At 66.5% G+C, this 115,343-nt stretch carries 100 protein-coding genes, 3 tRNA genes, 1 other RNA gene and 1 CRISPR repeat array (1 of these 105 running past the window's edge); of the genes, 28 read left to right on the forward strand and 76 right to left on the reverse strand.

The genetic code is table 11. The features are described 5' to 3' along the window. Positions 1–2: 2 nt before the first annotated feature. A CRISPR array of direct repeats spans positions 3–274; the repeat unit is 28 nt; unit sequence GGTTCATCCCCACGCCCGTGGGGAACAC. Positions 275–482: 208 nt separating this feature from the next. The 3 genes from H566_RS29230 to H566_RS0119945 all read right to left on the reverse strand — a co-directional run bounded on the left by H566_RS29230 (position 483) and on the right by H566_RS0119945 (position 2,089). Beyond that, positions 483–812 (reverse strand): hypothetical protein, encoded by a 330-nt coding sequence (locus H566_RS29230; RefSeq protein WP_156924510.1) that lies wholly within the window; start codon positions 810–812, stop codon positions 483–485. Positions 813–936: 124 nt separating this feature from the next. Beyond that, complete coding sequence (locus H566_RS0119940; RefSeq protein WP_028312818.1) at positions 937–1,518, reverse strand: flavin reductase family protein; 582 nt, start codon at positions 1,516–1,518, stop codon at positions 937–939. Between the two features lies 1 nt (position 1,519). Then, positions 1,520–2,089 carry a flavodoxin family protein gene (locus H566_RS0119945; RefSeq protein ID WP_028312819.1) on the reverse strand — a complete coding sequence of 190 codons (570 nt, stop codon included), beginning with the start codon at positions 2,087–2,089 and terminating at the stop codon, positions 1,520–1,522. Between the two features lie 264 nt (positions 2,090–2,353). Between H566_RS0119945 and H566_RS0119950 the strand changes: the two genes are divergently transcribed. The 3 genes from H566_RS0119950 to H566_RS0119960 all read left to right on the forward strand — a co-directional run bounded on the left by H566_RS0119950 (position 2,354) and on the right by H566_RS0119960 (position 6,861). Further along, positions 2,354–3,346 (forward strand): LysR family transcriptional regulator, encoded by a 993-nt coding sequence (locus H566_RS0119950; RefSeq protein ID WP_028312820.1) that lies wholly within the window; start codon positions 2,354–2,356, stop codon positions 3,344–3,346. Next, on the forward strand, positions 3,343–4,239 hold the full coding sequence (gene gluQRS, locus H566_RS0119955; protein WP_028312821.1) for a tRNA glutamyl-Q(34) synthetase GluQRS: 897 nt from the start codon (positions 3,343–3,345) through the stop codon (positions 4,237–4,239). The genes H566_RS0119950 and gluQRS overlap by 4 nt, the downstream gene beginning before the upstream one ends. Before the next feature lie 246 nt (positions 4,240–4,485). Beyond that, on the forward strand, positions 4,486–6,861 hold the full coding sequence (locus H566_RS0119960; RefSeq protein ID WP_028312822.1) for a glycosyltransferase family 9 protein: 2,376 nt from the start codon (positions 4,486–4,488) through the stop codon (positions 6,859–6,861). Positions 6,862–6,867: 6 nt separating this feature from the next. On the opposite strand, the gene H566_RS26620 is transcribed toward H566_RS0119960, so the two are convergent. The 5 genes from H566_RS26620 to H566_RS0119980 form a co-directional block, all read right to left on the reverse strand. Then, on the reverse strand, positions 6,868–8,382 hold the full coding sequence (locus H566_RS26620) for a DEAD/DEAH box helicase (protein ID WP_034412273.1): 1,515 nt from the start codon (positions 8,380–8,382) through the stop codon (positions 6,868–6,870). A gap of 112 nt (positions 8,383–8,494) precedes the next feature. Then, positions 8,495–8,679: non-coding RNA, 6S RNA (gene ssrS / locus H566_RS28615), on the reverse strand. 131 nt (positions 8,680–8,810) lie between these two features. Next, positions 8,811–9,275 (reverse strand): cell division protein ZapA, encoded by a 465-nt coding sequence (locus H566_RS27780; RefSeq protein WP_051379052.1) that lies wholly within the window; start codon positions 9,273–9,275, stop codon positions 8,811–8,813. After that, on the reverse strand, positions 9,272–9,484 hold the full coding sequence (locus tag H566_RS0119975; RefSeq protein ID WP_028312823.1) for a hypothetical protein: 213 nt from the start codon (positions 9,482–9,484) through the stop codon (positions 9,272–9,274). Before H566_RS0119975 ends, H566_RS27780 begins: the two co-directional genes overlap by 4 nt. Before the next feature lie 159 nt (positions 9,485–9,643). Further along, positions 9,644–10,594: a CysB family HTH-type transcriptional regulator gene (locus H566_RS0119980; protein ID WP_028312824.1), complete on the reverse strand. Its 951-nt coding sequence runs from the start codon at positions 10,592–10,594 to the stop codon at positions 9,644–9,646. A gap of 265 nt (positions 10,595–10,859) precedes the next feature. On the opposite strand from H566_RS0119980, the gene H566_RS0119985 reads away from it, so the two are divergent. After that, on the forward strand, positions 10,860–12,335 hold the full coding sequence (locus H566_RS0119985; protein WP_156924511.1) for a lipopolysaccharide biosynthesis protein: 1,476 nt from the start codon (positions 10,860–10,862) through the stop codon (positions 12,333–12,335). On the opposite strand, the gene H566_RS0119990 is transcribed toward H566_RS0119985, so the two are convergent. The 4 genes from H566_RS0119990 to lptF all read right to left on the reverse strand — a co-directional run bounded on the left by H566_RS0119990 (position 12,295) and on the right by lptF (position 16,991). After that, positions 12,295–14,109 carry an asparagine synthase-related protein gene (locus H566_RS0119990; protein ID WP_028312826.1) on the reverse strand — a complete coding sequence of 605 codons (1,815 nt, stop codon included), beginning with the start codon at positions 14,107–14,109 and terminating at the stop codon, positions 12,295–12,297. The two genes, H566_RS0119985 and H566_RS0119990, sit on opposite strands and share 41 nt — an antisense overlap. Before the next feature lie 108 nt (positions 14,110–14,217). After that, positions 14,218–14,592, reverse strand: a complete 375-nt coding sequence (locus H566_RS0119995) for a sirohydrochlorin chelatase (protein ID WP_028312827.1) — start codon at positions 14,590–14,592, stop codon at positions 14,218–14,220. A 12-nt stretch (positions 14,593–14,604) separates the two neighbouring features. Next, positions 14,605–15,849, reverse strand: a complete 1,245-nt coding sequence (gene lptG / locus H566_RS29530; RefSeq protein WP_034412276.1) for an LPS export ABC transporter permease LptG — start codon at positions 15,847–15,849, stop codon at positions 14,605–14,607. After that, positions 15,846–16,991, reverse strand: a complete 1,146-nt coding sequence (gene lptF / locus H566_RS0120005) for an LPS export ABC transporter permease LptF (RefSeq protein WP_156924513.1) — start codon at positions 16,989–16,991, stop codon at positions 15,846–15,848. The genes lptG and lptF overlap by 4 nt, the downstream gene beginning before the upstream one ends. A gap of 57 nt (positions 16,992–17,048) precedes the next feature. Here lptF and H566_RS26630 point away from each other — a divergent pair, with 57 nt between their 5' ends. The 6 genes from H566_RS26630 to H566_RS0120035 all read left to right on the forward strand — a co-directional run bounded on the left by H566_RS26630 (position 17,049) and on the right by H566_RS0120035 (position 25,015). After that, on the forward strand, positions 17,049–18,545 hold the full coding sequence (locus H566_RS26630) for a leucyl aminopeptidase (protein ID WP_156924514.1): 1,497 nt from the start codon (positions 17,049–17,051) through the stop codon (positions 18,543–18,545). A gap of 58 nt (positions 18,546–18,603) precedes the next feature. Beyond that, positions 18,604–19,038, forward strand: a complete 435-nt coding sequence (locus H566_RS0120015) for a DNA polymerase III subunit chi (RefSeq protein WP_028312830.1) — start codon at positions 18,604–18,606, stop codon at positions 19,036–19,038. Between the two features lie 16 nt (positions 19,039–19,054). Further along, positions 19,055–20,020, forward strand: coding sequence for a hypothetical protein (locus H566_RS0120020; protein ID WP_028312831.1), 966 nt, complete (start codon positions 19,055–19,057; stop codon positions 20,018–20,020). Positions 20,021–20,298: 278 nt separating this feature from the next. Then, complete coding sequence (locus tag H566_RS0120025; RefSeq protein ID WP_028312832.1) at positions 20,299–23,178, forward strand: valine--tRNA ligase; 2,880 nt, start codon at positions 20,299–20,301, stop codon at positions 23,176–23,178. A 20-nt stretch (positions 23,179–23,198) separates the two neighbouring features. Next, a complete protein-coding gene (locus H566_RS0120030; protein WP_051379053.1) occupies positions 23,199–23,705 on the forward strand; it encodes a carboxypeptidase-like regulatory domain-containing protein in 507 nt (168 codons plus the stop codon). Positions 23,706–23,872: 167 nt separating this feature from the next. Next, positions 23,873–25,015: a Gfo/Idh/MocA family protein gene (locus H566_RS0120035; protein ID WP_051379054.1), complete on the forward strand. Its 1,143-nt coding sequence runs from the start codon at positions 23,873–23,875 to the stop codon at positions 25,013–25,015. Between the two features lie 82 nt (positions 25,016–25,097). Here H566_RS0120035 and H566_RS0120040 read toward each other — a convergent pair whose 3' ends face one another. Then, positions 25,098–26,684, reverse strand: a complete 1,587-nt coding sequence (locus H566_RS0120040) for a flavin monoamine oxidase family protein (RefSeq protein ID WP_028312835.1) — start codon at positions 26,682–26,684, stop codon at positions 25,098–25,100. A gap of 232 nt (positions 26,685–26,916) precedes the next feature. Between H566_RS0120040 and H566_RS0120045 the strand changes: the two genes are divergently transcribed. Next, positions 26,917–27,273 carry a hypothetical protein gene (locus H566_RS0120045; RefSeq protein WP_028312836.1) on the forward strand — a complete coding sequence of 119 codons (357 nt, stop codon included), beginning with the start codon at positions 26,917–26,919 and terminating at the stop codon, positions 27,271–27,273. Positions 27,274–27,734: 461 nt separating this feature from the next. Here the strand turns inward: H566_RS0120045 and astB are convergent, their stop codons facing one another. The 6 genes from astB to rnr all read right to left on the reverse strand — a co-directional run bounded on the left by astB (position 27,735) and on the right by rnr (position 36,348). Then, entirely contained in the window at positions 27,735–29,075 is a 1,341-nt protein-coding gene (astB, locus tag H566_RS0120050) for an N-succinylarginine dihydrolase (RefSeq protein WP_028312837.1), read from the reverse strand. A 4-nt stretch (positions 29,076–29,079) separates the two neighbouring features. Then, positions 29,080–30,255, reverse strand: coding sequence for an arginine N-succinyltransferase (locus tag H566_RS26635; protein ID WP_051379055.1), 1,176 nt, complete (start codon positions 30,253–30,255; stop codon positions 29,080–29,082). 777 nt (positions 30,256–31,032) lie between these two features. Further along, positions 31,033–32,154 (reverse strand): DMT family transporter, encoded by a 1,122-nt coding sequence (locus H566_RS26640; protein ID WP_245591412.1) that lies wholly within the window; start codon positions 32,152–32,154, stop codon positions 31,033–31,035. A gap of 21 nt (positions 32,155–32,175) precedes the next feature. Next, the gene (locus H566_RS27790; RefSeq protein ID WP_051379058.1) at positions 32,176–32,841 is read right to left on the reverse strand and encodes an energy transducer TonB family protein; all 666 of its coding nucleotides are present in this window, start codon (positions 32,839–32,841) and stop codon (positions 32,176–32,178) included. 158 nt (positions 32,842–32,999) lie between these two features. Further along, positions 33,000–33,752 (reverse strand): 23S rRNA (guanosine(2251)-2'-O)-methyltransferase RlmB, encoded by a 753-nt coding sequence (gene rlmB, locus H566_RS0120075; protein WP_028312839.1) that lies wholly within the window; start codon positions 33,750–33,752, stop codon positions 33,000–33,002. Positions 33,753–33,843: 91 nt separating this feature from the next. Further along, complete coding sequence (gene rnr / locus H566_RS26650) at positions 33,844–36,348, reverse strand: ribonuclease R (protein WP_084545318.1); 2,505 nt, start codon at positions 36,346–36,348, stop codon at positions 33,844–33,846. 111 nt (positions 36,349–36,459) lie between these two features. On the opposite strand from rnr, the gene H566_RS0120085 reads away from it, so the two are divergent. Beyond that, positions 36,460–36,544 (forward strand) — tRNA-Leu (locus tag H566_RS0120085). Positions 36,545–36,619: 75 nt separating this feature from the next. On the opposite strand, the gene H566_RS29235 is transcribed toward H566_RS0120085, so the two are convergent. The 17 genes from H566_RS29235 to ndk all read right to left on the reverse strand — a co-directional run bounded on the left by H566_RS29235 (position 36,620) and on the right by ndk (position 53,308). Further along, positions 36,620–36,808 (reverse strand): hypothetical protein, encoded by a 189-nt coding sequence (locus tag H566_RS29235; protein ID WP_156924515.1) that lies wholly within the window; start codon positions 36,806–36,808, stop codon positions 36,620–36,622. A 23-nt stretch (positions 36,809–36,831) separates the two neighbouring features. After that, positions 36,832–37,368, reverse strand: coding sequence for a phosphoribosyltransferase (locus tag H566_RS0120090; RefSeq protein ID WP_028312840.1), 537 nt, complete (start codon positions 37,366–37,368; stop codon positions 36,832–36,834). A 14-nt stretch (positions 37,369–37,382) separates the two neighbouring features. Next, the gene (locus H566_RS0120095) at positions 37,383–38,687 is read right to left on the reverse strand and encodes an adenylosuccinate synthase (protein ID WP_028312841.1); all 1,305 of its coding nucleotides are present in this window, start codon (positions 38,685–38,687) and stop codon (positions 37,383–37,385) included. Positions 38,688–38,693: 6 nt separating this feature from the next. After that, a complete protein-coding gene (locus tag H566_RS0120100) occupies positions 38,694–39,857 on the reverse strand; it encodes an ATP phosphoribosyltransferase regulatory subunit (protein ID WP_028312842.1) in 1,164 nt (387 codons plus the stop codon). 65 nt (positions 39,858–39,922) lie between these two features. After that, entirely contained in the window at positions 39,923–40,810 is an 888-nt protein-coding gene (gene hflC, locus H566_RS0120105; RefSeq protein ID WP_028312843.1) for a protease modulator HflC, read from the reverse strand. 17 nt (positions 40,811–40,827) lie between these two features. After that, positions 40,828–42,045, reverse strand: coding sequence for an FtsH protease activity modulator HflK (hflK, locus tag H566_RS26655; protein WP_051379059.1), 1,218 nt, complete (start codon positions 42,043–42,045; stop codon positions 40,828–40,830). A gap of 17 nt (positions 42,046–42,062) precedes the next feature. After that, complete coding sequence (gene hflX, locus H566_RS0120115; protein WP_051379112.1) at positions 42,063–43,259, reverse strand: GTPase HflX; 1,197 nt, start codon at positions 43,257–43,259, stop codon at positions 42,063–42,065. 52 nt (positions 43,260–43,311) lie between these two features. Continuing rightward, positions 43,312–43,548, reverse strand: a complete 237-nt coding sequence (hfq, locus tag H566_RS0120120; RefSeq protein WP_028312845.1) for an RNA chaperone Hfq — start codon at positions 43,546–43,548, stop codon at positions 43,312–43,314. A 151-nt stretch (positions 43,549–43,699) separates the two neighbouring features. Further along, positions 43,700–45,046 (reverse strand): ribosome biogenesis GTPase Der, encoded by a 1,347-nt coding sequence (gene der / locus H566_RS0120125; protein ID WP_028312846.1) that lies wholly within the window; start codon positions 45,044–45,046, stop codon positions 43,700–43,702. A gap of 9 nt (positions 45,047–45,055) precedes the next feature. Then, on the reverse strand, positions 45,056–46,204 hold the full coding sequence (gene bamB / locus H566_RS26660; protein ID WP_034412282.1) for an outer membrane protein assembly factor BamB: 1,149 nt from the start codon (positions 46,202–46,204) through the stop codon (positions 45,056–45,058). A 1-nt stretch (position 46,205) separates the two neighbouring features. Then, a complete protein-coding gene (locus tag H566_RS0120135) occupies positions 46,206–46,847 on the reverse strand; it encodes a YfgM family protein (protein WP_028312847.1) in 642 nt (213 codons plus the stop codon). A 65-nt stretch (positions 46,848–46,912) separates the two neighbouring features. After that, positions 46,913–48,223: a histidine--tRNA ligase gene (hisS, locus tag H566_RS0120140; RefSeq protein WP_028312848.1), complete on the reverse strand. Its 1,311-nt coding sequence runs from the start codon at positions 48,221–48,223 to the stop codon at positions 46,913–46,915. Between the two features lie 137 nt (positions 48,224–48,360). Then, a complete protein-coding gene (gene ispG, locus H566_RS26665; RefSeq protein ID WP_051379060.1) occupies positions 48,361–49,674 on the reverse strand; it encodes a flavodoxin-dependent (E)-4-hydroxy-3-methylbut-2-enyl-diphosphate synthase in 1,314 nt (437 codons plus the stop codon). Beyond that, the gene (locus H566_RS27795) at positions 49,671–50,900 is read right to left on the reverse strand and encodes a RodZ domain-containing protein (protein WP_084545320.1); all 1,230 of its coding nucleotides are present in this window, start codon (positions 50,898–50,900) and stop codon (positions 49,671–49,673) included. The genes ispG and H566_RS27795 overlap by 4 nt, the downstream gene beginning before the upstream one ends. Beyond that, on the reverse strand, positions 50,893–51,696 hold the full coding sequence (gene pilW, locus H566_RS0120155; protein WP_028312849.1) for a type IV pilus biogenesis/stability protein PilW: 804 nt from the start codon (positions 51,694–51,696) through the stop codon (positions 50,893–50,895). The genes H566_RS27795 and pilW overlap by 8 nt, the downstream gene beginning before the upstream one ends. A gap of 12 nt (positions 51,697–51,708) precedes the next feature. After that, positions 51,709–52,860, reverse strand: a complete 1,152-nt coding sequence (rlmN, locus tag H566_RS26675; protein ID WP_051379062.1) for a dual-specificity RNA methyltransferase RlmN — start codon at positions 52,858–52,860, stop codon at positions 51,709–51,711. 22 nt (positions 52,861–52,882) lie between these two features. Continuing rightward, positions 52,883–53,308, reverse strand: coding sequence for a nucleoside-diphosphate kinase (gene ndk, locus H566_RS0120165; protein WP_028312850.1), 426 nt, complete (start codon positions 53,306–53,308; stop codon positions 52,883–52,885). 266 nt (positions 53,309–53,574) lie between these two features. Between ndk and H566_RS0120170 the strand changes: the two genes are divergently transcribed. Continuing rightward, positions 53,575–54,297: a Bax inhibitor-1/YccA family protein gene (locus H566_RS0120170; protein ID WP_084545376.1), complete on the forward strand. Its 723-nt coding sequence runs from the start codon at positions 53,575–53,577 to the stop codon at positions 54,295–54,297. 81 nt (positions 54,298–54,378) lie between these two features. On the opposite strand, the gene rlmD is transcribed toward H566_RS0120170, so the two are convergent. From rlmD to H566_RS0120250, 16 genes are all read right to left on the reverse strand, one after another. Continuing rightward, positions 54,379–55,818, reverse strand: a complete 1,440-nt coding sequence (rlmD, locus tag H566_RS0120175) for a 23S rRNA (uracil(1939)-C(5))-methyltransferase RlmD (RefSeq protein WP_084545321.1) — start codon at positions 55,816–55,818, stop codon at positions 54,379–54,381. After that, positions 55,809–56,600, reverse strand: coding sequence for a 3'-5' exonuclease (locus H566_RS0120180; RefSeq protein WP_028312853.1), 792 nt, complete (start codon positions 56,598–56,600; stop codon positions 55,809–55,811). Before H566_RS0120180 ends, rlmD begins: the two co-directional genes overlap by 10 nt. A gap of 35 nt (positions 56,601–56,635) precedes the next feature. Next, positions 56,636–57,610 carry a peptidoglycan DD-metalloendopeptidase family protein gene (locus tag H566_RS30440; RefSeq protein WP_051379063.1) on the reverse strand — a complete coding sequence of 325 codons (975 nt, stop codon included), beginning with the start codon at positions 57,608–57,610 and terminating at the stop codon, positions 56,636–56,638. Positions 57,611–57,614: 4 nt separating this feature from the next. Further along, positions 57,615–58,364: a protein-L-isoaspartate(D-aspartate) O-methyltransferase gene (locus H566_RS27800; protein ID WP_425387964.1), complete on the reverse strand. Its 750-nt coding sequence runs from the start codon at positions 58,362–58,364 to the stop codon at positions 57,615–57,617. A gap of 296 nt (positions 58,365–58,660) precedes the next feature. Continuing rightward, complete coding sequence (gene surE / locus H566_RS0120195; RefSeq protein ID WP_028312855.1) at positions 58,661–59,401, reverse strand: 5'/3'-nucleotidase SurE; 741 nt, start codon at positions 59,399–59,401, stop codon at positions 58,661–58,663. Between the two features lie 192 nt (positions 59,402–59,593). Then, positions 59,594–59,670 (reverse strand) — tRNA-Pro (locus tag H566_RS0120200). A gap of 38 nt (positions 59,671–59,708) precedes the next feature. After that, positions 59,709–60,107 carry a MerR family transcriptional regulator gene (locus tag H566_RS0120205; RefSeq protein ID WP_028312856.1) on the reverse strand — a complete coding sequence of 133 codons (399 nt, stop codon included), beginning with the start codon at positions 60,105–60,107 and terminating at the stop codon, positions 59,709–59,711. A gap of 52 nt (positions 60,108–60,159) precedes the next feature. Further along, positions 60,160–60,606 (reverse strand): integration host factor subunit alpha, encoded by a 447-nt coding sequence (locus H566_RS0120210; RefSeq protein ID WP_245591413.1) that lies wholly within the window; start codon positions 60,604–60,606, stop codon positions 60,160–60,162. Between the two features lie 59 nt (positions 60,607–60,665). Then, positions 60,666–63,095 (reverse strand): phenylalanine--tRNA ligase subunit beta, encoded by a 2,430-nt coding sequence (gene pheT / locus H566_RS0120215; RefSeq protein WP_028312858.1) that lies wholly within the window; start codon positions 63,093–63,095, stop codon positions 60,666–60,668. Positions 63,096–63,134: 39 nt separating this feature from the next. Beyond that, positions 63,135–64,208 carry a phenylalanine--tRNA ligase subunit alpha gene (gene pheS / locus H566_RS0120220; RefSeq protein ID WP_034412286.1) on the reverse strand — a complete coding sequence of 358 codons (1,074 nt, stop codon included), beginning with the start codon at positions 64,206–64,208 and terminating at the stop codon, positions 63,135–63,137. Positions 64,209–64,348: 140 nt separating this feature from the next. Beyond that, the gene (rplT, locus tag H566_RS0120225) at positions 64,349–64,705 is read right to left on the reverse strand and encodes a 50S ribosomal protein L20 (protein ID WP_028312860.1); all 357 of its coding nucleotides are present in this window, start codon (positions 64,703–64,705) and stop codon (positions 64,349–64,351) included. A 32-nt stretch (positions 64,706–64,737) separates the two neighbouring features. After that, complete coding sequence (rpmI, locus tag H566_RS0120230) at positions 64,738–64,935, reverse strand: 50S ribosomal protein L35 (RefSeq protein WP_028312861.1); 198 nt, start codon at positions 64,933–64,935, stop codon at positions 64,738–64,740. A gap of 140 nt (positions 64,936–65,075) precedes the next feature. Beyond that, positions 65,076–65,606 (reverse strand): translation initiation factor IF-3, encoded by a 531-nt coding sequence (infC, locus tag H566_RS0120235; RefSeq protein WP_084545322.1) that lies wholly within the window; start codon positions 65,604–65,606, stop codon positions 65,076–65,078. An 89-nt stretch (positions 65,607–65,695) separates the two neighbouring features. Continuing rightward, positions 65,696–67,603: a threonine--tRNA ligase gene (thrS, locus tag H566_RS0120240; protein ID WP_028312863.1), complete on the reverse strand. Its 1,908-nt coding sequence runs from the start codon at positions 67,601–67,603 to the stop codon at positions 65,696–65,698. A 220-nt stretch (positions 67,604–67,823) separates the two neighbouring features. After that, positions 67,824–67,900: transfer RNA gene (locus tag H566_RS0120245), tRNA-Val, on the reverse strand. A 48-nt stretch (positions 67,901–67,948) separates the two neighbouring features. Beyond that, complete coding sequence (locus tag H566_RS0120250; RefSeq protein ID WP_028312864.1) at positions 67,949–70,231, reverse strand: RelA/SpoT family protein; 2,283 nt, start codon at positions 70,229–70,231, stop codon at positions 67,949–67,951. A 201-nt stretch (positions 70,232–70,432) separates the two neighbouring features. On the opposite strand from H566_RS0120250, the gene H566_RS0120255 reads away from it, so the two are divergent. After that, positions 70,433–71,263: a M90 family metallopeptidase gene (locus H566_RS0120255; RefSeq protein ID WP_034412292.1), complete on the forward strand. Its 831-nt coding sequence runs from the start codon at positions 70,433–70,435 to the stop codon at positions 71,261–71,263. Between the two features lie 27 nt (positions 71,264–71,290). Here the strand turns inward: H566_RS0120255 and H566_RS0120260 are convergent, their stop codons facing one another. After that, entirely contained in the window at positions 71,291–71,644 is a 354-nt protein-coding gene (locus H566_RS0120260) for a RidA family protein (RefSeq protein WP_028312866.1), read from the reverse strand. Positions 71,645–71,868: 224 nt separating this feature from the next. Next, positions 71,869–72,690 (reverse strand): alpha/beta fold hydrolase, encoded by an 822-nt coding sequence (locus H566_RS0120265; protein WP_028312867.1) that lies wholly within the window; start codon positions 72,688–72,690, stop codon positions 71,869–71,871. Between the two features lie 158 nt (positions 72,691–72,848). On the opposite strand from H566_RS0120265, the gene H566_RS0120270 reads away from it, so the two are divergent. Further along, positions 72,849–73,646 carry a 3-hydroxybutyrate dehydrogenase gene (locus H566_RS0120270; protein WP_034412295.1) on the forward strand — a complete coding sequence of 266 codons (798 nt, stop codon included), beginning with the start codon at positions 72,849–72,851 and terminating at the stop codon, positions 73,644–73,646. A 114-nt stretch (positions 73,647–73,760) separates the two neighbouring features. On the opposite strand, the gene H566_RS0120275 is transcribed toward H566_RS0120270, so the two are convergent. Beyond that, positions 73,761–74,564 (reverse strand): phosphodiesterase, encoded by an 804-nt coding sequence (locus H566_RS0120275; RefSeq protein WP_028312869.1) that lies wholly within the window; start codon positions 74,562–74,564, stop codon positions 73,761–73,763. A gap of 101 nt (positions 74,565–74,665) precedes the next feature. After that, a complete protein-coding gene (locus H566_RS0120280; RefSeq protein WP_028312870.1) occupies positions 74,666–75,580 on the reverse strand; it encodes a proteasome-type protease in 915 nt (304 codons plus the stop codon). 305 nt (positions 75,581–75,885) lie between these two features. Between H566_RS0120280 and H566_RS0120285 the strand changes: the two genes are divergently transcribed. Beyond that, on the forward strand, positions 75,886–77,157 hold the full coding sequence (locus tag H566_RS0120285; protein ID WP_028312871.1) for a Glu/Leu/Phe/Val family dehydrogenase: 1,272 nt from the start codon (positions 75,886–75,888) through the stop codon (positions 77,155–77,157). An 18-nt stretch (positions 77,158–77,175) separates the two neighbouring features. Beyond that, complete coding sequence (locus tag H566_RS29240; protein WP_156924517.1) at positions 77,176–77,712, forward strand: hypothetical protein; 537 nt, start codon at positions 77,176–77,178, stop codon at positions 77,710–77,712. A 151-nt stretch (positions 77,713–77,863) separates the two neighbouring features. Here the strand turns inward: H566_RS29240 and H566_RS0120300 are convergent, their stop codons facing one another. The 8 genes from H566_RS0120300 to H566_RS28620 form a co-directional block, all read right to left on the reverse strand. Continuing rightward, the gene (locus tag H566_RS0120300) at positions 77,864–78,676 is read right to left on the reverse strand and encodes a transglutaminase family protein (RefSeq protein ID WP_028312872.1); all 813 of its coding nucleotides are present in this window, start codon (positions 78,674–78,676) and stop codon (positions 77,864–77,866) included. 26 nt (positions 78,677–78,702) lie between these two features. Continuing rightward, a complete protein-coding gene (locus H566_RS0120305) occupies positions 78,703–79,689 on the reverse strand; it encodes an alpha-E domain-containing protein (RefSeq protein WP_028312873.1) in 987 nt (328 codons plus the stop codon). Between the two features lie 32 nt (positions 79,690–79,721). Further along, positions 79,722–81,146 carry a circularly permuted type 2 ATP-grasp protein gene (locus tag H566_RS0120310; protein ID WP_028312874.1) on the reverse strand — a complete coding sequence of 475 codons (1,425 nt, stop codon included), beginning with the start codon at positions 81,144–81,146 and terminating at the stop codon, positions 79,722–79,724. Between the two features lie 94 nt (positions 81,147–81,240). Further along, positions 81,241–82,176, reverse strand: a complete 936-nt coding sequence (locus tag H566_RS0120315) for a transglutaminase family protein (RefSeq protein WP_028312875.1) — start codon at positions 82,174–82,176, stop codon at positions 81,241–81,243. Between the two features lie 8 nt (positions 82,177–82,184). Further along, positions 82,185–84,737: a circularly permuted type 2 ATP-grasp protein gene (locus H566_RS26690; protein WP_034412296.1), complete on the reverse strand. Its 2,553-nt coding sequence runs from the start codon at positions 84,735–84,737 to the stop codon at positions 82,185–82,187. Between the two features lie 83 nt (positions 84,738–84,820). Then, positions 84,821–88,408: a transglutaminase family protein gene (locus H566_RS0120325; protein ID WP_028312876.1), complete on the reverse strand. Its 3,588-nt coding sequence runs from the start codon at positions 88,406–88,408 to the stop codon at positions 84,821–84,823. 181 nt (positions 88,409–88,589) lie between these two features. Then, positions 88,590–90,611: a DNA internalization-related competence protein ComEC/Rec2 gene (locus H566_RS26695; protein WP_342668738.1), complete on the reverse strand. Its 2,022-nt coding sequence runs from the start codon at positions 90,609–90,611 to the stop codon at positions 88,590–88,592. A 302-nt stretch (positions 90,612–90,913) separates the two neighbouring features. Beyond that, entirely contained in the window at positions 90,914–91,174 is a 261-nt protein-coding gene (locus tag H566_RS28620) for an AbrB/MazE/SpoVT family DNA-binding domain-containing protein (RefSeq protein ID WP_084545325.1), read from the reverse strand. 260 nt (positions 91,175–91,434) lie between these two features. On the opposite strand from H566_RS28620, the gene H566_RS29535 reads away from it, so the two are divergent. The 4 genes from H566_RS29535 (at position 91,435) to H566_RS28630 (ending at position 95,657) form a co-directional block, all read left to right on the forward strand. Further along, positions 91,435–91,965: an HAD domain-containing protein gene (locus H566_RS29535; protein WP_084545326.1), complete on the forward strand. Its 531-nt coding sequence runs from the start codon at positions 91,435–91,437 to the stop codon at positions 91,963–91,965. 1,133 nt (positions 91,966–93,098) lie between these two features. Continuing rightward, positions 93,099–93,779: a neutral zinc metallopeptidase gene (locus tag H566_RS29245; RefSeq protein ID WP_156924518.1), complete on the forward strand. Its 681-nt coding sequence runs from the start codon at positions 93,099–93,101 to the stop codon at positions 93,777–93,779. A 271-nt stretch (positions 93,780–94,050) separates the two neighbouring features. Then, positions 94,051–94,983, forward strand: coding sequence for a hypothetical protein (locus H566_RS29250; RefSeq protein WP_156924519.1), 933 nt, complete (start codon positions 94,051–94,053; stop codon positions 94,981–94,983). Between the two features lie 50 nt (positions 94,984–95,033). After that, entirely contained in the window at positions 95,034–95,657 is a 624-nt protein-coding gene (locus H566_RS28630; RefSeq protein ID WP_245591415.1) for a DUF1353 domain-containing protein, read from the forward strand. A 1,083-nt stretch (positions 95,658–96,740) separates the two neighbouring features. Here the strand turns inward: H566_RS28630 and H566_RS26700 are convergent. From H566_RS26700 to hxsA2, 8 genes are all read right to left on the reverse strand, one after another. Then, a complete protein-coding gene (locus H566_RS26700; RefSeq protein WP_034412299.1) occupies positions 96,741–98,156 on the reverse strand; it encodes a UvrD-helicase domain-containing protein in 1,416 nt (471 codons plus the stop codon). Continuing rightward, a complete protein-coding gene (locus H566_RS27815; RefSeq protein ID WP_051379115.1) occupies positions 98,146–99,867 on the reverse strand; it encodes an ATP-dependent nuclease in 1,722 nt (573 codons plus the stop codon). Before H566_RS27815 ends, H566_RS26700 begins: the two co-directional genes overlap by 11 nt. A gap of 342 nt (positions 99,868–100,209) precedes the next feature. After that, positions 100,210–100,431, reverse strand: coding sequence for a hypothetical protein (locus tag H566_RS29255; RefSeq protein ID WP_156924520.1), 222 nt, complete (start codon positions 100,429–100,431; stop codon positions 100,210–100,212). 2 nt (positions 100,432–100,433) lie between these two features. After that, entirely contained in the window at positions 100,434–101,018 is a 585-nt protein-coding gene (locus H566_RS29260; RefSeq protein WP_156924521.1) for a hypothetical protein, read from the reverse strand. Positions 101,019–101,227: 209 nt separating this feature from the next. Beyond that, positions 101,228–102,406, reverse strand: coding sequence for a His-Xaa-Ser system radical SAM maturase HxsC (hxsC, locus tag H566_RS0120350; RefSeq protein ID WP_028312879.1), 1,179 nt, complete (start codon positions 102,404–102,406; stop codon positions 101,228–101,230). Continuing rightward, on the reverse strand, positions 102,400–103,869 hold the full coding sequence (hxsB, locus tag H566_RS0120355; RefSeq protein ID WP_028312880.1) for a His-Xaa-Ser system radical SAM maturase HxsB: 1,470 nt from the start codon (positions 103,867–103,869) through the stop codon (positions 102,400–102,402). Before hxsB ends, hxsC begins: the two co-directional genes overlap by 7 nt. Beyond that, a complete protein-coding gene (gene hxsD / locus H566_RS0120360; RefSeq protein ID WP_028312881.1) occupies positions 103,866–104,150 on the reverse strand; it encodes a His-Xaa-Ser system protein HxsD in 285 nt (94 codons plus the stop codon). Before hxsD ends, hxsB begins: the two co-directional genes overlap by 4 nt. Before the next feature lie 73 nt (positions 104,151–104,223). Further along, positions 104,224–104,502: a His-Xaa-Ser repeat protein HxsA2 gene (gene hxsA2, locus H566_RS0120365; protein WP_156924522.1), complete on the reverse strand. Its 279-nt coding sequence runs from the start codon at positions 104,500–104,502 to the stop codon at positions 104,224–104,226. Positions 104,503–105,034: 532 nt separating this feature from the next. On the opposite strand from hxsA2, the gene lexA reads away from it, so the two are divergent. Further along, positions 105,035–105,607 (forward strand): transcriptional repressor LexA, encoded by a 573-nt coding sequence (gene lexA / locus H566_RS0120370; RefSeq protein WP_028312883.1) that lies wholly within the window; start codon positions 105,035–105,037, stop codon positions 105,605–105,607. 160 nt (positions 105,608–105,767) lie between these two features. Further along, the gene (locus H566_RS29265) at positions 105,768–106,127 is read left to right on the forward strand and encodes a hypothetical protein (RefSeq protein WP_156924523.1); all 360 of its coding nucleotides are present in this window, start codon (positions 105,768–105,770) and stop codon (positions 106,125–106,127) included. A 14-nt stretch (positions 106,128–106,141) separates the two neighbouring features. Here H566_RS29265 and H566_RS0120375 read toward each other — a convergent pair whose 3' ends face one another. Continuing rightward, positions 106,142–106,477 carry a DUF6471 domain-containing protein gene (locus H566_RS0120375; protein ID WP_156924524.1) on the reverse strand — a complete coding sequence of 112 codons (336 nt, stop codon included), beginning with the start codon at positions 106,475–106,477 and terminating at the stop codon, positions 106,142–106,144. Positions 106,478–106,831: 354 nt separating this feature from the next. Between H566_RS0120375 and H566_RS26705 the strand changes: the two genes are divergently transcribed. The 5 genes from H566_RS26705 (at position 106,832) to H566_RS0120400 (ending at position 113,574) form a co-directional block, all read left to right on the forward strand. Further along, positions 106,832–107,560, forward strand: coding sequence for a heteromeric transposase endonuclease subunit TnsA (locus tag H566_RS26705; RefSeq protein ID WP_051379069.1), 729 nt, complete (start codon positions 106,832–106,834; stop codon positions 107,558–107,560). Next, positions 107,560–109,761, forward strand: a complete 2,202-nt coding sequence (locus H566_RS0120390; protein WP_084545329.1) for a Mu transposase C-terminal domain-containing protein — start codon at positions 107,560–107,562, stop codon at positions 109,759–109,761. Before H566_RS26705 ends, H566_RS0120390 begins: the two co-directional genes overlap by 1 nt. Further along, positions 109,754–111,283, forward strand: coding sequence for an ATP-binding protein (locus H566_RS26710; protein WP_084545330.1), 1,530 nt, complete (start codon positions 109,754–109,756; stop codon positions 111,281–111,283). Before H566_RS0120390 ends, H566_RS26710 begins: the two co-directional genes overlap by 8 nt. Beyond that, complete coding sequence (locus tag H566_RS28635; RefSeq protein WP_084545331.1) at positions 111,283–112,512, forward strand: TnsD family Tn7-like transposition protein; 1,230 nt, start codon at positions 111,283–111,285, stop codon at positions 112,510–112,512. Before H566_RS26710 ends, H566_RS28635 begins: the two co-directional genes overlap by 1 nt. 210 nt (positions 112,513–112,722) lie before the next feature. Then, positions 112,723–113,574: an 8-oxoguanine DNA glycosylase gene (locus H566_RS0120400; RefSeq protein WP_211238130.1), complete on the forward strand. Its 852-nt coding sequence runs from the start codon at positions 112,723–112,725 to the stop codon at positions 113,572–113,574. 5 nt (positions 113,575–113,579) lie between these two features. Here the strand turns inward: H566_RS0120400 and H566_RS30515 are convergent, their stop codons facing one another. From H566_RS30515 to H566_RS26715, 3 genes are all read right to left on the reverse strand, one after another. Further along, on the reverse strand, positions 113,580–113,807 hold the full coding sequence (locus tag H566_RS30515; RefSeq protein ID WP_169732561.1) for a hypothetical protein: 228 nt from the start codon (positions 113,805–113,807) through the stop codon (positions 113,580–113,582). Between the two features lie 421 nt (positions 113,808–114,228). Then, complete coding sequence (locus H566_RS28640; protein WP_342668739.1) at positions 114,229–114,900, reverse strand: 7-cyano-7-deazaguanine synthase; 672 nt, start codon at positions 114,898–114,900, stop codon at positions 114,229–114,231. Further along, positions 114,834–115,343, reverse strand: the 3' portion of a protein-coding gene (locus tag H566_RS26715; protein ID WP_034412305.1) for a PfkB family carbohydrate kinase. The gene runs 708 nt beyond the window's last position; only the last 510 of its 1,218 coding nucleotides appear in the window; its start codon lies beyond the right edge, outside the window; the stop codon is at positions 114,834–114,836. Before H566_RS26715 ends, H566_RS28640 begins: the two co-directional genes overlap by 67 nt.

The raw sequence follows: 115,343 nt of genomic DNA on the forward strand, positions 1-115,343 counted from the left end.
CTGGTTCATCCCCACGCCCGTGGGGAACACAACCGCGTGCCGTCTTCACCACTGAACTGCATCGGTTCATCCCCACGCCCGTGGGGAACACTAATTCGAATAACGGGACCAGTGCTCAGGCGTCGGTTCATCCCCACGCCCGTGGGGAACACCGCACGAATCACGACGACGCCTAGCCCAACGACGGTTCATCCCCACGCCCGTGGGGAACACAATTGGAAATGAAGCTGAAGAACATCATTCGCCGGTTCATCCCCACGCCCGTGGGGAACACACCAACCATAACCACTTGATTCTTAAAGAACAATTCCCATCATCTTTTTCCACCGACAAATTCTTATGAAAATTCATCGTGATATGACTCGCGGGAAGCATCGTGTGCATGACCTCGCAACCGCTGGGCATGTCACCACGCGATCCCGCCGACGGGCAGCCAAGCCGCCCGCCCCACTCTCACCTCAGATCGAACCGATCCGCCTACATCACCTTCGTCCACGCCGCCGCGAAGTCGCCGCACACGAGCCTCTCGTGGCCGTCATCCTGAGCATAGGGGCGCAGCACCGGTTCGAGCCGAACACGAGATCGACGCGGGTCGCGGTCCACCTGACGGCCTCGGTCGCGCGCTCGTGCAGTCGGTAGAGGTTGCGGCCGACCGGCTCCCAGACGCTGGCCATGTCGGTGATGTCGATGAAGAAGTCGATGGTGAACGCGCCGTGCGCGCTGCCGCCGTGGTCGGTGCCGATCACGCGCAGCCAGCCCAGCAGCGCTTTCTTTCCCGCGCAGTAAGCCGCATGAGCTGTTCTCTCGGGCACGACCGCGTAGTTCCGCTTGAGCGCCGATGCGGGTCGGGCGGCCGGACATGCCGACGCGCCCGACCGGCGGGCACGCGGGGGACACGCAGTCATGACCGGGCGGTCACACGGCCAGCGCAATGGTTCAGGCGGCGCCCTTGGCCACCACTTCCGGCCCTGTCGTCACGAACCGCCCTGCCCCGAGGTGATGCAGCGCCAGCAGTCCGCCGTTGTCCTGCCTGAACTGCCATTTCCCGCCCGTGAACACGCGCGGGTCGGCCGCGGCAGCCACCACCTCGCCGAAGCAGGTGTCATAGGCCTGCTCGACATGCGGCTCGCGGATCAGCCGGCATTCGAGCCAGGCCGCGCAGCCGTGCTCGATCATCGGCAGGCCGAGCACCGGCCCTTCGGCCGCGACGATGCCGTGGCGCGCGAACTTGTCGCCCTCGGCGCCCGACTCGCTGCCGACCGCGTACACGAGATCGGCCAGCGCCGCGCCCGGCACGCAGATGCCGAAGCCGCCCGCCGCCGTCACGAGGCGGCGCGTGAAGGTGTGCTTGTCGATCACCACCGCGATGCGCGGCGGCGTGAACTCGACCGGCATCGACCACGCGGCCGCCATCACGTTGCGCCGGCCGTCATGCGCGCTGGTCACGAGCACGGTCGGCCCGTGGTTGAGCAGCCGCGTCGCATGTTCGAGCGCGACCGGCAGGAAGGCCGGTGGCATGTCAGCGCTTGCCGGCGAAGCCCGCGACGCGCTTGCCGTAGGCCTCGGCGGTGGCGAGGTCGCCCTTGGGCGGCACCACATCGGCCGGCTGGTCGCTGTCGGCCTGGGTGAACAGGCCGGTGAACGAACCCATGCGGTTGAGGTCGTCGCGCTGTGCCTTGGAGCTGTTGGCCGGCAGGATGTTGGCGCCGACCCAGACCATGCCGTGCTGCATCGCGAAGGTGACGAGCCAGTTCATGGTCGTGGCCTTGTCGCCGTTGAGCGAGGCCGAGTTGGTGAAGCCGCCGGCGATCTTGTCGGCCCAGCTGCGCACGTACCAGCGCTTGCTGCTCGCGTCGGCAAACTTCTTGAACTGCCAGGGCACGCCGCCCATGTAGGTGGGCGCGCCGAAGATGATCGCGTCGGCCGCGTCGAGCGTGGCGAACTGCTCGTCGCTCACATTGCCCTCGGCATCGACGGCAACGACGTCGACCTTGGCGCCCTCGACCTGGGCCGCGCCGGCGGCGACCGCCTCGGCCACCTTCTTCGTGTGGCCGTAACCCGAGAAATAGACGACTGCGATGCTGGCCATGCTGGCTCCTGAATCTGCTTGGGGATGGAAGAGTGCGACGCTGCAATCGCTTGCAACGCCAGCGGGCGACCGGATGGCGGATGACGCCGCCCAACCGGCGGGAAAGCCCTTTCGCCGGCCCGGACCGGAAAGTTCATTCAAATTGATTGAACCATTCGGTTCGCGCAACCTGCCGAAGGCAGCCGGCGACGGGCGCTAGTATCGACCGCCTCGGCGCGTGGCTCCAGTACCATCCGCTGCACGACTTGTTCAGGATTTTTGATCATGGCTCTCACTCTCGACGCGCTGGAGACCATCGACGCGATCGACCGGCGTGGCAGCTTCGCGGCGGCGGCCGACGAGCTGGGCCGCGTGCCCTCGGCGCTCACCTACGCGGTACGCAAGCTGGAGGACGACCTCGACGTGCTGCTGTTCGACCGCTCGGGACATCGCGCCCGGCTCACGCGCGAGGGCCGCGCGCTGCTCGACGAAGGCCGCCAGCTCATGCGCGCCGCGCGCGATCTCGAACAGCGCGTGCGCCAGCTCGCGCGCGGCTGGCCGGTGGAGATGACGCTCGCGCTCGACAGTCTGGTGCCGCTGGAGGCGCTGCTGCCGCTGGTCGAGCGCTTCGGCGCCGAGCAGCGCGCGGCCATCGGCGACGGCGCCAGCTGCGCGCCGACGCGGCTGCGCATCCTCGACGAATCGCTCGGCGGCACGCGCGACGCGCTGCTCACCGGCCGCGCCGACATCGCCATCGGCCTGCCGGCCGCGAGCGAGGGCGGCGGCGAACTGGATCTGCAGGTGCGCGCGACCGCGCCGCTGCCGCGCGCCTTCGGCAACTTCGAGACGCTGGCGCTGGGCGAAGTGGGGTGGCTGTTCTGCGTCGCGCCCGGTCATGCGCTCGCGGGCTGGCCCGGCCGGCTCACCGCCACCGAGGCTGCGCGGCATCGCATCGTGGCCGTGGCCGACAGCGCGCGCGTCCTGGCGCCGCGCAGTATCGGCATCCTGGCCGGCCAGGACGTGCTGACGGTGCCGAGCATGACGGCCAAGCTCGCAGCCCAGCTGGCCGGCCTTGGCTGCGGCTGGCTGCCGGCCTCGCTCGCACGGCCCCATGTAGACGCCGGCCGGCTGGTGGTGCTGGAACACGAGATGCCGCGCGCGCCCACGCTGCTGCTCGCGGGCTGGGCCACGCCGCTGCGCTGCAAGGCGGCCTCGCTGTGGGCCCGCATGCTGGCCGAGCCGGCCGTGCGGCGCGCGCTGGTGGGAGGCGCGGCATGAGCGGCGGCCATGTCGGGCGCTTCGCGCCCTCGCCCACCGGGCCGCTGCACGCGGGCTCGATGGTGGCCGCGCTCGCGAGCCGCGCCGACGTGCTCGCGCACGGTGGCCGCTGGCTGCTGCGCATCGAGGATGTGGACGGCCCGCGCGCCGCGCCCGGCGCCACCGACGCGATCCTGCAAGCGCTTGCAGCCTGCGGCTTCGCGCATGACGGCGAGATCGTGTTCCAGAGCCGGCGCGGCGCGGCCTATGCCGCCGCGCTCGACGGCCTGATCGCGCGCGATCTCGCCTATCCCTGCGCCTGCACCCGCGCCGAGGTCGCGCGCGAGGCCGCGCGCCGCACCGCCGACGGCGAGGCCGTGTATTCCGGCGCCTGCGCCCACGGCATCGCGCCCGAACGCGCCGGCGCGCGCGCGGCCCGCGCCTGGCGCGCGCGCATGCCCGACCGCGACATCGCCTGGACCGACCGCTGGCGTGGCCCGCAGCACGAGAACCCCGCGCGCGACACCGGCGACGTGGTGGTGAAGCGCGCCGACGGCATCTGGGCCTATCACCTCGCGGTCGTGGTGGACGACATCGCGGCCGGCGTGACCGACATCGTGCGCGGCGCCGATCTGCTGCATTCCACCGCGCGGCAGATCGCGCTGCGCGAGGCGCTCGGCGTGACGGCGCCGCTGCGCTGGCTGCATGTGCCGCTGCTGCGCGACGCCGCCGGCAACAAGCTCAGCAAGCAGACCCTGGCGCCGGCGGTGGACGTGCGCGCGCCGCTCGCGGTGCTGACGACGGCGGCGCGGGCGCTCGGGCTGGACCTGGCCGGCGAGCCGCGCACGGTGGCGGCGTTCTGGACGCTGGCGCCGGCGGCATGGGAACGGCGGCTGGCCGCGCTGCCGGAATGAGGCTCGTCACGCTGGCGACCGGGCCGGCAGGCGCCCGTCGGCGAAGTGCGTGCGCCGACGGGCGCCGCCTGCGCGCGCCGCGCCCGGTTGCCGACGCCCGATAAGCCCCGGATTGCCCCCGCTGTTCCGCGATTGCCGGCCGGCCCGCGCGCCTAGCCTTGTCGTACCGCCGTGCGCGTTCGTCCTGAACGCATCAACGGCAGCCCCGCGCCCGTCTTGAGGGCGCCCGCGCCAAGGTCGCCGCCCATGCCCGAATCCATCCTCATCGACGCCGGACACTTCGCCTGCGAGGACTGGCTCGACAGCCGTCAGTTCTACAGCCGCGCCACGCTCGACGCGCTCGACGCCCAGCGCTTCGAGCCGGTGATGCTGCGCTACGACGAGTTCCACGGCCCGCACGATCGCGGGCCGCATGTCGACATCACGCTGCACGATCCGGTCAGCGAGAAGCTGCTGTTCCTGCTCGGCCTGCCGGTGCGCGGTCACAAGCTCATTTGGCCCGGCGTGGTGGCCGGCTGGGGCGCCGACGTGCTCGGCGCGCTGAGCCTGACGGCGCTCGCGGCGCTGCATGCCACGCCCGATGCGACGCCCGGCCTGCTGATCCAGCTCGAGGATTTCGAGAAGGTCTTCCACGGCCCGATCAACGAGGTGCTCGCGGGCCGCACCGTGCCCGGGCTCATGAATCCGTGGTCGGCCACGCAGGTGCTCAAGCGCTACCAGTTCGTCGCGCCGCTGCTGTCGGGCCGCGTGCTGGAGGTGGCGCCCGGCCCCGGCCTCGGCACCGCGTTCATGCTCGGCACGAACGACCGCATCACCGAATACCAGGGCGCCGACCTCGACGGGATCGCCGTCGATCTGGCGCGGCGCGGCAACTTCGATTCGCGCGCGAGCTTTCATCGCGGTGACTTCCACGACATCGACAGCGGCTTCGACTGGGTGGTGTCGCTGGAGACGATCGAGCACACGCCCGATCCGGACGAGTTCTTCGCCGAGCTCAAGTCGCGGCTCAAGCCGACCGGCGCGATGGTGATCTCGCTGCCCGGCGAGCGCTGGCACGGTTCGCACCTGAACCCGGCGCACTGGACCAACTGGAGCTTCGAGCGCATCGACGCGCTGGTGGCCGGGCATTTCGAGCAGGTCGAGTACTTCCATTACGAGCGGCCAAGCTTCGGCGAGTGCCCGTTCGACATCGCGACGGTCAAGCCGCTGGGCGCGACGGTCGATCCGTCCTGGCAGGAAGGTTGGCTGGCGGTGCTGCGCCAGCCGCGCGAGGTGATGCCGAAGCAGCGCATCGTCGTGCGCCGGCGCGCCGCGCGCGGCGACGTGCTCCAGACCACGCCGGTCGTGCATGCGCTGCGACGCCGTCATCCGCGCGCGCGCATCGTGATGTGGACCGATGCCACCGAGGTCTATGCCGACAACCCCGACGTGGATCTGCTCGCGCTGTGCTCGTCGGGCTTCCAGCCGGCGCCGGACGATCTGCTCGTCAACCTCGACGAAGCCTACGAACGCAAGCCGCGCCAGCACATGCTGCTGTCGTATGCCGAGGCGGCCGGCGTGGCGCTGACCGACCAGCGCCTGCGCCTGCATCCGAATGCCTGGGACTACCGGCTCGCGGCGAGCGCGCTCAGCCAGAAGCCGGGGGTCGCCAACGCGGCGCGCCTCGTGGCGCTGCACATGAGCTCGACGCCCGACCGCTCCTGGCCGGCCGCGCACTGGAACCGTCTGGCCGAGCTGCTGCTGGCCGAGCCGGACGTGGGCGTGATCGTGGTGGGCGCGGGCAAGGATCACCGCCTGCCCGAGCATCCGCGCGTGCTCGATCTGGTCAACCGCATGGAGCTGCGTAGCACGGCGGTGGCCGTGGCGCTGGCCGATGTGCTCGTCGGCAGCGACTCCTTCATGCTGCATGTGGCCGGGGCGGTCGGCACCGACGCGGTCGGGCTGTACGGCATCGCCGAGCCGGTCACGCGCATTCCGGTCGGGGCCCATCAGGAAGGCATGCTTGCGCCGGTGGAATGCGCGGGCTGCCTGCATCAGGCGCCGGCGCCCAACACCAATCCGCGCTGCAAGTTCGGCCAGGCCTTCTGTCTCGAACGCATCGCACCCGAGGATGTGCTGACGGCGGCACGCAGGTCGCTGTCGGCGGCACAGCCGCATGGCTGGCGGCTGAGGCTGAGGCTCGGCGGCGCCGACGCGGTGCCGGTGCTCGGCGCCGGTGGCATCGTGATCGGGCCGCGTGACGCGGGCCAGCCCGCCCCGCCCGCGACACCGGCCGCGCCGCCGCGCCCGCGCTATCACTTCCTCACCTGGGTCGAGCCGCATGAGCAGCATCTGCTCGCCGATCTGCTCGACAGCCTCGGCAGCCAGGGCCGCGACGACTGGCATCTGACGGTGGTGGCGCCCTTCGCGTCGCCCGATCCGCTGTTCGGCGAGCTGCCGATGCTGAGCTGGGTCGAAAGCGCTCCCGAGGCCGCGATCCCGACCTTGCAAAGGCTTGCAGATCAGCGCCCGGCCGAGAACTGCGTGGTGCTGCCGGCGGGCTTCCGCGTCGGGCCGCTGGGGCTGGATCAGGTCATCAACCAGCTGGCCGAGGTCAAGCCCGGCCCGGTGGCGATGGCCTGAGAGGGATCAGCGCTTGTAACCGCCGAGCAGCAGCCCGACGTTCTGCTTGCGCTTGATGGCCGATGTCGCGGCCGGCTTATCGGCCTCGGACTCGGCCTTTGCGGCGGCGACGCTCGCGCCCGACGGCTCGTAGGGCTTGAGGAAGAACTCGTCCACCGGCGCGCCACGGCCGTGCCGGATGCCGTGACCCGTGGCGCCATGTGAACGCGCCGGGCGATCGCCACGGCTGTCGTCGCGGTCTGCGCGCGGCGGGCGAGCATCGTCGCGCGGCGCGCGAGCGTCGTCGCGCGCGGGACGGGCACCATCGGCGCGGCCGGCCGGGCGCTCGTCGCCGAAGCGCTCGCGCGCCGGCAGCCTGAGCGCCTCGCGCTTGAGCGGCGACTTGATGAGCTTCTCGATGTCGGCCATCGAGCGCTCCTCTTCCGGCGAGCAGAAGGAGATCGCATCGCCCGTCGCGCCGGCGCGGCCCGTGCGGCCGATGCGGTGCACGTAGTCCTCGGCGTTGTAGGGGATGTCGAAGTTGATGACCGCCGGCAGCGCCGAGATGTCGAGGCCGCGCGCGGCCACGTCGGTGGCGACCAGCACCTCGATCGTGCCGGCCTTGAAGTCTTCGAGCGCCTTGGTGCGCTCGGCCTGGCTGCGGTCACCGTGGATCGCGGTAGCCGGAATGCCGTCGCGCTCCAGCAACCGCGACAGGCGGCCCGCCCCGAGCTTCTTGTTGACGAAGACGATCACCTGCTTCAGCTCGCGCTCGCGCAGCACCTGCACCAGCGCGCGATGCTTGTCGGGTTCGGCCACGGCGTAGACCGTCTGCGTGACGTTCTCGTTGGTCGAGTTGCGACGCGCGACTTCGATCGTGGCCGGATCGCGCAGGAAGCTGCGCGCGAGCTTCTTGATGTCATCGGAGAAGGTGGCCGAGAACAGCAGCGTCTGCCGGGACTGCGGCAGCAGGTTCACGATGCGCTGGAGGTCGGGCAGGAAGCCCATGTCGAGCATGCGATCGGCCTCGTCGAGCACGAGGATCTGCACCTGCGACAGGTTGATCGACTTTTGCTGCACGTGGTCGAGCAACCGGCCCGGCGTGGCGATGACGATCTCGACGCCCGCGCGCAACGCTTCGATCTGCGGCCGGATGTCGACGCCGCCGAACACGACGGCGCTGCGGAGTTGCGTGTGTTTCGCGTAAGTGGCGACGTTGTCGGCGACCTGATCGGCCAGCTCGCGCGTCGGCGCGAGGATGAGCGCACGCACCGGATGGCGCGCCGGCGAGACGCTCGCGCTTTGGGTGGGAACGAGCCGTTGCAGGATCGGCAGCGAGAAGCCGGCGGTCTTGCCGGTACCGGTCTGCGCTGCGCCCATCAGGTCGCGGCCCTGGAGCGCGATCGGAATGGCCTGCTGCTGGATGGGAGTGGGCGTGGTGTAGCCCTGTTCGACGATGGCGCGAAGGATCGCGGCGTCGAGCCCGAACGTACTGAAGTCGGGCTGTGCGCCTTCTGGCGCAGTCGTGGTGGCTTGATTCATGAGGTGACCATTCTAGCGGAGCGATCGTGTCGTCCGCCGCTGGCAGCGCGCAGCAATATGGCGCGCATCAAAGACAAACGGCGCGCATCCGTGTGATGCGCGCCGTCTGATGAGGAGCCCCGCCAGAACCGCTAGACCGTCATCCCGAACCGTGAGGTTCAGGGGGCCACAGTCAACCAACTCTTAGGTTCAACCAGCCGAAGCCAGTCAATCTCACCGAATCGGCAATTTCCGCAGCCAGGGTAAACAAACATTGGTTCAAGGAGTGTTTGGCCTTGGCGAGAACGGCAGGGCAAACCGGAAATCCTGGCAAGCCGCATCAGCTCCTGCTGAAGTCGTCTTGCAGATGAATCTTCGTCTTGCGTGAAGCCAGTATGCCAGCAAACGCGATCACTGCAAGCCGGAAACGACCGTCGATCCCCCGATGCTCAGTCGAACAGATCGGGCGAATGCGGCGTTGACAACGTGGGCCGCGTGCCGGCCACCATGAACTGTTCGATGCGATCGTTGACCACGGCGACCGCCTGATCGAGTTCGTTGGCGGCCGCGGCGTCGAAGGTGACATCGCTTGCAGCAGCGCCCATCGCGACGGCAGTCTCGGCGATCGCCGCGCGCGCCCGCGCCTCGGACGCAATGGCCTCGGCGGCGGCGATGCGGGCTTCGGCCGCAGCGACGGCCTCGCGCGCCGCGATCAGTTCCTGTGCCAGCGACAGCGATGCCATCACGGCGATGCGATCCATCGCCGACAGCTTTCCGTGCGCACGGATCATCGTCATCTTTTCATCGACGATCTCGCAGCACTCGAACAGCGACGCCTTCTCGTCCGGTTCGCAGACGAAGGCGTATTCGCGGCCCATGATCTTGACCGTCACCTTTTCGGCATTGAGCTTCACGAGACGTGCTCCGGCTGCAAGGGATCGTGGCGGTTGGCGGGCAGACGATCGATCAGCGCCTCGACGCGCGCACGCGCCGCCGCCAGCCGCTTTTCGAGGCTGGCGCGACTGGCTTCGCTTTCTCCGAGGCGCTGGCGCAATTCGGCGTTCTCGCGCTCCAGGGCCTCGGCGCGTTCGAGCAGACGCTCGGAATTGCGCAGCAAGGCCATGCAGGCAGCGGGAGAAACGCCCGGGTTGGAAAAATCGGAATCCGACATGTGGACCGGTCCTGCTGGCGTCGACTTGGCCGGTAATGGTAGCGGCTTTCGCAGCGCAGCAACCTTCGCGCAATCGCGCGGAGTGAACGCTGCGCAATCGCTGACGAACGGTCAGAGACCGTAGCTGTCGTCGTCGGCCGTGCCCTTGCGCATGGCCGATTCGATACGCGCCCGGGTGAGCTGCGGCGACAGCAGGTGCAGGAACTTGACCGCGTAATCGCGCAGGTAGCTGCCTTGGCGGATCGCCATGCGCAACACGTTCTCGCCGAACAGATGGCCAGCCGGAAGCGCGACGAGATTGCTGTCGCGCACCGGGTCGTAGGCCATCTCGGCAATGATCCCGATGCCGAGGCCCAACTCGACATAGGTCTTGATGACGTCGGAATCGATGGCTTCGAGCACGATCTGCGGCTCGACGCCACGACGCGCGAAGGCGGCGTCGATCTTGGGTCGGCCCGAGAACGTGTGCTCGTAGGTGATGAGCGGCTGGGCCGCCACCTGCTCAAAATGCAGATGCTCGACAGAGGCAAGGGCATGCTCGCGCGGCACCAGCACGACGTGACGCCACTGGAACAGAGGCAGCGTGACCAGTTCCGACTGCTCGGACAACACCTCGGTCGCGATACCCAGATCTGCCCGGCCGTGCATGACGTATTGCGCCACATGTCCCGGATCACCTTGCAGCAGCTTGAGCCGCACGCCCGGAAAGATCTCCTTGAACTGGGCGATCACCTTGGGAAGCGTGTATCGCGCCTGGGTGGCGGTGGTGGCGATAACCAGCGTGCCGTGATCCTGGGCGGCGAAATCGTCGGCAATGCGGCGGAGATTCTCGATTTCCATCAGCACGCGCTCGACGCTGCCAATGACCATTTCGCCCGGCGGCGTGAGTCCGATGATGCGCTTGCCGCGCCGCACGAAAATCTGGAATCCGAGTTCATCCTCGAATTCGATGATCGCCTTGGAAACACCGGGCTGGGACGTGTAGAGCGCATTTGCCACTGCCGTCAGATTGAAATTCTGACGAACGGCTTCGCGCACGTAACGCAATTGATGGAGATTCATGGATTATTGGAGGCGGCCGTATTCGTTGCTTTAAGCATAGGGCCAAAAAAGAAAGGGCGCTGACTCTCATCAGCGCCCTGAAATAGGCAGCTATTGCTGCCTCTCCTCCTCCTCACGAACTCTTGTCTGCAACGACTTGGAACGGAGTCTATTGAGGCCCCCCCTTGCTCAACATTGGGACAAGCCCTAGGGATTTCTTCCCGGTGCTTCGAGCGCGGGATTGACCGCCGACAATGCGCTTTCTCCGACCTGCCGACCGATCAAGTTGATTACGAAAAAGACGCTCGTCTCGGGCATGTTCTGGTCCGCCGTGCGCGTGTGGGGCACGCGGGTGACGACCCTGGTGGTGTTCATGGTGCTGGCGCGGCTGCTCGCGCCGGATGCGATCGGCACGGTCGCGCTGGTCACTACCTACACGCAGATCATCTGGACGCTGCTGAGCGCGGGCCTGGCTGAGTACCTCATCCAGGCCAAAACGCGCGATCCGCACCGCGAGGCGGCGGCGTTCTGGGTGCAGGTGGGCGCGGCGACACTGATCGCCGCGCTGCTCGTTGTCTTCCGCGAGCCGGCGGCAGCGCTGCTGCTGGCTGACGCGCCCGATCGCGTGCCGCTGCTACTGGTGATGGCGGCGCTCATTCCGCTGCAATCGATGCCGCAGGTGGCCGAGGGCGTGCTGCGACGCGAACTGGCGTTCAAGGCGCTGGCGATGCGCTCGACCGTCATCGCCTTCGCGGGCGGGGCGACGGGCGTGGGCCTGGCGCTGGCCGGCTGGGGCGTGTGGTCGCTGATGGCCAAGCTTGTGGTCGAGGCGGTGCTGGATGTGGTGGTCGTGTTCTGGAGCGCGCGCTGGCATCCGTTCCGGTCGTGGTCGCTGGCGGCGCTGGCGCCGGCACGCGGATTCGTGGCGGCGATGTTCGGCACGCGCGTGGTCGAGCTGATCCAGTCGCGCTCGGATGCGCTGATCGTGCAGGCCTTTCTCGGCACGGCGGCGCTCGGCTACTACTCGACCGGACTGCGGCTGTTCCAGATCTGCTACGAGCTGCTCGGCGGCATGACCTGGCAGGTGTCGGTGCCCTTCCTGTCGCGGCTGAAGGAACAGCCGGAGGAATTCCGCCGCGTGGCGCTGCGGCTGGGCGCGGTGCTGAGCCTGGTGGCCATTCCCGGCTTCGGGCTGCTGGCGATCGTGGCGCCGGACATCGTGCCGGTGGTGTTCGGCGAGAAGTGGCGCGCGGCGGCGCCGGTGCTGGCGATCTATGCGCTGGCCGGCCTGCCCTTCGGCGCGGTGCATTTTTTGCAGGTGGCGCCGATCGCGCTGGGGCGGTCGGCGTCGTACTTCCACATCACGGCGGTGACGGCGGCCTGCGTGGTGGCGGGCGCCTTCGCGGGTGTGCGGTACGGGCTGGAGGCGGTGGCGCTGAGCGGCGTGCTGGCCGAGGTGGTGCAGGTGGCGCTGGTGCTGCGCAATTCGCGCGGGCTGCTCGGCATCGGGCCGGCGGCGGTGCTGCGCAGCCAGCGCGTGCCGATGCTGGTGGGCGGACTGGCGCTGGCGGCGGCGGCGCTCGCGCTGTGGGCGGCGCAATCGGCCGGCACGTCGCTGCGGCTGGCGGCGGCCTTCGGCAGCTTCGGCGTGGTGTATGCGCTCGCGCTGCTCACGCTGTCGCCAGAGGCGATCGGCTTCCTGCGCGAGCTGCGCGGCGGAGTCAGCAGCTCACGAGCACAGGCGCCGGAGTCAGGGGCCTGATCGGCTCCTGCATGCCGCATAGCAAGGTGAGCGCCGTGAGGGTCTTGAGGCCCGAGGTGTCGATGATCTTGTCGCCAACGCTGGCGACGGCATCGGCACGCGGCAGCAGGCAGTCGAGCGCGGCGCGGTCGAAGATGGCCGAGGTGGCGGCACGCGCGGCATCGGCCTCGGCCCGCACGGCGCGCCAGCCGGCATTGTTGAAGTCGTACACGCGGGCGTAGTAGCGCTGCTCGGCGGCCGGCTTGAGGCGTTGCAGCAGCCGGGCCGGATCGAGCTTGCGCCTGACCTTGCCGAACAGGCTCTCGACCATCGGCGCGGTCTGGGCCGAGTTGCGATCGAGCGGCAGGCGCGCGAGCGCGTCGAAGCGGGTGCGCAGCAGCTCGCGCTGCGCGGCGCGTCGGTACAGCGGCGCGTGCGGCATGCCGGCCACGAGATCGAGCAGCTCCCGGTCGATGAAGGGCAGCAGCGGCATCGCGCCGAGCGACATGCGCCACGCGACCGCGCCCACATGGCCGCGCTCGCGGTGGCGCAGCTCCCACAGCCAGATGCGCTGGAAGGGCTCGCCGGGCACCTGATCCCAGGCGTCGCGCATCTCGGCGAGAGCCTGGTCGACCACGCGCTGGCCGCCGGCCGGCGCGAGCAACCGGGCCACGGCCTCGGGCGGCATGCCCCAGCGGTTCATGTAGTTGAAGCGCGCCTCGAAAGCGGTGCGGTCGCTGACGCCCGGCTCCCAGGTGTCGTCGGCCATGACGGCGTCGCCGAGCAGGCCGGTCGCGAGCCGCGCGCCGCTCGCGGCGACCACGGGCAGCGCGTTCCACCAGGACAGATCGGGGATGCTGGTATCGACATGCTCCAGCCCGACCTGCATGCGCGCGAGCGCCGGGAAGGCGGCGAAATCGACCGGCACCGGCTGGTGGGCGATACCGAGCGCGCGCGCGACGGGCCGCGCGCATTGCATCTCGTAGTCGTCGGCGTCGCCGAGAGTGAGCGCGCCGCGCAGATCGGCGCCCACGCGTTGCAGATAGCCCGCGACGAGCCGCGAATCGAGCCCGCCCGACAGCGACAGCACGACGGGGCCGGTCGCGGCGAGCCGGCGCGCGACGCGCTCCAGGCAGGCATCGAACAGATCCACGCATTCGGCGTCGCTGCGGCCGAAATGGCGGTCGGACGGGACAAGCCAGGCCGGCTCGGTCTCGGTCGCCGCCTTGCCCGGCAGACGCGTGAACAGCCCGCCCGACCTCAGTCGGCGCACGCCGGCGAGCGTGGTGCGGCCGCCGCGTCCATGCACCGTGAGCAGCGAGTTGGCGACACCGACCGGATCGCATTCCCGGCTGCCGAGCGGATGGCGGCCGAAAGGCATGAGCGAGCTGGCGACGATCGTGACTTCGCCGCGCGCGAGCCAGTAGAGCGGGAACAGGCCGAGCGTGTCGGTGCCGGCGTGGATCTCGCCGCTGGGGCCGAGCAGCAGCGCGGCGTAGAAGCCGTTGCGGCCGGTGAGGCAATCGACCGGCTCGGACAGGCAGACGCTCGCTGGCGTGGGCAGCGGCGCATCGACGCCGAACAGCTGGCCGAACACGATGCCGAGCCGGCCATCAGGAGCGAGCGCCACGTCGACCGGGGCGGTTCGGGCGGTAGCCCAGAGCACAAGCGTGCTGCCGTGCTCGCGCTCGCCCGTGACCATCGACGCGAGCGGGGCGAGACGCGGCCGGATCGCCTCGGCGAAGGCCCGGCGGCGCTGCGGGTCCGGATCGGACACGACGACAAAGTGGGTCATTGTTGTTGGCCGCAGGCGACGCGGAGCGCACCCGCCGTGATGAAAATTGGCTGAAAGGCTGGCGGAATCTTGCACACCAGCGATTTCTGGTTTACGGCCGCCGACCCGTCAGCCGTAGTGCGATTGGACACAAAACGACGCGATCGCATCCAGCACCTGGTCAACCTCGCCGACGGTTGGCGCCAGTTCGATGCGCATGCGGGGATGACGCCGTCGCAATTCGTCCAGCAGCAGCGGCAGGTCGCGGCGGATGTGGCCGCCCTGGCCCAGGAAAGCGGGCACCAGCGTGATGCGCGCGATGCCCTCCGCCGAAAGCTCGGCGACAGCCTCGGGCAGGCTCGGCTGCATGAGTTCGAGGAAGGCCAGTTCGACGCGCAGGCCCGGCGCGCGGGCGCGCACCCGCTCGACCACCGAGCGCAGCGGATCGGCCCAGCGCGGATCGCGCGCGCCGTGGGCGAAGAGGATGAGAGCGTCGTCGTTCATGGTGAGCCGGAATCAGTGCCGCGAGACCCAGCGCAACCAGCCGGCCGCGATCAGCAGCGCCAGCAGGCTCGGCGCGGCGGCTGGCAGCCAAGCCGGCCAGCCGTTGAGCAGGCCGAGGTGGGCCGAGAGGTTGTTGAGGAAGTGGAAGGCGATGCCGATCATGATCCCGGCGAAGATCTTCACGCTTACCCCGCCGGAGCGGGTGTGAAGGTAGGCGAAGGGCAGCGCGAGCAGCATCATCACCGCGACAGTGATGGGATCGACGATCTTCTTCCACAGCGCCAGTTCGTACTTGAGCGAGCGCTGGCGTGTGAGCTTGAGATGCTCGACGTAGTTCCACAGCGCCATCACCGACATGTTCTCGGGCTTGAGGAAGGCCGACGACACGATGCTCGCGTCGAGCGTGGTCGGCCACAGGCGCTCCGCCTCGTGCACGACCTCGCTGCGCCAGGCGAGTTCGGGGCGGGTGGCCGGCGTGATCGCGTCCGTGGCAAGGCGCGCGGCAGTGGCCGAGGCGGCGTGGCCGGCGGCGCCGGCAGCTGACGCGGCGGCTACCGGCGCCTTGGCCGCCGCGCCGCGCGTGCTCAGCCGCGTCTCGGTGATGTCGCGCAGGCGCCAGCCCGAGGCGGCGGGCGAATCGTCGCGCTCGAAGCGCGCGCTCTTCGCCTCCGCGAACGATTGCAGCCGCATCGCGTCGTCGAACTCGTACAGGCGCACGCCGGCGAGGCTGCCGTCGGCCAGCACCTCGCGCGCGTTGACGAAGCGCACGCCGGTCGGGCGGCCGTCGGGGTCGAACACCACGTCCTTGATCCAGAAGCCCGAGCGCAGGTCGGTGGACGCCGCGCGGCCGAGCAGGCCGAGGCGCAGCTTCTCGGCCGTGATTTCGGCCATCGGCGCGACGTACTCGCCGACCGCGAAGGTGATGCCCACGAGCAGCAGCGCCGCGCCCAGCACCGCGCGTACCGCGCCGAGCGGCGACAGCCCCGCCGCCCGCATGATCGTGAATTGCGACCCGGCCGCGAGCTGGGCCAGCGCGGTGATGGTGCCGATCAGCGCCGACAACGGCAGCAGCAGCCGCAGCGTGGAAGGCATCTGCAAGGCGACGTAGACGAGCGCGTGATGGAAGCGGTAGCCCGCGCGGCCGACGTCATCCATCTCCTGCAGCAGGTCGAGGAAGAAGAACAGCGCCACGAGCGCGAACAGCACGAGCGCGATCGAGCCCCAGATCTGTCGGGCGAGGTAGCGGCGCAGGATCACTTGCAGCCCCCGCCCAGGCGCACGCGCCAGGTCCGAAGCGAGAAGGGATCGAGCTTCGCCGACGAAGACCGACGCGCGAACATCAGCGCGATCAGTCCGGCCACAAGCGCGTGCACGAGCCACACGCCGAGGCCGAAATGCAGCCGCCCGCCACCGACCATCGCCTGCGTCAGCGACAGCAGCTGCCAGTAGATGACGTACAGCAGCACCGCGAAGATCAGGTTGGCCGAGCGCCCCGCGCGCGGATTGACGAAGGCCAGCGGGATGGCGAGCAGCACGAGATTGAGCGCGAGCAGCGGCAGGCCGATGCGCCAGAGCAGCTCGCCGCGCGCCTTGGGCGTGGTGTCGGCGGCGAGCTGGGCGGCGGTCATGGTGCGGGCGTCGCTGCCGGGCGGCGCGAACTGCACCGCGCGCGATTCGAGCCGGATCGCGTAGCTGTCGAACTCGCCGATCGAGCCGTCGGCATGGCCGGTCTCGAAGGCGTAGCGGCGGCCCGGGCCGAGCACGAGGTAGCGCTCGCCGCCCTCGCGGGTTTCGACATGGCCGTCGCGCGCCACGATCATCGTCGTGGTGTCGCCGTCGCGCAGCGCCGCGAACACGTTGGTGACGAGGCGGGCCACGGCGTCGAAATCCTCGACGAAGAACACGCGGTCGCGGCCGGCGGTCTCGATGAACTGGCCCGACGCCACCTTGGAGATGTCGTCGCGCTGCTCGAAGCGGGCCGCGACCTCGCGCGCCTGCTGGTTGGCCCAGGGCGACACGAACATCGAGAACGCGAGCACCAGCGCGATCCACGGCGCGGCAAATCTCAGCACCGGCCGGATGAAGCCGCGCAGCGACACGCCGCACGAGAACCACACGACCATCTCGCTGTCGGCATACATGCGCGTGAGAACGAGCAGCGTGGAAATGAACAGCGTAACCACCAGCAGCATCGGCAGCACGTTGAGCACCGCGAAGCCGATGAGCAGCACGACGGCATCCGCTCCGGCCTTGCCTGCTGCGGCCTGACCTAGAATCCGGATGAGTGTCGTCGTGATGACGATGGTCACCAGCGTGATGAAGACACCGGTGGCCGAGGCGACCAGTTCCTTGCGCAGCGCGCGTTCGAAGATCATCAGGCGGGGGAGCGATGCGTGCACGCTTGCAGGCCTTGGTGCCTGCCCGGTCCAGGACGGACCCGCACACGGATCGAAGCAATGGGGAATCCAATGAAATTTAGCATGAAGGTCGGCAAGCCCGAGACCGTCGCGGCCGACTGCGTCGTCGCCCTCGTCCACACGGGCGGCGCGCTCGGCATCGCCGCGCAGGCGCTTGATGCCGCGACCGGCGGACTCGTCGCCGCGGCCGTCAAGAGCGGCGACATCTCCGGCAAGCCGGGCAGCACGCTGCTGCTGCGCGGCCTGCCCGGCATCGAGGCTCAGCGCGTGCTGCTGGTGGGCGCCGGCGAGGCCGGCAAGCTCGACGCCAAGACCTTCGGCAAGGCGATCGGCCCCGGCGTCAAGGCGCTGCTCGCCACCGGCGCGAAGAGCGTCGCCTTCGGCCCGGCCGAAGCCCTCGCCGACCGCGATGCCGCCTGGGCGGTGCAGCAGATCGTCGTCGCGCTGCGCGACGCGACCTACCGCTTCACGCAGTTCAAGAGCGACAAGGGCGAGGACGCCAAGCTCGCCAGCGTGTTCTTCCTCGCCACCGACGACGAGAAGGAAGTGAAGGCCGCGATCGCCGCCGGCGTGGCGCTCGCCAACGGCATCGAGCTGACCAAGACGCTCGGCAACCTGCCCGGCAATGTCTGCACGCCGACCTACCTGGCCGAGACGGCCGAGGGCATCGCCAAGGAATTCAAGGGCAAGCTCAAGATCGAGGTGCTGGAGCGCAAGGACATCGAGGCGCTCGGCATGGGCAGCTTCCTGAGCGTGACTGCGGGCACGGTCGAGCCGCCCAAGTTCATCGTCCTCAACTACGCGGGCGGCGCGAAGAAGGCCGCGCCCGTCGTGCTCGTCGGCAAGGGCATCACCTTCGACACCGGCGGCATCAGCCTCAAGCCGGGCGAGGCGATGGACGAGATGAAGTACGACATGTGCGGCGCCGGCAGCGTGCTCGGCACCTTCCGCGCGCTCGTCGAACTGGGCCTCAAGCTCAACGTGGTCGGCCTGATTCCCACCTGCGAGAACATGCCCTCGGGCACGGCGACGCGGCCGGGCGACATCGTCAAGTCGATGAGCGGCCAGACGATTGAGATCCTCAATACCGACGCCGAGGGCCGCCTCATTCTCTGCGACGCCCTCACCTATGCCGAGCGCTTCAAGCCGGCGGCCGTGGTGGACATCGCCACGCTCACCGGCGCCTGCATCATCGCGCTCGGCGGCGTGAACAGCGGCCTGTTCAGCAAGAACGACGAGCTGGCCGACCAGCTTCTCGCCGCCGGCAAGACCATGCTCGACCCGGCCTGGCGTCTGCCGCTCGACGACGAGTACCAGGAGCAGCTCAAGAGCAACTTCGCCGACATGGCCAACATCGGTGGCCGGCCAGCCGGCTCGGTGACGGCGGCGTGCTTCCTGTCGCGCTTCACCAAGGCCTACGACTGGGCCCACCTCGACATCGCCGGCACCGCCTGGAAGGGCGGCGCGGCCAAGGGCGCGACCGGCCGTCCGGTGCCGCTGCTGATCGAGTTCCTGCGCCAGCGCGCGGCGGCCTGACCGCCCGCGTCCACGGGGCCGGGCGTTCGCGTCCGGCCCGCAACCTGTTCCGCCACCGATGACCGAAGTCCACTTCTACACCGGCGTCGCCGACCCGATGCGCTATGCCTGCGAGCTGATCCGCCGGGGCGTGGCGAAGGGCCGGCGCCTCGTCGTGCATGACGCCGATCGCCAGCGCCTCGCACGCTTCGACCAGGCGCTGTGGACTTTCGAGCCGCTCAGCTTCATTCCGCACGTCGCGGCCGGCGACGCGCTCGCGCCGCGCACGCCGGTCATCCTCACGCCCGACGGCGACGCGGGGCCGGAGGCGCTGCCGCATCACGAGGTGCTCGTGAATCTCGGCGGCGAGCCGAAGTTCTTCTCGCGCTTCGACTTCCTGATGGAGATCGTCGGGCGCGATCCGGCCGATGCCGAGGCCGGCCGGCGGCGCTGGAAGTTCTACAAGGACCGGGGCTACCGCCTCGAACACCACCCGCAGGAAAACAAGCGCTGAAACGCGCCCGCCCGCCATGGTCTACAGCCTCTTCCACCGCCGCCACGACGACGACGCGATCCCGGTACTGACCGAGATCATCGAGACGCCCGAGGCCGGTACGCCGGCGGCGGACGGATCGGCGCCCGGCGGGGTTGCCGATGCCGGCGCGATACCGGCGGCAGGCATGGATGCCCCTGCCGCGCTCCAGATCGCCGCCCCCGAGGACGGCGCGGCCTCCGAAGCGCCGACGCACGCGACGGCCGAGGCCGAAGCCACAGCCGAAACCCAGCCGGAAGCCGAAGCCGGCCTCCCCGCCTCCCGAGGCGCCGACTCCCCGCTCGACGCGCCCGCCCCCGTGGCGCTTGCAGAGCCGGGCGACTACGACCCCGACGATCTGCCGGTGATGACCGAGCCGATCGCCTCGCCGCTCATGGCCTTCGCGCCGCGCCCGGCCTTCGGCGCGTCGCGGGAAGCCCTCGGCGCCAGCGCCACGCACGCCGTGCCGGCGCCCGAACCCGACGCCGCCGTCACCGACCGCCCCGCCGACGCCGCCAGGAGCGACGAACTGCTCCCGCCGCTCGACATCGCCGGCGGCGAAGCCGCCTTCGCGTCCCTTCTCACGCCGCACATCCGTCCGCTGCCGACCGCGCTCACCGACCTTGGCGCGCGAGCCGCCGGCGCCAACGAGCCCGCCACGGCTGACGCCCCGCGCCCCACCGAGGCCGACATCCGCGCCCGGGCCGAGGCCAGCCTGCGCGCCGAGGCCGACGAACTCGCCGTCCGCTTGCGCGACGACCTCCTCGCCCGGCTGCGCCCGCGCCTCGGCGACCTGCTCGACCAGCGCATCGCCGAAGCCGTCGGCGACGTGCTCGCCGCCGAGCTGCCGCGCCTGCATGCGCGCATCGAGGCAGCGCTCGTCAGCGCGGTCGGCGATCTGGTCGCGCATGCCGTCGCCGACGAACTCGACCGCCTCGACAAGCCGGCCCCGCCCGACGCCTGACCTTGTCCGCAGGGGTACGCGCCCGCCGCGGCGGGGTATCGCGGGCCGCGCCGGCATCCGCGCCGCGAGCCAGACGCCGCTTCCCGACCGCCCGCCCGGCGCCGCGCCCACCCCGCTCCCTATAATTCGCGGTCCGTTTTCCGCCGTCGGTCGGGCCGGCAACCGCGCAGACCGCGCGCCGCCCGTCCGCCGGCGACGCCCGCACCCACGACAACCACGCGCCCGGCGGCATCCGCCCGTCGAGGCCGAACATCAAGCGTCAAGCGACGCCATCCCACATGACCGCGCCCGATTCCCAGAAGCCAGCGTCCGCCAACGACCTCGCCAAGTCCTTCGAACCGCAAGACATCGAAAAGCGCTGGGCACCGCGCTGGGAGGCGCTCGGCGCCGCCAGCGCCCGCGTCGTCGAAGGCCGGCCCGACTTCGCCATCCAGCTCCCGCCGCCCAACGTGACCGGCGTGCTGCACATGGGCCATGCGTTCAACCAGACGATCATGGACAGCCTCACGCGCTGGCACCGCATGCAGGGCCACAACACGCTGTGGGTGCCGGGTGTGGACCACGCCGGCATCGCGACGCAGATCGTCGTCGAGCGCCAGCTCGACCAGCAGAAGATCTCGCGCCACGACCTCGGCCGCGACAAGTTCCTGGAGAAGGTCTGGGCCTGGAAGGAGCACTCGGGCGGCACGATCACGCAGCAGATGCGCCGCGTCGGCGCCAGCGTGGACTGGAACCATGAGTACTTCACGATGGACGCGAAGTGCTCGAAGGTCGTCACCGAGGTGTTCGTGCGCCTGCACGAGCAGGGCCTCATCTATCGCGGCAAGCGCCTCGTCAACTGGGATCCGGTGCTGAAGACCGCCGTGTCCGACCTCGAAGTCGTGAGCGAGGAAGAGGACGGCAAGCTCTACCACCTGCGCTATCCGCTCGCCGACGGCAGCGGCCAGCTCGTCGTCGCCACCACCCGGCCCGAGACCATGCTCGGCGACACGGCCGTCATGGTGCATCCCGAGGACGAGCGCTACGCCCACCTCATCGGCAAGATGGTCAAGCTGCCGCTGACCGACCGCGAGATTCCCGTCATCGCCGACGACTACGTCGACCGTGAATTCGGCACCGGCGTGGTGAAGGTCACGCCCGCGCACGACTTCAACGACTACCAGGTCGGCCAGCGCCACGGTCTGCCGATGATCAGCGTGCTCACGCTCGACGCCACCATCAACGACGAGGCGCCCGAGAAGTACCGCGGCATCGACCGCTTCAAGGCGCGCGAGCAGGTCATGGCCGACCTCGACGCGCTCGGTCTGGTCGAGAAGGTCGAGCCGCACAAGCTCAAGGTGCCGCGCGGCGACCGCACCGGCGTCGTGATCGAGCCGATGCTGACCGACCAGTGGTTCGTCGCGATGACCAAGCCCGCGCCCGAAGGCACGCGCTTCCCCGGCAAGAGCATCACGGAAGTCGCGACCGAAGTCGTCGCCGACGGCCGCGTGAAGTTCGTGCCCGAGAACTGGACCAGCACCTACAACCACTGGATGAACAACATCCAGGACTGGTGCATCTCGCGCCAGCTCTGGTGGGGCCACCAGATTCCGGCCTGGTACGGCGCGGGCGGCGAGGTGTTCGTCGCGCGCGACGAGGCCGAGGCGAAGGCCAAGGCGGCGGCGGCCGGCTACACCGGCGAACTCACGCGCGAGAGCGACGTGCTCGACACCTGGTTCAGCTCGGCGCTCGTGCCCTTCAGCACGCTCGGCTGGCCCGAGGAGACGCCCGAACTCGCGCACTTCCTGCCGTCGAGCGTGCTGGTCACGGGCTACGAGATCATCTTCTTCTGGGTCGCGCGCATGGTCATGATGACCATGCACTTCACGGGCAAGGTGCCGTTCGAGACCGTGTACATCCACGGCATGGTGCGCGACGCCGAGGGCAAGAAGATGAGCAAGTCGGAGGGCAACACGCTCGATCCGGTGGACCTCATCCAGGGCATCGACATCGACGCGCTCGTCGCCAAGAGCACGACCGGCCTGCGTCGCCCGCAGGACGCGCCCAAGATCGAGAAGCGGGTGCGCAAGCAGTTTGCCGAGGGCATGCCGGCCTACGGCGCCGACGCGCTGCGCTTCACGATGGCCAGCTACGCGACGCTCGGCCGCAACGTCAACTTCGACACCAAGCGCTGCGAGGGCTACCGCAACTTCTGCAACAAGCTCTGGAACGCGACGCGCTTCGTGCTGATGCAGATCGAGGGCCTGAACGATTACGACCGCGGCGTCGAGAGCTGCGCCGACCACGACTGCGGCCCCGGCGGCTACAACGACTTCGGCCCGGCCGATCGCTGGATCGCCTCGCGCCTGCAACGCGTCGAGGCCGAGGTGGAAGCCGCGTTCAAGGAGTTCCGCCTCGACAACGTGGCCAGCGCCATCTACCAGTTCGTATGGGACGAGTACTGCGACTGGTATCTCGAACTCGCCAAGGTCCAGCTCCAGACCGGCACGCCCGAGCACAAGCGCGGCACCCGCCGCACGCTGCTGCGCGTGCTCGAAACCGTGCTGCGGCTCGCGCATCCGGTCATTCCCTTCGTGACCGAGGAGCTGTGGCAGAAGGTCGCGCCGCTCGCGGGCTACCCGCTGGCCGACGACGCGACGATCATGCTGGCCGCCTACCCGGTCGCAAACCCGGCCAAGATCGACGAGACGAGCGAGGCCTGGGTCGCGCGGCTGAAGGCGCACATCGACGGCTGCCGCGCGCTGCGCGGCGAGATGGGCCTGTCGCCGGCCGAGCGCGTGCCGCTCATTGCCGCCGGCGAGACCGACGAGGCGCAGGCCGAACTCAAGGCTTTCGCGCCCTATCTGCAAGCGCTTGCAAAGCTGAGCGAGGTGCAGGTCGTCGCGGCGCTGCCGGCCGACGCGAACGCGCCGGTGCAGGTGGTGGGCACGAACCGGCTGATGCTGCACATCGAGATCGATGTCGAGGCCGAGAAGGTTCGTCTGGCCAAGGAGATCGCGCGGCTCGAAGGCGAGATCGGCAAATGCACCGGCAAGCTCGGCAACGCGAGCTTCGTCGATCGCGCGCCGCCCGCCGTGGTGGCGCAGGAACGCGAGCGGCTCGCCGGCTTCAGCGCCACGCTGGAGAAGGTGCGCGAGCAGCTCGCGAAGCTGGGCTGATCGCCGCCGCGCCGCCCGCCATGCGCCGCCGTCCCGAACGCGACAGCACCGCCAGCCTGCCCCGCGCGCCGGCGGGCGTTGCCCGGGGTAGCGCCGGCTCGCGGCTGGTGCCCCCTCGCCTGCGGGTGGCCGTGCTGGTCTGCGCGCTCGTCGGCGCCGTCATGCCCGCCCTCGCCGCCGACGCCCTCCCGCCGGTGCGCACGCAAGGGCTGCTGCGCTGGACCAGCGGCGGCATCGGCCTCGACGAATCGAAGGCGATGCGCGCCGAGATGGGCAAGTGGCCGGTGTCTCTGATGTTCACCCAGCGCAGCGGCGGTCGCGCCGCCTACGCGAGCGACACGCATGTGGTGGTGACCGACACGGCGGGCAACAGCCTCATCGATGCCACCGCCGACGGGCCCTTCATGCTCATCGACCTGCCGCCGGGCCAGTACCAGCTGTCGGCCACGCTCGACGGACGCGAGCAGATCCGCGCCCTCGACGTACAGGCGGGCAAGCCGATCAAGCTCAACCTCGACTGGCAGTAACCCCGCCGGGCAAGCACCGATGGCCTCGCGCCGGCCGGCGGCGCAGCTTGCAGTCGCGCGCCGGGCCGGCTGTCCGCCACGTCCTGCAAGCGGATCACCGCAGGGATGACGGCATCGCTCCGGGCCGACGCGCACATTCACCTCCATCGACCTCGGAGGAAGGCGCCATGAACCCGTCACGCATTCCGGCGGCAGCCCGCGCCGGCAACCGCCACGCCCGCGACAGCGCCCTATCCGTGCGCTATGCCGTTGTCGGCGCCGGCTGGATCGCCCAATCGGCGCTGATGCCGGCCGTCGCGCACACCGGCAATTCGCGGCTGTCCGCCGTCGTCACCGGCGACCTGCGCAAGGCACGCGAACTCGGCCGGCATTACGGCATCGCCAGCCATGCCTATGCCGACTACGACTGGCTGCTCGAAAGCGGCGACATCGACGCGATCTACCTCGCGCTGCCCAACTTCATGCACCGCGACTTCGCGGTGAAGGCGCTCGACGCCGGCATCCACGTGCTGCTCGAAAAGCCGATGGCCACGAGCGAGGCCGATTGCGCCGCCATCCTCGAAGCCGCGCGCCGCTCGACCGCGAAGCTGATGATTGCCTACCGCCTGCACTTCGAGCCTGCGACGCTGGAGGCGTTGCGCCTCGTGCGCGCGGGCGAACTGGGCGAGGTGCATCTGTTCTCATCGGTGTTCGCACAGCAGGTGCATGCGGCCAATCACCGCGCGCATCACGGCTTCTGGGCCGGGCCGGTGGCCGACATGGGGCCGTACCCGATCAACGCGGCGCGCGCCGTGTTCGGCGCCGAGCCGGAAGAAGTGATGGCCGTCGGCACGCGCACGCCCGGCGCGGGCTTCGATTTCGACGACACGGTGAGCGCGACGCTGCGCTTTCCGGGCGGACGGCTGGCGCAGTTCTGCGTCAGCTACGCGGGCAATCCGGTGGACCAGTACCGCATCGTCGGGACGAAGGGCGATCTGGAGGTGAATCCGGGCTTCATGTTCGGCATGCCGCTCGGCCATGTGCTGCGCAAGGGCCAGGAAGCGGTGTCGACGACCTTCGACGAGACCGACCAGTTCGGCGGCGAGCTGAAGTACTTCAGCGATTGCATCCTGAACGACCGCCTGCCCGAGCCCGACGGCGAGGAGGGTCTGGCGGACGTGCGCGTGATCGCGGCGATCGAACGCGCGCTGACGACCGGCCGGCCGCAGCGCCTCGCGCCGCTCGACCGCGAGCGCCGACCCGATCCGGCGCAGAAGATGACACTGCCGCCGGTCGAGCAGCCCCAACTGGTGGACGCGGCGGCCCCGTAATCGCACGTGGGCCCGGCGCCACAAGCACGGCCCCGCTCGCGCCGCGAGCGGGCGGGCCAGTCGGCGCGCCCGCCGTGCGGCCTCAACCCGGCGCGTGATCCTTCGCGCCGGTCTTGCTCAGCAGCAGCTCGTTGACGGCCATCGCGAATTCGCGCCAGGCGGCCGCGAGGTCACGCACGATCACGTCGATGTAATCGGCCTGGGGCTTGGCCTCGTCGGGGAAATTCGACATCGCGCAGGAGGTGCGGTTGAACGCGATCGCCGCGTCCAGCATCGCCTTGCTGAAGCCCGCAAAGGCGCCGAGCGCGAGCGGCGTGAGGCTCGACTTGCCCTGCACCACCATGCCGGTCACGTTACCAAGGTCGGTTTCCTCCAGCCGCGCGAGCGCCTCGCTGTACACCTGCTCGACCGCGCCGAGCACCGCGCGCTGGAGCAGCTGCTCCGACTGCTGGGTGCTCATGAGCTGATGCAGCAGCTTCTTGTAGCGCTCGGGTGCCGAGGCGCGCTGGATCGTGACCCAGGTGGCGAACTCGGTGAAGGCGGCGGGGCGTTCGTCGGTCATGGCGGCTCCGGTGCTGGTGGCGGGACGCGCGGCGGGCAGCGCGCGCAGGATGCGGGCGGCGGCTTCGAGCGCGCCTTCCATGTGACCGGCGCCATAGCTCGCGCTCTCGGTGCCGCCGAAGTGCAGCCGGCCGTCCCACCAGGCGCGGCGCAGCATCGCGTCGCCATACACCGGCGGCCCGTCGTTGAAGCTGGCCTTGTCGGCCTCGCTCGCGGTGAAGCGCTCGGTCGACCAGTCCTGGTAGTTGAGCTTCTCGCTGTCGGCCGCGACGCCGAACACCTGCACCATCTGGCTCGACACCAATAGCGACAGGCCGGCGCGGATCGCGGTGCGCACCTCGGGCGGCAGCGCCACGAAGCCGCCGAGAGCGGCGGTGCTCGCGTCGGCATCGCAGGCGTCGAAGATCTCGTGGAGCATGACCTGGGCATGGCTGACGAAGGCATTGCCCGACTGGCCGGCGTCGCGCCAGAAGGCGGTCGGGTACTCGACCACGGCCTTGGCCTGGTCGGCCATCCAGGTGCGCGTCGCGGCGAGCGAGGCGGCGAGCGCCTCGGGCAGCGCGGGCGAGAAGCTCACGTCCTGGGCCACGAGGCGCGGCGGCAGCGCGAACACCACGCGTTTCGCGCTCACGCTGCGGTCGATGCCGCCGGCGCGGATGCCCAGCTCGACGTGGTCGCCGTGATCGACGACCGAGACGATCTGGCTGCCGAATTCGATCGAACCCGCCGGCAGCCGCGCCGCCAGCGCCTCGACCAGCCGCACGCTGCCGCCGACGATGCGGCGCGCGCCGCCGTGCACACCCGAGTACTCGGCCGGCTCGGCAGCCTTGTTGGGGTCGTCGAGCTTGAGCACGGTGCCGCTGTCGTGCTGCGGGAAGCTGGCCAGACCGAGCTCATCCAGTCGGCGCGCGATGCGCGGCTCGGTATCGGGCCAGAACCAGGTTGGTCCGAGATCGAGCGCGCCGCCGCTCGCGGCGGGCTTCGTCAGCACCCGGCCGCCGATGCGGTCGCGTGCCTCGAAGACGGTGAAGCTGGCGCCGAGCGCTTGCAGGCGCGCGGCGAGTTCGAGTCCGCAGACTCCGGCGCCGACGATGGCGGTGTCGATCATGCCCATGCTCCATTGAGAGGGTTGCGCTGGGTGCCGAGGTGCAAGCTCCGTTCCCGTGGTCAAGAAGCGCGCCAGGACGCGACTTTCACCTAGGGAAACACGGTTGCGCTGGATCAAGCATCACGCAATCGGGTGACAAACCATGGCGCGTTTGTCGGGTTCGGCACAAAGCGCGGCTGGCATGCGGATCGCTGGAGGGCCGGTTGCGACTTCCATTCAGACCATTCACGACATGCTCAACAGCGCCCTTCTCACCATCGTCGAGGACGCCGGCTCGGCGGTGCTCACCCTCATCGAAGGTGTCGAGCAGCAGGAATTCCTGCGCTCGCGCCTCACCCGCACCGAGGTCCTGCTCCAGACCAAGACCGTCAGCGACGCGCTCGCGGGCGTGCCGGAGGCGACTCGGCCGCTGCTGCCGGAGATCGATTGGGCGGGCTGGAACGCGGCGGCGCGCGCCATCGCCGATCCGACGAGTCCGGATGCGGAGGATGCGTTGTGGTTCGCGATCACGGCGCTGCTGCCGGCGACGCTGATGTGGCTGCGGGTGTACCGGAAGGATCAGCCTCAGTTGTTTGCCTTCAAGGCCTGACGGCGCTGGCGTTGCGGGCGGTTTTCTCGGGTTCGCGGTCGGGCGGGGGCAGGCGGGTGACGGGCTTGCCCGACGGCGCCCTCGCGCTGCGCGCGAGGGTTCCCGGACGGGGCGGTCGGGCGCGGGCCGGTCCGCCAACTCGCCTTGCCCCGATGGGGCAAGGCTCAGACATGCGGACCTGAGCGCCACAGGCGCTCACCCGCGCCCGACCACCCCGCCCGGCTTGCCGGAGGCGCCCGCCACCCGCCTGCCCCCGCCCGACCGCTCGTGAATGCTCGACGGCCGATGGCGGCGCTTCGCGCCGCCGGGTGCGGAGCCACAAGCCGCGCGTTGCACTGCCCCACCGCATCCGCCTCGGACACGTCGCCGCCCTCGGCCAGAACTCCCGCTACCGCCGCCCAGGCCCTGCAACCGCCCTTGCGGCATTCAAGCCAGGGACGTTCCGCAACACACGCCGCCCGCTACCCGCCGAAGCCCGAATACAGCCCCGGCAGATCCAGCACCGCCTCCAGCTCCGCGAGCGCTCGCGCCACCTCCCCCGCCAGCGCCGGATCGCGCAAATCCTCGGCCGCGAGCCGGTCGCGGTAATGCCGCTTCACCCAGTCGGCGAGGCGGTCGTGCAGCGCCGGCGTGAACAGCACGCCCGGATGCACCGCCGCCGCCTGCTCGGCGGTAAGCACCACGCGCAGCCGCAGGCAGGCCGGGCCGCCGCCGTTGCGCATGCTTTCGCCGAGATCGGCGACGAGCAGGTCGGCGATCACCTCGCCCTCGTCGAGCCGCGCATCAAGCCAGCGCGCGACGCTGGCGATGCGTCGGCACTCGGCCGGCACCACGAGCGTGAAACGGCCGTCGTCGCGGTCGAGCAGCTGGCTGTTGAACAGATAGCTCGCCACCGCGTCGGCCAGCGGCACATCGTGCTGGCTCACGCGCAGATGGCGCAGCGGCAACGGATCGAGCGCGGCGCGCAGCGCGCCGAGCGTGCCGCCTTCATCGAGAAAGGCCATCTCGTGCGACAGCAGCACATCGCGGTGAGCGAGCGCGATCACGTCGTTGTGGAACACGCCGGCGTCGATCGCCGCCGGATGCTGCTGGGCATGCACGACGCGCCCCGGCGCGAGCCGGTGCAGCCGAGCGATCGCTCGGCCTGCCTCGTCGCTCTGGCGCGCGGGGAAGCGCTTCGGCGCGGGCGCGTCGGGCGCGAAGGCGCGCTTGCCGTACACGAACAGCTCGACGCCCGGCGCGCCATGGTCGGCACAAAAGCGCGAATGATTGGCCGCGCCCTCGTCGCCGAGCGCCGGGCTGCCCGGCAGCGCGTCGTGCACGGCGAAATGGTTGGTCGCGCCGAACACGCGGCGCAGCACGCGCGCGGTGAAGCGGTGCTCGCCGGCGCGATGCAGCTTCTCGTTGAGGTTGGCCGGCGTGAAATGCACCCGGCCGTCGGCGCAGTCGGCCGAGGGACTGACGGTGGCGGCATTGGCGGTCCACATCGCGGCCGCCGACCAGGCGGCGGCGTACAGCGCGGGCGCGGCGCGCGCGGCGTGGTCGAGCGCCTCGGCATCGCGCCCGTCGAAGCCGACCGCACGCAGCAGGCCCCAGTCGGGGCGCGGATGCGGCGGCAGCACCGCCTGGGCATGGCCGCGATCGGCCAGCGCGCGCATCTTTGCAAGCCCTTGCAAGGCGGCCGCGCGCGGATTGGACGGCGCCGCGCGATGCGCCTGCGAGGCCACGTTGCCGTGCGACAGGCCGGCGAAGTTGTGCGTCGGGCCGACGAGGCCGTCGAAGTTGAATTCGCGGGTTGGCATGGCTTCAGAGTCGGTAGATGCGCACCGGATCGGTGGGCGTAAGGTTCAGCAGCGCGAGCGCCTCGGCATCGAGCGGACGCGGCGCGCCCGCGTCGCCGGGCCAGGCGATGGCGCGCCAGCCGGCGAGCGCGGTGCTGGCGACGAGCCAGTGCGCGGTCGGCTCGGCGACGACGGGCTGGGCCGGAACGGACGAGCCGGCGTCGGCCGGCACAGGCTGCGCCCGGGATGATGCCGCTGCGCCGGACGCGGCCGGCGCAGCGGCCGCGCGCGCGCCCGCCGATGCACGGCCACCCGCCTCGGCAGATTCCGCCCCACCCCGCGCCCGCGTGCGCTTCAGCCCCACCTCGCCGGCCGGCAGGCGCCGGCTGTGCCGCATCACGCGCAGTTCGGCAATGCGCGCCTGAAGCACCGGGCCGGCATCGAAGATGTCCACGTAGCCCTGGTCGCGCAGGCCCTCGGCCTCCAGCAGCTTGCGCGCCGGCAGCGTGGCCGGATGCACGCGGCCGACCGCCTCGCGCGCGGCGCGCGGCAGCAGGTCGAGATAGAGCGGGTACTTGGGCATCAGCTCGGCGATGAAGGACTTGCGGCCGCGCGCGGACAGGTCGTCGGCACGCTCGAAGTCCATGCCGAAGAAGCAGCGCCCGAGGCCTTCCCAGAACGGCACGCGGCCGTCGTCGTCCTGGTAGCCGCGCAGCTCGGCGCAGACCTCGTCGCCGAACAGCGCACGGAACTCGGCGATGAAGCCGAGCCGGGCCTTCGACAGCAGGCGCCCCGCGACGCCGCCGCGCCAGTCGCCGCGCAGCAGCAGGCTGCACAGCTCGGCCGCGCCCGTGAGGTCGTTGACGAGAAAGAGCGTGGGCATGGCGTTCCAGATGCCCAGTTCGCGGCTCGAATGCACGAGGCTGCCGACGCGGTAGTTGTAGAAGGCGTCGTCGAGACCGACCGCCGCGCGCACCGCCGACACGCCGCCGATGCTCCCGTCGGCCACGTCCTGCAGCACGAAGAGGTAGTCGCGCTCGGCCTCGGGCAGGGTCTGGCCGAAGGAGCCCGCGACGCGGTCGAGCCGCTCGGCCAGCAGCGCGCGGTCGGGCTTGAGCGTGGTGAGGCCGCTGCCGGCCTGGCGCGCGAGATCGAGCAGCGCATCGAGGTCGGCGGGCATGGCGGGGCGCAGGAAGCGCATGGGCGGCTCCGGAAGTTGTGAGCGCCACGAGACGGTCGGCGCGAGCCGCTAGGCTTGCGGCATGGACAAAGATTCTCAGCAGCGGCGCGCGCGCGCCATCGGAATTGCGGCGGACGGGAACACCTGCCCGGGCGCCAAGGCAACCAGGGCGACAACGACAACGGCAGCCGTGTCGGCGATGGCAACCACGCCGAAGGTGGCGCGGCGCGCCGGAACGGGCGGCGGCGCGCTCACGCGACGCACGATGCCGCGCCTCGTGGTGCTGCTGTTCGTCGCCTGCGCCGCGCTGACACCCGGCCGGCCCGTCGTGGCCGAACTCGAACGCCGCATCGTTCCCTGCGGCGAAGCGGCCTGCGTGTGGGACCGGCCGAAGCTGGTGCTGCCGGCCGGCTGGGCGGAGGACGAGGACTGGAGTCCGCGCCTGCAACAGATCGTGCTGGTGCCAACGGGCGGCGACTTCGTGCAGGCGCCGGCACGGATCATCGTGCGGGTGTTCGAGGGCGCCAGCGCGGCGAGCATCGAGGAGCTGATCGAGCAGGAGCAGGACCGCGCCCTCGGCGGCTCGCTCGCGCTCACGGCGGTGCGCGGCGCCGCCCTGCCCGCCGCCGATGGCGCGCCTTGGCCGACGCTGGTCGTCGCGAGCCGCGATCCGGCCGCCGCGCGCCAGACGATCGCCTTCGGCCGCGACGGCGAGTCCTGGGTGGTCGCGGTGCTCGACGCCCGCGACGCGGCCGAGCACGAGCGCGCGCTGCCGGCGCTGAAGGCGCTGGTCGCGGGTTATCGGGTGGCACCGTCGCGGGCGCTGCCGCTGCAATCGGTGCGGGTCGGGCGGAGGTCCGGGCCAGCGGTGGCGGCAGCCGACGTTGCGGCGGTGGCCGGCGAGCCCCTGTCGCCGGCCACCGCCGCAACGTCCTCGTCGCCCGGCACGGTCTCGGCCGCCGGGTTCGCACGCGCGAGCTGAACGCCGCACAGGATCGCCACGCCGCCGGCGATCTGCGCCGGCCCGAGCGCCTCGCCGAAGATGGCCCAGCCCGCGAGCGCCGCGACCAGCGGCTGCACGAGCAGGGTCAGGCTCGCGAGGGCGACCGGCAGATGTGCCGAGGCCTGGGCGATCAGCGTCTGCCCCGCGACCTGCGTGACCAGCGCGAGCGCCAGCAGCAAGCTCCAGCCGGACCCGCTCGCGGGCAGCAGCGGGCTGCCGGTCAGCACGGCGAAGCCGAGTGCCACCGGCAGCAGGAGCGCCGCGCTGAAGGCGCTCGACCAGGCCATGAGCCGCAGCGCGTCATGCCGCGCCCGCGCCTGCTTGAGCGCGACCATGTAGCCCGCGTAGAAGAAGGCCGTCGCAAGCCCGAGCGCATCGCCGACCAGCGCGTCGGGCCGCGCCGCGGAGGCCGCGCCAGGGCGCGTCAGCGCCGCCGCGCCGGCCAGCGCGAGCAGCCCGCCGAGCGCGAAGCGCGCGCCCGGCCGCTGGCCACGCAACCACCACAGGCCGAGCGTCAGCACGATCGGCGCGAAGTTGGCGAGCAGCGTCGCGTTGGCGACGGTTGTGAAGACGATCGAGAAATGCCAGACCGCGAGATCGGCCGCGAAGCAGGCGGCCGTGGCCCAGACGGCCCGGTCGCGCCAGACGGGCTCGACGGTGGCCGACACGGCGGTCGATCCGGTCTGAACCATCGCCGCGGCAGGCGATGTCGCGGCCGCGGACGAGCACCGCGCGGCCAGCAGCGCCAGCACCGGCGCCGCGATCGCCATGCGCCAGAACGCGCTCGCGACCGGCCCGGTTTCGGACAGGCGCACGAAGATCGCCGCGAAGCCGATGCAGCTTCCGCCGGCAAGCAGGATGAGGAAGGGAAGCAGGGGCGGCCTTGCGTCGCCCCGGTCGGCGGCGGCCGAAGCCACCGCCTGACGCCGCCGCATCGATCAGCGGCTGGCCGAGGCGCGCGTCGAGGCAGCGCCGGTGCTGGCCGTCTTGGTGACCGGCTTGGCCTGGGCCGTCTGCGTGGCGGGCTTGGCCGTGGTAGCGGCCAGCGCCGGACCGCTGCCTGCCGTCAACGTCTTGGAGATGAGCTGGAAGCGGCCGTCGGCGCGGTGCAGCCACGACTCCGAGAAGATCGTGTAGCCGAGGCCGAGCGTGGTGTTCTCGGGCGGCAGCGGCAGCGGCTGGATGCTCGTGACGCTGGCGACGGCGGCCTGGTCGAGCTTGTCGTCACCCGACGAGCGCACGACCCAGGCGCGGTCGATCTTGCCGTCTTCATGCACTTGCAGGCCGACCACGGTCACGCCCTTGAGCGCGGTGTCGGCGGGGCGCGGCGCGTCCTGCTTCATCGCGAGGCGCGAGGTGGCGGCGATGCGCTCGGCCACGACACGCTTGTACGCGTCGAGATCGGCCTTGGCCGGCTCGGCCACGATGACGGCAGGCGCGGGCGCGGGCACCGGCACAGGCTGGCCGAGTTCGGCGGCCGAGATGGTTTCGGGCGCGGGCTTGTCGGTCGGCGGCTCGTTCTTGGGCTGGCTGGCGCAGGCGGCGAGCAGAAGGACGGGCGTGGCGACGGTGAGTGCGCGCGCGGCGCGTTGGATGAGGGACATGGACGACTGCTCCGGTGAAAGACGCGGGCGATTCTAGTCCCGCGTTCCTGCGTGCCTGCTGCGGTGGCACAGGGGTTTGTGACACGCCGGGCATGACCGCGCCGGTGCCCGGCGTCAGCTGCGCCGGCATCCGGCGGCGGTTGCGCCAGCGCCCGGCATCAGCCTCGCTTGCCGCGCTGGCGCACCGCCTCGTACAGGCAAACGCCGCTTGCCACCGACACGTTCAGGCTCTCGACCGCGCCGGCCATCGGGATGCTCACCAGCTCGTCGCAGGTGTCGCGCGTGAGTCGGCGCATGCCCTCGCCTTCGGCGCCGAGCACGAGGGCGATCGGGCCGGTCAGGTCGGCTTCGTAGATGCTGCGCGGCGCGTCGTCGGCCGTGCCGATCACGCGCAGGCCGGCGTCCTTCATCTCGCGCAGGCTGCGCGCGAGGTTGGTGACGACGACGTAGGGCATCGACTCAGCCGCGCCGCTCGCCGCCTTGGCCGCGACGCCGCTCAGACCGGCCGCGCGGTCCTTGGGCGCGACCACCGCATGCGCGCCCGCGCCGTCGGCCACGCGCAGGCAGGCGCCGAGGTTGTGCGGATCGGTGATCGAGTCGAGCACCAGCAGCAGCGCGTCCTGGCCCTCGGGCATGAGGTCGAGCACGTCGTCGAGCGTGCGGGCGATCTCGATCTCGTCCACCACCGCCGCCACGCCCTGATGGCGATCGGTGCCGGCCACGCCGGTCAGGCGCGCCGCATCGACGGGCGCGAGCTTGAGGCCGGCCTCGGTCGCGCGCTGGATGAAGTCCTGCATGCGCTTGTCGCGCCGGCTCGCCTCGACGTAAAGCTGCTTGATGCTGGCGGGCGCGTGGCGCAGGCGGGCGGTGACGGCATGGAAGCCGTGCAGGACCTTGCTGGGTTTGCTCATGGATGCTCGAAATGAAAACGGCCGCGCATGATGCAGCAGCGGCCGGAATGGGGAACGGGCCCGGCGGCGCTGCCGCGAGGCCCGTAAAGACTCAGCGCGGCTTGCGCTTGCGCGACGGCTTGGCGGGACCGCCGCTGCCGCGCGTCTTGCGGATCTCGGCGCGGCGCGCCTTGGCCTGCGAGCCCGCCTTCGATGCCGCCACCTGCTCGGCCGTGCGCTTGGTCGGCGCGCGCTTGGCCGGCGCCTTGCCGCCCTCGCCTTCGCCGCCGTCCTTCAGGCGCGCCTCGGCCGCCACCGCGCGCGACGCCGCGCGCGACAGCTCCTCATGCGTATTGCCCTTCACGAGGCGGAAGTCGATCTTGCGTGCCTCCAGATCGACGCGGCTCACCTGCACATGGATCGCGTCGCCCAGCCGGTAGCGCTGGCCGGTGCGCTCGCCGCGCAGCTCGTGGAAGGCCTCGTTGAACTGGAAGTACTCCGCGCCCAGTTCGCTCACATGCACCATGCCCTCGACGTAGAGGTTGTCGAGCGTGACGAACACGCCGAAGGGCGCGATGCCCGAGATGCGGCCCGAGTACTGCTCGCCCACGCGCTCGCGCATGTAGAAGCACTTGAGCCAGGCCTGCACGTCACGGCTCGCGTCGTCGGCGCGGCGCTCGTTGGCCGAGCACATCGCGCCCAGACGCTCCCAGCGTTCGTGCGTCTCGGCCTGGGCCTGCTTGCCGCGCGCGCTGCGGCTGCGCAGGTCGGCCTTGACCGGCGCGGCGTTCTCGCCGGCCGGCAGCGGCGCGTCGGGCAGGTACTGACGACCTTCGAGGATGGCCTTGATCGTGCGATGCACGAGCAGGTCGGGATAGCGCCGGATCGGGCTCGTGAAGTGCGTGTAGGCCGCGTACGCGAGGCCGAAGTGGCCGACGTTGTCCGGCGAGTAGATCGCCTGCTGCATCGAGCGCAGCAGCACCGTCTGCAGCAGCGGCGCGTCGGCGCGCTGCTTGATGGCTTCCATCAGCTTCGCGTAGTCGCCCGGAGTCGGCTCGTCGCCGCCGCCGAGGCTCATGCCGATGGTCTTGAGCAGCGCACGCAGGTTGTTGAGCTTCTCGGGCGTCGGGCCTTCGTGGATGCGGAACAGCGCCGCATGCTTGCTGCGCAGGATGAAGTCGGCCGCGCTCACGTTGGCGGCCAGCATGCATTCCTCGATCAGCCGGTGCGCGTCGTTGCGGGTGCGCGGAATGATCTGCTCGATCTTCCCCACCGAGTTGCAGACGATGTAGGTCTCGGTCGTCTCGAACTCGATCGCGCCGCGCTGCTGCCGGTGCGCGAGCAGCACCTTGAACAGGTCGTAGGCGTCCTGCAGGTGCGGCACGAGCGCGGCGCGCGGCTTGGGCAGTTGGGCCGCGAACTCCGGGTTGCTGAGGATGTTCCACACCTCGGTGTAGGTGAAGCGCGCCTGACTGTGCATCACCGCCGGATAGAACTGGTAGGCGGTGATCTCGCCCGTCATGTCGATGACCATGTCGGCCACGAGACAGAGGCGGTCAACGTCCGGGTTCAGCGAGCACAGGCCGTTGCTGAGCTTCTCGGGCAGCATCGGGATGACGCGGCGCGGGAAGTACACGGAGGTGCTGCGCTCGACGGCGTCGGTGTCGAGCGCGTCGCCAGGCGTCACGTAATGGCTCACGTCGGCGATCGCCACGAGCAGACGGAACAGCTCCTTCTTCGTGCGACCGCGGCCGGTCGAGAAGCGCTCGCAGTAGATGGCGTCGTCGAAGTCGCGCGCGTCCTCGCCGTCGATGGTCACGAGCGGCACGTCGCGCAGATCGACGCGGCCCTTGAGATCCTTGGCGCGCACCTCGTCGGGCAGCTTGGCGGCGAGCGCCTTGGCCGCGTCCGAGAACACGTGCGGCACATCGAACTTGCGCACCGCGATCTCGATCTCCATGCCCGGATCGTCGATCTCGCCGAGCACCTCAATTACGCGGCCGATCGGCTGCGAATAGCGCGACGGCTGCTCGATGATCTGCGCTACCACCACCTGCCCCGGCTGGGCGCTGCGTGCCTCGCCGGGCGGGATGAGGATGTCATGCTTGATGCGCTGGTCTTCCGGCACCACCACATGCACGCCGCGCTCGCTGATGAAGCGGCCGACGAGCTTGTCGGTGCGCCGCTCGGTCACCTCGACGATGCTGCCTTCGGAGCGCCCGTTGCGGCCGGTGCCGGTCACGCGCACGAGCACGCGGTCGCCGTGCAGCACCTTGAGCATTTCCTTCGGCGGCAGGTAGATGTCCTGGGCGCCGTCGTCGGGATGCAGGAAGCCGAATCCGTCGCGATGGCCGATCACGCGGCCGGCGATGAAATCGAGCTTGGTCGCGAGCAGCAGCACGCCCTTGCGGTTGGGCAGCAGCTGCCCGTCACGTTCCATCGCGGCGATCCGGCGCGAGAAGCCATCGAATTCGCGCTCGGTCACGCCGAGCTGGGCCGCGAGCTGGTTGGGAGTGAGCAGCGCGGGCGAAGCGCGCAGGACGCGCAGGATGTCTTCGCGGCTCGGGATCGGATACGGATGAAAGTCGGACTCTTGCGACACGTTGTGATCTGGCATTTGCGTTTTTCGTTAAGACACTCTATAGTCGCAGCCTTTCGCAGTTCACGAAACAAGCAGTCAACAGCAACGACTGAGATTCACAAGGTTTCGGGAATCACGAAAACACCTGCCCAGGTGGCGGAATTGGTAGACGCACTAGTTTCAGGTACTAGCGGGTAACTCCGTGGAGGTTCGAGTCCTCTCCTGGGCACCAAACAGTTGGTGATGCCTTCAAGGCAAGCACCAGTTGCCAAGAAAGCGGTTTGAATCGATTCGATTTGCAAATCGTTCAAATGGCGGCAAAACGAAATCCGGCAATCGTCAAACGATTCGCCGGATTTTTTTTGCCCTTTTGCAGCGCATGTCTTTTGCAATCTGTCGCGCCGAAAAGACAGGCGAAGCGCAAATGAAAAAGGCAGCCGAAGCTGCCTTTGCCGGTTGACGAACGCGAATGCCGGAATTCCGACGGCGATTGCATTCGTCATGACTGCGCTTCCTGCCTCAGTCCTGCGATGCCGCATCGCTGCGACGCTGGGCCGCTCGCCTGAGCAGCGTGTCGATCCGCATGTGGTCGTACAGCTCGAAGGGCTGATGGATCCACGGATTCGTCGTCAGGAACCTGACCGCGTAATCCGGCTTGTAGACCGAATGCGCCTTGTGCCACAGCACGGCGGTGCGCACTTCCTCGATCTGCGGGTACTTGGCACGCAGATGGTCGATGACCTGAACGATCGTCTTGCCCGAATCGGCCAGATCGTCCACCAGCAGCACGCGACGGCCGAGTTCCTTGGTCGTCGAGGTGAAATGGTCGGCGATGAGGAGCGTGCTCTGCTTCGTGCCCGAATCCTCGCGGTACGAGCTCGTCGTGAGGATTGCGTAGGGCTTCTCGAAGATGCGCGAGAACACGTCACCGATGCGCGTGCCGCCGCGGGCGAGGCACAGGATCTGGTCGTACTCCCAGCCCGACTCGTGGACGAGCACCGCCAGATCCTCGACGAGGTCGTGGTACTCCTCCCAGGTCACGAAGAGGTCGTTCATTCGCGCGGCTCCTTTCAGCCCTTGAACGGATGACGCATGACGATGGTGTGGGCGCGGTCGGGGCCGGTCGAGATGATGTCGATCGGCACGCCGCAGACCTCGCTCAGACGCGTCAGGTAGCGACGCGCGTTCTCGGGCAACTTGTCGTATTCAGTCACGCCGAAAGTCGATTCGTTCCAGCCCGGGAATTCCTCGTAGACCGGCTCACAGCCCTCGACGTTCGCGGCGCCGAAGGGCAGCAGCGCAACTTCCTTGCCGTCGACGCGGTAGCCGACGCCGAGGCGCACGGTCTCGAAGCCGTCGAGCACGTCGAGCTTGGTCACGCACAGGCCCGAGATGCCGTTGAGCTGGGCCGAGCGGCGCAGCGCGGCGGCATCGAACCAGCCGCAGCGGCGCGGGCGACCCGTGACCGAGCCGAACTCCTTGCCAACTTCGGCAATCTTGCGGCCGACGTCGTCGAACAGCTCGGTCGGGAACGGGCCCGAGCCGACGCGCGTCGTGTAGGCCTTGGTGATGCCGAGCACGTAGTGCAAGCGCTGCGGACCGACACCGGCGCCGGCACAGGCCGCGCCCGCGACGCAGTTCGAGCTGGTCACGTAGGGATAGGTGCCGTGGTCGATGTCGAGCAGCGAGCCTTGCGCGCCTTCGAACAGCAGGTTCTCGCCGCGCTGGTTGGCGTCGTAGAGCAGCGCCGACACGTCGCCGACCATCGGGCGCAGGCGCTCGGCGTAGCCGAGCGTCTCGTCGCGCACACGCTCGAATTCCACCGCCAGCGCGCCGAGGTAGTTCACGAGCATGAAGTTGTGGAAGTCGAGCACTTCGCGCAGGCGGGTCTCGAAGGTGGCGGCGTCGAGCAGGTCCTGCAGACGGATCGCGCGGCGGGCGACCTTGTCTTCATAGGCCGGGCCGATGCCGCGACCGGTCGTGCCGATCTTGGCGTCGCCGCGCTTGGCTTCGCGCGCCTGGTCGATGGCGATGTGGTACGGGAGGATGAGCGGGCAGGCTTCGGAAATGCGCAGGCGGCCGCGCACGTCGAGGCCGGCGGCTTCGAGCTCCTCGATTTCCTTAAACAGCGCCTCGGGCGAGAGCACGACGCCGTTGCCGATGTAGCAGGTGACCTCGGGCCGCATGATCCCCGACGGGATCAGCCGCAGGATGGTCTTCTTGCCATCGATGATGAGGGTGTGGCCGGCGTTGTGGCCGCCCTGGAAGCGGACCACGCCGCTGGCGTTGTCGGTCAGCAGGTCGACGACCTTGCCCTTGCCCTCATCGCCCCACTGGGTACCGATGACGACGATGTTGCGGAAAGCAGCGTTCATGGTGTTTCAGGCCCCTCGGGGCTCGTCGAGCGCCTGCACCAGCCAGCTTTCGGCGGTGCGGACGATGTTGCGGTCGCAACTGAATTCATCGGGATCGTGCTCGTGGCCCGGGAAGTCCTGGATCACGATTTCGCCTTCGGCACGCAGGCGTCGTACCAGCGCATGCAGTGCCGCATCGTCCGACCAGGGCGCGCGGATCGCAAGCCGAGGCGCCGGGTCGGGCAGCAGCGTGGCGAGCTCGCGCAGGTCGAGCGAGAAACCGGTGGCCGGACGCGCGCGACCGAAGGCCCGGCCCACCTCGTCATAGCGGCCACCGCGCAGGATGGCCGCCGGCCAGTCGGCGCAGTACACCGCGAAGGTGATGCCGGTGTGGTACTGGAAGCCGTGCGGATCGGCCAGATCGACGGTCACGCGCGCGGCCGGCAGCGAGGCCGCGAGACGCGCGAGATCGTCGAGCGCCTGAGTGATCGCCGGATCGGCCGGCAGCGCGGAGCGCGCGCGCTCCACCACCGACGCGTCACCGTACAGGCCGCACAGCACCTCGAAGGCAGCGCGCGCCTCGGCATCAAGTGTGTCGCTCGCGCGGATCGCCGCGATGTCCTTGCGCTTGACCGCCGCAATCACGTCCGCGGCGCCATCACCGGCGAGCCCGGCACGCCCGAGCAACGCCCGCGCGATGCCGACATGCGACAGATCGATGCGCACCTGCCCCGCGCCGGACAGCGCCAGCGCGCCGAGCGCCATCTCGCAGATCTCGATGTCGGCCTCGATCCCGGCGTGGCCGTAGATCTCGGCGCCGATCAGGATCGGCTCGCGCGACGCATGTAGGCCGCGCGGACGCGCATGCAGCACGCTGCCGCAGTAGCACAGGCGCGCGATCCCGCTGCGGTTAAGCAGGTGGGCATCGATGCGCGTGACTTGCGGCGTGATGTCGGCGCGCAGGCCCATCGTGCGACCGGAAAGCTGGTCGACGAGCTTGAGCGTGCGCAGGTCGAGATCGCTGCCGGTGCCGGTGAGGAGTGACTCGATGTACTCCAGCATCGGCGGCATCACGAGCTCGTAGCCGTAACCGCGAAAGAGGTCCAGCAGCGAGCGGCGCAGTTCTTCGAGAATGCGCGCGTCCGCAGGCAGGAGGTCGGAAATGTGTTCAGGAAGCAGCCACTTGGGCACGGCCGTCAGCGCCTTGCAGGGCGAAAAAGCAAAACGTCGATTCTAGCCTTTTCGCCGCCCCTGCCCTACTTGCGTGCGCCGGCCGCGCCGCCCGACTGCCGGAAGTAGCGAAAGAAGTCCGACGACGGGTCAACCACCATCACGTTGCCGCCCTTGCCAAAGCTCTGCTTGTAGGCGTCGAGGCTGCGATAGAACGCCGCGAACTCCGGGTTCTGGCCGAAAGCCTCGGCATAGATGGCGGCGGCCTTGGCATCTCCCTCGCCCTTGATGGTCTGAGCCTCGCTGTAGGCCTGGGCGAGGATGACCTCACGCTGGCGATCAGCATCGGCGCGGATCTTCTCGCCCTCGGCTGAACCGATCGAGCGCTGCTCGTTCGCCACGCGCTTGCGCTCGGCTTCCATGCGGCGGAACACCGATTCGGAAATCTCCGGCACGAAGTCAACACGCTTGAGCCGCACGTCGATGATCTCGACGCCAAGGCCGCGCACGCGTTCGGCCACCGCCTGCGTCACCTCGGCCATGATCGCGTCGCGCTGCGACGAACTCACGTCGTTGACGGTGCGGCGCGTGATCGCGTTCTGCAGCGCCTCGCGCACGATGATGCCCATGCGGTCCTGTGCGCCGCGCTCGCTGCCCTGGAAGCTCACGAAGAACAGCCGCGGGTCGGCGATGCGCCATTTCACGTAGGTATCGACGAGCAGGTTCTTCTTCTCGCTCGTCTGCACGCGGTCGGCGTCGGGCGTGTCGATCGTGAGAATGCGGCGATCGAAGTACATGACGTTCTGGAACGGCGGCGGCAGCTTGAAGTACAACCCCGGTTCGCGGATGTCGCGCTTGAATTCGCCGAGCGTGAAGACGATCGCGTACTGGCGCTGATCGACGACGAAGACGCTGCTGCCGAATGCCAGCAGGGCCGCGATGAGCACGGCGATCGAAAGGAAACGCTTGTTCATGGCCTGGGGGAAACGGGTCAGCGGGAATCGCGGTCACGGCCGCGGAGCACGTCGCGCGAACGCGACTCGGCGGGCGCGGCGTCATGCGGCTGGGCCGGCAGCGCGACCGAACCCGGCGTGCCGCGCGCGGCATCCGACTGCACCTGACGCATGAGCTGGTCGAGCGGCAGGTAGAGCAGCGAGCCGTTGCCGCGCGTATCGACCAGCAGCTTGGAAGTGTTCTGGTAGATCTGCGACATCGCGTCGATGTAGAGCCGATCGCGCATCACCGTGGGGGCGCGGTTGTATTCGGTCAGCACCGACTTGAAGCGGGCCGCGTCGCCGGTGGCGGTCTCGACCACCCGCTGGCGATAGCCCTCGGCCTCCTGGGTCAGCCGCGAGGCCGCGCCGCGCGCCTTTGGGATGATGTCGTTGGCATAGGCCTCGCCCTCGTTGATCTGGCGCTCGCGGTCCTGACCGGCCTTGACCGCGTCGTCGAACGCGGCCTGCACCTGCTCGGGCGGCTGGGCCTGCTGGATCGCGACGCTTTGCACCAGGATCCCGGTCTTGTAGCGGTCGAGAATGCCTTGCATGATCGACCGCACTTCCTCGGCCACGTCGGCCCGGCCTTCGTACAGCACAGAATCCATCTTCTGCCGGCCGACCACGGCGCGCATCGAGGTCTCGGCAGCCTGCTTGACCGCGTCTTCGGGATTGCGGTTCTGGAATACGAAGTCGGCCGCGCCGTCCTCGCGGATGCGGTACTGCACGGCGAACTGGATGTCGATGATGTTCTCGTCGTCCGTCAGCATCAGCGCCTCGGGAAGGATCTTGGTGCGCGCGCCGCCGCGATAGCCGATCTCGACCGTGCGCAGCTCGGCCACATTCACGAGTTCATGCGACTGGATCGGGTAGGGCATGCGCCATTGCAGGCCGGCCCGGCTCGACGTGCCCGAGTACTGGCCAAAGGTGGTCGTGACCGACTGCTGGCCTTCCGGGACGATGTAGAAACCGCTCGCCGCCCAGATGAGCACCGCCGCCCCGACCGCGAGGCCGATGCCGAGATTGCTGCCGCCGCCCTTGCCGGACGACGGCGTCGGCTCCGGCCCCTGCTTACCGAACAGGCCGGAGATGCGCCGGTTGACGTTGCGCCACAGTTCTTCGAGGTCGGGCGGGCCGTCTTCAGGGCGGCGATTGCCGGGATCCGAGGGATTGTCCTGAAGGGCCAGCGAGGGCTTGCGCGGTGCGCCGGTCATGGTCGTCGGTATCGGGATCAGAGAGGTGGATCGGAGTCGCCTGAAAGCTCTTCGACAGCATTGTCGCCGACGAATTGCATTCCGCCGAGCCGGCTCGCGTCGGCGCGCTCGGCGATGGCGGCGCGCAGCAGGTCGAGGCCGGCGCCCATACGCGCGCTGAGGACGACGCGGTCGATGCTGCCGTCCATGTTGCGCGAAGCCTCGGGATCAAGCCCGGCCGCATCTGCCTTGTTGTAGACGACGATCTGCGAGATGTCGGCCGCGCCGATCTCGCGCAGCACCGAGTTCACCGCGTCGATCTGCGCATGGCGCGACGGACTTGCCGCGTCGACCACATGCAGCAGCAGGTCGGCGTGGATAGTTTCTTCGAGCGTCGCCTTGAAAGCCTCGACGAGCTGCGTGGGCAGTTCGCGGATGAAGCCGACGGTATCGCTCAGCACCACCTGACCGACGCCATCGATCCAGATGCGGCGGGTGGTCGTGTCGAGCGTCGCGAACAGCTGGTCGGCCGCGTAGGCCCGCGCCCGCGTGAGCGCGTTGAACAGCGTCGACTTGCCGGCATTGGTGTAGCCGATGAGCGAGACGCTGAAAGTGCCGCGCCGCTCGCGCGCGCGACGCTGGGTATCGCGCTGCGCCTGGAGCTTGCCGAGCTTGATGCGCAACTGCTTGACGCGCTCGCCGATGAGGCGGCGGTCAGTTTCGAGCTGGGTTTCGCCGGGGCCGCGCAGGCCGATGCCGCCCTTCTGCCGCTCCAGGTGGGTCCAACCGCGCACGAGGCGCGTGGACAGATGCTGAAGCTGGGCGAGCTCGACCTGGATCTTGCCCTCGTGCGACTGGGCACGCTGGGCAAAGATGTCGAGGATCAGACTCGTGCGGTCGATGACGCGCAGGCCGATCACCTGTTCCAAGTTGCGCTGCTGCGCGGGCGACAGCGCGTGGTTGAACATGACGAGATCGCAATGCTCGGCGCTGGCAGCGAGCTTGATTTCCTCGGCCTTGCCCGAGCCCACGAAGTGCTTAGGATCGGGCGTCGAGCGCTTGCCACTCACGCGGCCGACGACCTGCGCGCCGGCAGTACCGGCGAGCAGCTCGAGTTCGTCGAAGGAATCTGCGAAATCGGAGGATCCGAAATCGACGCCGACGATCAGTGCGCGGGCGCGCTCGTCATGCGTGTTCTTAGCGCCTCGCGCGCCGCGGACACCGAACTCTCCGATGCCGCCGGCGAGACCTTCAGCGGGGTTGATGCGTGACAACTCGCGGGCCGTGTCAGTCGGCTTGCTGCTCGACCTGGAAGTGAACGGCGCGTGCCGGCACGACGGTGGAGATTGCGTGCTTGTAGACCATCTGCGTCACGGTGTTGCGCAGCAGGACGACGTACTGGTCGAAGGACTCGATCTGGCCCTGGAGCTTGATGCCGTTGACCAAATAGATGGCGACCGGAACGTGCTCCTTGCGCAGGGTGTTGAGGAAAGGATCTTGTAGCAGCTGGCCCTTGTTGCTCATTGGAGCTCCGTTCGAGGAAATGTTGTTGTGATGTTCGCCCTCGCGTCAGGGCGAGCGCCGCACCTTACCCCAAGCGAAAGCCTAGGGGCAACCGGACTTCCGGGAGCAGAGGTGACAAGTCGTCACCGCTGCGGGAAGCCCCTGATGCGCATCAGCGGTCGCGATCATCGAAAGGGTTCGCGGTGCTGCGGTACTCGATGCGCAGCGGCGTGCCCTCAAGCGCGAACTGCTTGCGGAAGCGGCCTTCCAGGAAGCGCGTGTAGTGCGCCGGCACGTTGCCCAGACCGGTGCCGTGGATGACCACGATCGGCGGGTTCATGCCGCCCTGGTGCGCGTAGCGCGGCTTCGGGCGCGACAGGCCGTGACGCGGCGGCGCCTGATGCGCCACGGCGTCCTGCAGCGCGCGCGTGAGCTTGGGCGTGGAGAGCTTGCGGAAGGCCGCGTCGCAGGCACCGGCCACCGACTTCATCAGCGCGCCGATGCCGCGGTTATGCAGCGCCGAAATGAAATGCAGCTTGGCGAAGTCCATGAAGCCGAGCTTGCGCGCCATCTCGCGCTTGACCCAGTCGCGCTTGTCTTCGTCGAGGCCATCCCACTTGTTGACCGCGAGCACCACCGCCCTGCCCTGCTCGACGACGAAGCCCGCGATGTGCGCGTCCTGGTCGGAGATTTCCTGCTGGGCGTCGAGCATGAGCACGACCACGTTGGTGTCGGCGATGGCCTGGAGCGTCTTGACGACCGAGAACTTCTCGACCGCCTCGAACACCTTGCCGCGCCGGCGCAGGCCGGCGGTGTCGATCAACGTGTAGGGCCGGTCGGCATGGTCGAACTCGACCTCGATCGCGTCGCGCGTCGTGCCCGGCATGTCGAAGGCGATCACCCGCTGCTCGCCCACGAGCGTGTTGATGAGCGTGCTCTTGCCGACGTTGGGCCGGCCGACGATCGCGATCTTGGTGCGGCGCGGCCGCTCGCTGTCGTCGGCTTCCTCTTCCTCGGGGAAGTCAGCCAGCACGGTCTCGATCATCTCGACCACGCCGTCGCCGTGGGCCGACGAGATCACGCACGGATCGCCGAGGCCGAGGCGGTGGAAGTCGGCCGTGAGCATCGCGGAGCGGCTGTCGCCCGTCATGCCCTCGGCCTTGTTCACGGCGACGGTCGCGCGCACGCCGCTCTTGCGCAGGCGGTCGGCAATGATCTCGTCCTGCGGCGTGAGGCCCTGGCGGCCATCGACCACGAACACCACGGCGTCCGCCTCGGCGATGGCCTGGAGCGTCTGCTGCGCCATCGCGTGGAAGATGCCGTCCTTGGCGATCGGCTCGAAGCCGCCGGTATCGACGACGAGATAGGGCCGCCCGCCCACGCGCCCCTCGCCGTAATGGCGGTCGCGCGTGAGGCCCGGCAGGTCGGCGACGAGGGCGTCGCGGCTGCGCGTGAGGCGGTTGAAAAGCGTGGACTTGCCGACGTTCGGCCGGCCCACGATGGCAATGACGGGTTTCATGAAGCTCCGTTATTCGGTCGCGACCGCGACCACCGCGCCGTCGGCTGTCTGCACGACAAAGCCGCGCGCCGCCGGTTCGAGCGAGACGGGCGCCATGCGGATGGCACTGCCGTCGGTGGCGAGACGGCCGATCAGGTTGCCGGTCTCGCGGTCGAAGAAATGCAGATAGCCGCGGTAATCGCCCGCGACGACGGTGCGGCCCCAGGACAGCGGCGCCGCGAGGTCGCGGAACTTGAGCTTGTCGTTGGTCCACAGGAGGGTGCCGGTATCGCGTGCAAAGGCTTGCACGACGGCCTGCTCGCTCACGCCGTACACGCGGCGCACATCGGCCGCCGGGCCGGCGCCGGCCGAGAAGTCACGCACCCAGATGGTCTGGCCGGTCGCGCCGTTGAGGCAGCCGATGCGGCCCTGGTAGGTCGCCGCGCAGACCTCGCTGCCTTCGACCACCGGCGTGCCGACCACGTCCACCACGCGCTCAAGCTCGGTCGTGCCCTTGGCTTGGGCCACGGCCACGTCGAACACGACCTGGCCGTTGGCGACCTTCACGCCCAGCAGCCGCCCGCCCGGGAAGGCCGCGAGCAGCACATCGCCCGCGAGCACCATGCCCGAGGGCACGCGCAGCGTGAGCGGCGGCACCGGGCGGATCAGCGACCACTTGCGCTCGCCGGTGGCGAGGTCGAGGCCGTAGAGGCGCGAGTCGGACGAGCGCACGACGGCCATGCCATTGGCCACCGCCGGCACGCCGATCAGCTCGGCCGGCACGCGCGCCTTCCAGAGCTGCTTGCCGGTATCGAGCGCGAAGGCCGCGACCTGGCCGTCCGGACCGCCGACGACCGCCGTGGCCGCATCCGTGCCCACGCCCGCCGACACCTTGAAGCCGGTCTCGACGCGCCAGCGCTCGCGACCGGTCGCGGCATCGAGCCGCGCGAGCCGGCCCTTGGTGGACGCCGCCAGCACCGTGCCGTCCACCAGCGCCGGCGCGAGTGCCCAGGGGCCGTCCTCGCCGAGCTTGGCGGTCCAGAGCGTGCGCGCGGCGACGCTCGATTCGATCGGCTTGAGATCGGCCGGCACGCGCTGCGGCGTCGAACCGCAGGCCGCGAGGCCGATCGCAACGGCGAGCGCGAACGCGCCCGCGCGAAGAGAAGCGAGGCGAGCCATCTCAGCCCTCCCCGAGCGCGTCGCGCTTGATCTCGATGATCTGGCGCAGGCCCTGGTTCTCGCGCTTGACCGCGAGCTTGTCGAGCGCCTCGACATAGGCCTTGCGCGCCTCGGCCTTGTTGCCCTGGGCCGCGAGCACGTCGCCGCGACGGTCGGCCGCGAGCGCCTCGAAGGCCGCCGGCATGCCGGTGGATACCGCCTTGAGCGCCGCGTCGTAGTCCTTCTGGTCGAGCAGCACGCCGGACAGGCGCAGGCGCGCCATCGCTGCGAATTCTTCGAGCTTGGCGTTGGCGATCACCCATTCGTAATGCGCCTGGGCGCCCTTGGCGTCGCCGCCGGCCAGCTCGGCCTTGGCCGCGACCAGCGCGCCCATGGCGGCATAGGCCGTGCCCTTGTAGTCGGCCGCGAGCGTGCCCGCGAGGCGCTTCACATCGTCGGCCTTGGCGGCCTGGGCAGCCTGCTGGAGCTCGTCATAGACGAGTGCCGCCGCATTGGCTTTCTTCTGCTGCCACGCCTGCCAGCCCTGCCAGCCGCCAAAGGCGGCAGCCACGACCACCGCTCCCGCCGCGATCGCCTTGCCCCAGGTCTGGAACCACGCCTTCAGCGCTTCGAGCTGTTCCTGCTCTTGATGGTCGTATGCCATGCGTATTCGTTGCTTGGTTGATGTGATGCGGGCACCAGCCCGCCGTCTTCAAATGCGCGTCGCGCTCAGTCCTCGTCACCGCCGTTGCCGAAGCCGAAGACTTCGAGCAGCCTCAGCGGCAGGTGCGACACCGGCATGCGCTCCTGGCTGCCCGCGCCGTCGCCGGTTTCGTCGCGCAGATGCTTGAGCGTGACCTCGTTCTTCGAGACCTCGTCCTCGCCGAGGATGACGGCGAAGGCCGCGCCCGAGGCGTCGGCCTTCTTCATCTGCGACTTGAAGCCGCCCTCGCCCGCATGCACCAGCACCTCGATGCCCTGGTCACGCAGCAGCTCGGCCACCTGCATGCCGAGCTGGAGCGCGCCTTCGCCCGCGTGGACGACGTACACATCGACGCCTTCCTTGGGATCGACGTCGCCCTCGCGCAGCAGTTCGAGGATGCGCTCGACGCCCATCGCGAAGCCGCAGGCCGGCGTCGGCTTGCCGCCGAGCAGCTCGAACAGGCCGTCATAGCGGCCGCCGCCGCAGATCGTGCCCTGCGAGCCGAGCCGCGTCGTGACCCACTCGAACACGGTGAGGTTGTAGTAGTCGAGGCCGCGCACCAGACGCGGATTCACCTCGTACTGGATGCCGCGCATCTTGAGCAGGCGCTTGAGCTGCTCGAAATGCGCGCGCGATTCGGCGCCGAGGTAGTCGATGAGCTTGGGCGCGGCATTGGCCACGTCCTGCATCGCCGGGTTCTTGGAGTCGAGCACGCGCAGCGGATTGCTGTGCAGACGGCGCTTGCCGTCCTCGTCGAGCACATCGGCGTGGGCTTCGAGGTGGGCGATCAGGTCGGCGCGATGGCGCGCGCGCTCCTCGGCGTTGCCGAGCGAGTTGATCTGAAGCTGGACGTCGCGGATGTCGAGCTCTTCCCACAGCCGCGCGCACATGTAGATCAGTTCGGCATCCACATCCGGCCCGGCGAAGCCGAGCGCCTCGCAGCCGACCTGGTGGAACTGGCGATAGCGGCCGCGCTGCGGACGCTCGTGGCGGAACATCGGGCCGGTGTACCAGAGCCGCTTGCCGCCGTCGTAGGTGAGGTTGTGCTCGATCGCCGCGCGGCAGGCCGAGGCCGTGCCCTCGGGGCGCATCGACAGCGCCTCGCCGTTGAGCGCGTCGGTGAAGCTGTACATCTCCTTCTCGACGATGTCGGTGTGCTCGCCGACACCGCGCTTGAACAGCGGCGTGTATTCGAGGATGGGCGTGCGCAGCTGGCGGTAGCCGTAGGCGCGCATGAGGCCGCGCACCGTGTCCTCGAAGTAGTCCCACAGCGGCGCGTCCTTCGGGAGGATGTCGTTCATCCCCTTGACGGCGCCGAGCTTCTCGATCTTGGCCATGTGTTTGTTCTTTCGTGAACGGCCCGCAAGCCGGTCACGGCCGCGGGCGCGGAGGCGTCAGGCGTGCTGGCCGCCGTGTCGGGGGGCGTCGGCGATCGCGCTGGCGGGCGCGATCGTGCGGCGGGCGTTCAAGTCGCTCATGCGCCCGCTCCCGCGTCGGCCGCCGCGAGCGTGCTGCCCGGCGCCGGATAGCGCCGCGCGACATAGCTCTCGACGATGGCCTGGAATTCCTCGGCGATGCGCTCGCCCTTGAGCGTGACACTGCGCTCGCCATCGACGAACACCGGCGCCACCGGGTCCTCGCCCGAGCCCGGCAGCGAGATGCCGATGTCGGCATGCTTGCTTTCGCCCGGCCCGTTGACGACGCAGCCCATGACCGCGACATGCATGTTCTCGACGCCCGGATGGCGCAGCTTCCACACCGGCATCTGCTCGCGCAGGAAGCGCTGGATGCTGTCGGCCAGCTCCTGGAAGAAGGTGCTCGTGGTGCGGCCGCAGCCCGGACAGGCGATGACCAGCGGCGCGAAGGCGCGCAGGCCCATCGTCTGGAGCAGCTCCTGCGCCACCACCACTTCCTTCGTGCGGTCGCCGCCCGGCTCGGGCGTGAGCGAGATGCGGATCGTGTCGCCGATGCCTTCCTGCAGCAGCACGCCGATCGCCGCGCTCGACGCGACGATGCCCTTGCTGCCCATGCCGGCCTCGGTCAGGCCGAGGTGCAGCGGGTAGTCGCAGCGCTGCGCGAGCATGCGGTAGACGGTAATGAGGTCCTGCACGCCGCTCACCTTGGCGCTCAGCACGATGCGGTCGCCGCCCAGGCCGATCTCCTCGGCGCGCCGGGCGTTCTCGATGGCCGAGGTGACGAGCGCCTCGTGCATCACCGACTGGGCGTCCCAGGGCTCGGCGCGATTCGAGTTCTCATCCATCAGGCGGGCCATGACCTCGGGATCGAGCGAGCCCCAGTTCACGCCGATGCGCACCGGCTTGTCGTACTTGCAGGCGGTCTCGACCATCGCGGCGAAGCGTTCGTCGCGGCGCTCGCCCCGGCCGACGTTGCCCGGATTGATGCGGTACTTCGACAGCGCCTCGGCGCAGGCCGGATGGTCGGTGAGCAGCTTGTGGCCGTTGAAATGGAAGTCGCCCACCAGCGGCACGTCGATGCCCATGCGGTCGAGCTGCTCACGGATGTGCGGCACGGCGGCGGCGGCCTCGGGCGTGTTGACCGTGATGCGCACCACCTCGGAGCCGGCCTGGGCCAGCGCCTTGATCTGGATGGCGGTGCCGATGGCGTCGGCCGTGTCGGTGTTGGTCATCGACTGGACCATGACCGGCGCGCCACCGCCCACCGTCACCACGCGCTCGCCCCAGCGCACCTCGACGCGACGGGACGCGCGCCGCGCGGCGGGGCCGTGGCGCAGGGGAAGAGAGGCGTAAGCCGGATCGCGCGAATTCATTGCTTGTTCTCGGGCGGATAGGTGAAGCGGGCAACGTTGCCGCTGCTGAACGGCGCCAGCTCGACCGCGCGGCCATCGACCGCGAAGCGCGTGCCCGGCACGTTGCCGATGATGATGCGGAACGGCGGCTTGCCCTCGGAGGTGACGCTGCCGCCGGCCGGCGTGACGCCGGTGGAGATGATCTTGCCGCTCGCGTCGCGGATCTCGATCCAGGTCTCGCGCTCGAAGTCGAGCTTGAGACGGGAGTTGCCGGGCGCGGGTTGAGTCTGGACAGGGGCTGGCGCCGGCGCGGCAGGCTGGGATGCGGCCGGGGCCGCGCCGACGGAAGCAGCCTGGGCAGGCGCCGTTGCCGGAGCGGCAGCGGTTGCGGGCGTACCCGCCGCCGTACTAGCGCTGCGAGGAGCGCCAGCCGACGTTGCCCCGGCCTGGGTCGGCACTGGCTGCGTGGGCAACAAGGGCACAGGCGCCGCAAGCTGGCCCGTCGCGCCAGTCGGCGCAGCCGGAGTCGGGGCGACCGGCTGCGTTACCGGCGCGGACTGGTTGCCCTCGACCGGCGGCATGGCCGCGCCCGCTGCCTCGCCGGACGGCAGCGGCTGCGCGCTCGCAGCCGGCGCCGTAGCACCGACTGTCGGGGCACCCGCCGTCGACGCAGGGTCAACGTCCGCCACCGGCGCAACCGGCCGCGGTTCGGCCGCATGCTCCCGTGCGGCGATCCAGCCGGCCAGATCCAGCTTCGGCAGCAGCACGGCCGCGCCGATCAGCAACAGCGCACCCGCGCCAGCACCGATCCACCAGCCAAAGCCGCTGAAATTTCGCCCGCCCGCGCTTACCGGCCGACCGACGCTCGCCACGCCCGTGAGCTGACCCGGCGTCACCTCGATGCGCGGCAGCTCGGCCAGCAGCGGCGCGGCATCGATCTCGACCGCCTTCGCATAGGCGCGCACGAAGCCGCGCAGGATTGCCGGCGTCGGGAAATCACCCCAACGGCCAGCCTCGATCGCCTCGACCTGACGCGCGCCCACCTTGATGCGCTGACCGATCTGCTCGACCGACATTCCCTGCGCCTGACGCGCCCGCGCCAGGATTGCGCCTGCGTGCCCGGCAGGCGCCGCCGCTTCGGCCTGGGAGACGGGAGGCCGGGCCTGCGTGCCGCTCTCGACCGATCCACCCTCAACTGGACGGGTATCGACATCGAGCGCGCGATCGTTGCCGGAAGGCTCACTCATTGAAATCGCCTCGCTGAAAGGCCGCGTACTCGCGCGACTCGGGGAACTGGCGGCGCAGCTGCGTCAGCGCCAGCACCTCGGCATCGCGGTCGCCGCGCGCATGCTCGATGCGCACTTCGAGCCACAGCGATTCGGCCGTCGGCGTGATCTGCCGGTTCAGCCGCTGGGCGTAGAAGCGCGCGCGTTCGAGATCGCCGAGGCGCAGATAGGTACGCGAGAGATGGAACATCGTCGTCGGATTGCCCGGCTCGCTGTCGAAGGAGCGTTGCAGGTAGTTGCGGGCGAGCGGGTAGTCGCCGAGGCGGTAGGCGCAGATGCCTGCGCTGCGCGCCGGGACCGACGGCGTCGGATAGAGCGGGTTCTTGAGCGCCGCGTCGAAGTAGGGCAGCGACTGCTTCTCGCGGCCGTTGCGGCACAGGAACCAGCCGTAGTTCGTGTTGACCGACGAATCGTTGGGCGCGAGCCGCAGCGCGCGCGAGAAGTTTTCCTCGGCCTTTTCGCGCTCGCCGATCGCCATGTAGACCAGGCCGTAGAGGTTGTAGGCCTCTGGATAGCTGGGGTCGGCGCTGACGGCGTTCTTCAGCTCCTGGAGCGCGACCTCGAACTTGTTCTCGGTGTAGTAGTTGGCCGCCAGTTCGACGCGGATCTGGGCGCGCTTGCGCGCCTCGGCCGGCTTGCCCTGACCGACGATCTCTTCCGAATCGATGTCGGTCGTGCGTTCGACGGGCGCCGAGCGCTGGGTGACGCAGGCGGAAAGCAGCAACAGCAGGGCAAGCGCAGCGCCGACGTAGCGCATGGACGGTTCCTGTCAGTGACGGCCGGTGCGCGCGGGCGCGACACGCGCCGCCGACTTGACCACGTCGATCGGCACGAAGGCGCCGCGCTCGGCGAGGCGGGTGCGATCGCGCACGTCGCCGGCCAGCTGGCCGCAGGCGGCGTCGATGTCGTCGCCGCGCGTCTTGCGGATGGTGGTGACGATGCCGGCGTCGATCAGCACGCCGGCAAAGGCCTTGATCCGCTCCATCGGCGTGCGGCCGAGGCCGGACTCCGGGAAGGGATTGAACGGAATCAGGTTGAACTTGCAGCTCACGCCGTGCTCGCGCACGAGGGCGAGCAGTTCGCGCGCATACTCGACGCGGTCGTTCACGCCGTCGAGCATCACGTACTCGAAGGTGATGAAGTCGCGCGGCGCATGGGCCAGGTAGCGATGGCAGGCTTCCATCAGCTCGGCCAGCGGGTACTTGACGTTGAGCGGCACGAGCACGTCGCGCAGCTTGTCGTTGCTCGCGTGCAGCGAGACGGCCAGCGCGACCGGCAGATCGGTGCCGAGCCGGTCGATGAAGGGCACGACGCCCGACGTCGACAGCGTGACGCGGCGCCGGCTCAGGCCGTAGGCGTCGTCGTCGAGCATCAGCCGCATCGCTGCGACCGAGGCCTCGTAGTTGAGCAGCGGTTCGCCCATGCCCATCAGCACCACATTGCTGATGACGCGCTCGCCTTCCGGCGTGCCGAGCGAACGGCGCAGCTCGCGCTCCGCGTACCAGAGCTGGCCGATGATCTCGCCCACGGCGAGGTTGCGGCTGAAGCCCTGCTTGCCCGTGGAACAGAACCGGCAGTTGACCGCGCAGCCCGCCTGGGTGCTCACGCACAGCGTGCCGCGGTCGTCCTCGGGGATGAACACCGATTCCACCGCGTCGCCGTTGCCCACGTCGAACAGCCACTTGCGCGTGCCGTCGGCGGAGAGGTGATCGCGGATCGGCTGCGGCGCGCGGATCTCGGCCAGTTCGGGCAGCTTGGCCCGGAAGGACTTGGCCAAATCGGTCATCGCGTCGAAGTCGGCGGCGAGGCTGCGGTGGATCCAGCGTTGCAGCTGGCGCGCACGGAAGGGCTTCTCGCCGAGTCCGGCGACGAAGCTTTCAAGCCCGGCCCGATCGAGATCGAGCAGATTGATGCGGCTCATTCCGTGTGCGCCCGTGTGTTGCTTAACGCGAGTAGACGTTGAGCGCCGGGAAGAAGTAGGCGATCTCGACGGCGGCGGTTTCGGGCGCGTCGGAGCCGTGGACGGCGTTGGCGTCGATGCTCTCGGCGAAGTCGGCGCGGATGGTGCCGGGGGCAGCCTTCTTCGGGTCGGTCGCGCCCATCAGGTCACGGTTCTTGAGGATGGCGCCTTCGCCTTCGAGCACTTGCACGAACACCGGGCCCGAGATCATGAACGTGACCAGGTCGTTGAAGAAGGGGCGTTCCTTGTGCACGGCGTAGAAGCCTTCAGCTTCGGCGCGCGACAGTTGCGTGAGGCGCGCGGCAACGACCTTCAGGCCGGCGTCTTCGAAGCGGGTGATGATCTTGCCGATCACGTTCTTCGCGACTGCGTCGGGCTTGATGATCGAGAGGGTGCGTTCAATCGCCATTTACTGGACTCCGGAGACGTACGACGGGTACGTGGTTGAATGATTCTGGAAGCGCTGGCCCTGCTTGAGGCCAAGTCTGCGATTCTAACATGCGGATTTTGAAAGGATTTTCCCGCCGGCATGACGGTTCCAAGGCAGCCAGCGCGGACTTTCGACGGCAATCGACACCGGCGATACCCGCCGGTCACGCCTGAAAGTGCCGCACTGATGCAGAATCCGCTTCCAGTGCGCCAGCTATCTTCTGGCTTTCAATCATGGAGGACTTGATGATTCGCGGTTCCGACCAACGCAGCATCTTCGGCGACGACGCCGTCATCGATACCCGCTGGGCCGCACCCAGCGCCGAGCAGCGCCAGCGCGTGCTGCGCAACACCTATGCCCTGCTCGCACTTTCGATGCTGCCGACCATCGTCGGCGCCTGGGTCGGCCTGAGCTTCAATCTCGGCGGGCTGTTCCGCGGCTGGATGGGCGCGATCGTGTTCATGGCCGTCGCCTTCGGCTTCTTCTTCGCGATCGAGAAGTACAAGAATTCCAGCGTCGGCGTGGCGCTGCTGCTCGGCTTTACCGGCTTCATGGGCGTGATGCTGAGCGGCCTGCTGAGCGTGGCGCTGCGGTTCTCGAACGGCCCGCAGATGATCACGATGACGGCGGGTGCCACGGCGATGCTGTTCTTCGTGCTCGCCGGATTCGCCACGACCACCAAGCGCGACCTGTCGAACATGGGCAAGTTCCTGACGATCGGCCTCGTGATGCTGCTGGTGGCGATGATCGCCAACCTGTTCTTCCAGGTGCCGGCCTTCCAGCTCGCGCTGCTGACGATCTCCTTCGCGATCTTCGCGGGCTTCCTGGTGTTCGACCTGAACCGCATCGTGAATGGCGGCGAGACCAACTACGTGACGGCCACGCTCGCGGTCTATCTCGATCTGTACAACATGTTCACGAGCCTGCTCCAGCTCGTGATGGCCTTCACCGGCCAGCGCGACGAGTAAGCCTCGCGGCACCCGCTGCGGCGGGTCGGCGCAAGACAAAAGGCCCGCATCAGCAGCGGGCCTTTTTCATTGCCGCGCCGCTCAGGCCGCCGGCGGCACGAACACCGCCATCGACTCCACATGCGAGGTGTGCGGGAACATGTTCACCACGCCCGCCGCCTCCAGCCTGAAGCCACCCTCGTGCACCAGCACCGCCGCGTCGCGCGCAAGCGTGGCCGGATTGCAGCTCACATAGACGATGCGCTTCGGCAGCAGCGCGTGGTCGCCGCGCGCGGCCAGCGCCGCGAGCGCCTGCGACACCGCAAGCGCCCCCTCGCGCGGCGGATCGATGAGCCAGCGGTCGAAATGCCCCCAGCTCGCCACTTCGTCGGCCGTAACCTCGAACAGGTTGCGCGCGGCGAAGCTCGCATGCTCGATGCCGTTGAAGCGCGCGTTCTCGCCCGCGCGATGCACCAGCGCCTCGCTGCCCTCGATGCCATGCACCGAGCCCGACCGACGCGCAAGCGGCAGCGTGAAATTGCCGATGCCGCAGAACAGATCGAGCACGCGCTCGCCGGGCTCGGGCCGCAGCAGGCCGAGCGCCTGGCTCACCAGCACGCGGTTGATGCGATGGTTCACCTGAGTGAAGTCGGTCGGGCGGAACGGCATCGTGATGCCGTACTCGGGCAGCGTGTAGCTGAGCGCGGGCGCCACCTCGGCCGGCGGATGGAAGGGCCGCACCGTGTCCGGCCCCTTGGGCTGGAGCCAGATCTGCACGCGATGCGCGTCGGCAAAGTCGCGCACGATCCGCTCGTCATCTGCCGACAGCGGCTCCAGCACGCGCAGCACCAGCACCGTCACGTCCGCGCCCTGGGCGTACTCGATCTGCGGCAGGCGCTCGCGGATCGACAGCGAGCCGACCAGTTCGCGCAGCGGCAGCAGCAGGCCGGCGATGTGCGGCGGCAGCACATGGCATTCGGCCATGTCGGCCACATAGCTCGACTTGCGCTCGTGAAAGCCCACCAGCACGCCACCCTTCTTGGGCACGTAGCGCACCGACAGCCGCGCGCGGAAGCGGTAGCCCCAGTCCGGCCCCTGGATCGGCCGCAGCATCACGCCCGGCCTGAGCTTGCCGATGTGCGCGAAGTTGTCCTCCAGCACGCGCTGCTTGATCGCGAGCTGGGCGGCCGGGTCAAGGTGCTGCATCGAGCAGCCGCCGCAGGTGCCGAAATGGGCGCAACGCGGCACGACCCGCGAGGCGCTCGCGCGGATGACCTCGGTAACTTCGGCGAATTCGTAGGTCGGCTTGCGGCGGTAGCTCTTGTAACGCACACGCTCGCCGGGCAGCGCGCCCTCGATGAACACCACCTTGCCGCCGGACGTGCCGTTCTCGCTCGGTAGGCGGGCGACGCCGCGCGCCTCGATGTCGATGGATTCGATGTCGACCACGCCGGGTTCGAGGCGGGGGGTGAGCGGGACGGTCGCGGCAGCGGGTTGGTCGGGAGCCGCATCCTGCGGCGTCGGGAGATCGGTCACTTCCATGCTTCGAGGTATTCCTTCCAGTGCTCGCAGCCGGGCTTGGCGGCGAGCGCGCCGAGCGTCTCGCGGGCGAGCGCGATCTCGGCGTCATAGGCTTCGCGGCCGATCTCGCCGCGCATGAGGCGGAAGCGGCAGTACACGAGCCAGGTGTTCATCACGTCGGTCTCGCAGTACGAGCGGATGCCGTGCAGGCCACCCGCCAGATAGCTGTCCCAGACCTTGCCGCCGTCCATGCCGAGCTTGCCGGGGAAGCCGCAGAGCTTGGCGAGGTCGTCGAGCGGCGCATTGGCCCGGCCGCCGAACATCGCCAGCACGTCCATGAGGTCGAGATGGCGGGTGTGGTAGCGGCTCAGGTAGTTGTTCCACTTGAACTCGCGGTCGTCGTCGCCCCAGTCCCAGTAGCGCGGGGCCTGGATGCCGTGGACGAGCGCGCGGTAGTGCAGCACCGGCAGGTCGAAGCCGCCGCCGTTCCAGCTCACGAGCTGGGGCGTGCTGCGTTCGATGAGGTCGAAGAATTCGGCGACGAGCGTGGCCTCGTCGCTGCTTTCGTCGCCGAGCGAGCGCACGCGCAGGCTCTTGTCGGTGCGCATCACGCAGCTGATCGCGCAGACGCGCTGGACATGGTGGCGCAGGAAGTCGCTGCCGCTCTTCTCGCGCTGCGCCGCGAAGGCGCGTTCGGCGACGGCGGCATCGTCGCCGTCCCAGCCTTCCTCGCCGGCGTGCAGTCGGCGCAGGCCGTCGCAGTCGGGGATGGTCTCGATGTCGAAGACGAGTATCGGCGTCATGGCCTCTCCCCTTGCGTGCAGCAACCCGACTGCGCTCAGCGCGCGGGCAGGTACTTGGCCGGATCGACCGGCTTGCCCTGACGGCGGATCTCGAAATGCAGCTTGGGCTTGTCGGTATCGGTATTGCCCAGCTCGGCGATCTTCTGGCCGCGCTTGACGCTGTCGCCGTACTTGGCGACTAGCTTGCTGTTGTGGGCGTAGGCCGAAAGGAAGTTGTCGTTGTGCTTGATGATGAGTAGCTGGCCGTAGCCGCGCAGGCCGTTGCCGGCGTAGACGACCTTACCGTCGCCGGCCGCGAGCACAGCGTCGCCGACGTTGCCGCCGAGGTCGAGCCCCTTGTTGCGCGGGTCGTCGAATCCGTCGATGACCCGCCCGCCCGTGGGCCAGGCCCAGGTGATCGGACCATCGTCGGCGGCCGGCTTGGCACTGTCCGCAGGTGCGGCGACCGGAGAGGGCTTTGCGTCGGGCACGGTGGCGGGCTTGCCGGCGTCGGGTCGCGCGGCATCGGTGGGCTTGGCGGCATCGGCCGGCTTGCCGCCGACGTCGGCGGGCTTGGCCGCGCCCGACTTGCCGGCCTCGCCAAGCGGCTTGCTGTCGAGCGGAGCGCCGATCACCACCGGCGTCGCGACGACTGCGGGGGTGGCGGCCGGAGCCGATGCGCCGGCATCGGCGTCGATCCTGAGCGTCTGGCCGACGAGGATGCGATCCGGGCTTTCGAGCTGGTTGAGTGCCGCGATGTCGCGGAAATCCTTGCCGTGCTCGACGGCGATCTTGTAGAGCGTGTCGCCCTTGCGCACTACATAGGTCCGACCGGTGCCGGTGCTCGCGCTGGCCGACACGATCGGGGCCGGACCGGACGCGCCGCTGCCGGAGGGCGACGTCGAGCGATCGACGATCTGCACCGGCGGGCGTTCCTGCTGGGAAGTGGTGCAGGCGGAAAGAAGTCCGCCAAGCATGGCGAGCGCGATGCGCAGGCGCTTCGGGCGGGAGAAGAAAGGCTGGAGGAGCATCGTTCTAGGTCGTGCCGGATCGAAGCGGCACGAAGTGTACGTCATCGGCTTCGGCCCTCTGCCAGTCGGCGCGGCCGGTTCGGTCGATCACCACGAGGCGCTGGCGACCGTCGCCGCGCGCCACCGGCGCGACCAGCCGACCGCCGACGCGGAGCTGGTCGAGAAGTTCCTGCGGCAGCTCGAAACCGGCCGCCGCCACCACGATGCCGTCGAACGGCCCTTCGTGGGGCAGGCCGACGCGGCCATCGCCGAAATGCAGGCGCACATTGGCCAGCCGCAGCGGCCGCAGGTTGCTGCGCGCCAATTCGTGCAGGGCACGGATGCGCTCGATCGAGAAGACCATGTCGGCGATCTGCCCGAGCACAGCCGCCTGATAGCCGCAGCCGGTACCGACTTCCAGCACCCGCGCCAGACGCTGGCCGGGCGGGCGGCCCTGGCGCATGAGTTCCAGCATCCGGCCGACGGTGAAGGGCTGGGAGATCGTCTGCTCATGGCCGATCGGCAGCGCGGTGTCGTCATAGGCGCGACTCGCAAGTGCGGGATCGACGAAGGCATCGCGCGGCACGGTGCGCAGCGCGTCGAGCACGGCGAGATCCTGCAAGCCACGCGCCGCCAGATCGCGCACCAGCCGCTCGCGGCGCCCCTGCACCGAATCGACCGGGGGACGCGCACCCGGCGGACGCGTGGCGTTGGCACCGGGGAAACTCGGCTGGGGCGGCAGCGATGCGCGCGTCACGCTGGCGGGACGTGGCACAGGCAAGGGCGGCAACTGCGGCCCGCGCGCGCCGGTCGGTGCCGGAACAGCGCCGCGTCGCGCCTCTGGCGCGGTCGCGAGCGGACCACCGCGCGACGTGCCCGGCATCGCTCCCTTCGGCGGGACGGCCCGGCCGGCGGTGTCCGGCGAGGTTGGTCGGACCATATCAGCGGCCTGCGTCGGCTTGGCGGCGCTCTTGTCGATGAACTTCTGGGCGATGCCGTAGCGCGGCGCAACACCGTCGAGGTGGTGCCCGCCCGGCAACGGCGCAACCCACTTGGGCGGCTTGCGCTCGCTCATGCACCCAACCAGCCACGCACGGCATCAAGCCGCGCGGTGTGCGTGAGATCGTGGTGCAGCGGCGTCACCGACACCAATCCGCTCGCCACCGCATGGAAATCGCTGCCCGGGCCGGCGTCGCGCACGTTGCCGACCGCGCCGATCCGGAACATCACGCGCCCGTCGACGTCGTACTCGCGGATCACCGGCTCCGACACGTGCCGTTTGCCCAGTCGCGTGACGGTGCAGCGCGCTGGATCGGCCGAGACGGGAAAGTTCACGCTTAACAGGAAAGGGGCCGGCAGCGGCCGCGTCACGTGCTGCCGCACCAGCGCGGCGGCGGCCTCGGCAGCGCGATCCAGCCCGGCCCAGTCATGCGTGCAGAGCGAGAAGGCGATGGCCGGCAATCCGAAGAGATAGGCCTCCATCGCTGCCGCGACCGTGCCTGAATACATCGTGTCGTCGCCGAGGTTGGCGCCGTTGTTGATACCGGACACCACCAGGTCGGGCGCTGCCACGAGCAGGCCGCCAGTAAGCGCGACGTGCACGCAATCGGTTGGCGTGCCATCGACGTGATAGCGACGATCGCCGACTTCGGTCAGCCGCAGTGGCCGGTCGAGTGTGAGTGAATGCGAGGCGCCGCTGCGATTGCGGTCCGGTGCGACGACCGTCACCTCGGCGAAACTGCCCAGCGCGACGGCGAGCGCCTCGATGCCGGGCGCCGAATAGCCATCGTCGTTGCTGACAAGAATTCGCATGAGCGGGAACCGTGGGTCTGCGACAAGGCCGCGGTGATGGATGGCGGAGGGATCGCGCGATCCCTCCGCCGGATCATCCGCCCGGACCGCGATGCGGCCCGCACAAACAAAAACGGCCGGGCTGCTTTCGCGGCCCGGCCATCTTGCCCGGTATTGACGACTGCCGGCGAGGGCTGCCGTCGGGAAAACTTCTGGTCGGGGTGGCGGGATTCGAACTCGCGACCCCTTGCACCCCATGCAAGTGCGCTACCAGGCTGCGCTACACCCCGAACAGCCAGTAATAATAGCAGCGATTTTCAGGTTTGCATCATTTTTCTTTGCCATCAAGCATCCTGCGCAGCGCCAGCAGCTCGGAACGCAACGCCGCGATGTCCAGCACTTCCGCGATCGCGGCGGTTTCGAGGTCGGGCGACGCCCTTCCCTCCCCACTGACGGCATCCAGCTTGCTGCGCGCGCCACTGATGGTGAAGCCCTGCTCGTAGAGGAGTTCGCGGATGCGCCGGATCAGCAGAACCTCGTGATGCTGGTAGTAGCGGCGATTGCCGCGCCGCTTGACCGGCTTGAGCTGGGCGAACTCCTGCTCCCAGTAGCGCAGCACATGCGGCTTGACGCCGCACAGCTCACTGACCTCGCCGATCGTGAAATAGCGCTTGGCCGGAATCGGCGGCAGCAACGTGACTTCGTGCGACTTCGGACGGCGATCCAAGACATCCTCACGATTCGGCAGCGTGGAGCGGCAGGATCAGCCCGCCGCGATGTCAGCCATTGTCAACGAGCTGCTTGAGCTTCTGGCTCGCGTGGAAGGTGACGACACGGCGGGCGGTGATGGGAATCTCCTCCCCGGTCTTGGGATTGCGCCCGGGGCGCTGCGGCTTGTCACGCAGCTGGAAATTGCCGAAGCCCGACAGCTTCACCACCTCGCCGGCCTCCAGTGCCCGGGCGATCTCCTCGAAGAAGATCTCGACCATGTCCTTGGCCTCGCGCTTGTTGAGGCCGACCCGCTCGAACAGCAGCTCGGCCAGCTCCGCCTTGGTGAGCGTGACCGACTCGCTCGTCTTGGGCTGGGGCGCGAGTGTGAAGCCGCGTCCCGTCAAGGGCACCGGGCGGGAGGGTGACGCCAGCCCCCCCTTGCCGCGGCTTTCGAGCGCCGCGAGACGACCGAACGGAATCACCTCGTCTTGCATGGCGTCTTGGTCGTCGTTCATGGGCTGGAAATCCGGGATCAGAGGCGGCAGGCGAAGTGGCGAAAGCGATCCTCGCGCTGTCAGGCCCGCAGGCGGGCGCCGATGCCGGCTTCGAGACCGGCGACGATGCGAGCCACCACCGACTCGATCTGCTCATCGCGCAAGGTGCCGGAATTGTCTTGCAACACAATCCTGAAGGCAAGACTTTTCTCGTTTAATAACAAGCCCTTACCGCGATATTCATCGAACAGCGCCAGCTCGCGCACCAGCTCCGAGAAGCCCTCCTTGGCCACCGTCGCGCGCATGCAGTCGAGCGCCGAACCGGCGCTGACGGCCTGATCGACGACGATCGCCAGGTCGCGGCGCACCGGCTGGAAGCGCGGCGGAATGCTCGCCTTCGGCAGCGGCTGGGCACGCAGAGCTTCCACATCCAACTCGAAGACCACCGGCGCGACCGGCAGTTCATAGGCCTGCTGGAGCTTGGGATGCAGCTCGCCGATGAAGCCGACCGCCACGCCGTCGAGCAGCACGCGGGCGCTGCGGCCTGGATGCAACGCGACATGCTCGGCGCGCTCGAAGCCCACCGCGCCCGCGCCGGCGCACAGCGCCTCCACGTCGGCCTTCACATCGAAGAAATCGGCCGGCCGCTTCGCCACGCCCCATTGCTCGGGCGCCGACGGGCCGTACACCAGCCCGCCCACGCGCAGCGGCTGGGCGATGCCCGCCACCGACGACAGCCCGTCGGCCACCGCCGCGTCGCGCAGGAACACGCGGCCCAGCTCGAACACCGCCACGCGCTCGGCGCGACGGTTGAGGTTGTAGCGCAGAACGCTCACGAGGCTGCCGAGCAGCGACGAGCGCATGACCGACATCTGGCTCGCGATCGGATTCACAAGGCGGATCGGATCGGCGTTGCCCGCGAAATCGCGCTCCCACGCCTCCTCGACGAAGGCGTAGTTGACCGTCTCGACATAGCCGAGCGCGGCCAGCGCGCGGCGCAGCGCATGCGTCGGGCGGCGCGTCTCGGGCGTCGCGCGCATGCGCTGGAGCGCGACCGGCGGGCGCACGGGAATGTTCTCGTAGCCGACGATGCGCGCGACTTCCTCGATCAGATCTTCCTCGATCTCGATGTCGAAGCGCGGGCCAGGCGGCGTCACCTCGAACACGCCGTCGCTCTCGGTAAAGCTGAAGCCGAGTTGCGCGAACACCTGGGCGCAGCGCTCGGCCGGCACCTCGACGCCGAGGATGCGAGCGGCGCGCGCGACGCGCATGCGCACCGGCTTGCGCTCGGGCAGCGCGATGACGTGGTCGTCCACCGGGCCGACGCGGGTCGCGTCGGTGCCGCAGATGTCGAGCAGCAGTTGCGTCAGACGTTCGAGATGCTCGGCGGTGGTCGTCGCATCGACGCCGCGCTCGAAGCGGTGGCCGGCGTCGGTCGAGAAGTTGTAGCGGCGCGCGCGGCCCCGGATGCTGTCGGGCCACCAGAAGGCGCATTCGACGTACACGTCGGTCGTGTCGAGCGACACCGCCGTCGAGTCGCCGCCCATGATGCCGGCCAGCGATTCGATGCCATGCGCGTCGGCGATCACGCCCACGCTCTCGTCGAGCGACACCGTGCTGCCGTTGAGCAGCTTCAGTTCCTCGCCCGCCTTAGCCCAGCGCACGACGAGTCCGCCCGAAATCTTCGCCAGGTCGAACACGTGCGACGGCCGGCCGAGTTCGAGCATCACGTAGTTGGAGATGTCGACCAGCGCCGAGATGCTGCGCTGGCCGGCGCGCTCCAGGCGCGACTTCATCCATTGCGGCGTCGGCGCCCTGGCGTCCAGGCCACGGATCACGCGACCCGAGAAACGGCCGCACAGATCGGCCGCCTCGACGCGCACCGGCAGCTTCTCGTCGCTGCTGACGTCGGCGGCTGCAATCGCCTGCAGATTGAGCGGCGCACCGGTGATCGCCGCGACTTCGCGCGCGATGCCGAGCAGCGACAGGCAATGGCCCTTGTCCGGCGTGAGCTTGATGACGAACACCGTGTCATCGAGTTCGAGGTACTTGCGGATGTCCTCGCCCACGGGCGCATCGCCCGGCAGCAGCATGAGACCCGCGTGGTCCTGCGACAGCCCGAGTTCGCGCGCCGAGCACAGCATGCCGTGCGACGCCACGCCGCGCAGCTTGCCGAGCTTGATGCGGAAGGGCTTGCCGTCCTCGCCGGGCGGCAGTTCGGCGCCCACGAGCGCGCAGGGAATGCGGATGCCGGCGGCCGCGTTCGGCGCGCCGCACACGATCTGCAGCAGCTCACCCGTGCCCGCATCCACCTGGCAGATGCGCAGCTTGTCGGCGTCCGGATGCTTCTCGATCGACTTGATCTCGGCCACGACGATCTTGCTGAAGGGCGGCGCGGCGGGGCGCTCCTCTTCCACTTCGAGCCCGGCCATCGTGAGCAGGTGCGACAGCTCCGCCGTGCTCACCGGCGGATTCACGAAGCTGCGCAACCACGATTCTGAAAACTGCATGTCTTGCCTCGCTGGTTTGTTCTGGTGGGCGGCCGCGGATCAGCGGAACTGTTCGAGGAAGCGCAGATCGCCCTCGAAGAACAGCCGCAGGTCCTCGACGCCATAGCGCAGCATCGTCAGCCGTTCGAGGCCGCTGCCGAAAGCGAAGCCGACGTACTTCTCGGGGTCGAGCCCGTAGTTGCGCACCACGGTCGGATGCACCTGGCCCGAGCCGGCGATCTCCAGCCAGCGGCCCTTGAGCGGACCATCCTCGAACATCATGTCCACCTCGGCCGACGGCTCGGTGAACGGGAAGTAGCTCGGGCGGAAGCGCACGACGATGTCGTCGCGCTCGAAGAAGGCGTGCAAGAAAGCCGTGTACACGCTCTTCAGGTCGGCGAAGCTCACGTCGCTGCCGATCCACAGCCCTTCGAACTGATGGAACATCGGCGAGTGCGTCGCGTCGCTGTCAACGCGGTAGGTGCGGCCCGGCACGATCACGCGGATCTCGGGCATGTCGGCGGCGGCGCCGGTCAGCTCCTCGGCGGCGACCTTCGCCTCATGCTTGGCGACATGCGCGCGGGCGTAGCGCACCTGCATCGGCGAGGTGTGCGTGCGCAGGCAAAGAAGCCTTCCGTCGGCATCTTTCATGTCGACGTAGAAGGTGTCCTGCATCGAACGCGCCGGATGGTTCTCCGGGTTGTTCAGCGCGCTGAAGTTGTACCAGTCGGTCTCGATCTCCGGACCATCGCCCACGTCGAAGCCGATCGACGCAAAGATTTCCTCGATCCGCATCCAGCTGCGCATGACCGGATGGATCACGCCCGCGCCGCGCGCGCGGCCCGGCAGCGTCACGTCGATCGCCTCGGCCGCGAGTCGCGCGGCGAGCTGGGCATCGGCCAGCGCCTGGCGCCGCGCGTTCAGCGCCGCCTCGATCGCCTGCTTGGCCGCGTTGATCTTCGCGCCCGCCTCGCGCTTCTGCTCCGGCGGCAACGCGCCGAGCGACTTCATGAGTTCGGTGATGCGACCACTCTTGCCGAGGTATCGCGCCTTCGCGTCTTCGAGCGACGCCGGATCGCTTGCGGCAGCAAAATCCGCCGCAGCCGCCGTCACGAGGCTGTCGAGGTTGTCCATGTGCAGGATCGTCCGCGCCTGACGGCACGGTGTTCGGATTGGATGATCGGGACCGGACGCGAAGCGCGCCCAGAAATGCAAACGGGGCATCAGGCGTCAGCCTGTGCCCCGTCAGTGACGTCCGGAAGTTCGGACGGCGATCAGGCCAAGACGGCCTTGACTTGGCCAACCAGCGCGGCGAAGCCGGGCTTGTCGGTGATGGCCATGTCGGACAGGACCTTGCGATCGAGGCCGATGCCGGTCTTGTTCAGGCCATTGATGAACACGCTGTAGGTGATGCCGTGTTCACGAACCGCCGCGTTGATACGCGCGATCCACAGCGCGCGGAAGACGCGCTTCTTGTTGCGACGGTCGCGGTAGGCGTACTGGCCCGCGCGCATGACCGCCTGCTTGGCGATGCGGAAAACATTCTTGCGACGACCGCGGTAACCCTTGGCGGCGTCGATGACTTTCTTGTGACGCGCACGGGCGGTCACACCACGCTTTACACGAGGCATTGCTTAGCTCCTGACTTCGAATTCCGGGACGATCACGCGAACGGCATCATCGCGTGGATGGACTTGAGGTTCGTCTCATGGACGGCCTCGGTCCCACGCAGGTGACGCTTGTTCTTGGTGGTCTTCTTGGTCAGGATGTGGCGCTTGAAGGCTTGGCCACGCTTGACCGTGCCACCCGGACGCACCACGAAGCGCTTCGCAGCGCTCTTCTTGGTCTTCATCTTCGGCATTGACAGCTCCTGGATTGCTGCGGTCGGTGGTTCCTCGCGGAACACTTGAAACCCATTCGCAGCTTGTTGCGCGCCGGCGATTGCCACATCGCCAGCGACGAGAAACACGGGGGCGGTTGAACCGCCCTTCCCTTACGGGATTACTTCTTCTTCTTGGGCGCCAGAATCATGATCATCTGGCGGCCTTCCAGCTTCGGCATCTGCTCGACCTGGGCAAGTTCGCCGAGGTCAGCGCGCAGCTTTTCGAGCATGCGCATGCCGATTTCCTGGTGGGCCATCTCGCGCCCGCGGAAGCGGAGCGTAATCTTGGCCTTGTCGCCTTCTTCGAGGAAGCGGACGAGGTTACGCAGCTTCACGTTGTAGTCACCGTCATCCGTGCCAGGACGGAACTTCACTTCCTTGACCTGGATGACGTGCTGCTTGAGCTTCGCCTCGTGCGCCTTCTTCTGCTCCTGGTACTTGAACTTGCCGTAGTCCATGAGCCGGCAAACCGGCGGATTGGCGGTAGGCGCGATCTCGACGAGATCGACCTCAAGCTCTTCGCTCTTTGCCAGCGCTTCGGACAGACGAACAATGCCCAACTGCTCGCTGTCAACACCGACGAGGCGAACCTCAAGGGCGGTGATCTCACGATTCAGGCGGTGAGCGTTCTTGTTGTCGCGCTGCGGCAGTTCACGCGAATAACGGGAGCCAAACGAAGTAGCGATGGGTACTTCCTTTCAAATGAAAAAGCCGCGCGGTCTGCGCTGGCGGCTTGGGATCAGCTCTTGGCGACGTTTTCAGCCACCAGACGCTCTGCGATCTCGGAAACCGGCATCACGCCGAGATCCTTGCCACCGCGCACACGCACGGCCACGGCATCCGCTTCCTTCTCCTTTTCGCCAACAACGAGCAGGTAGGGAATCTTCTGCAAAGAGCGATCGCGGATTTTATAGTTGATTTTTTCGCCACGCAAATCGGCCTCAACTCTAATGCCTTGTTTTTGAAGCCTTTGAGCGACTGACTTCGCATACTCGGCCTGACCCTCCGAAATGCTCATCACACAGGCCTGCAACGGAGCCAGCCAGAGCGGCAGCGCACCGGCATGGTTCTCGATCAGGATGCCGATGAAACGCTCCAGCGAACCTACGATCGCGCGGTGCAGCATCACCGGGATCTTGCGGCTGTTGTCCTCCGCCACGTATTCGGCACCGAGCCGCTCGGGCATGAAGAAATCGACCTGGATCGTGCCGCACTGCCAGTGCCGGCCAATCGCGTCCTTGAGCGTGAACTCGATCTTCGGGCCGTAGAACGCGCCATCTCCCGGCGCCACCTCGAAGGCATGACCGGAACGACGCAGCGACTCCATCAGCGCCTCTTCCGCCTTGTCCCACAGCTCGTCGGAGCCGATGCGCTTGGCTGGACGCGTCGCGATCTTGAAGATGATGTCGTTGAACCCGAAGTCCGCATACACCTTCTGGAGCAGCGCGGTGAAGGCGACGCACTCGTCGAGGATCTGATCCTCGGTACAGAAGATGTGCCCGTCATCCTGCGTGAAGCCGCGCACCCGCATGATCCCGTGCAGACCGCCGCTCGGCTCGTTGCGATGGCACTGGCCGAATTCGCCGAAACGCAGTGGCAGGTCGCGGTACGAATGCAGGTTGGCCTTGTAGATCTGGATGTGGCCCGGACAGTTCATCGGCTTGAGCGCGTAGTCGCGGCTCTCGCTCTCGGTCGTGAACATGTTCTCGCGGTACTTCTCCCAGTGGCCGGTCTTCTCCCAGAGCGACTTGTCGAGAATTTGCGGCGCCTTGACTTCCTGATAGCCGTTGTCACGGTAGACCGCGCGCATGTACTGCTCGACCTGCTGCCACAGCGTCCAGCCCTTCGGATGCCAGAACACGAGGCCGGGAGCCTCTTCCTGCATGTGGAAGAGGTCGAGTTCGCGGCCGAGGCGGCGGTGATCGCGCTTCTCGGCTTCCTCAAGCATGTGCAGATAGGCCGCCTGGTCTTCCTTCTTGGCCCAAGCCGTGCCGTAGATGCGCTGGAGCATCTCGTTCTTGCTGTCGCCACGCCAGTAGGCGCCAGCCACCTTCATCAGCTTGAAGACCTTGAGCTTGCCGGTGCTCGGCACGTGCGGGCCGCGGCATAGATCGGTAAAGCCGCCCTCGGTGTAGAGCGACACGTCCTGATCGGCCGGGATGCTCTCGATGATCTCGGCCTTGTAGGCTTCGCCGATGCTCTTGAAATAGGCCACCGCCTCGTCGCGCGGCAGCACCTTGCGCGTGACCGGCTCGTCCTTGCGCGCGAGCTCGGTCATGCGCGCCTCGATCGCGGCGAGGTCGTCCGGCGTGAACGGGCGCTTGTACGAGAAGTCGTAATAGAAGCCGTTGTCGATCACCGGGCCGATCGTCACCTGCGCCTCGGGATACAGCTCCTTGACCGCATAGGCCAGCAGGTGGGCCGTGCTGTGGCGGATGACTTCGAGGCCGTCTGCATCCTTGTCGGTGACGATCGCAAGCTGCGCGTCGGCCTCGATGAGGTGGCTGGTATCGACGAGCTTGCCGTCGACGCGGCCGGCGAGCGCCGCCTTGGCCAGACCGGTGCCGATCGACTGCGCAACCTGCGCGACCGTGACGGGACCTTCGTATTCGCGGCGGGAGCCGTCGGGGAGGGTGATTGCGACCATGGGATGACCTCTGGATGAGGACCTGGCCGCGCGACGGCAAATCGGTGGGGGTACTGAAAAGAAAAAAGCGCGGACCAGGCCGCGCTTTTTTCGTGATGCCGTTGAAGCTTCGGACCGGTGATCAGATCAGGGAGGGGAAAGTTCGCGGTGTCATAACCCGTGCTGCCTTTCTCGTCCTTGAGTGAGCCGGCCTTTCAGCCAACGTTACTGCTTGTTCGGGTGGTGGGCGCTACTGGATTCGAACCAGTGACCCCTACCATGTCAAGGTAGTACTCTAACCAACTGAGCTAAGCGCCCGAAGCCCTGCATCATAGCGTGTTTTTCAGACTTGGCAAGACTTATGTGTCATTTGCGACGTGCTTCGATCACACCGGGCACATCGCGAATCAGGTTGAGCGCCTTGTTCAGCGCCGATGAATCGGCGATTTCTGCGGTGAACTGCATGCGCGCCTGCTCGCGCGAGCTTTGCGTATTAACGCCAATGACGTTGATGCGCTCGCGCGCGAACACGTCCGAGATGTCGCGCAGCAGCCCTTGCCGATCGCTTGCGAGCACGAACACATCGACCGGGAACACCGTGTCGACCGGCGCGCTGCCCCATTGCGTCTCGATCACGCGCTCGGGATGGCGCTCGGCCATCGCGAGGAAATTCGCGCAATCGTGGCGATGGATCGACACGCCCTTCCCACGCGTGACGAAGCCGCCGATCGCATCCGGCGGCGCCGGCTTGCAGCACTTGGCGAGCTGCGTGAGCAGCTTGTCGATGCCCACGACGAGCACGCCGCTCTTCGTCACATCGGCCTTGCCCCGGCCGATGCGCGCCGGATGCAGCTCGGGCTCTTCTTGCGGCTCCTCGAACAGCGCCTCGATCTGCCGCAGGTTGAAGTCGTCGCGCGATGCGGCCACGAACAGGTCATCGGGCCGGCCGTAGCCGAGCTGCGAGGCCAGATCGTCGAGCGACATCGACGTCTTGCCCAGGCGCTGCAACTCGCGCTCGACCCGCGTGCGCCCGGCCAGCGTCGCCGTCTCCTGCTCGACCAGGTTGAACCACGCCCTCACCTTGGTGCGCGCGCGGCTGCTCGCCAGATAGCCGAGATTGGGATTGAGCCAGTCGCGCGACGGGCCGGCGCCGATGTTCTTGGCCGCGATGATCTCGACCGTCTGCCCGGTGCGCAGCCGCGTGTTGAGCGGAACCATCGCGCCATCGACGCGCGCGCCGCGGCAGCGATGGCCAAGGTCGGAATGCAGGTGGTAGGCGAAGTCGATGGGCGTCGAGCCGGCCGGCAGGTCGATCACGCGGGCCTGCGGCGTGAGCACGTAGATGCGGTCGTCCACCGCGCCCGAGCGCAGCCGGTCGGCCCACTCGTCGGCGTCGAAGCGCTGCTCGACCGCTTCCTCGCCGCCCTCGCGCGCGACCTCGTTCTTCCATGCGAACAGCTGGCGGATGAAGGCGATCTTCTGGTCGTAGGCGCTGCCGGCGGTCTCGCTGCGGTTGCCGGCTTCCTTGTAGCGCCAGTGCGCCGCGACTCCGAACTCGGCGAACTGGTGCATCTCGCGCGTGCGGATCTGCACCTCGAAGGGCTTGCCGTCATCGGCCACCACGACGGTGTGCAGCGACTGGTAGCCGTTGGCCTTGGGCCGCGAGATGTAGTCGTCGAATTCCTTGGGGATCGGCTGCCAGAGGTTGTGCACGATGCCGAGCACCGTGTAGCAATCCTTGATGTCGTCGGTGATGACGCGAAAGGCGCGCACGTCGTACAGCCCGGCAAAGTCCAGCCCCTTGCCGGTCATCTTTTTCCAGATGCTGTAGATGTGCTTGGGCCGGCCGCTCACCTCGGCGGTGATGCCCGAGGCCTTCATCTCGCTGCGCAGCCGCGCGATCGCGCTGGTGATGAAGGCCTCGCGCTCGACGCGCTTCTCCTCCAGCTGCTTGGCGATGCGCTTGTACATCTCGGGCTCGATGAAGCGGAAGGCGAGGTCCTCCATTTCCCACTTGAGCTGCCAGATGCCGAGCCGGTTGGCGAGCGGCGCGTACAGCTCCATCGTCTCCTCGGCGTACATGCGGCGCAGCTCGGGCGTGCCGCAGTCGTCGCGGTCCTTGTTCTCGGCGAAGAAGCGCAGCGTGCGCAGCCGCGACGCGAGCCGCACCAGCACCACGCGCAGGTCGCCGACCATCGCGAGAAGCATCTTGCGCAGCGCCTCGGCCTGGCGCTTGTGCTCCAGGTCGCGGTCGCGCTTGTTGGCTTCGGCGCCTTCGCGCTGGGCCGACATGTCGCGCGCCAGTTCGGTCACGCGCATGAGCTGCACGATTCCGCGCACCATCGTGAGCACGTCATGGCCGAAGCGCGCGGCGATCGCGTCCTCCGTCATGGGATGGGTGGCGCGGTCGGCGTCGGTCGTGCCGTAGAGAATCGCGGCGAGCTGCGTGGCGCGGTCGGTGCGCAGGCCGGCCAAGATGGCCGACAGCTCGTGCGCATGGTCGGACACCCGCTCGCCCGTGGGCGCGTGGCGGTTGCCGTAGGCCCGTTCGGCGCAGGCGAGCGCCTCGGCGATCAGGGCCTGATCGGCCGCATCGTTCGCCGCCTCGCCGTTGGTGGCGACCGGTCTCGTTTGCGCGACATACACCATCTTCATCTCCGGGCCGAGCTGCCCCTCGGGCAGCATTTCCGGCCACGGTCTCCGCAATCGCGGAGACCTTTGCTGCTACTGCAAGCGAAACGCAGACCAGGTTTCGCGCCGCCTGCGCTTCTACGCAGGTTTGCCATTGCGCGCGATCCGGATCGGCCCGTGCCATGCTCCGCGCCAATCGCCCAACTCGTCCGTTTCGACATGTTCAACTGGCTGCGCCGCGCGCGCCGCGAACCGCCCTCGCTCAAGCCCGAGGTGCGCGACGCGGTCATCGCCGCCTTTCCCTTCCTCGCCCTGCCCGATGCCGCCGACGCCGCGCGGCTCGAAGAGATTGCGGCGGGCTTCCTGCGCGACAAGGGATTTACTCCCGTCCACGGCCTCGACGCCGACGACTTCATGCTCACCGCGATCGCGATGCAGGCGGCGCTGCCGGTGCTGCATCTCGGCCCGCGCGCCTATGACGACTTCGAGGAGATCGTGATCTACCCCGGCGAGTTCCAGGTGGAGCGCGAGGCGACCGACGAATTCGGCATCGTTCACGACGACAGCGGCGCGCGTGCCGGCGAAACCATGGCGGGCGGCCCCGTCATCCTCGGCTGGGAGGAAATCCGGCGCGGCGCCCAGGGCGACGGGCCGGCCTTCGCGCCCGTCATCCACGAGTTCGCCCACAAGCTCGACATGCGCAACGGCGGCGTCGCCGACGGCATCCCGGCCTTCGACCCGAAGCTGCACGCCGGCCTCGATCCGGACGACTGGGCCGACGAACTCGACGCCGCCTGGGAAGCCTTCGGCGGCGCGGTCGAGGATCTGGAAGACCGCTTCCCGCGCAGCATCGATCCCGAGAGCGACGAGGGCCGCGCCATCTACGAACGCGAACTGCCGCTCGATGCCTACGCCGCCGAGAGCGAGGCGGAATTCTTCGCGGTTGCGACCGAGGCCTACTTCGTCACCCCGGCGCGCCTGCGCGGCGCGTTTCCACATCTGGCGGCGATGTTCGACGCCTACTTCAGGCCCGGCCGGTCCGTCGGCTGAGGACGAGGCAGCCGGGCCTGCGCGGCATCAGTTGACCGCGGCGGTGCAGACCATCTCGACGCGCCATTCCGGCTTGGCCAGTTCGGCCTGCACGGTCGCGCGCGGCGGCGTGTTGCCCTGTGCGACCCAGGCGCTCCAGACGTCGTTCATCTTCGGGAAGTCGGCCAGATCCTTCAGGTAGATCACGACCTGGAGCAGGCGCGACTTGTCGCTGCCGGCTTCGGCCAGCAGCGCGTCGATCTGCGCCAGCACCTGCTGGGTCTGGCCGGTGATGTCCTGGCTGCCGTCGGCGGCGACCTGGCCGGCGAGATAGGCGACGCCGTTGAAAACGGTCATTTCCGACAGGCGCGGGCCGACGTGGTAACGCTTGAGTTCGCTCATGTGCTGATCTCGACTGGTTGAGAAAAAAGGGGCGCGATTGTCGCATCCGCCGCGCGGGGCGTCGGCGAAGCGCGATCGGGCTTCAGATCAGATGAAGCCGGGCACCGCGATGGACGACGCCTTGCGCACGCCGCGAAACGGCCGACGGCCCGACCGGGGGCGGCCCCTGGCCCGGCGCCCGATCGCTGCGGACGCAGGCCGGCATCGCGGCTGCATGCACAACTTCATGCGCCGAGCAGGAAATCACGCACCACTGCGATCTGATCGTCATGCATGAGCGTGGGCGCGTGACCGATGCCTGCGAACTCGACCGTGCGTGCCTTCGGACCGCGCGCGGCCATCTCGGCGCAGGTGGCACCCAGCAGCAGGTCGGACTCGGCGCCGCGCAGCACGAGGGTCGGACAGCGGATGGCGTCGTACACCGCCCACAGCGGCAGCTCCGACGGCCCGCCTTCGGGCGGCACCGTGAGCCGGAAGGCATCGCCGATGCGCGGGTCGTAATGCAGCCGCCAGTGGTCGCCGTCCTCGGCGAGGACATTGCCGGCCAGCTCGCGCCATTCGTCATCGCTGTGCGGGCCGAAGGGTGCCGCCACGCTGCGGATGTAAGCGACACCCTCGTCAAAGCTGGCGAACCTGAGCGACAGGCCGACGTACTTGCCGATGCGGCGCAGCGCGTCGAGCGGCAGCACCGCGCCCACGTCGTTGAGCACCATGCGCTCGATCGGACTGTCGGGCAGCGACGCGAGCGTCATGCCGATGAGGCCGCCCATGCTCGTGCCGACCCAGTGCACGGTGGTGGCATTCAGGCGCGCGAGCAGCGTCACGCAATCGGCGGCGTACTGCGGCACGGCGTAGAGGCGGGTCGCGTCGGGCAGCGGCGCGAGCCAGCCGCTGCGGCCGCGCCCGACGATGTCGGGGCAGACCACGCGGTAGTCGGCCGCGAGTACACGCGCCAGCCGGTCGAAATCGCGGCCGCTGCGGGTAAGGCCGTGCGCACACACGGCCACGCGCGGATTGTCGGCATCGCCCCACTCGGTCCATGCCATGCGGTGCAGGCCAACTGGGGAAAGACATTGAACGGAATTGAAACGCGGTGGGGCGGTCGCGGTCATGTCGGTGCCTAGAATCGGGAGTCAGCTTTTCTCCGCCGGGCGCCGGGCCCGCGCGGAACCGATCCACTGTAAGACTTCAGGAGATTGCGGCAATGGCTTTGAACACCAGCTTGAAGGGCAAGGTCGCCCTCGTCACGGGCTCCACCTCGGGCATCGGCCTGGGCATCGCGCACTGCCTCGCGGCCGAGGGGGCCGATCTCGTGCTCAACGGTTTCGGCGACGCGGCGGCCATCGAAGCCTTGCGCAAGGAAACAGCCGAGAAGTACGGCGTGCGCGTGGAGTACAGCGGCGCCGACATCAGCAAGCCGGCCGAAGTGGCGGCGATGGTCAAGTTCGCGCAGGACACGCTCGGCTCGCTCGACATCCTCGTCAACAACGCCGGCATCCAGTACGTGGCGCCAGTCGAGGAGTTTCCGGACGAGAAGTGGGACGCGATCATCGCCATCAACCTGTCGTCCAACTTCCACGCCATCAAGGCCGCGCTGCCGGCGATGAAGGCGAAGAACTGGGGCCGCATCATCAACATCGCGTCGGCGCACGGCCTCGTGGCCAGCGCGCAGAAGTCGGCCTATGTGACGGCCAAGCACGGCGTGGTGGGCCTGACCAAGGTGGTCGCGCTCGAAAACGCGCAGACCGGCATCACCTGCAACGCGATCTGCCCGGGCTGGGTGCTGACGCCGCTGGTGCAGAAGCAGATCGACGCGCGCGCCGCCAACGAGGGCAAGACGATCGAGCAGGCCAAGCGCGACCTGCTGGGCGAGAAGCAGCCGTCGCTGGAATTCGTGACGCCCGAGCAGCTCGGCGGGCTGGCGGTGTTCCTGTGCAGCGACGCGGCGGCGCAGATCCGCGGCGTGGCCTACAACGTCGATGGCGGCTGGGTCGCGCAGTAAGACGGCGCCGGACCAAATGTCTTGCAAGACGGCAACGGCCTAGGCGCCCTGCAAGACCGTGACGGCCCTCGCGGCTTGCCGGCCGGACCGGCATGCGCGGTCGGCCGTGCCCGATCAGGCGTAATCGATCGGGCCGGCGCTGCGCTCGACCGGCATGACCGCCGATCGCAGCACGCCGCCCCCTCTGCGATGCAGAAGCCAGCCGGGCGGCTCCATCACGAAGGCCTCTGGCGCATCGGCGGCCGGCTCCAAGGCGATCTGCTGGGCGGTGGACGGCGCGGTCATGCCGATCGTGCCGGCCCAGCCGAGCGTGATCGCGCGGTGCACATGCCCGGCGATCACGCGCTTCACCTGCGGATGGCGCGCGATCACCGCCTCAAGTTCGGCCGCGCCCTCACGCACGCCAAGCCGGTCCATGAAGGCAATGCCCGTCGCAAACGGCGGGTGATGCAGCGCCACGATCGTCGGCCGCGACGATTCGGCGGCTAGCGCCGCGTCGAGCCATCCGAGCGTCGCCGCATCGACGCAGCCGTGCCCGCTGCCCTCGACCAGCGTATCGAGCGCGATCAGCGCAAGCGGGCCGATCTCGACGCGGTAATTCAGCCGGCCCTCGGCGGGCAGGTAGCGGTGATGCGTGAACACCTCGCGCAGCGGGCCGCGTGCATCGTGGTTGCCCGGCATCAGGTACACGGGCATGCGCGCTTCGAGCGGTCGGAGGAGGTCGGCGAGCAGCGCGTAGCTGTCGGCCGTGCCGGCATCGACGAGGTCGCCGGTGAGGACGCAGGCGTCGGGCCTCGCCTCGGCGCGCAGCACGGCGGCCACGGCCGCGCGCGCCATCGGCTCGGTCGGAACGATGCCCTGCAAGGGCGTGGCCGACACATGCAGGTCGGAAAGCTGGGCGAGGCAGAAGGCGGTCATGAATCCTCCCGGACCGGCCGCGCGCCAGAGCGACGCGGGCGGACATGCCCCGACCGCGAACGGCAGACGGGGCGGCAACCGGGCGCGACGGCCCGGCGCGCCTACTGTGCCTGTCCCGGCGTGCCGCCGTCGGCAACCGTCTGTATGCGCTCGCTGGCGGCCACCGTGTCGGACGCCAGCGCCGGCGGCACCGGCGCGCGCGGCGGCTGATGCTGCGGCTCGCGGTCGGAATGACCGTCGGCATGCTTCTGGCCCAGGCGGTAGTCCGGATGCGCGAAGCGCGAGCCGGTCTCGCCCCAGGTCGGATCCGGAATCTCGCCGAACACCTGCTGCAAGCGCTTGCCCCAGGTGTTGTGGATCATCTGGAAGTAGTGGTTGTCGTTGTCGATCTGGACGAAGCGCGTCACGCGCAGCGCATCCGATTCGTACACGAGCAGGTCGAGCGGCAGGCCGACCGAGATGTTCGAGCGCAGCGTCGAGTCCATGCTGATGAGGGCGCACTTGGCGCCTTCGTCGAGCGGGGTATCGGGACGGATGACGCGGTCGATGATCGGCTTGCCGTACTTGGCTTCGCCAATCTGGAAATACGGGTTCTCGGGCGTTGCCTCGATGAAGTTGCCGGCGGCATAAACCTGGAACAGCCTCGGCGGCTCGCCCTTGATCTGGCCGCCGAAGATCAGCGCGCAATTGAAGTCAACGCCAAACCGCTTGAGATGCTCGGCATCGCGTTCATGCACAGCCCGCACCGCATCCCCCACCACGCGCACCGCGTCGAACATGGTCTTGGCGGTCCAGACGGTCTCGCCGTCCTCGGTCGTGCGCTCTTGCAGCCACTGGCGCACAGCCTGGCTGATGGCGAGATTGCCGGCGGTCATGATGACCATCGTGCGATCGCCGGCGCGCTCGAACACGGTCATCTTGCGGAAGGTGGAGACATGGTCCACGCCCGCATTGGTGCGCGAATCCGAGAGGAAGACGATGCCTTCGTCGAGGCGCATGGCAACGCAGTAAGTCATGTGAGTCCCGAAGGCGAGAAAGCGGTCGATTTTAACAATCGCGTTTTCCGTCGCGTGACGCGAAAACCTGCCGACCGTCACGCGGCAGACGCATCCAGGGCCGCAATTGCGGTCGAATCCGCCGGCTTATCGACCCAACGCGGCGAAGCACCGGGGCGCATCCTGCATCCCAGTTTCGACGCCTTCCTGATGCGATCCAGGCCGCAAGGTCCACGGATCGTTCGCGCCCGGCCCGCTTCCTGAGCGACCGGGCGCTTTTTTTTGCCGCGTCGAAGCGGCATCGCAAGGCCACAGAGGAGTCAACGATGTCCAACCTGTCCTTCGTCCCTCAGAGCGAAACCAGCGCCTGGCAGACCTATCTCGCCCAGGTCGATCGCGTCGTGCCCTATCTCGGCCCGCTCTCGCGCTGGGCCGACACCCTGCGCCGGCCCAAGCGCTGCCTCATCGTCGACATCCCGATCGAGCTGGACGACGGGACGGTCTCGCATTTCGAGGGCTATCGCGTGCAGCACAACCTGTCGCGCGGGCCGGGCAAGGGCGGCGTGCGCTACCACCCCGATGTCACGCTCGACGAGGTGATGGCGCTGTCGGCCTGGATGACCGTGAAGAACGCCGCCGTCGCCCTGCCCTACGGCGGTGCCAAGGGCGGCGTGCGCGTCGATCCCAAGAAGCTGTCGCGGCGCGAGCTTGAAAAGCTCACCCGCCGCTACACGAGCGAGATCGGCCTCGTCATCGGCCCCGACAAGGACATTCCGGCCCCCGACGTCAACACCAACGGCCAGATCATGGCCTGGATGATGGACACCTACTCGATGAACGTCGGCGCGACCGTCACCGGCGTCGTCACGGGCAAGCCGCTCACGCTCGGCGGCTCGCTCGGCCGCGTGAAGGCGACCGGGCGCGGCGTGTTCGTGGTAGGCCGCGAAACGCTGCGGCGCCTGGGCACCGACCTGAACGGCGTGCGCGTGGCGGTGCAGGGCTTCGGCAACGTCGGCTCGGCGGCGGCGGAAATGTTTGCCGGCAACGGCGCGAAGATCGTCGCGGTGCAGGACCACACGGGCACCGTGTACGCGCCCGACGGACTCGACATCGCCAACCTCATGGGCGAGCTGCGCGCGCACGGCGGCATCGGCAACTTCGCGGGCGGCGAGCGCATCGCCGACGAAGCCTTCTGGGACGTGGAAACCGATGTGCTCATCCCCGCCGCGCTCGAAAGCCAGCTCACCGCCGAGCGCGCCCGCCGCGTACGCACGAAGGTCGTGCTCGAAGGCGCCAACGGCCCGACCACGCCCGAGGCCGACCTCATCCTCGGCGAGCGCGGCATCACCGTCGTACCCGACGTCATCGCCAACGCCGGCGGCGTGACCGTCAGCTACTTCGAGTGGGTGCAGGACTTCAGCTCCTTCTTCTGGACCGAGGACGAGATCAACCTGCGGCTCGACAAGATCCTGGCCGGCGCCTTCCGGCAGATCTGGGAGACGGCCGAGCATCACCGCATTCCGCTGCGCACCGCCGCCTTCGTGGTGGCCTGCACGCGGGTGCTCCAGGCGCGCGAGGAGCGCGGGCTTTATCCCTGATTCATTTCCGGCGGCAATTTGGATCGCACCGGATCGGGCAGACCGGCAATACCGCCCGATCCGCAATCGCGTTTTCCCGATCACCCGAATACGGCAATCCACCTTGCATCAAGTTTCGGTAACGCCAGCGGTAACCGCGCGCTGCTGGTCCGAATCGAATCGCAGGAATTGAATGGCGTCTCCAACAACCCGTCGCCAATTGAGGAGACAGTCATGTCAGGCAACAAGACCATCGTCAACCGTTCGAATGTCGCGCTTTCCGTCATCCTGCGCGGGCGGGTCGGCGCCGATCCGCACGGCGGTAGCCTGCCGCCCGTGACGGCCACCATCGCCCCGCAGGAATCGAAGACGGTCCAGTACGGCAGCAGCCAGAATCCCTTCCTCAATTCGCTCAATGTCGAGGAAAACTCGAACGGCTCGGACATCAGCGCCTTCTATCAATGCCTGAGCCGCGGCGGCCCCGGCACGCTCGACAATCTTTTCAACGCCAATTCGACCATCGAGATCAGCTACAACCCGGCCAATTATTCCTTCGCGCTGTCGGCGCACAATTGACGGCAAGATCGGCAGGCAATTGATCAGCGCGGAATCATTTCCGCGCCGATCGAATCGGCGGCGCGCAGGAATTGCGCGCCGCCGATTTGCATTGGATCCGGCAATTCATTCGCACGATGGGGCGGCGCGAATGGCCACCCGGCCCCGCGCTTCAGCGCGGCGTCACATGCACCAGCACGCGCATGCGCTCGGCGCCGCCCCCGCTGCGCATGCCGCGGATGGGCGCGGCGGATTCGTAGTCGCGGCCGACCGCGAGGCGCACATGGCGCTCGCCGGCAAAGCTCGCGTGCGTGGGGTCGATGCCGAACCACGCGCCGCCACCGGGCAACAGCGGATCCTCGGCCCAGGCCTCGACCCAGGCGTGGCTCGCCTCACCCGGCGCGCCCTCGGGGCAGAAGTAGCCCGACACATAGCGGCAGGGCACGCCCCGCGCCCGCGCCGCCGCCGCGAACACATGCGCATGGTCCTGGCACACGCCACGGCCCAGTTCCAGCGCCTGCGCGGCCGTCACGCCCACATGCGTGGAACCCGACTCGTACCTCACCGCCTCGCGCACGAGCTGCGCGAAATCCAGCAGCGCCGCCGGCCCCGGCCGGTCGCGCAGCGCGCCCGCGAAATCGAGCAGGCGCTCGTCGGGCTGGGTGAAGCTCGTGGGGGAAAGAAAGAGATGGGGCGAGTCGCCGCGATTGGGCTTCTCGTCGATGCGGCCGTCAGGCGACAGCTGGGTTTCGACCAGCCCGCGCGCCACGACATGGATCTTCGAGCCGTGGCTCGTGATCGATAGCGTGTGCATCGGGTTGTCGAAGGGGTCAGGCGTGGCGCCGAGCGCCACCGGCCCCGTGAGGCTCCATTCAAGCGCGCGCCGGTGGGCGCAGGGCCGCGGCGTGAGCCGCAGTTGCTGGATCGAGTAGTGGAACGGCGCGGTGTAGCTGTACGTCGTTTCGTGGAGGACCGACAGGCGCATGACTCCCGGCCCTCCCCTTCGGACGATCAACCGACCAGCGGGACGAGGAAGTCGCGCGAGATGCGGTTGCCGAGATCGCCCACCTTCTCGAGGAAGCTCGTCAGGTAGGCATGCAGGCCGGTGTGGAACACATCGTCGATGCGGCCATAGCTCAGCTCGGCGGCCAGCAGGCCGGCGCGGCGCTCGGTCTCGTCGCTCTGCACGTTGCTCACGCGTTCGAGGTTGCTCTGCACCTCGTTCATGCAGCTCGCGAGCGAGCGCGGCATGGCCTTGTTGAGGATGAGCAGCTCGGCCACACGCTCGGGCGTGATCACGTCGCGATAGACCTTGCGGTACACCTCGAAGGCCGACACCGAGCGCAGCACCGCCGCCCAGTGATAGAAGTCGCGCTGCGCGTCGGTCTGGTCGAGCGCGCGCATGCGGGCCGAGTTGGCGTAGTCGAGATGCAGGTCTTCGGCGCCGTGGAATTTGACGTCGAGAATCCGCGCCGTGTTGTCGGCGCGCTCCAGATGCGTGCCCAGGCGGATGAAGTAGAAGGCCTCGTCCGACAGCATCGTGCCCAGCGTCACGCCGCGCGACAGGTGCGAGCGGAACTTCACCCACTCGAAGAAGGCGCTCGGATCGGTGTCGAGCACCTTGCTCTTGAGCTGACGCTGAAGCTCCAGCCAGGTGTCGTTCTGCGTTTCCCACACCTCGGTCGTGAGCGTGCCCCGCACGGCGCGCGCGTTTTCGCGCGCGGCTTGCAGGCAGCAGTAGATCGAGCTGGGGTTCTCAGGGTCGCGGACCATGAAGTCCAGCACCTGACGCGCGACCAGCACGTTGCCGAAGCGCGCCTCGTAGCGGCTCAGCAGCTCGGAGATGCCGAGCATGCTGCGCCAGGCGCGATCGCTGTCCGCCGTCGATTGCGGCAGCAGCGCGGTCTGCACGTTCACGTCGAGCATGCGCGCGGTGTTCTCGGCGCGCTCGGTGTAACGGGCCATCCAGAAAAGGTGATCTGCGGTGCGACTCAGCATCTTGTGTTCTCTTGCTCGTGGGATGGCGCTGTTCAGGATTCGAGGACCCAGGTGTCCTTGGTGCCGCCGCCCTGCGACGAGTTGACGACCAGCGAGCCTTCGCGCAGGGCCACGCGCGTGAGGCCGCCGGGGCACATCGACACGTTCTTGCCCGACAGCACGAAGGGCCGCAGGTCGATGTGGCGCGGCGCGATGCCGGCTTCGACGAAGGTTGGGCAGGCCGACAGCGCGAGCGTCGGCTGGGCGATGTAGTTGCCCGGATTGGCCTTGATCTTGGCGCGGAAGTCCTCGATCTCGGCCGTGGTGGACGCGGGGCCGACCAGCATCCCGTAGCCGCCGGCGTTGTGGATCTCCTTCACCACCAGATCCTTGAGGTTCGCCAGCACGTAGCTGAGGTCGGACTCCTTGCGGCACTGGTAGGTCGGGACGTTGGAGATGATCGGGTCCTCGTCGAGGTAGAACTTGATCATGTCCGGCACGAAGCAGTAGGTGCTCTTGTCGTCGGCGACGCCGGTGCCGATCGCGTTGGCGAGCGTGACGTTGCCGGCGCGATAGACGCTCAGCAGGCCCGGCACGCCCAGCGACGAATCGGGGCGGAAGGCGAGCGGATCGAGGAAGTCGTCATCGACGCGGCGGTAGATGACATCGACGCGCTGCGGGCCGCGCGTGGTGCGCATGAACACGTAGCCCTTGTCGACGAACAGGTCCTGGCCCTCGACCAGCTCGACGCCCATCTGCTGCGCCAGGAAGGCGTGCTCGAAGTAGGCCGAGTTGTACATGCCGGGGGTCATGACCACGACCGTCGGATCGCTGATGCCCTGGGGCGCGCAGCTGCGCAGGTTCTCCAGCAGCATGTCGGGGTAGTGGGCGACCGGCGCGATGCGGTGCTTGGCGAACAGCTCGGGGAAGAGCCGCATCATCATCTTGCGGTCTTCGAGCATGTAGCTCACGCCCGAGGGCACGCGCAGGTTGTCTTCGAGCACGTAGTACTCGCCGGCACCCGCGCGCACCACATCGACGCCCGCGATGTGGGCATAGATCTGCTGCGGCACGTCGATGCCCTGCATCTCGGCGCGGAACTGGCCGTTGCGCAGGATCTGCTCGGGCGGGATCACGCCCGCCTTGATGATCTTCTGCTCGTGATAGATGTCGTGCAGGAACATGTTCAGCGCGGTCACGCGCTGACGCAGCCCCGCTTCCATCGTCTTCCACTCCGCCGCCGGAATGATGCGGGGAATGATGTCGAAGGGAATCAGCCGTTCGGTGCCGGCTTCCTCGCCGTACACGGCGAAGGTGATGCCCACGCGCCGGAAGATCAGGTCGGACTCGGCGCGCTTGGCGGCGATCAGCTCGCTGGGCTGTTCGCGCAACCACTGGTCGAAGTGGTCGTAATGCGGACGGACCTGCCGGCTCGCTGCGTCGGAATACATCTCGTCGAAAAAGCGCTGGACAGCCATGGTGTCTTGTTGTCTCCGATGGGCAGGTTTGCGGGGAGCTTGTTACCTTGGGTTAAGGCGCCTTCAATTTCCGTGCCACGCGGGGCACGCGGGCCTACACGGCCTCTTCCATCGGCATGACGGTGACGGCTACCTCAAGCGTGTGCGCGCCGCCCCCCTGCAGCACGCCCCGTAACGGGGTGACATCACCGTAGTCCCGACCATAAGCGACGGTCACATGCTTGGTTCCGACGATCACGTCGTTGGTTGGATCAAGCTCAAGCCAGCCGCCCTCGCCGCCCGACTCCGCACCGCAATAGACGCTGACCCACGCATGCGAGGCATCCGCACCGATCAGGCGCGGCTGACCCGGTGGCGGATTGGTGAGCAGATAGCCGCTGACATAGCGCGCCGCGAGGCCGATCGCGCGCAGCGCGCCGATCATCACGTGGGCATAGTCCTGGCACACGCCGTGGGCGAGCTTGAACGCCTCCAGCGCCGAGGTTTCGACATCGGTGCCGGCGGGATCGAAGGTGAAGTGCTCGTGCACGCGGCGCATCAGGTCGAGCGCGCCTTCGATGATGTCGCGCCCGGCCGGAAAGCTCGGCGCCGCGAAGGCCGCCAGCTCGGGATGGATCGCCACCCACGGTGACGGCAGCGCGAACTCGGCCGCCGCGTCATAGGGCACGCCGACGCGAAAGTGCAGCCCGTCGCGCAGCTCCTGCCAGTCGCGGCCTACGGTGGGCACGGCCGGCACGGCGCGCTCGACCACGGCGGTCGAGCACACGCCGAGCACCGCGTGCGAGCCGGTGATCGAGAAGAAGTCGCGCGCATTGCCGTAGCCGTCGATCCAGCGGCCGTGGCTCGCGGGCAGCGGCGCGATCATCAGCTCCTGCTCCTCCACCCGCTGATAGGGCAGACGCGCGAGCCGCAGCGCCGCGAGATGGTGCGCGACATCGACTGGCGCCGCGTAGTGGTACGTGGTCTGGTGGATGACCTTGAGCCGCTGCACCTCGATGGCGCGCGGAGCGGTGGCGACGCGGGTGTTCATGGTGCGCCTCAGGACATGACGGGGCGCACCCAGCCATCGGCGAGGCTGAAGTAGCGCCGGCTGAGTTCGTCGGACAGCACGCGCGACACCGAGCACAGCGCGCGTGCAAGCGCTGTCAACGCGCGCGGCACGCCGGCGGCGTCGGTGCGGCACAGGGCCGCGAGCTGCCAGGCATCGGGGTCGGGCACGCTGAAGGCATTGCCCTGGCCGCCGCCCGGCAGGCGCGAGATGTCGCGGATGAGCCGCGAATACACGTAGGCGAGCGAGCGCGGATTGCTGCGGTCGAGCACGAGCAGATCGGTGACGGCCGGCAATTCGACGCTGCGCTGGTAGATCGAGCGGTAGGTGATGATGCTGTCGAACAGGCCGATCAGCAGTTCGAGCCCGGCCGAGTAGTTGCCGGCGCCCGATTCGAGCACCGTGAGCATGCTGGTCGCGAGCGACGACAGCCGCTCGATCTGCCGCCCCGCCGACAGCAGCCGCCAGCCGTCGTCGCGCGTCATGCGGTCGGCCTGCGCGCCGGTGATAGCGGACAGGTCGTCGGCCAGCTCGCTCAGCACGCGCTGGGCGTAGGCGATGCTCCCGCCCGACAGCCGGCCCGGCGCCAGACGCCGGTCGAGATCGGTGCGCGCCGCGACGATCAGGCGCCAGTGGTCGGGCGCGAGCCGGTCGCGGATGTGGCCGGCCGAGCGTTCGAGCGAGGCGAGGTTGTTGGCGATGCTGCCGATCGCGTCGGGGTCGCCGAGGCGCCCCGTCAGCACCCGCTCGAACTCGGCGCGCGAGTTGCCGATCGAAGGCGACTCCCAGTTCACGAGACCGAAGTAGCGACTGAGCTGGGTCAGCACGTCCAGCACGGCGCGCGGCGGTTCGTCATCGGTTGCAAGCGCTGTCAGCACCTGGCGCGCGAGCCGCACGCCATGCTCGGCGCGCTCGGTGTAGCGGCCGAGCCAGAACAGGTTCTCGGCCGAGCGGCTCGACACCACGCGGCGCCGACCGGCGATCTGCTCGGGCCGCATGCGACCCGGCAGCAGCGAGAACTCGTCGACCGCGCCGTCGGTGAGCACCCAGGCGTCGGCGCTGCTGCCGCCGCTCTGCATCGACACGACGAGCTGGTCGGAATGCGCGGTGCGCACGAGGCCGCCGGGCAGCACCTTCCAGCCGCCGTTGGCGTCGCGGATCACGAAGGCGCGCAACATCGCCGCGCGCGGCACGATGCGGCCGTCGCTCCACGTGGGCAGCTGCGACAGCGGCAGGAATTCCTGCAAGGTGTAGTCGGCCGGGTTGGCGCGGATGCGCGCCTCCAGCGCGGCGATCTCGTCCTCGGTGGAATGGGCGCCGATGCGCGCGGTGAAGCGCTTGCCCCAGGTGCTCTTGACCACGAGCTGGCCGAGCTTGGGCAGCGCATCTTCCAGCGCGGCGTCCTCGCCGCACCACCAGGTCGGCAGCGAGGTCAGCTCCAGCTCCTGGCCCATCAGCTCGCGGCAGACCGCCGGCAGGAAACCCTGGATCGCGGCGGATTCGAGAAAGCCCGAGCCGAGCGAATTGGCCAGCAGCACATGGCCGGCGCGCACCGCCTGCATGAGCCCCGGCACGCCGAGCGCCGAGTCGGAGCGCAGTTCGAGCGGGTCGCAGTAGTCGTCGTCGAGACGGCGCAGGATCGCGTCGACCTGCTCCAGGCCGTGCAGCGTCTTGAGGAAGACGCGCTGGTCGCGCACCGTCAGGTCGCCGCCCTCGACCAGCGGAATGCCGAGGTAGCGCGCCAGATAGGCCTGCTCGAAATAGGTTTCGTTGTACGGCCCGGGCGTGAGCAGCACCACCTTGCCCGCCGTGCCGCGCGGGCAGTGCACGAGCAGCGAATCGAGCAGCGCGCGGTAGGTCGAGGCCAGATGCTGCACCTTCATCTGCCGGAAGGCCGACGGAAACAGCTTGTTGATCGTGACCCGGTTCTCGAGCGCGTAGCCGAGGCCGGACGGCGCCTGGGTGCGTTCCGACACCACGCGCCAGGTGCCGTCCGGCCCGCGCGCGAGGTCGAAGGCCGCGATGTGCAGGAACACCCCGCCCGCCGGCACCACCCAGCGCATCGGCCGCACATAGGCCGGATGGCCGACGGTGATGGCTGCCGGCAGCAGGTTGTCATGCAGCAGGCGCTGCTCGCCATAGAGGTCGTGGAGGATGCGTTCGAGCAGCTCGGCACGCTGGGCCAGGCCCGATTCGAGACCGGCCCATTCCTTCGCGCTCACCACCCACGGCAGCAGGTCGAGCGACCAGGGCCGCGACGGGCCGTTCGGGTCGGCGTAGACGTTGTAGGTGATGCCGTTCTCGCGGATCTGCTGATCCACGGTCTGGGCCGCGTCGTCGAGCTGGGCGAGGCCCGGCAGGCCGAGCGTGTTGAAGAACTGCTCCCACTGCGGCGCGAGCCGCTCGCGCGAGGCGTCGCAGGAAGAACAGCCGCGCAGCTCGTCGAAATGACCGTGGCGGGCCGGCACCGCGATGCGGGCCGCGCGGGCCGCCGCGTCGGAGGCGGCGCCGACCGTCTCGGCGCCAGAGAAGAGGGATTCCACAGGGATGCTTTACCGTTCGTGACCCGCCCTCGTCAGCGGGCCGGACGGCCCGGAAGGCAAGCCTTCCGGGGACGAGTGACCTCTCAGCGCCGCAGGTCGAGCGTGAACGGGAATTCGAGGCCCGCCTTGTCGCGGCCACGCCCGATCGGCTCGACCACCATGCGGCCCGGGGTGTGACCGATGGTACTGAAGCGCGCGAGCCGGCGGCTCTCGGCTTCATAGGCATTGACCGGGAAGGTCACGTAGTTGCGGCCGCCCGGATGCGCGACGTGGTAGCGGCAGCCGCCGAGCGACTTCTCCATCCACGTATCGACGATGTCGAAGGTGAGCGGCGCATGCACGCCGATGGTGGGATGCAGCGCCGACGGCGGCTGCCAGGCGCGGTAGCGCACGCCGGCCACGTACTCGCCCGCGCGGCCCGTGGGTTGCAGCGGGATCGGCCGGCCGTTGCAGGTGATGATGTGGCGCTGGTCGTTCAGGCCGGTCACCTTCACCTCGACGCGCTCCAGCGACGAATCCACATAGCGCACCGTGCCGCCGATCGCGCCTTCCTCGCCCATGACGTGCCAGGGCTCCAGCGCGTTGTGCAGGCTCAGCTTGATGCCGCGCGCGGCCGCCTCGCCCACGAGCGGGAAGCGGAACTCCAGATGCGGCGCGAACCACGCCGGATCGAAGTCGAAGCCCGCGTCGCGCAGGTCGTGCAGCACATCCTCGAAGTCCATCTGCGTGAAGCTGCGCAGCATGAAGCGGTCGTGCAGCTCGGTGTTCCAGCGCGTGAGCGGCTGGGTGTAGGCCTTGTTCCAGAACATCGCGATGAGGGCGCGCAGCAGCAGCTGCTGCACCACGCTCATGCGCGCATGCGGCGGCATCTCGAAGGCGCGCAGTTCCAGCAGGCCGAGGCGCGTGCCGCCCGCTTCCGGCGGGTACATCTTGTCGATGCAGAACTCGCTGCGATGGGTGTTGCCCGTCACGTCGATGAGGATGTTGCGCAGCGTGCGGTCGATGAGCCAGGGCGGCATGTAGGCCGTGCCCGGACCGCCGTTGGCGGCGAGCAGGCGGGTGATTTCCTGGCGCGCGATCTCGAACTCGTGCACCTGGTCGTTGCGCGCCTCGTCGATGCGCGGCGCCTGGCTCGTCGGGCCGATGAACAGGCCAGAGAACAGGTAGCTCAGCGACGGATGGTTGTTCCAGTAGGCGACCAGGCTCGCGAGCAGGTCGGGCCGGCGCAGGAAGGGGCTGTCGGCCGGCGTGGCCGCGCCCATCACGAAGTGGTTGCCGCCGCCGGTGCCGGTGTGGCGGCCGTCGAGCATGAACTTCTCGGTCGAGAGGCGGGTGTAGTGCGCCGCGTCGTAGAGGAATTCGGTGTGCTCGACCACCTCGTCCCAGTTGGCGGCCGGGTGGATGTTGACCTCGATGACGCCCGGATCGGGCGTCACTTGCAGGATCTGCAGGCGCGGATCGCGCGGCGGCTGGTAGCCCTCGAGGATCACCTTGATGTCGAGATCGGCCGCGGTGGCCTCGATCGCGACCAGCAGCTCCAGGTAGTCGTCGAGCAGCTGAAGCGGCGGCATGAACACGTACAGATGGCCGCCGCGCGTCTCGACGCAGAGCGCCGTGCGCGTGATCCAGTGCGCCGACTGGAAGCGGTCGGGCTGGGTGGTGTCGCCGGTCTGGGCGAGCGGGGTCTGGAAGCGCGCGGTGCTGGCATGGTCGCCGGCCGGGCCAAGGTTGCCTTCGCCGCCCGAGGCGTCACCGCGGGCGAGCGCGGCGGCGCGGCGGCCGTCGGCGTCGAGCGCGCCGTCGGCGGCGCCGAAGCTGCCGGTGCCGGCCGGGCCGTCGAGGCCGGCCACGCCGCCACCAACGCCCGCGCCACCGGCGCCGTAGGCGCCTTCACCGTTGCCCCAGCCGGTCTGGCCGGCCGCGCCGGTGTTGAACATGCCGCCCGGATACTGGGCGCGCAGCGAGGCGTAGGTGGGCAGCGCATCGCGCGGCGCGAACGGGTCCTGCTCGATGAGATAGGGGTAGTCGCCCTTCTTCACCCAGGGCAGCGAGTCGAGCGGCAGGCGGTAGCCCATCGGCGAATCGCCGGGGATGAGGTACATGCGCTCGTCGCGGAAGAACCAGGGGCCGGTGGTCCACACCGGGCCGCCGAGCTGGACGTTCCAGTCGCGCTTGATCGGCAGCACGTAGCCGATGGTCTTGGTCAGGCCCTGGTCGAACACGCGGCGCAGGCGGGCGCGTTCGAGTTCGTCGTCGAGCTTGGAATCGAACGGATCGACGTTGACCGGCAGGCGGCGCTCGCGCCAGAGGTAGTACCAGGTGTCCTCGTAGCCGGGAACGATGAAGTCGGCGGTGAGGCCGAGCTTGCGTGCGAGCGTGTCGATGAAGCGCTTGGCGTCGGTCTCGTCATAGGTGGACGGCTGGCGCTCGTCGGCGAACAGGTCGGGACGGGTCCAGATCGGCTCGCCGTCCTTGCGCCAGTAGCAGCTCAGCGCCCAGCGCGGCAGCTGCTCGCCCGGATACCACTTGCCCTGGCCGAAATGCAGGAAGCCGCCCTCGGCGTAATGCGCGCGCAGGCGCTGCACGAGTTCGGTGGCGAAGCCGCGCTTCGTGGGGCCGAGCGCGTCGGTGTTCCATTCGGCGCCGTCGCGGTCGTCCACGCTGACGAAGGTGGGCTCGCCGCCCATCGTGAGGCGCACGTCGTTGGCGACGAGGCTCGCGTCGACCTTCTGGCCGAGCTTGAGCACGGCGGCCCACTGGTCGTCGGTGTAGGGCAGCGTGACGCGCGGCGACTCGAACACGCGCTGGACGCTCATGTGGTGCTCGAAGCTGACCTCGCATTCGTCGATCAGGCCGCTGACGGGCGCGGCGGCGCTCGGCTCGGGCGTGCAGGCGACGGGGATGTGGCCTTCGCCGGCGAGCAGGCCCGACGTGGGATCGAAGCCGATCCAGCCGGCGCCCGGCAGATACACCTCGCACCAGGCGTGCAGGTCGGTGAAATCGACCTCGGTGCCGCTCGGGCCGTCGAGCGACTTCACGTCGGGCTTGAGCTGGATGAGATAGCCCGACACGAAGCGCGCCGCGATGCCCAGATGGCGGCAGAGCTGGACCATGAGCCAGGCCGAATCGCGGCAGGAGCCGGACGCGAGTTCGAGCGTTTCCTCCGGCGTCTGGATGCCGGGCTCCAGCCGCACGAGATAGCGGATGGCCTGCTGGAGCTTCTGGTTGATCGCGACGAGGAAGTTGACCGTGCCGGCCTCGCTGCGGTCGACGCCGTCGAGCAGGGCCTTGAACAGCGGGCCGTATTCCTTCGTTTCGAGGTAGGGCGCGAGTTCGGCGGCGACCTGGTCGTCGTACTTGAACGGGTACTTCTCGGCCTCGGGTTCGAGGAAGAAGTCGAAGGGGTTGTAGACCGCCATCTCGGCGACGAGGTCGACGGCGATGCGGAAGCGCGTGGTCTTTTCCGGGAAGACGAGGCGCGCGAGGTAGTTGCTGAACGGGTCCTGCTGCCAGTTGAGGAAGTGCTGCTCGGGTTCGATGCGCAGCGAGTACGACAGGATCGGCGTGCGGCAGTGCGGCGCGGGGCGCAGCCGGATGACCTGCGGGCCGAGGTTGATGGGCCGGTCGTACTGGTAATCGGTGATGTGGCTGAGGGCGACGTGAATGGCCAAGTTGGGTCTCCGCTTTAGGCGGCCGAGTTTGTATCAAGTTTTGTGCCACTGGATCGTGAAAGCGCGGGCATTCGATTGGATACAAGCCACTGTGACCGGGGGACGACGACGGGCTTGCATCACGCATCGCGCAAGCCGCGCCTGACGGGCGGCACGCGGTTCCGCAAGGCGGGCCGGGCGCTCAGCGATCGCGCCAGTAGGCCGGGCGGGCTTCGCGTTCGGTGATGGCGCGCCAGCCCGACGCACCCGTTTCGAGCGTGATCGCGCCCGAGTCGTCGCTGCGCAGCATCTGCATGCCGGCCGCGCGCAGGCGGTCGAGCACCTCGGCGCGCGGATGGCCGAAGCGGTTCCGCCAACCCGCCTGCACCACCGCGAGCCGCGCCCCGGTCGCGGCGAGGAATTCGGGCGAGGAAGAAGTGCGGCTGCCGTGGTGCGCGACCAGCAGCAGCGAGGCCGCGAGCGGCGCGCCGCGCACGAGCAGCTCGCGCTCCGACTCGGCGTCGATGTCGCCGGTGAGCAGCACGGCCTCGCCGCCGGCCTCGATGCGCAGCACGCAGCTGAGCTGGTTGGAACTGCGCTCGCGCGCGTAGTCGGCGGCAGCGGGGTGGAGGACGGTGAAGTCGGCGCCGTCCCAGCGCCAGTGCTGGCCGGCTTCGCAGCGACGCGCGACGGCGGGTGACGGCGGCGCGAGCCTCGGCAGCACGGGCGCCAGCACCGGATCGCCGGCGTCGATGGACGTGAGCAGCCAGCCCGCGTCGACGCGCGCGAGCAGGCTGGCCGCGCCGCCCGCGTGATCGCTGTCGCGGTGCGAGAGCACGAGGCCATCGAGCCGGTCGATGCCGAGGGCGCGCAGCAGCGGCGCGATGACGCGGCCGCCGGCATCGCCGTCGCTGCCGTAGCGCGGGCCGGTGTCGTAGAGCAGGCGGTGATGCGCGGTCTCGACCAGCACCGCCGTGCCCTGGCCGATGTCGATCGCGGTCAGGCGCAGCTGGCCGTCGGCGGGCGGCGCCACCGTCACCAGCAGCAGCGGCGCGCAGAACAGCGCCCCGGCCGCGCGTGCCGGCACGCCCCGCGGCAAGGCGAGCCAGCCGAGTCCGGCGATGGCGAGCGCGGCGGCCCAGGCGGCGGGCGCGGGCAGTTCGGCGCTGGCCCAGCGCGGCGCGGCCAGCGCATCGAGCGCGCCCGCGAGCCAGCCGAACAGCGCATGCGCGAGATGCAGCGGCGCCTCCCAGCCCGTGGCCGCGCCGGCCAGCCCGCCCAGCAGCGCGAGCGGCGTGACCGCATAGCTCACGAGCGGAATCGCCAGCGCGTTGGCGACCGGCCCGATCACCGGCGCCGACTGGAAGAAGAACAGCGTGAGCGGCGCGAGCGCGACCGAGATGGCGAGTTGCAGCCGCGCCGCGAGCAGCAGCGACGGCAGCCCGCGCCGCGCGACGGCGCGCGGACTGCCGAGCGCGACGGCGGCGCGCAGGCGGGCAGGCGCGCCGGGCGGCGCCAGCCGGTCCGGCCCTGCGTCGGGCGCGAGCGAAGAGTCGTCACGGCGTGGGCGGCCGCCCGCCGCCTCGGGTGGATCGGGCTCCGCCCCGCCCTGCCCGGCCGCCGCGAACATCAGCACCGCCACCGCGACGAAGCTGAGCCAGAAACCCGCCGCCCGCACCGCCCACGGATCCCAGGCGAGCACCGCGACCAGCGCCACCGCCAGCACCCGCCCCGCCCTCGGCCGCACGCCGATCGCCCGTGCCAGCGCCACCACCGCGAGCATCGCCAGCGTGCGCTGCGCCGGCACCGCGAAGCCCGCCAGCAGCACATAGCCGCCCGCCACCGCCAGCCCGGTCCAGGCCGCGAAGCCGCGCGCGTCCATCCACTCGGCCAGCGCTGGCGCCCATCGCGCCAGCGGCTTCCACCACCGCCGCGCCAGCCAGCCCGCGAGAGCCGCGAGCATCGTGATGTGCAAGCCGCTGATCGCCAGCAGATGGGAAATGCCCACGCGCGAGAACAGCGCCCAGTCGGCCTCGCCTGGAGAAGTACAAATAAGTCGTGAACTGAGCCAAATACTCGTGAACTGCCGATTTTTTGACAAATACTCGCGTACTGATAGGCGTGCCGACGACCCGGCATTGACAAATAAGTCGCGAACTAAGCGCCAACTCCTTGTTTTTGTTGAATTTTTTGAATGCGTGGCTGCGACAGCCGCCACGACCACGAGGATGAATTCTTAAGGCTCTCCGGTTGCCATAAGACCCTGAGCCCTCGACGGAGCTCCAAATCCAGGGTTTCGAAGCGTTTTTGCCAAATACTCGTGAACTGAAAATTCAATTTTGCCAAATACTCGTGAACTGACTTTCTGCCAACGAAACGAATTCCGGCGTTAATAGTTCCATGTGGCGTTATTCCCCTGCGGAGCAGTTTTAGAACCCAGACGGCACCTCTGAAGCTGCGCCGCTGACCCAGTTCTTCGCTACGGCTCAAGGGGGAAGCAGCTTCGCCTTCGCAAATGGGCTTGCGTCACCAAACTTCCGCTCCCATGGCCGGCCCATTCAGACCCGGTCCGTGCTGGTTCTCCGGCGTCATTACAGCCAGCAGGTCGTCAAGGCTTTCGCTCGCCAGCTCTAGGACCAGTCGACCAACCTCGACCCGCAGTTCAAGGCGCTGGCCCACCTGCATGCCAGCTTCCTTCAGTAACAGTGCAGAGAGCCGCACAGCAGCACTGTTTCCCCACTTCTGAATCTCAACGCGCACAGCATCCCTTTCGAACTGTTTGTGCATTGCAGAAACACAAGATGCCGAGGGCAAGCACACGTCAGCGTTCTTCCGCTCTCAGCACTACTGCAATTGACATCGCTCGCTCGCGGGCATCGGCGGTGATGCTGCCCTAGTTTTCCAGACTCTCATCGTTCGCGCCAAGTCATTGATAAATAACGGAAATTTAAGCAACCAATATCTCGTGAACTAACTTTATTCAGCGGAGATGCAACCAAGCACTACTGATTTTATGTACAGTAAAGATTCAAAGAATGGCTTGTGCTATGAAAAATGAGAATCCGATAGCCGGTATTGGCAAGCCGGCGGTAGTGCTTTATCTGGACTTCGATGGAGTCCTACACCCCGAAGACGTCTGGCATAAGCCCGGCGTCGGGGCGTACGTGCGCACGCCCGCGGGTCATTCACTTTTTGAGCATGCGGAGTTGCTCGAGACACTCCTTGAGCCGTATCCGACTGTTGGCATCGTTCTTTCCACATCGTGGGTAGTGACCCTTGGCTATGCGCGTGCTCGCAGTTATCTGCCACCGCGACTGAAGGAACGCGTTGTCGGAGCGACATACCACTCAACCATGAATCCTCTCGAATTCCGCAATTTGCCGCGAGGAGAACAGGTGCTTGGAGATGTAACTCGCCGTCGTCCTAAGAAATGGCTTGCGGTTGACGACACTGATGACGGATGGCCTTCGCACTTCCGTGAGAACGTCGTGATTACAGACCCCGTTGATGGCTTAAGCCACCAACAATGTCATTCTGCACTGAGGGCTCGACTGGCTCTAGCAATGGCGCCCAAGTAGGCAACCCTAACTGACTGTCGTGAGTTGGTGAGGCGGTTTCTCCGCGCGCATGGCCCATGCGCTGCTGCCGCAAATGAAGACGGCGCACCCGATTATCGAACTCGTGCTCCGTGACATGGCCTACAGCTGCCAGCCTTTGCGGGCACTCGCTTGGGAACCGGGCTTGCGTCTGGACGCTTGCGCCAGTCCCTTGGTGCGGTCGGCGGGCTTCGTACCGCAGCACCTGCGCTGGCGCTTCGAGCAGTACTTCCTTTAGCTCGTGAAGTGGCGACGCATCGCCCACGTCTGGACAGACGGCAAACCGGGCTTCGCTCACGACCTTGGTTGGTGTGTCCTTGGGCTCGAACTGCGGCGCTCAGGGGTATGAAAACTAGCTCTTAGGCGAGCGCTGCCACAGGCGCCCGGTAGTGCGACTGCTCACGGCTGCGAGTCCACGGGCGCAATCAGACTGCAGACGCAGTGCATGGCCACGCATGTGCTGTTTGCCGGCGCTGCCTCCAAGCCACTGCAGCGCGGGATTCGGACTAAGCAATGCGGCTGCCTAAGAATGCCGCGGCGATTTGGGCCTTTCACTATGCCGCCAATGTCCAATTGCGAGCCTGTCGGCAGAAACTTAGCTTTGTACGCCTTATGTACGGGCAGGAGACCACGGTGAATCTGTCTGAAGGTGTCTCTCGGCTAAGCAAGCTCTTTGCTTTTTTCGTTTTGGCGCTATCGCTCGTGTCCGTTTCCATGGAAGCGGTAGCAACCTGCTCCGACAGCAAGGTGAAACGTCTCTCAGGGCAAGGAAAGACCGTCGCGGCCATTGCTCGAAGCTGTGACATGGACGCAGACGACGTTCGGTCCATCCTTGAAGATGATGATGAAGAGCCCGAGCCGGAGCTCACGCCAAGCCGCCGGCAGACTAGAAGACCGTTGCCCGACCCGCGAGAAACGGAAGGGCTTGCGCCAGGGACGCCTCTCTCACCATGCGGTTGCTGGGGTGTGGTAGTTCCCGGCTATCGCGAGCCTAACGGAGCTTGCCGTAACGGTTTCGCGACGCCTCGCATGTGCCCACAAATGTGCCCGGCAGGGGGCTACGCATGGCAAGGCGTGTGCGGCTAACGGCTGCGCTCTCGCGCCTAGGTGTTCAGGTGACGAAAGTCGCTCGCTGGCTCACTAAGCTGGCAGTCTTTGCGACCTTGCTCTGGTTGCTTTTTCCAGCGCGCGGCGAGAATCCCCTCCCAAATTGCCTCTACGGAAAGTACACGCAAGGCAACGAGGAAACCGCTGTCGAGCCGTGCGGTCCAGACACGAAAGGTATCGGGGCGGACACAGACGTACAGGCAGTCATGCGCACGTTTGAAATTCCACCAAACATGGTCGCGTTCCAAGCTTGCCCGGGAGGGCGGTTCTTGGCCATGCCGAACGTCAATGACGACGGGCACTTTTTAGTGCGATATCCGAGCCATGTGCAGCAAAACTACCTCGCCCCCATCGTCCACGAATTAGCGCACGTTGTGCAAATGCGTGACGCCGGCAATCTTGCGGCACTAGACCCCAAAAATAACTCGCGACGTATTGAGCTTGGAGCCGACTTTCTGGCAGGCCTTGCATTCAACATCGCGCTAAGGCGATTGAACGGGGATGACTTTGAGACAAACCTACAGTTGGCAGGTTCATACAAGGTAGTAGCGGACGACCATGGCCCGCCAGAGCATCGCGGTCAGGCGTTCCGGCGCGGACTGACACGAATGGACCCATACCCGAATCTCACCATTGTTGAGGCGATGAGGTACTGGAATGCTAATGACTACGCCCGTATTCGTCGCTAGAACAGGTTCTGCACTTGTTGGCTTGCTCGCTAGCGCAGGCATAGCTTTGGCGGCCGATATAGAGCTAAACCGAATAAATGCGTGTGGGGATACCCTGGAAGTATTTTCTAGCTTGAAGTGGCCAAGCACCAGTTGCAGGTCCCCCTCTGGAGCCATAGAAAGAGCTATCCGAGAATTCGCTGCTGGCAGCGATGTGAAACTGTGCTTTATGGAGCGACCGCCTGTCTCATCCCTATCGGATTTTAGGTGCATTCAATCAACTTTTCGAGGCGTGAGAGACCTCGCGTGCTATCGCTCAATTTCCCCAAGTCTGCTGACTGACTACAAGACGAACTTCTCCGGTCGATACGCAGCACAGACATCGTCGTACATTGAGCAAGCAAAGCGGTGCAAGGGCTCGAACGGCGACGCATCAAGAATTATCGACACCACCTTCCCTTCAATTTTTGCGCCGGTCGCTGAGCACGAGTTCGGCTTTAATGTTCAGTACGGTGACACTAGGCCGGGCACGGCCATGGTTAGTCACGGATTCGCCAAGGCATCGCCCGCAATTTCTCAGCGAGGCTATGACGCCATCGAGTACATCGTATATGCCAATGCAATGGCTAGCGAACTGCAGGCGTATACAACCCACGGGAACTGGAACCTGCACGTAGACACCTCTCCTGAATTTGCCACGCAATTCATCAATGGACTCAGGCGCCAGGGACTGAATGCTTACCTCGCTTCCGTGGATATCGACATACAGCGAGCCCCCCGCGCCTCAGCCATTCCAAAGAGTCCGTCGCTTGTAGAAGCGCTGTCAGAACTTGTCGTCGCAAGGCTAGAAGATGAAGGTTTCACTGAAATGGACGACGACGAACTCAAGCAGCATACGGGTAAGACCCGTGAGCAGATGAGCAACACTGTCGTCAAGCAAGTCTCTTTCGGTGCGCGCAATCTAATGAATGGGCGAGTGCCGCAATTTCGCCTTTTAATGAAAAAATCAGGTGTGCCATGCACAAGAGAAGGACGAGGTGCAATTGCCGCCTATCTCTTCACATTGGAGGGCGAAAGCGGCGTGCAGGTTGATTTCGGCGGCTTCTCAGCAATGCTAATTGGTTTTGGGACCTGCGCCTCATCCGCGAACTCGGCGAAGGAGTACATACGCAACCTAGTCGACGAGTCAAAAGAGGCTGTTTTAGACGAACTTAGTCGTCGCTGACGTACTTTGTTCTGCTTAGTTCTTTGTGGCGACAATGAAGGGAGACAGGAATGCAAACCAATGCGAGGCGACAAATTCTTCAAGCGGGTGGGCTTGCTCTCACACTAGGTGTTGGAGCCCTAACGCCTAAGCTGAAAGCGGAAGAGCCTTATTCTGACTCGGAAGCTGCAGACCGCTGGCTGCTGCCGCTTTTGCATGCCCCGGGCGCCGTAGCAGGTGCCTTGCACATGGGACGCTTCCGTGACCGGGTTTACTACCTCGACAAGGAAATCAAGTGGTTTCCGGACCCCGGCCAAGATGCTCCCGCCATAGTTGTGCCGGCTGGCTTCGTCACCGACTTAGCGAGCATCCCGCGTGTGTTTTGGTCGGCGCTGCCTCCGGACGGCGCATACACCTTCCCTGCTATCGTTCACGATTACTTGTACTGGATACAGAAGTATCCGCGCGAGACAGCAGACCGGGTCCTTCGATACGGAATGGATGACATGAAGGTATCGAGTGACGTCGCAGCAATAATCTACACAGCTGTAAGAGTTGGCGGCGGCAGCGCTTGGGCAAGCAACGCCAGGCTGAAACAGGGCGGCGAAATGCGCCTGTTACGCGAATTCCCAGATGACCCCAGAACCACTTGGGCGGAGTGGAAGCAACGAGAGGGTTGCTGCTTGAAAATCTGAAACGTCACGTGCACTGTGGCCACGCCCTCGCTACGCTAACAGACGAGTTCAGCAAAACCGTAGTTGCCCATTCACTTAATGCAGACGTATGCGTTGAGTGCTTCAAGCAGGGATTTTCAAAAAAGGGATATGGCGTAAGCGATGAGTGGTGTGCATGCCTCGCCATCGGGACAAAGATGCGCGAATCGCTCAGGGGGCACGCCAAATAGTTGCATACTAATAGACATAGCACCTTCGAGGCTATTGAAAATAATAGCCTACTGGAATTCCATTCATTTTTAGTTTAAAAACAGCTCACTTGGTTGTGACAGCCATCACGGCATTGGCGACAATCCTCTTACCAAGAAATGGCTTGCGGTTGACGACACTGATGACGGATGGCCTTCGCACTTCCGCGAGAACGTCATGATTACAAACCCCGTTGATGGCTTAAGCCACCAACAATGTCATTCGGCACTGAGGGCTCGACTGGCTCTAACAATGGCGCCCAAGTAGCCAATCCCAGCTGATTACCTGACGGTTCAGCGAGTTTGTGAGGCGATTGCCCAGGACGACAACGTACGGCTCAGTCTGGCCGCCGACTGGGCCGTGCCTGCGCGCACGCCGTGTCCTACATCGGGAAAGTGAAGAACTTTCTCGTTGGCATCTCGTTGGCACTATCCGGCCACCCACCTGCTCCAACTACCCTGCGGCACCAAATCGGCGAATCTGGGATGAACTGTGAAAAATAGACGCCACCCGCAATTCGTACAGGCGAGGTATCGCGAGAACGCCCCCCTCGCAGTACTCGCACAGCGTCATCAGGTGCCTGTCACCGGCATCCGATTCATCGAATGTTCTTTTGATGAAATCTGCGGGCTACTCGGCGAATGGCCGCTGCCCGCAATGTTGCCTCCGGTGGTGTTGAGCCATACATGACTGGAAAGGAGCGACAAATCAAATCGTAATTCTATATTCGAAATGGCTTATTCAGACGGCAGGAATAGCTTGAATCCACTGTCGGAAGCACCAAAAGCGTTCATTCTAAATAGTCACGAGTACCAAGAATCTAATAGGCTCCCGAAGATGGACAACCTTCAGCAGTCAGGCAGGAATCCAATTTGCGGACGAACACACTACTAGGCGTCGCGCACCTCGAGTTAATGCTACATACAGATTGCACGCATCCATTACTTCAGGCTGCAAGATGACCGCGACGTCGGCTTCCAACCCTTTGAGAAGAAGCGTGCTCCCCACTGCCCTACGGGCCACAGGGCGACCTTGATGCCGATTTCGCTCACGTGCTTGCAGTACTTCTTTTAAGAACGTACCGCCACCGCTGACGACCGCTCGCATGGCAGACCGACAGCAATGCAGCACTTCCGGCCTAAAAACCCGTGCATCGGGCTGTTCTTCTAACCGCTGAAGCAGCTCGAGCGCTGCTTTACATGACGGATTGGCCCTAAACGCCAACGCTGCCGTCTCTACGGGGGACGGAGGCTTAATAGCGCGACCGCTTTGAAGCGTCTCAAGACGACCAAGCAAGGCTGCGGCCGCAACCCCGGTCATCGTTTCAGCGGCAAAGTTGATGAGCAGCTCGAGTGCATCGGGCCTGCTTAAATCAAAACGCCGTGCAAAGTGCGTTAGGTCACCAAGGTCAACTGCTTCAACCGAGACGGCTCCCGGAGTCTGACTCGTCAATTGATGACGTCCGCGAGGATTGCGCGCATCGCCGATGATGAGGATGGTGTTTTCATTCTCTTGAAGGCGTGTAAGCGCGGCAGCACGCCTCCCCCGCTCCAAATCGGCTGCGTTGAGCCGCGTCCATTGCATATTTGGTATTGCTGTAGAAACGTCGATGGAGCGCCCCAGCCGCAATTCGGCCCTGACATGCAACAGCCATCGGCCTAGTTCCTCGGTACCCGCATTTATCCAACGCCATGGCGTTGCAAGTTCACTGACGGGCGGAAACTGAGTTATGACATCACGCTCCCAGTCGACTAGTTGGTTACCTGCAAAGCCAAATATGGCCTGCATAGGGTCCCCAAGCACCACGGTGGGAAGCATATCTGCAAGGCCATCTACAATCGCGTGCTGTACGACATTACAATCTTGGTACTCGTCGACCAACAACCGCGCGTAGGTTGCACTCAAGGCTGCGGTCAGATGACCGTTCCGAATGAGATTATAGGCAGCATTTCTTATTGCAGGGTAATCGTTGCGCGGGTCTCGAATTTCTAGAATACGCAAGTCGCAGGCGCTGCGCATCGGAAACATCGAAACCAGGCGCATAGCAAAGCCATCAATAGTAGCGACTTTGAAGGCTGAGGCGGCGACCCCCGCCTTGTTCATGCGCTGACGTAACGCGGCGGCTCCTGCGTTTGTATGAGTCAAGACCAACACGGGCTTTGGACCGGAATGGCGCACCAGCGTCGTGGCAATAAGGTGAGTTTTGCCACATCCCGCAGGGGCCGTGACCGACCCTCGACCAATCGCAAGTAAGTCGATTTCAGCCGGCATGTGTCCAAGCACCAAGTGTGCAAATGAGTTCTTGAAACCCCACTTCAGCCATAGCCAAATTTGGTCCTACAATATCTCTTGCCACGTCTTGGAATACAGATATAGACTTAAACCAACCACCGCCCTTGGAGGCATTAGCGAGCAACCTTCTTGTCGCAGGCGTAAACTCACCTAATAGCCACTCGCCTTCCAAATCGCCCAGCGCAATCTTGCCAGCTGATTTCGACTTGAGATGGTCATTTATCAAATCGCGGCCAAGAATATCGATAGCCTTGGCTATTAACTTATCAATGGCCACGTATGGCAGACTAAGAAACAATTCGTCCTCAAGTGCTCGTCCGGCCCGCCAAGTTACTGACTGGCCTCCAGCTGCGTGAAATGCGTCGACCACAGCTGGCGTCGGAGGCTTATCCGCATCGGCAAGGACTAGCACGCGATATCCAAGGCGCAGCAGAGCAGTGCCGCGCTCAAAGCAGCGGTTTGCATTGCTGCCCTTAGTATCCACATAGGCGCCGCCTAGCGCGAAGAACGAGGCCTGACCGTTATTAACCCAATATTGGTCCAGCCCTCGAGCGAAGCCGACCTCAGACGCCCCCTCACATACGACAATAGACTTTGCTAAGAACGCCTCAGCATGCTCGCGCAGAACACCTTGCATGCTTTCCTGTGCTCCGACGCGGAACACCTGATGCCTCTCGACGTCCTTTCGCACGACGAAAACTTGGTCTGCAGTCAGCTCTCGCAATGCCACCGGAGAATGACTTGTCATAAAGACTTGGAGCGAACTGGCTACTTCTTTAGCCCCAAGAGAATCAAGCAGCCGTGCCAATCGGTGTGGCTCCAGGCCATGCTCAACTTCGTCAACTAGCGCAATTGATGCTGTCTCCGCAGATTCCCGCTGTAGTCCTGCAACAAGCAATCGGGACGAGCCAGTGCCAAGGGAGCGCAGCGGAATGCCGGCTTCGTTGTGCAACGCTATGGCACCATCGCTAATAGACACCGAATGAGCATCAAGCAGCGCCTTAGCTGAGGCCCCAACCGGGACGCCCAAGTTTTGGGCGACTCTCGTCACCCTCGTCAAAGTATCTGCCAACCGTTTATCCGCTTGGTCTCCAAAACTAGTGCGCGCTTGGCGCGCGGCTATCGCAAGCTCCGGCCCCAAGTCTGCTCTATCATCAGTTAATCGGTTAAGCACTGAATTGCGCGACCACGACAGATTGCTATTTGCGTAATTGCCAATGCGGGCCGGTGCCAAAGCGGTGCGGTCTTTCCATGCCAAACCACGTTCGATGCCGTCACGTTCGGCCCGCTCGGAAAAAAGGCTCCACACCGGCTCAAGGTCACCTTCAACGGTCAGTTGAAACGTCAAGACAGTTAGGATTCCATGTCTTGGCTCGTCTTCAACTTTGCCGCTCGCCAAGTCAAAGCCACGCAAAAAATCGCCGTAACTATCCAGATTCAATAACGCATCGGGCAAATCGCTGAGAGTCACGGATATAACGATTGGCTTAGTGACATCCAAATTGTGGAAGTCCGCATCGCCGAACGAGGTATTACGTCTCGCACCCAAGCAAAAATCTATCGCGTCAAGGATAGTCGATTTTCCGCCATCACCAGGTCCGACCAGGCAATTAATACCCGATGATGGCACCCATGACATTGCCCGTATCGAGCGAAAATTTTGAATTGCAATATGACAAATCTTAGCCATGAATTCATCCTAGCAAAAAGAGTGTTGACGATATGGACTTAGAGCCCGTTTGAAAAAACTCGAGAACAGCCGCTCACAGAAGGCCTGCGCACTCTCCGCCATCAAAAATCGCCTCATTTTTTGCCAGAACCAGGAGATTAAGGCTTTGACTGGCCCGTCTTTGGACAGACAATTGAGTTTCCCCAAGAGTTTCTTACAAGCGCCCTCTTGTTAAGTTTGTTTAACCAATCAAACCGCTTCCATAACGCACCTTCATCAATGGCGAATACTGCATACTGCTGTCATATCAGCCCTCAAAAAGACAGACGTACCAATTAAAGCAATCAGTATACTCAGCAGGACTTAACCGGATTGGACCTTATTAAATTCACACTGCATTACTTGTGGATTTTTGCGGAAACCGGCTGCTGCGCATGCCACGTAGTCACCTATCATTTCCGCAGCTAAGGCATGGACAAAATCAGCATTATCACCACCTTGTTCATTATTCGAGCGCACACGAAGAATTTCTTCCAGCGTGGTTGGGCGCAGGAATTTTTTCAGCTCATTTAAGTCAGTCGCCATGGTCACACCCTTATATTACGTTCAGCCGTATAGCAATCAAGTACAGCCCATGATTTACTGCCCTCGGCCAAGTCAAACTCGAGTGAAACCTCGCCACCATGGACAAGCCATTCATGCATTCCATCAGGAGTAGCAATCAAATCGGATATACGGCAGCAACCCTGTAAATTAGCCGACAGAAAATGCTTAATGGCCGCAGGGATGTCTGCATCAAATCCCAACCGAGGCCATATCCAGTAGCCAACCCATTGCTGGCTCAACTCGGGATACCGGGCAGTCCGAAAGTTACCAACACCGAGCGTCGTTATTCGACCGGCACCGACGCGTCGGGCGGCATTGGCTTGTATCGCGATGCTTCTAGCCGCCAAGTTATGCCCAAAAAAAGAGGGATGGATGCGAAAATCTGTATTATGGATAACCCAACAGTTTTTATCTAAGTCAAAGAACAGTTCACGGACCATCTCACGAACCGCATGATGTTTAACCTCCAAAATAATAGCCATTTTGTTGTATTTGACTATCAACTCACTATCAGCAAATGCACCACTGAGTTCAATGAGGTCATTGGTGTCAAAAATTCTAGGCACCCCCGGCTCCACAACCAACAAGACCCTTCTAAGGTCGAACCATTGCCGAGTTATAGAATCACGAAATCTCATGTCTGCAAGAATGCCTAGCAATTTGGTTGCTGCGCATTAATCCTGTTGATTAGTTGATTTGCACCACAAGAGACCAGCAATCTGCGCTGTGGAGCTCACTGAACAAACTAAATCAGCCAAAATTAAGAACGTGTCGACTAAAAAAACGGGACCAGTTTTCGACTATATACTTCCCTAATACTAGAAGCGAAGAAGCCGCCACATTCAGTTCGTCGCACGCACACGGCGCATTCCTGTGCATACTCCTTCTTCCAGTCTGAAATCGAGCGCACGTAGACGTCCTCGACATCGCGGTTCACCAAGCACAGCTGATGGTTGTAAATCTCGACCGGAATGTCAAAGTGCTTGAAGACGCGAACCGCCTCGCTCAACGTGTCGCGGTAATCTGCCGAGTCAATCCACAGCGCATCGAGGTTCGCGCGGGTGAAACCCGTCATCTCCAGCCCCATGAGCGCCACCTTGTCGACGAAGAGCAAGTTGCGCGCGATGAAGCGGGCAAGCTCGGTCAGGCCGTCGATGGTCTGACGATGCAGCACGACGCGAATCTCCACGCGCTGGCCAAGCCGCTTGAGATTCAGGATGCCGCGTACGGTCTCATCGAAGGCGCCGGCGGCCTGCACCACGTAGTCATGCCGAGTTGGGTCGGCGGAGTAGACCGGAATGCCCACCGCGATGTCCGGATGCTTCACCGCGGCGTAGGCTCGGGCGAACTCGAAATCGGCGAAGCGGCGACCGTTGCTCAGGACATGCAGGACGACGTTGGGCCGCTGACGCTTGAACTGGTCAATGAGCTCAATGAAGCCCGCACCCCAAGTGGTCGGTTCGCCCCCTGAGAGCACGAGGCCGGGGCGGCCGTCGCGTGGAAGGTGCGAGATGAGCTCCATCGCTTCATCGAGCAGCCAGCGGTCGTCAACCTCCCGCGGCGGCTGCGAGCACATGAGGCAGTAGTTGTTGCACTGCTCCGTTAGCAGCACGCCGTTGTGAGGCGTGTTGGCGCGATAGAGCACGCGGATGCGCCCGTCGGAACTGAGCGCTACCACGTCCCCGTCGGCCATGTAGTCAAGTTCGTTCGGCACGACGGTCAGGTTGGCCACTGCACCCAGCTGTACCCGGGCTCGCTCGAGCGCGACTACCTGAGGAAAGCCTGACGGAAGCTCGCCCGGTTCGCGCATTAGAAACGCCTTGCCGGAACGCGCAGCCTGCGGCAGCCGCGCGTTGGTCGTCAGCGTGAACAGCACTCGCGGCGTGCGGCGGTGGACCGGATTGTCCGCGAACGGCACGCCTTGCTGGAGCACCTTAGCCGAGAGCGTCAGCATGTGCCCACCCAACCTTCAAAGAGTTCGCGCGCCGACGGGTCATCGCGCATGAGTCGAAGCAGGTGCTTGGCCACACCCATCTGGCGCCGGCAGAAGGCCGACTCCGGCTTGCGGCCGAGCATGTCGCCGGTCATTCCATGGTGAAACACCGGGTCCGCACCACACCACGGCTCAATGGCGCAGTCGCTACAGCCTGGTGCTGACAAGGTGAAGGAGTCCTCGAGCGCGCCCAGCAATGCCTCGTTCGTGAAGATGTCCTCGTAGCTGCTCGTGTGCACGTTGCCGAGGCAGAAGGTCGCGTCCCCCATCTCCTTGAGCATGCGCGCCTCGTCGGAAGCGTAGACGTCCCCGTCGTAGTTGAAGACGATGGCTGAGATGCCCGCCCCGCTCGGGTTGGACAGGTCCACGAAGTTCGGGTCGCGAACCGTGAGCATCTTGGTGAGCAGGATGCTCGCGTAGTACTCGCGAAACGGCACGCCAGCGCGGTTGAGCTCGAGGATGTACGCGAGGCCTTCCTTGTAGAAGTCCAGCCAGCGCTCGGAGTCGTAGGCCTGGTAGCTCTTGGTCTTGAGCGCGAAGCCGTAGGGCGAGAGATGGCGCAGGAAGATGCCGTCGAACTCGAGGCGCACGTACTCGTCAATGATGTCGCGCACCCGCGGCAGGCTCGCCGCCGAAGTCGTCATGAGTGCTGCGACGGCGTCGCGGCCGATGATGGCGCGCGCCCGGGCCAAGCCGTCAACGAAACGGGCATGGCTGTCGCGGCCTGGACGAGGCCGGTTCTTGTTGTGCAGGTCTTCCGGACCGTCCAGCGAGCTCGACAGGTGGATGTCGTGGTCACGGCAGTAGCGCAGCATCTCGTCGGTGGCCAGTGACAGCGTCGTCGTGATGACTTTGCGCAGGTCACGCCCCTGCGATGCGTTGCGCTGCTCGGCCTGCTCGACGACATAGCGGATGAGCTCGAAGTTCAGCAGCGGCTCCCCACCCTGGAACTCGAGCTTCAGCGCGCGGTTCGGCGAGCGGAACATGAGGTCGAGCGCCTTGTCCGCCGTCTCTCGCGACATGTCGAAGCGGGCCTTGTCCTCGGACTGGCGCGACACTTGGCAGTACTGACAGGAGTGGTCGCAGCGCAGGCTTACCACGAAGATGTGCAGGTTCGTGAAGGCGGCCAGGTGCGCCATGCGCGTGCGCGTCTTGAGCGCAAGCAGCTCCACCGGCGCCTCGTCGCCCGGCTCGCGCAGCATGTGCCGGGCGCGCAGGCGCGCGTAGTCCACGTCGTCTGCCGCGAGTTCGTGATTCACGAGCGCGCGGAGCTTGTCGCGCTTAAGCAGCGCAAACTCGCCGACCATGTTGGACAGCACGACCTCGTCATCGTCCAGCGCTTCGAAGCGAAACGGCAGCAAGGCATAGCCGCTTGGGCGACTTGGCGAACGCTGGTAGAAGTTCAGCGGCTGGAAGCGGCTCATCCCTGAAGCCCTGTACGCGAGAAGGCGTAGGCCAGCACCAGGTCTCGTACGGGTGCCGTTTCTTCCTTGATTTGCAGCCGCAGCTGCTGGTCGAGCAGCTCGCGCTTGAAGTCCGACAACAGCAGCTCAAGGGGCGTCTTCACGCCTGCGACAACCTCAAGCTCGCAGACGATGTGTCTCTGCGTGGCCGACAGCACAACGGCCAGTCGGTCGATGAAGCGGTAGGCAGCCTTTTGCACGGCCTCCATCCGGTAGACAGTCGGGTCAAGTTCGAGTCGCACGTCGGTATTGCGCAGTAAATTGGGAGGCGAATAACTCCTGCCCATTAACGGCGATGGGCAGCACAGCTCAGCCTCAATAGCCCGATTGATGGGACCGATGCGAGCCGTGCGAGCTGTGGCTCGAATGGGTAGCGAGCAACTCCCCGCTTTGCGCGCGCTTGAGCACGAACGCCTCGCCCGAGTTGGTGACGGCCGGCAGGTTCCCCGCAGCGAGCGAAGGAATGGCCTGCATGTTGGTCACGGCCTGCGGCTCAGCTTCGACAGGCTGGTCTTGCGGCAGGTGCGCAGCGTGCGTCTGCTGCACGGCAAAACCGGCAGCAATCATTGCAAACGGCTTCAAGAATTTGTGCATGTGAATGCACCTCCTATAGTCTCGAAAATTGCTCTAGGGACGCCTAGCAACATCTATTAGGCGAGCAAACTAAATATCACTGGCAATAGTGAAGTTGCTAGCGCGTATTCACACGTACCGGTTTCTGCAACGGACAAAATTGGCCTAAGTATCAAAGTCAAAGTCGGCAACTTCTCCACTGGCCGATACCCGACAAAGAAGTGCTTCTTGGGGCCGCGCACTCACTCAAGACGACGTCTATTTCCCTAGATGGACATTTCGAACCCAGGGGAGTCCTCAGCCTTGCGGTTCCCCTTATAGCTTCTACTGCTGTAGGAGCGTCCCGCCCTATCGGGACGGATAGCTGCCATTGAAATAGCGCCGTTGGGAACGGCTTTTTGAACTCAGGTTGGCCCTCAGCCACCCCTGTGATGCCGATTCGGCCGTTCGTCGAATAGACGTGGAATTGCACCTTGCGGGACGCAAGGTAGTTGACCCGACTACTGATGATTCATACAGTCATCGCCATCGAACAAACATTCGACGAGGCGACATGCGAGACGAACAGCACTTAGCAGCGTTACGGGCGTACTGGAAAGCGCATCAGGCGTTTCCAGCGATGGCGAAGCTGTGCGAAGTAGTCGGTCTCTCGTCGTCGTCTAGCGTCTTCGCGCTGATTGGTCGACTCGTTGAGGCTGGATATCTGGAGCGCGTGGAAGGACGCATCGCTCCCACGAAGCGGTTCTTCGCCCGGCCGCTCATCGGCGCCGTGCGAGCGGGGATTCCGCAGCCCGCGACAGACGAAGCACTGGACCTCGTGACGATTGACGACTACCTCGTTGATGACCCGAACAGGTCCATCTTGTGCAGGGTGCGCGGGGAGTCGATGCGTGAGGCAGGGCTGCTTGACGGCGACATCGTCGTGGTCGAGCGCAACGCACCGGCATCGCCGGGCGACATCGTGGTAGCCGTAGTGGACGGCGAACTGACGGTCAAGCACCTGCGTCGTGCCAACGACCGGTACTTCCTGCAGGCAGCAAACCCAGACTTCGCCGACATCTACCCCAAGGGTTCACTCGAAATCCTTGGCGTCGTTATCGGCTCCTTCCGGCGCATGCGGAGGTGACCACGCAGCCGTCAACCTTCGCCGCCAGCTAGCGGCATCCACTTAAGCCACGACCACTTCTGGCGTTCGTCTCGCCAGCGGATTGGACGCGGCTTGCTCGTTGTTTTGCAATCGCCGGCCAGGTTGGCTGCGAGGGCGTCGTTCGCCCTGGAGATATGAAATGCCAGTCTGGCCCACCCAAACAGTCGATGAGCAACCGATGCTGCACGTTCGCTCATGGCGCATTGCTGCGACGAAGCACGGCACACAGCATGTGGTCGGCTATTGCGTCGAAAACCTAGAAGGACGTGTTTCCAGCGCAATCGAACGCTTTGACGCCGATACCGGGACTGCGTTTACGACGTCAGGACGCAGGTATCGCCTTCTCGACTCGCCAGGCTGGAACTGGGATGCCGACTATGTCTGGCGCCGCTGGTTGGCTTCGCAAGACGCAACCGAGAACGAATCCGAATCCGAAGCTGTCACAAGCAGGACCTGGCTTGCCGTCCAAACCGCGGTCTCCAAATCCAAGGGCGCATGACGGTCATGACTGTTCTAGCCCTCATCACCGACATCCTTCTCGGCGCTCGCGCGCTTGGACTTTTGGCGGCCACGTGGCGTCAGCTCTTGACAGGGACTAGGCGTCAACTTTGGCAGCACGACCTCGGCCTCTTTCAAGTTCATGGCCGCAAGCGCTCGCAGGAAAAAGCTCAGCGGGAACTTGCCAGCCCGGATTCGATTGCTCATCTGCCGAACAGCGATTTCCGACGCGTTGCGCGTCAGTTCGTACGTGAGCGCCTTGTAGTCAACGCCGTGTCGAACCATCAAGGCACGCAAGATGCGATGGGCCTGCTTTTCCCAATAGTCCGGTTTCTCCCCTGGTGTGCTCATTCGCTCGCCCTACGAACATGTTTTTTGATGAGAAAAGTTCTTCATGGAAATGCTTTTCTCATTCTAAGAGATTCTTTCAGTCAGCTCGTCTTTACACCTGTCCAGAACGAACGCTTTGGACGTCGACCAGCGCTGTCAAACAAGGTGCTGCCGGCCCCATGAAGGCCGTCGACGGCCGCAGGACGAACACGCGTAGGCGCACCACGCGCCGACAGGACATGAGATGAGGAACGTATGGCTGGCGTCAGGTGGACAGATGAGCGCATTGCTGCACTGGTGGCACAAGGCTGCGGGAGCGGAAAAGGCGCTGCATACACCCCGTGGATTGACGTGCGCGATGTGAGCAGTCTCGGCATGTCCAGACGCATTTACAGCCCGAAGACCAACCGCGTTCATCACCTCTTGTCCAACGTCGAGAATGACCTCTTTGTGGCGCTCGAGTGGTCTCGTGAAATCACAGACATCCGCGAGCAGTACCCGCTCGACAGAGACGTCACGACCGAGGTCGCGGCATCACTCGGCATCAAGCATCCCTATTACGTTGGCACCCATGTGCGCACGGTGATGACCGTCGATTTCCTGTGCACGCGCATGCGCGCCGGCATGGAGGAATACGTCGCTTTCAACGCCAAGCGCACGGAGGAAGCCAGTGACCGTCGCTCTCTCGAAAAGCTTGAAATTCAGCGCGCTGCATTGCAGTTGCTCGGCGTTGCGCATCACGTCGTCTTTCACGACGACCTGCCGAAACGCAAGATTTCGAACCTCAGATGGATTCGAGACGGCTATCTGAGAGACGGCGAGCGCGAGCCGTACCCCGGCTACTTCGACGACATCAAGTCGCGTCTCGCGGCCTCGTGGCCGCAGTCTGGTCTTGCTGCTTGCACATTGGCTGAGCACTGCGCACGGTTCGACACCAGTCAAGGCGCTGAGCGCGGTACTGGCTTGAAGGCGGCCCGCATGCTCATGCTGGACCGCTGGTTGGTCCCTGACCTCGAAGTGCCTTCTCTCGCTGACGCGCTACTCACATCGTTTCAGCTTGCATCTCGCGAGCGGTCGCACCTGCGTGCTGTCGGAGGCGCGTGATGCTGACGCGCAATGACATCTTTCTCGCCGACGGCATCGAGTATCGACTGCTGTGGGCAAGCGCGGAAACGAACCGCGCGTGGGTCATCTGTCTCGACCGGTCAAACGCGCTCCCTCAACTGTGCGCATGGGACGCGCTCGCCCAACAAAAGCCGTACCGCGTGAACGACGCACGTTGGAATCCCGCAGTCCGCAAGGCGACGCCCGCCATGCAGCGCGTGCGCGATGACGCCCTGAAAGCGCTGGCCGGCATCCAGAGCAGAACTCCTGACATCTTCGAACCTGCACAACGCGCACGCCTTGTCGATGAGCGCATCGCCGCTGGTCATTCTAAAGTCGCCATCTACAAGCACCTGAGGCGGTATTGGCGAGGCGGACAAGTTCACTCTGCGCTGCTCGGCAACTTCGACCAATCGAGACACAAGTGTGTCGGCTTGACCACTGGGCGGGGTCGTCCTTCGCCTGTTGACGTCGCGGTCTATCAGCTTGAGGCAACTGACCTCGAACGCTTCAAGACCGCGATAGAGCGGTACTACTTCAGTGACGAGCGCAGAACGCTGGCGCACACGTATCAGCGCTTGCTGGAAGCGCACTACCAAACAGTGGATGGAAACAATATCCATCGACTGCGGCCGCCAGGCGAACGGCCGACCTACAAGCAGCTACGGCATTACCTGCTCAAGAATTACGGAGCCGAGCACGTGCTGCGCAAGCGCAAAGGCGACAAGGAGTTTGAGCGCGAGCACCGTGCGGTCCTGGGCACAGTCCTTCAAGATTGCCTTGGCGTTGGCCACCAGTACGAAGCCGACGCCACGATTGTCGATGTGTTTCTCGTCGCATCAAGCGACTCACGAAAAATCATCGGCAAGCCGACGCTCTACCTCATTGTCGACCGTAAGTCGCGACTCATCGTCGGCTGGTACATCGGCCTTGAAAACGCGAGCTGGATTTGCGCGCTGCAAGCGCTTGTCACCATCTCCGCAGACAAGCGCTCGCTGTGCGAGCAGTACGGGGTCACCTACGACCCTCGCGACTGGCCGGCCCACGAAGTCTTTCCGTCGGAAATCATCGCAGACCGCGGCGAACTGCTGACGCAAGGCAGTGACCAGGTCATCGGAGAACTGAACTGCACCATTGCCAATGTCTCTGCCAAGCGACCCGACCACAAGCCAGTCGTCGAGACGCAGTTCAAGCAGACACGCATGACGCTGCAAGACGGCACCCCAGGCTTCGACCCGCCAGAGAACGCCAAGCGGCGCCAGGGCAAGCACTACGAGAAAGATGCTTGCCTGACCCTGCACGACTTCACGGCTGTGATGCTGACCCACATCATCGAGCACAACCGCAGGCCGATGCGTGATTACGACTGCAGCTTGGCGGAAGTCGCGGCGGGCGTTATCCCCTCACCCATTGCTATCTGGAATCACAACATCTCCAGTCGCGCAGGCCTGCTCACGCGATTCTCTGAAGAACGAGTCCGCATCGCGCTGCTGCCGCGCGGCGAGGCGACGGTCACGGAACACGGCATCGAATTCCAAGGCTGCATCTATACCTGTCAGGAAGCGATTGCCCGCGGATGGTTTGTCGATGGGCGAAAGCGTCGTTTCAAGGTCATGGTGACGTACGAAAGCCGACTCGTGGACATCGTCTACATCCACGCGCCAGACAAGGCTGCTCTCTACGTCGGCATCTTGTCTCCACGGGCTGAGAAGTACCGCGGCTTGTCGTTTGCGGAAGTGAAAGCGTTCGAGCGCGAGCGCGCCCGGATGCGTCATGAGATTGAGCATCAGCAAGCCCAGGCGAGAGCGGACCTGCATGCAGCCACCGCAGGCATCTTCGCTACGGCGGCTGCCAAGCTTGCAGCAGCCGGTATCAAGAAGTCTCGCACTGCGCGTCGTGCCGATATTGCCGAGGACCGGCAACAAGAACGCCGTCTGGAACGACAGGCGTTGGGAACGACGATGCGCCTCACGGCGCCTGACGGCATTGCTCCAGCCGTGGCGACGGTCGACGACATGCCAGCACGCGGCTCCAACGTCCTGCCGTTACGCCCTGAACAAGGCGCAATCGAGCGCGCGGCCGAAAGCAATCGCAAGGAGGTCTCGGCCCAACCCCTGAGTCAAGCGACCAATGACTCGCCGCGAGCCCTGAGTCTCGCTGATAAGCTGCGACTGGCGCAGGAGAAGATGCGTAATGGATGAACTTTCTGCTTTTGGGGCCGTCGAGGCTACTTATCAAGCTCACCACCTGCCCCAATACCGTGGCAACCCGATGGTTGAAGCGCTACCGGCTACCTTGCGTGCCGATGAATTGCTGGAGTTCTTGAGCGTGCGACCAGGCTTCGAGCCGGAGCAACGTGAGTGGGCGACCGACGACCGTCTGCACATGCTCGCCACGCTGCGCAGCTTTGTCGTTCCGCTCCAGCGCCATGTTGAACTGGCTCAGACACTGGATTCGATGCTCCGGTCTGGCTACGTGGGCCGCATGCCGCGCACCCCTGAGTACATGCGCCGATGCCAGTCGATATACGACCAAGCGCGAGCTGGTGCATCGTTCGCCAACTCGTCGCTGCAGCTGTCGGCACTGCTGATGGGGATGCCAGGGATGGGCAAGACCACGGTGGTCAAACGCTGGTTCTCGCAGTTCCCGGAGGTCATCTATCACCGCTCGACAAATACCTACCAGATAACGCGGCTCCACATCGAGATGCCGAGTGACGGCTCGAGTATCAAGGGGTTGGGTCACGCCATTCTTCATGCGGTCGACCGACTGATACCTGGGGCGCAGTACTACGAGACGTACGCCAAGGGCGGCAGGACAGGCGCTGACGCGCTCATGCGTGGGGTAGCTCGAGTCCTGAACATGCATTTCGTAGGCTTCTTGGTGGCGGATGAAATCCAGAACCTTGCCAACGCTCATAAGGGCAAGCAGACAGTGATGACTGAACTCGTCTCGGCCTGCAACGAGCTCGGCGTCCCCATCCTATTCATCGGCACGAACAAGGCTGCAAAGGTTTTCAGTCAGGACTTCAGGCAATCACGGCGGTCGTGCGGCCAAGGCATTCGACATTGGGACCGACTGTCGAACGAAGCGAGTGCGGACGGCATCAACGAGTGGCGCAGTTTCCTGGAGACCCTATGGTCCTTTCAGTGGACTCGCCAGCCTGTCGCACTGGATGCCCACTTCGATGCCCTCATGCATCACTACAGCCAAGGCGTCATCGACATCGCCATCAAGCTCTTTGCGTCAGCCCAAGCTCGCGCAATGCGCGATGGGTCTGAACGCCTGAGCCCTGAACTCATTCACGAGGTCTTTGCGACTGAATTCGAGTTGATGCATCCGATGCTTGATGCCCTGCGTCGTAATGACTCAGAGGTTCTGGCTCTCTACGATGATGTCGCGCCCATCTCCACCGCCGCGCTGGCTGAAAGCGTCGGGCGCCGCATGCAGGGTCTGAGTACTGCTCAAGTACCAACACCGCATTCTCAGGTTGGCGCTGCCGCACCGGCTGCTCGGCATCAGTCGAACAAGAAGAGGCCCGAGCAACGCCCAGCCAGCGCTGCCGCACACGACACGACGGAGACAGCCGCGCCGCTCGAAGACCGACCGGAGGACTACCGCCGAGCAATTCAGTCCGCGACCGACACGAGCGCTCAGGTGTACCAGCGCATGCGTGAACTTGGCATGGCTCGACCTCTCGAAGCGCTCGTGGATTTGAGCTGATGGCACTGCTTCCCAAGCCTTATGACGATGAAGTGGTCGGAAGCGTTTTCGCTCGCGCGGCCGTGCAGGCAGGCTTGCCGCTAAAGACGCTTCTTGGCTCCATCTTTTCAGGTCGCGGGTCTCATTCATTTCTCATGACGAGTGAACTCCACCGCGTCGCCAGCTTCGCCGGTGTGGACGCTGATGAACTACTGAGCCAACACACGATGTTCCCGTACGCAGTGGCTTATATGACGCGCGATGTCAAAGCCGCCTTTCGTACGAAAGCGCTCAGCCTGCAGCCTGGCCAGGAATGTCTTGGCTCACTGACCAAATCAGTGTCCCATGGGGTTCCCTACCGCCGCTTCTGTCCTGACTGCGTCCGGCAGGACCTGCGCATGTACGGCGAGTCGTACTGGCGAAGGGCACACCTCCTGCCCGGCGCTCTGGTTTGCCTCCGCCACCACAAGCCCCTCAAGACCGCCAATTTGCCTTTGCGTGGCAGGACGTCCATGAAGGACATAACGCTTCCGCATCAGGCAGAGCTGCTTCCAACGCGATTGCCCGCATCCGCGGCACTTCGCATGAAGCTCACTGAACGGTCAGTACAAGCGCTGGTCGGACAGGTTCAAGTCGATAACGACTGGCGCGAGTGGTATCGGACTCGAGTGCTCGCACTCGGCTATCAGCTGCCACCCGGTGCGGTCGCAGGCGCGGCACTTGCCCGTGAACTTCGCAGCTACTTCGGCCAGCCGCTGCTGGAGTCCATGGGCTGCCCGCTGCCGGGAACGTGCTTGGACACGTGGCCCGCATTGATGACGCGCCCTGGCATTGATACCCCGTTCGCGACCCCAAAGCATGTGGTGCTCGATGTGTTTTTGGATGAAGGCATTCGAGCTCCGGACGACGTGACGAGCTTGTACCAGGCGCCGGGCAAGAAGACGCGCGACTACGCACGTCTGGATAAGGCGACAGTTGCTCGAATCGAGAAGCGTATCCAGCAGGTAGTGGACGCTGGCGAGCGGACATCCATCAAGGCATTACTGACCGACGCCGGCGTCTGGTCCGCTTTTCGGCACGACCGCGAGAACTTTCCGGCAACACGAGCAACGCTTGACGAATTTCGGGCATCAAACCAAGCAGAGCGTCAAGTTGGCGGGCGTAGCTACTGGAGGCAGCGCCATCCCAGCCGTTATTCGCCACCCCAAGGAATTGATGCGGCAACCGACGAAGCGCCGGCAGCTCGCTGAGCAAACTCGTCAGCCAAGAGCTTAGGGCGACAAGCGAGTCTCGAGACGCGGGACGCTTGGCAACAGTCCGTTCGTTCAATGTCCTACTGGACCTTACCGTTATGAGACCAGTAGGTTGAACGGCTACGCCACCATAGCCACAGCCCCAGAAAAGTGCAGTGCCGTACCGGACCGAACATCCGGCGCGCCTCGAGTGGCTATAGAGAACAATTGAACATCAAACCGGAGCTCGTCCTCATGTCGCAATCAGCAGCCATTCTGACTCGAACAGGTGCAGTACAGGTTGAGCTTCCGGAGCGCGATGCTGAGCTGATTAAAGGGGTGCAGTGGGGCTCTTTAGATGCTTTCCCCACACCGGCATATTGGGCATACCAAGTAATTGCGCGACGCCTCATGGGAAGGCCAGCCCCGTATCGACTCGGACGTTCTTTGAGCGAAGAGGTCGGCGCATGCCTGTTAGGCGGCCATGGAATTCCCGCATCTGTCGGCATCGCTGCCTACCATCGGCTACGCGAGCACGGTGCCTTTGACAACCGGGACGTCAGCGAACAGCAACTGCTCGCGTGGCTGACAGAACCTCTTCGCGTCGGCAATAGGACTGTCCGCTATCGCTTCGCAGCGCAAAAGGCACGCTATCTTGCCGGCGCCCTGCCGATGGTCCGTTCGGCTCCGACGTTCTCTACGGGCAAAGAGTTGCGTGACTGGCTACTGGGTGCGCCTGGTATCGGCCCAAAGACTGCATCGTGGATTGCCCGAAATTGGATGGACGCCGACGATGTCGCCATTTTGGATATTCACATCATGAGAGTCGGTCAGGCTGTGGGCATCTTTCCAATGCACCAGACGGTCGAACGAAACTACATGGACTTGGAAGTGCGATTCCTGCAGTTTGCCGAAGCCCTCGACGTGCGCGCGTCCGAACTTGACGCCGTCATCTGGCACGAAATGGCGTCGTCTCCCACCATCGTGAAGCAATTGGTGGCACATCTACACGAACGCATGGCCCAAAGCGTTCCTGCGCGCCGTCGACGCGAACCTGCGCAAACAGCGCTCGTTTTCTAGAAGCGTCAGCCACCGAGCAACGCCAGGCCCGCGCCAAACAAACACTCATTTGGGCCAAAAAGGTTAGTCAGCTCGGCATGCGCAGTGATTCCCAAGGGGCAGAACGATAAGCCGAGCACTTCGGCGACTATTGACATGTAGCCGAGCACTACGCCGGCATCGCGCCACACCAAGCTTTCAGGATTCACATACTTTGCAGCTGTCTTGCCGGGCTCAACGATGAGGGCGAGCACTAGACCAGAGTCGACATCTAGTAGTTCTGCAGCCTTCCTCCGAACCAAGTCCGCGTTGGCCGTGGTTCCCCTCAGGTCGACTAGCGCATGCTCAGTCGGGTCGTACAAGCGCCACGGCGTACACGACGCAGCTACCAGGATGTGAACAGGGTGCATTGCCCCGGCCGACGGATGCGGTCTTGATTCCTGGTCAAAGCCGTAAGGGCTTGGCCTAGAGCAGCGGCTTCGGCCTGTAAGCCATAGAAACTCGCCAAGAGCCTCGTACTTAAGCGGTCGACCAGAATCTCTTCGTGTCTCGCGGTGCTCCATTACTGAGACCATGTCGACAAGAAGAGGTGCACTACGCGGAACAAGTTGCTGGACGTTCCCAGTAGGCCACGTGAATGGCTTGTAAGGCGCCGGTTCTTTGCGCGGGATAGGTTCAGTCGACAATTGAATACTCTGGCCCAAGTTCTCGATAGGTATCCAAGTACTTGTTGCAACCGCGGCAATCGCCGCATGCGATGTCAGCCTTGTGGCAGCTATGAGACCAAGCCAGCAGAGAGGGAGGCACGCGCGCCTCTCGCACTAGCTCTGCCGTCGAAAGACCAATAGCCGGAGCGACGATTCGCATTCCACCTTCTTGGTACGACGTCAATTCGTCTACCTTGCGTACGAAATCTTCCGTCCCATCAAGATGGCTCTCGCCATCCGAGCGGACGGTTCCAATGTAAAGCGTCCTTACGCCAAGGGCGATTGCGCGCATCGAAGCTAGTGTGATAAGCATTTGATTGCGGTATGGCCACCAATCCGAGGTCTTGGCCTCGGCATGCGGTGGCGCATAAGACATATCGCCCGAGCCTAGCGAACGGCAGTCAATAGTGATAATGCTGTGTTGAATTCCCAACTCGGAACACACTTGAGTCGCCGCGAGCCTCTCTGCCGCTGCGGCACGCTGTCCATAATCTATTGTGATGGCGAATGCTGGGCGCTTCCACCAAGCGATAGCGATTGAATCCATTCCGCCAGAAAGAAGCAATCCTGCTGTCACAACGCCACCGCCTCCCACAACGTCGAATAAATTGCCGTCGTGAAGTCGTTGCAAATAGTGCACTCGGAGCCTTCCATCATCTTGAGGCCTTCGCCTTTGTGCCGTTCGCTGTAGACCACCACAGGCTTCCCTAGGGCTCGGGCGTAGCCGATTTCATAGACTGTGCCCGGGTCAAAACCGTCCGCAATCGCCATCACGAGATGAGAAGCATGAATGGCTTCCAAGTCCTTTGCGACCACGTCATCTGCCTCGCCTAAGCCAATGTCGTGGTACGGCGAGAACACCTTTAGCCCCATTTCCTGGAGAACATTCCGAGCTTGCTCAACCATCCAGACCTGCGATAAATCGAAAAAAGGGCCAGCCAAATACACTTGACGCACTTCGCCGGCTCGATAGCCAACCGACAGGCCAATTGCCTGAGGGGCATAGTCGTTTAGTTGGACCGGGGTAATCAGTCCTTGCGTCTCTACGTAGTAAGCCGTCGCGCGGGAAGCAATTAAAGCTGC

Origin of the sequence: Derxia gummosa DSM 723 (assembly GCF_000482785.1) — a bacterium.
Lineage (GTDB): Bacteria > Pseudomonadota > Gammaproteobacteria > Burkholderiales > Burkholderiaceae_E > Derxia > Derxia gummosa.

Excerpts from the sequence above, each read along its gene's own strand:
- H566_RS0119940 (WP_028312818.1), bottom strand. The coding sequence starts at position 1,518 with ATGCCACCGGCCTTCCTGCCGGTCGCGCTCGAACATGCGACGCGGCTG.
- H566_RS0119945 (WP_028312819.1), bottom strand. The coding sequence starts at position 2,089 with ATGGCCAGCATCGCAGTCGTCTATTTCTCGGGTTACGGCCACACGAAG.
- H566_RS0119950 (WP_028312820.1), top strand. The coding sequence starts at position 2,354 with ATGGCTCTCACTCTCGACGCGCTGGAGACCATCGACGCGATCGACCGG.
- gluQRS (WP_028312821.1), top strand. The coding sequence starts at position 3,343 with ATGAGCGGCGGCCATGTCGGGCGCTTCGCGCCCTCGCCCACCGGGCCG.
- H566_RS0119960 (WP_028312822.1), top strand. The coding sequence starts at position 4,486 with ATGCCCGAATCCATCCTCATCGACGCCGGACACTTCGCCTGCGAGGAC.
- H566_RS26620 (WP_034412273.1), bottom strand. The coding sequence starts at position 8,382 with ATGAATCAAGCCACCACGACTGCGCCAGAAGGCGCACAGCCCGACTTC.
- H566_RS0119975 (WP_028312823.1), bottom strand. The coding sequence starts at position 9,484 with ATGGCCTTGCTGCGCAATTCCGAGCGTCTGCTCGAACGCGCCGAGGCC.
- H566_RS0119980 (WP_028312824.1), bottom strand. The coding sequence starts at position 10,594 with ATGAATCTCCATCAATTGCGTTACGTGCGCGAAGCCGTTCGTCAGAAT.
- H566_RS0119990 (WP_028312826.1), bottom strand. The coding sequence starts at position 14,109 with ATGACCCACTTTGTCGTCGTGTCCGATCCGGACCCGCAGCGCCGCCGG.
- H566_RS0119995 (WP_028312827.1), bottom strand. The coding sequence starts at position 14,592 with ATGAACGACGACGCTCTCATCCTCTTCGCCCACGGCGCGCGCGATCCG.
- H566_RS26630 (WP_156924514.1), top strand. The coding sequence starts at position 17,049 with ATGGGGAATCCAATGAAATTTAGCATGAAGGTCGGCAAGCCCGAGACC.
- H566_RS0120015 (WP_028312830.1), top strand. The coding sequence starts at position 18,604 with ATGACCGAAGTCCACTTCTACACCGGCGTCGCCGACCCGATGCGCTAT.
- H566_RS0120020 (WP_028312831.1), top strand. The coding sequence starts at position 19,055 with ATGGTCTACAGCCTCTTCCACCGCCGCCACGACGACGACGCGATCCCG.
- H566_RS0120025 (WP_028312832.1), top strand. The coding sequence starts at position 20,299 with ATGACCGCGCCCGATTCCCAGAAGCCAGCGTCCGCCAACGACCTCGCC.
- H566_RS0120030 (WP_051379053.1), top strand. The coding sequence starts at position 23,199 with ATGCGCCGCCGTCCCGAACGCGACAGCACCGCCAGCCTGCCCCGCGCG.
- H566_RS0120035 (WP_051379054.1), top strand. The coding sequence starts at position 23,873 with ATGAACCCGTCACGCATTCCGGCGGCAGCCCGCGCCGGCAACCGCCAC.
- H566_RS0120040 (WP_028312835.1), bottom strand. The coding sequence starts at position 26,684 with ATGATCGACACCGCCATCGTCGGCGCCGGAGTCTGCGGACTCGAACTC.
- H566_RS0120045 (WP_028312836.1), top strand. The coding sequence starts at position 26,917 with ATGCTCAACAGCGCCCTTCTCACCATCGTCGAGGACGCCGGCTCGGCG.
- astB (WP_028312837.1), bottom strand. The coding sequence starts at position 29,075 with ATGCCAACCCGCGAATTCAACTTCGACGGCCTCGTCGGCCCGACGCAC.
- H566_RS26635 (WP_051379055.1), bottom strand. The coding sequence starts at position 30,255 with ATGCGCTTCCTGCGCCCCGCCATGCCCGCCGACCTCGATGCGCTGCTC.
- H566_RS27790 (WP_051379058.1), bottom strand. The coding sequence starts at position 32,841 with ATGTCCCTCATCCAACGCGCCGCGCGCGCACTCACCGTCGCCACGCCC.
- rlmB (WP_028312839.1), bottom strand. The coding sequence starts at position 33,752 with ATGAGCAAACCCAGCAAGGTCCTGCACGGCTTCCATGCCGTCACCGCC.
- rnr (WP_084545318.1), bottom strand. The coding sequence starts at position 36,348 with ATGCCAGATCACAACGTGTCGCAAGAGTCCGACTTTCATCCGTATCCG.
- H566_RS29235 (WP_156924515.1), bottom strand. The coding sequence starts at position 36,808 with ATGCAATCGCCGTCGGAATTCCGGCATTCGCGTTCGTCAACCGGCAAA.
- H566_RS0120090 (WP_028312840.1), bottom strand. The coding sequence starts at position 37,368 with ATGAACGACCTCTTCGTGACCTGGGAGGAGTACCACGACCTCGTCGAG.
- H566_RS0120095 (WP_028312841.1), bottom strand. The coding sequence starts at position 38,687 with ATGAACGCTGCTTTCCGCAACATCGTCGTCATCGGTACCCAGTGGGGC.
- hflC (WP_028312843.1), bottom strand. The coding sequence starts at position 40,810 with ATGAACAAGCGTTTCCTTTCGATCGCCGTGCTCATCGCGGCCCTGCTG.
- hflK (WP_051379059.1), bottom strand. The coding sequence starts at position 42,045 with ATGACCGGCGCACCGCGCAAGCCCTCGCTGGCCCTTCAGGACAATCCC.
- hfq (WP_028312845.1), bottom strand. The coding sequence starts at position 43,548 with ATGAGCAACAAGGGCCAGCTGCTACAAGATCCTTTCCTCAACACCCTG.
- der (WP_028312846.1), bottom strand. The coding sequence starts at position 45,046 with ATGAAACCCGTCATTGCCATCGTGGGCCGGCCGAACGTCGGCAAGTCC.
- bamB (WP_034412282.1), bottom strand. The coding sequence starts at position 46,204 with ATGGCTCGCCTCGCTTCTCTTCGCGCGGGCGCGTTCGCGCTCGCCGTT.
- H566_RS0120135 (WP_028312847.1), bottom strand. The coding sequence starts at position 46,847 with ATGGCATACGACCATCAAGAGCAGGAACAGCTCGAAGCGCTGAAGGCG.
- hisS (WP_028312848.1), bottom strand. The coding sequence starts at position 48,223 with ATGGCCAAGATCGAGAAGCTCGGCGCCGTCAAGGGGATGAACGACATC.
- ispG (WP_051379060.1), bottom strand. The coding sequence starts at position 49,674 with ATGAATTCGCGCGATCCGGCTTACGCCTCTCTTCCCCTGCGCCACGGC.
- H566_RS27795 (WP_084545320.1), bottom strand. The coding sequence starts at position 50,900 with ATGAGTGAGCCTTCCGGCAACGATCGCGCGCTCGATGTCGATACCCGT.
- pilW (WP_028312849.1), bottom strand. The coding sequence starts at position 51,696 with ATGCGCTACGTCGGCGCTGCGCTTGCCCTGCTGTTGCTGCTTTCCGCC.
- rlmN (WP_051379062.1), bottom strand. The coding sequence starts at position 52,860 with ATGAGCCGCATCAATCTGCTCGATCTCGATCGGGCCGGGCTTGAAAGC.
- ndk (WP_028312850.1), bottom strand. The coding sequence starts at position 53,308 with ATGGCGATTGAACGCACCCTCTCGATCATCAAGCCCGACGCAGTCGCG.
- H566_RS0120170 (WP_084545376.1), top strand. The coding sequence starts at position 53,575 with ATGATTCGCGGTTCCGACCAACGCAGCATCTTCGGCGACGACGCCGTC.
- rlmD (WP_084545321.1), bottom strand. The coding sequence starts at position 55,818 with ATGGAAGTGACCGATCTCCCGACGCCGCAGGATGCGGCTCCCGACCAA.
- H566_RS0120180 (WP_028312853.1), bottom strand. The coding sequence starts at position 56,600 with ATGACGCCGATACTCGTCTTCGACATCGAGACCATCCCCGACTGCGAC.
- H566_RS30440 (WP_051379063.1), bottom strand. The coding sequence starts at position 57,610 with ATGCTCCTCCAGCCTTTCTTCTCCCGCCCGAAGCGCCTGCGCATCGCG.
- surE (WP_028312855.1), bottom strand. The coding sequence starts at position 59,401 with ATGCGAATTCTTGTCAGCAACGACGATGGCTATTCGGCGCCCGGCATC.
- H566_RS0120210 (WP_245591413.1), bottom strand. The coding sequence starts at position 60,606 with ATGAACGACGACCAAGACGCCATGCAAGACGAGGTGATTCCGTTCGGT.
- pheT (WP_028312858.1), bottom strand. The coding sequence starts at position 63,095 with ATGCAGTTTTCAGAATCGTGGTTGCGCAGCTTCGTGAATCCGCCGGTG.
- pheS (WP_034412286.1), bottom strand. The coding sequence starts at position 64,208 with ATGGACAACCTCGACAGCCTCGTGACGGCGGCTGCGGCGGATTTTGCT.
- rplT (WP_028312860.1), bottom strand. The coding sequence starts at position 64,705 with ATGCCTCGTGTAAAGCGTGGTGTGACCGCCCGTGCGCGTCACAAGAAA.
- rpmI (WP_028312861.1), bottom strand. The coding sequence starts at position 64,935 with ATGCCGAAGATGAAGACCAAGAAGAGCGCTGCGAAGCGCTTCGTGGTG.
- thrS (WP_028312863.1), bottom strand. The coding sequence starts at position 67,603 with ATGGTCGCAATCACCCTCCCCGACGGCTCCCGCCGCGAATACGAAGGT.
- H566_RS0120250 (WP_028312864.1), bottom strand. The coding sequence starts at position 70,231 with ATGGTGTATGTCGCGCAAACGAGACCGGTCGCCACCAACGGCGAGGCG.
- H566_RS0120255 (WP_034412292.1), top strand. The coding sequence starts at position 70,433 with ATGTTCAACTGGCTGCGCCGCGCGCGCCGCGAACCGCCCTCGCTCAAG.
- H566_RS0120260 (WP_028312866.1), bottom strand. The coding sequence starts at position 71,644 with ATGAGCGAACTCAAGCGTTACCACGTCGGCCCGCGCCTGTCGGAAATG.
- H566_RS0120265 (WP_028312867.1), bottom strand. The coding sequence starts at position 72,690 with ATGGCATGGACCGAGTGGGGCGATGCCGACAATCCGCGCGTGGCCGTG.
- H566_RS0120270 (WP_034412295.1), top strand. The coding sequence starts at position 72,849 with ATGGCTTTGAACACCAGCTTGAAGGGCAAGGTCGCCCTCGTCACGGGC.
- H566_RS0120275 (WP_028312869.1), bottom strand. The coding sequence starts at position 74,564 with ATGACCGCCTTCTGCCTCGCCCAGCTTTCCGACCTGCATGTGTCGGCC.
- H566_RS0120280 (WP_028312870.1), bottom strand. The coding sequence starts at position 75,580 with ATGACTTACTGCGTTGCCATGCGCCTCGACGAAGGCATCGTCTTCCTC.
- H566_RS0120285 (WP_028312871.1), top strand. The coding sequence starts at position 75,886 with ATGTCCAACCTGTCCTTCGTCCCTCAGAGCGAAACCAGCGCCTGGCAG.
- H566_RS0120300 (WP_028312872.1), bottom strand. The coding sequence starts at position 78,676 with ATGCGCCTGTCGGTCCTCCACGAAACGACGTACAGCTACACCGCGCCG.
- H566_RS0120305 (WP_028312873.1), bottom strand. The coding sequence starts at position 79,689 with ATGCTGAGTCGCACCGCAGATCACCTTTTCTGGATGGCCCGTTACACC.
- H566_RS0120310 (WP_028312874.1), bottom strand. The coding sequence starts at position 81,146 with ATGGCTGTCCAGCGCTTTTTCGACGAGATGTATTCCGACGCAGCGAGC.
- H566_RS0120315 (WP_028312875.1), bottom strand. The coding sequence starts at position 82,176 with ATGAACACCCGCGTCGCCACCGCTCCGCGCGCCATCGAGGTGCAGCGG.
- H566_RS28620 (WP_084545325.1), bottom strand. The coding sequence starts at position 91,174 with ATGCACAAACAGTTCGAAAGGGATGCTGTGCGCGTTGAGATTCAGAAG.
- H566_RS29535 (WP_084545326.1), top strand. The coding sequence starts at position 91,435 with ATGAAAAATGAGAATCCGATAGCCGGTATTGGCAAGCCGGCGGTAGTG.
- H566_RS28630 (WP_245591415.1), top strand. The coding sequence starts at position 95,034 with ATGCAAACCAATGCGAGGCGACAAATTCTTCAAGCGGGTGGGCTTGCT.
- H566_RS26700 (WP_034412299.1), bottom strand. The coding sequence starts at position 98,156 with ATGCCGGCTGAAATCGACTTACTTGCGATTGGTCGAGGGTCGGTCACG.
- H566_RS27815 (WP_051379115.1), bottom strand. The coding sequence starts at position 99,867 with ATGGCTAAGATTTGTCATATTGCAATTCAAAATTTTCGCTCGATACGG.
- H566_RS29255 (WP_156924520.1), bottom strand. The coding sequence starts at position 100,431 with ATGGCGACTGACTTAAATGAGCTGAAAAAATTCCTGCGCCCAACCACG.
- hxsC (WP_028312879.1), bottom strand. The coding sequence starts at position 102,406 with ATGCTGACGCTCTCGGCTAAGGTGCTCCAGCAAGGCGTGCCGTTCGCG.
- hxsB (WP_028312880.1), bottom strand. The coding sequence starts at position 103,869 with ATGAGCCGCTTCCAGCCGCTGAACTTCTACCAGCGTTCGCCAAGTCGC.
- hxsA2 (WP_156924522.1), bottom strand. The coding sequence starts at position 104,502 with ATGCACAAATTCTTGAAGCCGTTTGCAATGATTGCTGCCGGTTTTGCC.
- lexA (WP_028312883.1), top strand. The coding sequence starts at position 105,035 with ATGCGAGACGAACAGCACTTAGCAGCGTTACGGGCGTACTGGAAAGCG.
- H566_RS29265 (WP_156924523.1), top strand. The coding sequence starts at position 105,768 with ATGCCAGTCTGGCCCACCCAAACAGTCGATGAGCAACCGATGCTGCAC.
- H566_RS0120375 (WP_156924524.1), bottom strand. The coding sequence starts at position 106,477 with ATGAGCACACCAGGGGAGAAACCGGACTATTGGGAAAAGCAGGCCCAT.
- H566_RS26705 (WP_051379069.1), top strand. The coding sequence starts at position 106,832 with ATGTCCAGACGCATTTACAGCCCGAAGACCAACCGCGTTCATCACCTC.
- H566_RS0120390 (WP_084545329.1), top strand. The coding sequence starts at position 107,560 with ATGCTGACGCGCAATGACATCTTTCTCGCCGACGGCATCGAGTATCGA.
- H566_RS26710 (WP_084545330.1), top strand. The coding sequence starts at position 109,754 with ATGGATGAACTTTCTGCTTTTGGGGCCGTCGAGGCTACTTATCAAGCT.
- H566_RS28635 (WP_084545331.1), top strand. The coding sequence starts at position 111,283 with ATGGCACTGCTTCCCAAGCCTTATGACGATGAAGTGGTCGGAAGCGTT.